The sequence below is a fragment of the Streptomyces spirodelae genome (genome assembly GCF_017676385.1).
Lineage (GTDB): Bacteria > Actinomycetota > Actinomycetes > Streptomycetales > Streptomycetaceae > Streptomyces > Streptomyces spirodelae.
Genome location: NZ_JAFFZN010000001.1, coordinates 396,648 through 494,977, shown reverse-complemented (window position 1 = coordinate 494,977; position 98,330 = coordinate 396,648). Strand labels below are relative to the sequence as shown.

The 98,330-nt window shown below is 70.9% G+C and carries 93 protein-coding genes and 1 pseudogene (1 of these 94 only partly in view); 50 read left to right on the top strand and 44 right to left on the bottom strand.

Translation table 11 applies throughout. The features are described from left to right. The coding region (locus JW592_RS02270; RefSeq protein ID WP_209263101.1) for a TetR/AcrR family transcriptional regulator at positions 1-487 on the bottom strand (487 nt) is incomplete at its 3' end. Positions 488-622: 135 nt separating this feature from the next. Between JW592_RS02270 and JW592_RS02265 the strand changes: the two genes are divergently transcribed. After that, positions 623-1,081: a hotdog family protein gene (locus JW592_RS02265; protein WP_209263100.1), complete on the top strand. Its 459-nt coding sequence runs from the start codon at positions 623-625 to the stop codon at positions 1,079-1,081. Positions 1,082-1,165: 84 nt separating this feature from the next. Here JW592_RS02265 and JW592_RS02260 read toward each other — a convergent pair whose 3' ends face one another. From JW592_RS02260 to JW592_RS02250, 3 genes are read right to left on the bottom strand one after another with little or no spacing between them, the layout of a single operon-like run. After that, positions 1,166-1,648 carry a nitroreductase family deazaflavin-dependent oxidoreductase gene (locus tag JW592_RS02260; RefSeq protein ID WP_209263099.1) on the bottom strand — a complete coding sequence of 161 codons (483 nt, stop codon included), beginning with the start codon at positions 1,646-1,648 and terminating at the stop codon, positions 1,166-1,168. A gap of 26 nt (positions 1,649-1,674) precedes the next feature. Further along, a complete protein-coding gene (locus JW592_RS02255; protein WP_209263098.1) occupies positions 1,675-3,303 on the bottom strand; it encodes an ABC transporter permease in 1,629 nt (542 codons plus the stop codon). Then, a complete protein-coding gene (locus tag JW592_RS02250) occupies positions 3,300-4,256 on the bottom strand; it encodes an ABC transporter ATP-binding protein (RefSeq protein ID WP_209263097.1) in 957 nt (318 codons plus the stop codon). The genes JW592_RS02255 and JW592_RS02250 overlap by 4 nt, the downstream gene beginning before the upstream one ends. 84 nt (positions 4,257-4,340) lie before the next feature. On the opposite strand from JW592_RS02250, the gene JW592_RS02245 reads away from it, so the two are divergent. Beyond that, on the top strand, positions 4,341-5,051 hold the full coding sequence (locus tag JW592_RS02245; RefSeq protein WP_209263096.1) for a TetR family transcriptional regulator: 711 nt from the start codon (positions 4,341-4,343) through the stop codon (positions 5,049-5,051). Here the strand turns inward: JW592_RS02245 and JW592_RS02240 are convergent. Then, the gene (locus tag JW592_RS02240) at positions 5,041-5,880 is read right to left on the bottom strand and encodes a 2-oxo acid dehydrogenase subunit E2 (protein WP_229374982.1); all 840 of its coding nucleotides are present in this window, start codon (positions 5,878-5,880) and stop codon (positions 5,041-5,043) included. The genes JW592_RS02245 and JW592_RS02240 overlap by 11 nt on opposite strands. A 263-nt stretch (positions 5,881-6,143) precedes the next feature. Between JW592_RS02240 and JW592_RS02235 the strand changes: the two genes are divergently transcribed. Together JW592_RS02235 and JW592_RS02230 are read left to right on the top strand one after the other, a co-directional pair. Further along, the gene (locus JW592_RS02235) at positions 6,144-7,016 is read left to right on the top strand and encodes a DMT family transporter (protein ID WP_209263095.1); all 873 of its coding nucleotides are present in this window, start codon (positions 6,144-6,146) and stop codon (positions 7,014-7,016) included. A 96-nt stretch (positions 7,017-7,112) separates the two neighbouring features. Then, positions 7,113-7,652 carry a type 1 glutamine amidotransferase domain-containing protein gene (locus JW592_RS02230; RefSeq protein ID WP_209263094.1) on the top strand — a complete coding sequence of 180 codons (540 nt, stop codon included), beginning with the start codon at positions 7,113-7,115 and terminating at the stop codon, positions 7,650-7,652. Between the two features lie 156 nt (positions 7,653-7,808). On the opposite strand, the gene JW592_RS02225 is transcribed toward JW592_RS02230, so the two are convergent. From JW592_RS02225 to JW592_RS02210, 4 genes are all read right to left on the bottom strand, one after another. After that, positions 7,809-7,982 carry a hypothetical protein gene (locus JW592_RS02225; RefSeq protein WP_209263145.1) on the bottom strand — a complete coding sequence of 58 codons (174 nt, stop codon included), beginning with the start codon at positions 7,980-7,982 and terminating at the stop codon, positions 7,809-7,811. A gap of 136 nt (positions 7,983-8,118) precedes the next feature. Next, positions 8,119-9,090, bottom strand: a complete 972-nt coding sequence (locus tag JW592_RS02220; RefSeq protein ID WP_209263093.1) for a cytochrome c oxidase assembly protein — start codon at positions 9,088-9,090, stop codon at positions 8,119-8,121. A 171-nt stretch (positions 9,091-9,261) separates the two neighbouring features. Continuing rightward, positions 9,262-9,990, bottom strand: coding sequence for a type 1 glutamine amidotransferase (locus JW592_RS02215; RefSeq protein ID WP_209263092.1), 729 nt, complete (start codon positions 9,988-9,990; stop codon positions 9,262-9,264). A 69-nt stretch (positions 9,991-10,059) separates the two neighbouring features. Then, the gene (locus JW592_RS02210) at positions 10,060-11,298 is read right to left on the bottom strand and encodes a MurT ligase domain-containing protein (RefSeq protein WP_209263091.1); all 1,239 of its coding nucleotides are present in this window, start codon (positions 11,296-11,298) and stop codon (positions 10,060-10,062) included. Between the two features lie 121 nt (positions 11,299-11,419). Here JW592_RS02210 and def point away from each other — a divergent pair, with 121 nt between their 5' ends. Continuing rightward, complete coding sequence (def, locus tag JW592_RS02205) at positions 11,420-11,950, top strand: peptide deformylase (protein WP_209263090.1); 531 nt, start codon at positions 11,420-11,422, stop codon at positions 11,948-11,950. Positions 11,951-12,037: 87 nt separating this feature from the next. Here the strand turns inward: def and JW592_RS02200 are convergent, their stop codons facing one another. Next, a complete protein-coding gene (locus JW592_RS02200) occupies positions 12,038-12,682 on the bottom strand; it encodes a TetR/AcrR family transcriptional regulator (RefSeq protein WP_209263089.1) in 645 nt (214 codons plus the stop codon). 161 nt (positions 12,683-12,843) lie between these two features. On the opposite strand from JW592_RS02200, the gene JW592_RS02195 reads away from it, so the two are divergent. Further along, positions 12,844-14,076 carry an acyl-CoA dehydrogenase family protein gene (locus tag JW592_RS02195; protein WP_209263088.1) on the top strand — a complete coding sequence of 411 codons (1,233 nt, stop codon included), beginning with the start codon at positions 12,844-12,846 and terminating at the stop codon, positions 14,074-14,076. A 19-nt stretch (positions 14,077-14,095) separates the two neighbouring features. Here the strand turns inward: JW592_RS02195 and JW592_RS02190 are convergent, their stop codons facing one another. Together JW592_RS02190 and JW592_RS02185 are read right to left on the bottom strand one after the other, a co-directional pair. Further along, the gene (locus JW592_RS02190) at positions 14,096-14,800 is read right to left on the bottom strand and encodes a B3/B4 domain-containing protein (protein ID WP_209263087.1); all 705 of its coding nucleotides are present in this window, start codon (positions 14,798-14,800) and stop codon (positions 14,096-14,098) included. Between the two features lie 64 nt (positions 14,801-14,864). Beyond that, positions 14,865-15,482 (bottom strand): LysE family translocator, encoded by a 618-nt coding sequence (locus tag JW592_RS02185; protein WP_209263086.1) that lies wholly within the window; start codon positions 15,480-15,482, stop codon positions 14,865-14,867. 28 nt (positions 15,483-15,510) lie between these two features. On the opposite strand from JW592_RS02185, the gene pdxR reads away from it, so the two are divergent. Continuing rightward, complete coding sequence (pdxR, locus tag JW592_RS02180; RefSeq protein ID WP_209263085.1) at positions 15,511-17,070, top strand: MocR-like pyridoxine biosynthesis transcription factor PdxR; 1,560 nt, start codon at positions 15,511-15,513, stop codon at positions 17,068-17,070. Here the strand turns inward: pdxR and JW592_RS02175 are convergent. Beyond that, positions 17,052-17,444 (bottom strand): VOC family protein, encoded by a 393-nt coding sequence (locus JW592_RS02175; protein WP_209263084.1) that lies wholly within the window; start codon positions 17,442-17,444, stop codon positions 17,052-17,054. The two genes, pdxR and JW592_RS02175, sit on opposite strands and share 19 nt — an antisense overlap. Before the next feature lie 44 nt (positions 17,445-17,488). On the opposite strand from JW592_RS02175, the gene JW592_RS02170 reads away from it, so the two are divergent. Continuing rightward, complete coding sequence (locus tag JW592_RS02170; protein WP_209263083.1) at positions 17,489-18,043, top strand: GNAT family N-acetyltransferase; 555 nt, start codon at positions 17,489-17,491, stop codon at positions 18,041-18,043. 57 nt (positions 18,044-18,100) lie between these two features. Here JW592_RS02170 and JW592_RS02165 read toward each other — a convergent pair whose 3' ends face one another. Continuing rightward, positions 18,101-18,784: a glycerophosphodiester phosphodiesterase gene (locus JW592_RS02165; protein WP_209263082.1), complete on the bottom strand. Its 684-nt coding sequence runs from the start codon at positions 18,782-18,784 to the stop codon at positions 18,101-18,103. A 269-nt stretch (positions 18,785-19,053) separates the two neighbouring features. Here JW592_RS02165 and JW592_RS02160 point away from each other — a divergent pair, with 269 nt between their 5' ends. The 6 genes from JW592_RS02160 to JW592_RS02135 all read left to right on the top strand — a co-directional run bounded on the left by JW592_RS02160 (position 19,054) and on the right by JW592_RS02135 (position 25,613). Continuing rightward, entirely contained in the window at positions 19,054-20,469 is a 1,416-nt protein-coding gene (locus JW592_RS02160; protein WP_209263081.1) for a DUF6421 family protein, read from the top strand. A gap of 59 nt (positions 20,470-20,528) precedes the next feature. Continuing rightward, on the top strand, positions 20,529-21,320 hold the full coding sequence (locus JW592_RS02155; RefSeq protein ID WP_209263080.1) for an SDR family NAD(P)-dependent oxidoreductase: 792 nt from the start codon (positions 20,529-20,531) through the stop codon (positions 21,318-21,320). Beyond that, positions 21,299-22,408, top strand: coding sequence for a threonine aldolase family protein (locus JW592_RS02150; RefSeq protein ID WP_209263079.1), 1,110 nt, complete (start codon positions 21,299-21,301; stop codon positions 22,406-22,408). Before JW592_RS02155 ends, JW592_RS02150 begins: the two co-directional genes overlap by 22 nt. 106 nt (positions 22,409-22,514) lie before the next feature. Next, the gene (locus tag JW592_RS02145) at positions 22,515-23,096 is read left to right on the top strand and encodes a transglutaminase-like domain-containing protein (protein ID WP_209263078.1); all 582 of its coding nucleotides are present in this window, start codon (positions 22,515-22,517) and stop codon (positions 23,094-23,096) included. 182 nt (positions 23,097-23,278) lie between these two features. Next, positions 23,279-25,120, top strand: coding sequence for an asparagine synthase (glutamine-hydrolyzing) (asnB, locus tag JW592_RS02140; RefSeq protein WP_209263077.1), 1,842 nt, complete (start codon positions 23,279-23,281; stop codon positions 25,118-25,120). Between the two features lie 64 nt (positions 25,121-25,184). Then, positions 25,185-25,613, top strand: a complete 429-nt coding sequence (locus tag JW592_RS02135; protein WP_209263076.1) for a MarR family winged helix-turn-helix transcriptional regulator — start codon at positions 25,185-25,187, stop codon at positions 25,611-25,613. A 142-nt stretch (positions 25,614-25,755) separates the two neighbouring features. Here JW592_RS02135 and JW592_RS02130 read toward each other — a convergent pair whose 3' ends face one another. Continuing rightward, complete coding sequence (locus tag JW592_RS02130; RefSeq protein ID WP_209263075.1) at positions 25,756-26,475, bottom strand: lysophospholipid acyltransferase family protein; 720 nt, start codon at positions 26,473-26,475, stop codon at positions 25,756-25,758. Positions 26,476-26,634: 159 nt separating this feature from the next. Between JW592_RS02130 and JW592_RS02125 the strand changes: the two genes are divergently transcribed. The 3 genes from JW592_RS02125 (at position 26,635) to JW592_RS02115 (ending at position 29,046) form a co-directional block, all read left to right on the top strand. Next, complete coding sequence (locus JW592_RS02125; protein ID WP_209263142.1) at positions 26,635-26,976, top strand: TlpA family protein disulfide reductase; 342 nt, start codon at positions 26,635-26,637, stop codon at positions 26,974-26,976. Between the two features lie 229 nt (positions 26,977-27,205). Beyond that, positions 27,206-27,997 (top strand): electron transfer flavoprotein subunit beta/FixA family protein, encoded by a 792-nt coding sequence (locus tag JW592_RS02120; RefSeq protein WP_209263074.1) that lies wholly within the window; start codon positions 27,206-27,208, stop codon positions 27,995-27,997. 86 nt (positions 27,998-28,083) lie between these two features. Continuing rightward, positions 28,084-29,046: an electron transfer flavoprotein subunit alpha/FixB family protein gene (locus JW592_RS02115; RefSeq protein ID WP_209263073.1), complete on the top strand. Its 963-nt coding sequence runs from the start codon at positions 28,084-28,086 to the stop codon at positions 29,044-29,046. A gap of 125 nt (positions 29,047-29,171) precedes the next feature. Here the strand turns inward: JW592_RS02115 and JW592_RS02110 are convergent, their stop codons facing one another. After that, complete coding sequence (locus tag JW592_RS02110) at positions 29,172-29,621, bottom strand: subtilase-type protease inhibitor (RefSeq protein ID WP_209263072.1); 450 nt, start codon at positions 29,619-29,621, stop codon at positions 29,172-29,174. 383 nt (positions 29,622-30,004) lie between these two features. Between JW592_RS02110 and JW592_RS02105 the strand changes: the two genes are divergently transcribed. Then, the gene (locus JW592_RS02105) at positions 30,005-31,282 is read left to right on the top strand and encodes a DUF6986 family protein (protein WP_209263071.1); all 1,278 of its coding nucleotides are present in this window, start codon (positions 30,005-30,007) and stop codon (positions 31,280-31,282) included. A gap of 90 nt (positions 31,283-31,372) precedes the next feature. On the opposite strand, the gene JW592_RS02100 is transcribed toward JW592_RS02105, so the two are convergent. Then, entirely contained in the window at positions 31,373-31,771 is a 399-nt protein-coding gene (locus JW592_RS02100) for a VOC family protein (protein WP_209263070.1), read from the bottom strand. Between the two features lie 93 nt (positions 31,772-31,864). On the opposite strand from JW592_RS02100, the gene JW592_RS02095 reads away from it, so the two are divergent. Further along, on the top strand, positions 31,865-32,890 hold the full coding sequence (locus tag JW592_RS02095) for a helix-turn-helix transcriptional regulator (protein WP_209263069.1): 1,026 nt from the start codon (positions 31,865-31,867) through the stop codon (positions 32,888-32,890). Here JW592_RS02095 and JW592_RS02090 read toward each other — a convergent pair. Beyond that, a complete protein-coding gene (locus JW592_RS02090) occupies positions 32,887-33,411 on the bottom strand; it encodes a MarR family winged helix-turn-helix transcriptional regulator (RefSeq protein ID WP_209263068.1) in 525 nt (174 codons plus the stop codon). The two genes, JW592_RS02095 and JW592_RS02090, sit on opposite strands and share 4 nt — an antisense overlap. Positions 33,412-33,491: 80 nt before the next feature. Further along, positions 33,492-34,499 (bottom strand): LacI family DNA-binding transcriptional regulator, encoded by a 1,008-nt coding sequence (locus JW592_RS02085; protein ID WP_209263067.1) that lies wholly within the window; start codon positions 34,497-34,499, stop codon positions 33,492-33,494. 271 nt (positions 34,500-34,770) lie between these two features. On the opposite strand from JW592_RS02085, the gene JW592_RS02080 reads away from it, so the two are divergent. Beyond that, on the top strand, positions 34,771-35,715 hold the full coding sequence (locus JW592_RS02080) for an ROK family protein (RefSeq protein WP_209263066.1): 945 nt from the start codon (positions 34,771-34,773) through the stop codon (positions 35,713-35,715). Positions 35,716-35,718: 3 nt separating this feature from the next. On the opposite strand, the gene JW592_RS02075 is transcribed toward JW592_RS02080, so the two are convergent. Continuing rightward, complete coding sequence (locus JW592_RS02075; protein WP_209263065.1) at positions 35,719-36,045, bottom strand: DUF8129 domain-containing protein; 327 nt, start codon at positions 36,043-36,045, stop codon at positions 35,719-35,721. Positions 36,046-36,354: 309 nt separating this feature from the next. Here JW592_RS02075 and uppS point away from each other — a divergent pair, with 309 nt between their 5' ends. Then, positions 36,355-37,332: a polyprenyl diphosphate synthase gene (uppS, locus tag JW592_RS02070; RefSeq protein ID WP_209263064.1), complete on the top strand. Its 978-nt coding sequence runs from the start codon at positions 36,355-36,357 to the stop codon at positions 37,330-37,332. On the opposite strand, the gene JW592_RS02065 is transcribed toward uppS, so the two are convergent. Beyond that, entirely contained in the window at positions 37,327-38,349 is a 1,023-nt protein-coding gene (locus JW592_RS02065; RefSeq protein ID WP_209263063.1) for a helix-turn-helix domain-containing protein, read from the bottom strand. The genes uppS and JW592_RS02065 overlap by 6 nt on opposite strands. A gap of 62 nt (positions 38,350-38,411) precedes the next feature. Here JW592_RS02065 and JW592_RS02060 point away from each other — a divergent pair, with 62 nt between their 5' ends. Further along, positions 38,412-38,981, top strand: coding sequence for a TIGR03086 family metal-binding protein (locus JW592_RS02060; protein ID WP_209263062.1), 570 nt, complete (start codon positions 38,412-38,414; stop codon positions 38,979-38,981). A gap of 166 nt (positions 38,982-39,147) precedes the next feature. Beyond that, on the top strand, positions 39,148-40,200 hold the full coding sequence (locus JW592_RS02055) for an NUDIX hydrolase (RefSeq protein ID WP_209263061.1): 1,053 nt from the start codon (positions 39,148-39,150) through the stop codon (positions 40,198-40,200). Between the two features lie 64 nt (positions 40,201-40,264). Here the strand turns inward: JW592_RS02055 and JW592_RS02050 are convergent. Continuing rightward, a pseudogene (locus JW592_RS02050) lies at positions 40,265-41,626 on the bottom strand (dipeptidase); the annotation flags it as partial. 432 nt (positions 41,627-42,058) lie between these two features. Here JW592_RS02050 and JW592_RS02045 point away from each other — a divergent pair. Next, positions 42,059-43,330, top strand: a complete 1,272-nt coding sequence (locus tag JW592_RS02045; RefSeq protein WP_307805260.1) for a geranylgeranyl reductase family protein — start codon at positions 42,059-42,061, stop codon at positions 43,328-43,330. An 82-nt stretch (positions 43,331-43,412) separates the two neighbouring features. On the opposite strand, the gene JW592_RS02040 is transcribed toward JW592_RS02045, so the two are convergent. Beyond that, positions 43,413-43,868, bottom strand: a complete 456-nt coding sequence (locus tag JW592_RS02040) for a nitroreductase family deazaflavin-dependent oxidoreductase (protein ID WP_209263059.1) — start codon at positions 43,866-43,868, stop codon at positions 43,413-43,415. A gap of 212 nt (positions 43,869-44,080) precedes the next feature. On the opposite strand from JW592_RS02040, the gene JW592_RS02035 reads away from it, so the two are divergent. From JW592_RS02035 to JW592_RS02025, 3 genes are all read left to right on the top strand, one after another. Continuing rightward, entirely contained in the window at positions 44,081-44,791 is a 711-nt protein-coding gene (locus JW592_RS02035; protein ID WP_209263058.1) for a TetR/AcrR family transcriptional regulator, read from the top strand. Positions 44,792-44,866: 75 nt separating this feature from the next. Then, entirely contained in the window at positions 44,867-46,228 is a 1,362-nt protein-coding gene (locus JW592_RS02030) for a sensor histidine kinase (RefSeq protein ID WP_307805258.1), read from the top strand. A 58-nt stretch (positions 46,229-46,286) separates the two neighbouring features. Beyond that, positions 46,287-46,952, top strand: coding sequence for a response regulator transcription factor (locus tag JW592_RS02025; protein WP_209263057.1), 666 nt, complete (start codon positions 46,287-46,289; stop codon positions 46,950-46,952). Between the two features lie 22 nt (positions 46,953-46,974). Here the strand turns inward: JW592_RS02025 and JW592_RS02020 are convergent, their stop codons facing one another. The 3 genes from JW592_RS02020 to JW592_RS02010 all read right to left on the bottom strand — a co-directional run bounded on the left by JW592_RS02020 (position 46,975) and on the right by JW592_RS02010 (position 49,816). Next, positions 46,975-47,439: a DUF4442 domain-containing protein gene (locus JW592_RS02020; protein ID WP_209263056.1), complete on the bottom strand. Its 465-nt coding sequence runs from the start codon at positions 47,437-47,439 to the stop codon at positions 46,975-46,977. 37 nt (positions 47,440-47,476) lie between these two features. After that, positions 47,477-48,313: an alpha/beta fold hydrolase gene (locus JW592_RS02015; protein ID WP_209263055.1), complete on the bottom strand. Its 837-nt coding sequence runs from the start codon at positions 48,311-48,313 to the stop codon at positions 47,477-47,479. Positions 48,314-48,463: 150 nt separating this feature from the next. Then, positions 48,464-49,816: an MFS transporter gene (locus JW592_RS02010; protein WP_209263054.1), complete on the bottom strand. Its 1,353-nt coding sequence runs from the start codon at positions 49,814-49,816 to the stop codon at positions 48,464-48,466. A 17-nt stretch (positions 49,817-49,833) separates the two neighbouring features. Here JW592_RS02010 and JW592_RS02005 point away from each other — a divergent pair, with 17 nt between their 5' ends. The 5 genes from JW592_RS02005 to JW592_RS01985 all read left to right on the top strand — a co-directional run bounded on the left by JW592_RS02005 (position 49,834) and on the right by JW592_RS01985 (position 55,422). Further along, positions 49,834-51,066 carry an ROK family protein gene (locus tag JW592_RS02005; RefSeq protein ID WP_209263053.1) on the top strand — a complete coding sequence of 411 codons (1,233 nt, stop codon included), beginning with the start codon at positions 49,834-49,836 and terminating at the stop codon, positions 51,064-51,066. Between the two features lie 5 nt (positions 51,067-51,071). Further along, positions 51,072-51,587 (top strand): GNAT family N-acetyltransferase, encoded by a 516-nt coding sequence (locus tag JW592_RS02000; RefSeq protein WP_209263052.1) that lies wholly within the window; start codon positions 51,072-51,074, stop codon positions 51,585-51,587. A gap of 177 nt (positions 51,588-51,764) precedes the next feature. Beyond that, positions 51,765-52,082, top strand: a complete 318-nt coding sequence (locus JW592_RS01995; protein WP_209263051.1) for an SHOCT domain-containing protein — start codon at positions 51,765-51,767, stop codon at positions 52,080-52,082. After that, positions 52,079-52,825, top strand: a complete 747-nt coding sequence (locus JW592_RS01990) for an ABC transporter ATP-binding protein (protein WP_209263050.1) — start codon at positions 52,079-52,081, stop codon at positions 52,823-52,825. Before JW592_RS01995 ends, JW592_RS01990 begins: the two co-directional genes overlap by 4 nt. After that, the gene (locus JW592_RS01985) at positions 52,822-55,422 is read left to right on the top strand and encodes an ABC transporter permease (protein ID WP_209263049.1); all 2,601 of its coding nucleotides are present in this window, start codon (positions 52,822-52,824) and stop codon (positions 55,420-55,422) included. The genes JW592_RS01990 and JW592_RS01985 overlap by 4 nt, the downstream gene beginning before the upstream one ends. A 51-nt stretch (positions 55,423-55,473) precedes the next feature. Here JW592_RS01985 and JW592_RS01980 read toward each other — a convergent pair whose 3' ends face one another. Next, positions 55,474-56,076: an ATP-binding protein gene (locus JW592_RS01980; RefSeq protein WP_307805257.1), complete on the bottom strand. Its 603-nt coding sequence runs from the start codon at positions 56,074-56,076 to the stop codon at positions 55,474-55,476. 187 nt (positions 56,077-56,263) lie between these two features. Continuing rightward, positions 56,264-56,575: a hypothetical protein gene (locus JW592_RS01975; protein WP_209263048.1), complete on the bottom strand. Its 312-nt coding sequence runs from the start codon at positions 56,573-56,575 to the stop codon at positions 56,264-56,266. Positions 56,576-56,712: 137 nt separating this feature from the next. Between JW592_RS01975 and JW592_RS01970 the strand changes: the two genes are divergently transcribed. Continuing rightward, complete coding sequence (locus JW592_RS01970) at positions 56,713-57,879, top strand: PLP-dependent cysteine synthase family protein (RefSeq protein ID WP_209263047.1); 1,167 nt, start codon at positions 56,713-56,715, stop codon at positions 57,877-57,879. An 18-nt stretch (positions 57,880-57,897) separates the two neighbouring features. Here the strand turns inward: JW592_RS01970 and JW592_RS01965 are convergent, their stop codons facing one another. Together JW592_RS01965 and JW592_RS01960 are read right to left on the bottom strand one after the other, a co-directional pair. Then, positions 57,898-58,386 (bottom strand): SRPBCC family protein, encoded by a 489-nt coding sequence (locus JW592_RS01965; RefSeq protein ID WP_209263046.1) that lies wholly within the window; start codon positions 58,384-58,386, stop codon positions 57,898-57,900. A 98-nt stretch (positions 58,387-58,484) separates the two neighbouring features. Further along, positions 58,485-59,336 (bottom strand): DeoR/GlpR family DNA-binding transcription regulator, encoded by an 852-nt coding sequence (locus JW592_RS01960; RefSeq protein ID WP_209263045.1) that lies wholly within the window; start codon positions 59,334-59,336, stop codon positions 58,485-58,487. A 248-nt stretch (positions 59,337-59,584) separates the two neighbouring features. On the opposite strand from JW592_RS01960, the gene JW592_RS01955 reads away from it, so the two are divergent. After that, positions 59,585-62,038, top strand: coding sequence for a hypothetical protein (locus JW592_RS01955; RefSeq protein ID WP_307805256.1), 2,454 nt, complete (start codon positions 59,585-59,587; stop codon positions 62,036-62,038). On the opposite strand, the gene JW592_RS01950 is transcribed toward JW592_RS01955, so the two are convergent. Then, positions 61,998-64,502, bottom strand: a complete 2,505-nt coding sequence (locus JW592_RS01950; RefSeq protein WP_209263044.1) for a right-handed parallel beta-helix repeat-containing protein — start codon at positions 64,500-64,502, stop codon at positions 61,998-62,000. The two genes, JW592_RS01955 and JW592_RS01950, sit on opposite strands and share 41 nt — an antisense overlap. Positions 64,503-64,699: 197 nt before the next feature. Continuing rightward, positions 64,700-65,296: an Rv1733c family protein gene (locus JW592_RS01945; protein ID WP_229375066.1), complete on the bottom strand. Its 597-nt coding sequence runs from the start codon at positions 65,294-65,296 to the stop codon at positions 64,700-64,702. Between the two features lie 535 nt (positions 65,297-65,831). On the opposite strand from JW592_RS01945, the gene JW592_RS01940 reads away from it, so the two are divergent. Next, positions 65,832-67,244 carry a family 2B encapsulin nanocompartment shell protein gene (locus JW592_RS01940; RefSeq protein ID WP_209263042.1) on the top strand — a complete coding sequence of 471 codons (1,413 nt, stop codon included), beginning with the start codon at positions 65,832-65,834 and terminating at the stop codon, positions 67,242-67,244. 89 nt (positions 67,245-67,333) lie between these two features. After that, a complete protein-coding gene (locus tag JW592_RS01935; RefSeq protein WP_209263041.1) occupies positions 67,334-68,722 on the top strand; it encodes a family 2B encapsulin nanocompartment shell protein in 1,389 nt (462 codons plus the stop codon). A 69-nt stretch (positions 68,723-68,791) separates the two neighbouring features. On the opposite strand, the gene JW592_RS01930 is transcribed toward JW592_RS01935, so the two are convergent. After that, complete coding sequence (locus JW592_RS01930) at positions 68,792-71,176, bottom strand: phosphoketolase family protein (protein ID WP_209263040.1); 2,385 nt, start codon at positions 71,174-71,176, stop codon at positions 68,792-68,794. Between the two features lie 147 nt (positions 71,177-71,323). Between JW592_RS01930 and JW592_RS01925 the strand changes: the two genes are divergently transcribed. From JW592_RS01925 to JW592_RS01915, 3 genes are all read left to right on the top strand, one after another. Then, positions 71,324-72,670, top strand: a complete 1,347-nt coding sequence (locus JW592_RS01925; protein ID WP_209263039.1) for a helix-turn-helix domain-containing protein — start codon at positions 71,324-71,326, stop codon at positions 72,668-72,670. 92 nt (positions 72,671-72,762) lie between these two features. Continuing rightward, a complete protein-coding gene (exaC, locus tag JW592_RS01920; RefSeq protein WP_209263038.1) occupies positions 72,763-74,286 on the top strand; it encodes an acetaldehyde dehydrogenase ExaC in 1,524 nt (507 codons plus the stop codon). Then, on the top strand, positions 74,286-74,645 hold the full coding sequence (locus tag JW592_RS01915; RefSeq protein ID WP_209263037.1) for a DUF779 domain-containing protein: 360 nt from the start codon (positions 74,286-74,288) through the stop codon (positions 74,643-74,645). Before exaC ends, JW592_RS01915 begins: the two co-directional genes overlap by 1 nt. A 107-nt stretch (positions 74,646-74,752) precedes the next feature. On the opposite strand, the gene JW592_RS01910 is transcribed toward JW592_RS01915, so the two are convergent. Further along, the gene (locus JW592_RS01910) at positions 74,753-75,430 is read right to left on the bottom strand and encodes a DUF6643 family protein (RefSeq protein WP_209263036.1); all 678 of its coding nucleotides are present in this window, start codon (positions 75,428-75,430) and stop codon (positions 74,753-74,755) included. A gap of 412 nt (positions 75,431-75,842) precedes the next feature. Between JW592_RS01910 and JW592_RS01905 the strand changes: the two genes are divergently transcribed. Beyond that, entirely contained in the window at positions 75,843-77,267 is a 1,425-nt protein-coding gene (locus JW592_RS01905) for a TerD family protein (RefSeq protein ID WP_209263035.1), read from the top strand. Between the two features lie 10 nt (positions 77,268-77,277). Here JW592_RS01905 and JW592_RS01900 read toward each other — a convergent pair whose 3' ends face one another. Beyond that, the gene (locus JW592_RS01900; RefSeq protein ID WP_307805255.1) at positions 77,278-78,423 is read right to left on the bottom strand and encodes a glycosyltransferase; all 1,146 of its coding nucleotides are present in this window, start codon (positions 78,421-78,423) and stop codon (positions 77,278-77,280) included. A gap of 214 nt (positions 78,424-78,637) precedes the next feature. Here JW592_RS01900 and JW592_RS01895 point away from each other — a divergent pair, with 214 nt between their 5' ends. The 3 genes from JW592_RS01895 to JW592_RS01885 all read left to right on the top strand — a co-directional run bounded on the left by JW592_RS01895 (position 78,638) and on the right by JW592_RS01885 (position 80,851). Continuing rightward, a complete protein-coding gene (locus tag JW592_RS01895; protein ID WP_209263034.1) occupies positions 78,638-79,438 on the top strand; it encodes a glutamate racemase in 801 nt (266 codons plus the stop codon). Positions 79,439-79,538: 100 nt separating this feature from the next. Then, complete coding sequence (locus JW592_RS01890; protein ID WP_209263033.1) at positions 79,539-80,168, top strand: hypothetical protein; 630 nt, start codon at positions 79,539-79,541, stop codon at positions 80,166-80,168. A 185-nt stretch (positions 80,169-80,353) separates the two neighbouring features. Beyond that, positions 80,354-80,851, top strand: a complete 498-nt coding sequence (locus JW592_RS01885) for an NUDIX hydrolase (protein WP_209263032.1) — start codon at positions 80,354-80,356, stop codon at positions 80,849-80,851. A 90-nt stretch (positions 80,852-80,941) separates the two neighbouring features. Here JW592_RS01885 and JW592_RS01880 read toward each other — a convergent pair whose 3' ends face one another. The 6 genes from JW592_RS01880 to JW592_RS01855 form a co-directional block, all read right to left on the bottom strand. Continuing rightward, a complete protein-coding gene (locus tag JW592_RS01880) occupies positions 80,942-81,358 on the bottom strand; it encodes a PTS-dependent dihydroxyacetone kinase phosphotransferase subunit DhaM (protein ID WP_209263031.1) in 417 nt (138 codons plus the stop codon). Between the two features lie 2 nt (positions 81,359-81,360). Next, positions 81,361-81,978: a dihydroxyacetone kinase subunit DhaL gene (dhaL, locus tag JW592_RS01875; RefSeq protein WP_209263138.1), complete on the bottom strand. Its 618-nt coding sequence runs from the start codon at positions 81,976-81,978 to the stop codon at positions 81,361-81,363. Between the two features lie 221 nt (positions 81,979-82,199). Then, complete coding sequence (gene dhaK, locus JW592_RS01870; RefSeq protein ID WP_209263030.1) at positions 82,200-83,192, bottom strand: dihydroxyacetone kinase subunit DhaK; 993 nt, start codon at positions 83,190-83,192, stop codon at positions 82,200-82,202. A gap of 559 nt (positions 83,193-83,751) precedes the next feature. Beyond that, positions 83,752-83,934 (bottom strand): hypothetical protein, encoded by a 183-nt coding sequence (locus JW592_RS33510; protein WP_372446437.1) that lies wholly within the window; start codon positions 83,932-83,934, stop codon positions 83,752-83,754. A 64-nt stretch (positions 83,935-83,998) separates the two neighbouring features. Further along, positions 83,999-84,880, bottom strand: coding sequence for an aminoglycoside phosphotransferase family protein (locus JW592_RS01860; RefSeq protein WP_209263029.1), 882 nt, complete (start codon positions 84,878-84,880; stop codon positions 83,999-84,001). Further along, positions 84,877-86,280, bottom strand: a complete 1,404-nt coding sequence (locus JW592_RS01855) for a helix-turn-helix domain-containing protein (protein ID WP_209263028.1) — start codon at positions 86,278-86,280, stop codon at positions 84,877-84,879. Before JW592_RS01855 ends, JW592_RS01860 begins: the two co-directional genes overlap by 4 nt. 164 nt (positions 86,281-86,444) lie before the next feature. Here JW592_RS01855 and JW592_RS01850 point away from each other — a divergent pair, with 164 nt between their 5' ends. From JW592_RS01850 to JW592_RS01840, 3 genes are all read left to right on the top strand, one after another. After that, positions 86,445-86,696: a hypothetical protein gene (locus JW592_RS01850; RefSeq protein ID WP_209263027.1), complete on the top strand. Its 252-nt coding sequence runs from the start codon at positions 86,445-86,447 to the stop codon at positions 86,694-86,696. A gap of 761 nt (positions 86,697-87,457) precedes the next feature. After that, positions 87,458-92,602: a DUF6531 domain-containing protein gene (locus tag JW592_RS01845; RefSeq protein ID WP_209263026.1), complete on the top strand. Its 5,145-nt coding sequence runs from the start codon at positions 87,458-87,460 to the stop codon at positions 92,600-92,602. Continuing rightward, positions 92,581-93,096 carry a hypothetical protein gene (locus JW592_RS01840; RefSeq protein ID WP_209263025.1) on the top strand — a complete coding sequence of 172 codons (516 nt, stop codon included), beginning with the start codon at positions 92,581-92,583 and terminating at the stop codon, positions 93,094-93,096. Before JW592_RS01845 ends, JW592_RS01840 begins: the two co-directional genes overlap by 22 nt. Before the next feature lie 366 nt (positions 93,097-93,462). On the opposite strand, the gene JW592_RS01835 is transcribed toward JW592_RS01840, so the two are convergent. Next, positions 93,463-94,326, bottom strand: coding sequence for an MmyB family transcriptional regulator (locus tag JW592_RS01835; protein WP_209263024.1), 864 nt, complete (start codon positions 94,324-94,326; stop codon positions 93,463-93,465). A 559-nt stretch (positions 94,327-94,885) separates the two neighbouring features. Here JW592_RS01835 and JW592_RS01830 point away from each other — a divergent pair. The 3 genes from JW592_RS01830 to JW592_RS01820 are packed head-to-tail and all read left to right on the top strand — an operon-like array spanning position 94,886 to position 97,251. Next, positions 94,886-95,485, top strand: coding sequence for a hypothetical protein (locus tag JW592_RS01830; RefSeq protein WP_209263023.1), 600 nt, complete (start codon positions 94,886-94,888; stop codon positions 95,483-95,485). After that, complete coding sequence (locus JW592_RS01825; protein ID WP_209263022.1) at positions 95,478-96,785, top strand: MAB_1171c family putative transporter; 1,308 nt, start codon at positions 95,478-95,480, stop codon at positions 96,783-96,785. Before JW592_RS01830 ends, JW592_RS01825 begins: the two co-directional genes overlap by 8 nt. 10 nt (positions 96,786-96,795) lie before the next feature. After that, entirely contained in the window at positions 96,796-97,251 is a 456-nt protein-coding gene (locus JW592_RS01820; RefSeq protein ID WP_209263021.1) for an NUDIX domain-containing protein, read from the top strand. Positions 97,252-97,261: 10 nt separating this feature from the next. On the opposite strand, the gene JW592_RS01815 is transcribed toward JW592_RS01820, so the two are convergent. Next, positions 97,262-97,399 (bottom strand): hypothetical protein, encoded by a 138-nt coding sequence (locus JW592_RS01815; protein WP_209263020.1) that lies wholly within the window; start codon positions 97,397-97,399, stop codon positions 97,262-97,264. Positions 97,400-97,475: 76 nt separating this feature from the next. Here JW592_RS01815 and JW592_RS33505 point away from each other — a divergent pair, with 76 nt between their 5' ends. Further along, positions 97,476-97,649: a helix-turn-helix domain-containing protein gene (locus JW592_RS33505; protein WP_209263019.1), complete on the top strand. Its 174-nt coding sequence runs from the start codon at positions 97,476-97,478 to the stop codon at positions 97,647-97,649. 11 nt (positions 97,650-97,660) lie between these two features. On the opposite strand, the gene JW592_RS01805 is transcribed toward JW592_RS33505, so the two are convergent. After that, on the bottom strand, positions 97,661-98,330 hold the 3' portion of the coding sequence (locus tag JW592_RS01805; RefSeq protein WP_209263018.1) for a tyrosine-type recombinase/integrase. 443 nt of this gene lie beyond the right edge of the window; only the last 670 of its 1,113 coding nucleotides appear in the window; its start codon lies off the right edge, out of view — the gene reads right to left on this strand; its stop codon occupies positions 97,661-97,663.

Here is a 98,330-nt window from a genome sequence, read left to right as displayed (position 1 = left end):
GCGGCGTGGCGGGCGTCCCGGGATCGACGAGGCGGTGCAGCACCAGGCTGGGCAGGGTCACACCGAGCACCGCGGCCGTGACGACCTCTTCTTCCCCGGCGTGCCCCGGTTCCTCCCCGGAGTGCCCTGGTGCGCCCAGCTGGTGCGCGGCGGCGGAGTGCCACTGCCGCATCAGTCCGGACAGCTCCCCGCGCAGCCGGTCCTCGCGCGTGGCCGCCAGCAGGGTCTCGGTCAGCAGCACCGCGGTGGACGGCTCGACGCCGCCCACCGTCACTCGCGCACGCGTCAGCGCGTCCAGCGCGGCTTCGATGCGCAGATCGCCGACGGTGGCGAAGTGGTAGTGCACCGCTCCCTGCGGGACCCCCGCGCGTGCGGCCGCCTTCCGGGTGGTCACCTCGCCCCAGCCCTGCTCGACGATGAGCCGTACCGCGGCGTCGAGCAGGCGCGCCCGCGTCCGTTTGCCGCGGGCGGCGGAAGTCGCAGCCATGGAACGGAGTGTGCCGAGCCCGGCTGATCCCACACTGACGTGCTGCTGAGAGCCGGCTGACGAACCGCTGACGGCTCGTCCGGAATGGAAGGTGAACTCTTGTACGCGCGTGCACCGGTCAACAGAATCGGGGCCATGAGAAATTTCTCCGGACTGGATGAACTGGTCTCAGCGAAGGGCCAGCACCTCGGCTACAGCGAATGGCTGGAGATCACTCCGGAGAGGGTGGAGAAATTCGCGCAAGCAGCGGGTGATTCTCCGCGGCCGTCCGGGAATTCAGGGAACTCCGGGACACCGGACAGCCCCGCCGCCGATCCGGCCCCCGACGGATTTCTGATGCTCGGTCTGCTGCCGTCGATGATGCGGGCGATCTTCACGGTCGAACGGTCCCGTACCGGGGTGAACTTCGGGCTGGAGCGGGTGCGCTTCCCCCGCCCGGTCAGGGTGGGAGCCCGGGTGCGCGGCGGTGCCGAACTCACCGGGGCTCAGGGCGTTCCCGGGGGCTGGCTGGTCTCGGCCCGGATGACGGTGGAGATCCAGGAGGAGCCGCGCCCGGCCTGTGTGGCGGACACGGTGTCGCTGTTCCTCGTCTGAGCCGGTATCCGGGCCACTGAGTGCCGGAGTGCTCCGCCGCCCAGTGGCCCGCCCCCAGCCGGGGGGCGGGCCACTGCGGCCGGATCACCGGGTCGGGATCAGCCGCACCATGGGCACGTGCCTGGCGACCTCGTAGAAGTCGGACTTCGAGCCGTCGACCGCGTAGCCGTAGAGCCGGGGGAGCAGCCGCTTGGCCATGGCGCGGTTCCGCCAGAAGTAGCCCGCCACGATCTCCGTCGCCTCTTCCTGGGGAAGCGGTTCGACCCGCACCGGCTTCGTCCGGCCGGCGACCTGGATGGTGGCCCGGCGCCGGGACAGCAGGTTGCGGTACCAGTCCGTCCGCGGCCCCCACCCGGAGGCGATCAGATAGCTGTCGTCGCGCTGCTCGTGCCGGATCACCTCCACCACTGTGCTGCGCTGTTTCCCGGTGACCCGCCCGACATGGTTGATCATGAGCATGCGCTCGCCGAACAGCCGCCCCAGGCCGAGTCGGTAGAAGTGGACGGGCAGTTTCAGCAACTTGAGGGCCAGTCCTTCCGGATGGTTCAAATTCTTGACGATCTCCACCGTGCACTTCCTCCCTTCGTGGTTGGTCAGCCGCCGAGCGCGAGGCTGCGCCGACGGAAGCCCGCCACCCCGACCGCGGCGAGCACGGCGGCGAGCGCCGCCATCACCACGATCGGCATCGCGGTGAGGGATTCGGCCGGCAGGTTCGGCAGATGGCTGAAGGGCGAGATGTCGATCAGCGCGTCCGGCAGGTCCAGCAGGGTCCCGAACTGGCCGATCACCAGGCAGACCGCGAACGCCGCCCAGGTCACCGCCGCCGCCAGCCGGGGCAGCAGCCCGAAGGCCGCCAGCGCGAAGCCCGCAAGCACCGCGGTCGGCGCGAGCTGCGCCAGTGTCGTCTCGAGCAGGTCACCCAGCGCCCCCGTCAGATCGTCCGACACCGCCCCGTAGGCCAGGCCGGTGCTCAGCCCGAGCACCGCGAGCACCAGTGCCGTGCCCACGAGGGCCACCAGTGCGTGCGCCAGCACCCAGTGCGCCCGGCTGACCGAGGTGGCCAGCACCGCCTCGGCGGGACCGCCCTCCTCGTCGGAGCGCAGCCGGATCAGCGCCTGCACGGTGAAGCCGGAGACGACCACCGCGAGCAGGCCCATCATTCCCGCGAAGTACGCGTTCACCAGGTCGCCCTCCCCGCCCAGGTCCCGGACGAACTGGGCGCTCTTCTCGCTGCTGAACAGATCCTCGACCTGGTCGCCGATGCCGCCGAAGACCGCGCCGAAGACCGCGATGCCGACCATCCAGCCGAGCAGCAGCCCGCGCTGCAGGCGCCAGACCAGCCCCAGCGGCTTGAGCAGTGCCGAGCTCGCCCGGACGGAGCCGCGCCGAGCGGGCAGCATGCCCGTGCCCACGTCCCGGTGGACGCTCAGCCACACCGCGAGGAGCACACTGACGGCGGTGCACACCAGCAGCAGCGCCACCGGCCACACCCGGCTCTCTCCGTAGGGGCGCAGCTGCTGGCCCCAGCCCAGCGGCGAGAACCAGCTCGGCCAGGCGGGGTTGACGGTGATGTCGTCCGAGGCGGTGTTGCCGAAGGCGTCCCCCGCGGCGCGCAGCAGGAATGTCGTGGCGAGCACGAGACCTCCAAGCCCGGTGGCGGCGCGGGCGCTCTCGGTCAGCTGGGCGGCGATCGCCGTGAGTCCGGCGAAGGCCAGCCCCACCGTGCCGAGTGCCACCCCGGCCAGCACGGAGCCGCCGGCCGGCATCCCCATGCCGATCAGGGCCAGCGTGCTGAGGACGATCAGCAGCACATTGGCGAGGCCCGCGACCAGCAGGGCCGCTGCCAGCCCCGCGTGCCTGCCGACGGCCGCGGATCCGACCAGCTCGGCCCGGCCCAGCTCCTCGTTCTGCCGGGTGTGCCGGACCACGAGCAGGATGTTCATCAGCGCGACGAGGACACAGGTGAAGACCAGTCCCTCGGACACGGTCAGAGCGCCCGAACTGCTGCCCGGTGCCGGGCCCGTGAACGCGCGGGTCACCACGTTGTCCGCGCGGACCTGGGCGTTCTCCAGCCGCGCGGCCTCCGTCTCGTACAGGCCGGTGATGCTGTCGCCGATGGAGGCGAACAGCCCGGCCAGCCCGACCACCCACAGCGGCAGCCGGATGCGGTCCCGCCGCAGCGCCAGCCGGGTCAGTACCCCGGTGCCGGTCAGCGCCCTCACCGGGCACCCACCACGCTGTCGGCGGGCTCAGCTGCCGTCTGGTCGCCGTAGTGACGCAGGAACAGCTCCTCCAGGGTGGGCGGGGTGCTGGTCAGCGAGCGGACCCCGAGCGCTGCCAGGTGCCGGTGCACCTCGCCGAGCTGGGCGGTGTCCGCCTCGAACGTGGCGTGGTGGCCCTCCACGACGAGCTTGTGCACGCCGGGCATCGAGTGCAGTTCGGCCGGCGGTGTCTCGGTCTCCACCTGGAGCGAGGTGCGGGTGAGGTGGCGCAGCTCGGAGAGGGTGCCCGACTCGACCGTGCGGCCCTCCCTGATGATGCTCACCCGGTCGCAGAGCTTCTCCACCTCGGCGAGGATGTGGCTGGAGAGCAGGATGGTCTTGCCCGCCTCACGGAGTTCCTGGACGCACTCCTGGAAGACCGCCTCCATCAGCGGGTCGAGTCCGGAGGTCGGTTCGTCCAGGATGTACAGCTCGACGTCGGACGAGAACGCGGCCACCAGGGCGACCTTCTGCCGGTTGCCCTTGGAGTAGGTGCGCATCTTCTTGCCCGGGTCGAGCGAGAACTTCTCCAGCAGGTCACGCCTGCGGGCCTCGTTCAGTCCGCCGCGCAGGGACCCCAGCAGATCGATCGCCTCGCCGCCCGTCAGGTTCGGCCACAGGTTCACATCCCCGGGTACGTAGGCCAGCCTGCGGTGCAGTTCGACCGCGTCGTTCCACGGATCGCCGCCGAGCAGAGTGGCGTGTCCGGAGTCTTTGCGCAGCAGCCCGAGCAGGACCCTGATGGTGGTGGACTTGCCGGCGCCGTTCGGTCCGAGGAAGCCGTGGACCTCGCCGGAGCGGGCCGTCAGCTGGAGATGGTCGAGCGCCGTCGTGTCACCGAAAGTTTTGACCAGGTCGCGGATACTGATCGCGACACCGGGATCACCACCGGGCGACGGGACGTTGGTCAGCATTGCAAAACTCCTTGCCGCTGTGCCTACTCTTGGTAGGTAGAGAGTACATGCAAAACTGACCGAGGGTAAGCGGGGGTGCGGACATTGGATCAGCAGACCAGTACGCGCGAGCGGATTCTGCACGAGGCGGAGCGGCTGTTCGTCGAACGCGGTTACCACGCGACGGCCCTGCAGGAGGTCGCCGACCGGGTGGGTATCACCAAGGCCGCGCTGTACTACCACTTCCCCTCGAAGGCGGAGATCCTCGGTGACCTGCTCAACCCGATGACGGCCGAGCTGGAGCAGGTGCTGGACGACGCGGTCGCCCAGCAGGAGGCCGGCGGTATCGGGGCGGTGCGCAGGACGCTGATAACCGGCTGGCTGGATGTCTTCCTGCGCTACCGCAATACCCTCGTCACCCTTTTGAGGGAGCTGCCGGCGACGCCCTCGGACTCCTTCAGCCGCCTGCTGCGCACCATGGAGTACGGCATCGAGGTCGGAGCCGGCGCCGAGGCCGGCATCCCCGAGCGCATCGCCGTCGCACAGGCCGTCTCGGCGGTCACCGACCCGGTTGCGCTGATGCCGCAGCTGACCAACGAGGTGCTGCGGGACCACTTGCTGGCCGGGGCCTGGCGCCTGCTTCCGGATTCGGCCCCCGGCGCGCGCCGGGCGCGGGGCGGACGCCCCAGATCACTGTCGGCGGCCGACGCCGACCTGGCCCGGGAATGGCACGCCAGCGGTGAGCACACGGTGGACTCCATCGCGGCGCGGCTCGGGGTGTCCCGGGCGACCGTCTACCGGCATCTCAAAAAATAGCCCCGTTTTTGTGAGACAGTTTTGAGACGTCGTCGCGGTTTCGCGGAACTCGGCGGGGGATGTCGCAAAAGTCGCCGAAGCTCTCCAGCGCCTCCTTGAGCTCGCCGAGCACATCCGCCGCCTCGGCGCCGTCGATCACCCGGTGGTCGAAGGTGAGCGACAGCGGCAGCACCGGAGCGACGGCGAGCTCTCCGTCCCGTACGACAGGACGGTCGGCCACCGCTCCCAGGCCGAGAGTGACCGTCGTGCCGCCGACCGAGTGGAACGAGGTCACAGGGCGGCGGCCCAGCGACGTCACGGAGAACGTGCCGGTGGTCTCCGCCCTGCGGCGCAAAGGCCGGGTCGCCGTCCGGTACGCGAGCCGCCCCAGCGGCCCCGGGAGCCGGTGCAGGGTGCGCACCCCGGCGTACTCGGGCATCACCGCGGGGTCGCCGTCACGGTAGTGCGCGAGCTGCTCGGCGATCTCCTGAAGACTCCGCAGATGCAGCTCGGGCAGCACCGCCGAGAGCACCACACGGCGCCCGCCGAGCCGCTTGTCCAGCGTCAGTTTCCCGGCCACCGTGCTGTAGTGGGCCACCCGCGGGCGCAGTCGGCCGCGCAGTGCGGCGTTGGCCTCGGGATGAGCGGCCAGTACCCGTGCCGCCGTGTACAGCACATAGCCGAGGGTCGAGCAGTCGCCACCGTCCGCGCTCGCCTGGTGGCGCCGTACGGCGCTCATATCGATCTCCGCGCCCAGGAACACCGGCGCGAAGCCGCGCAGCTCGCTCAGGAAGCAGGCGGTGTGCCGGCGTTCCCTGGGGAACGGGCCAACTCTCAGTTCCTTGGTCATGTCCCGTCCGAGGTCGCGTGGAGAGGTCGCGCACAGTCGGCCCCAGGGTGGCGGCTCCGGCTGGAGAAACCCTGGAAGCGCCATTCGGCCCTCGGGCTTTCATGCTTAGGGGGCGTGCCGCCCGGCCGAGCGCCGGGTGTCGTGGTCTCCGCCTCCGCGGGCGCCTAATCTCGGCGGCGCTGTTCCCAGGCGAACGGCGCGGACAGGCGTGCGCACGCGCCGCAGGGCACTCGCACCGTCCGGTCGGCGGAAAGGGGCGTCCCGTGGCTGTCTACGTCTACGGGCTGGTCGCCGCCTGCTTCCTCGGCCTGGGCTTCGTACTGCAGCAGGACGCCGCCTCCCGTGCTCCGGTTGCCGACGTACTGTCCTTCCGGCTGCTCCTGGACCTGGTGCGGGTCCCGCGCTGGCTGCTGGGCATCGCCAGCATGGTGGTCGGCCAGCTCACCAGCGCCTACGCGCTGATGCAGGGGGAACTGTCCACGGTCGAGCCGCTGCTGGCGACCAATCTGCTGTTCGCGATGGTCTTCGCGCGGCGGCTGAGCAGTCAGCGGCTGGGCTGGTCGGGCTGGGGCGGCGTGGTACTGCTCAGCGGCGGAGTGACGGCCTTCATCATCGCGGGCCGGCCGGAGGGCACCGACCGCGAGGCGGGGCCCCTGCGCCACTGGCTGATCTTCGGCATCCTCGTCGGCATCGCGCTGGTTCTGGTGCTCATCGCGCGCCACCTCGAACTGTTCAAGGAACCGCCCCTGCTGGCGACCGCGGCCGGCTCGCTCTACGGTCTCCAGGACGCCCTGACCCGGGTCGTCGGCGGCATCTACGACTCCTCCGGCCTGGTCGGCGTGCTGCTGACCTGGCAGGGCTACACCATCGTCGCCCTCGCTGTGATCGGCCTGGTGCTCGTGCAGAGCGCCTTCGAGGGCGGCCCGCTGCGGATGTCGCTGCCGTCCCTGACGGCATCCGAGCCGCTGGCCGGTATCGCCTGCGGCATCGGCTTCCTGGGGGACTCCATCCGGCTCACGCCTGGTGCGCTGGCGGGCGAGGTCATCGGGCTGCTGGCGGTGGTGGTCGGCGTCTTCATCCTCGGCCGGCACCCGGTGCTGCCGACGGGGAAGCAGCCGGGCACGGAGGAAGGCTGACGGCGCGCTTCCCGTTCCCGCGCCCCGACGCATAGGTGTCCGTCCGGTGGGGACCCGGCGGAGCGCACGCGAGATGACGGAAAGGACGTGAGAGACGTGCGTGTTGCCTTTCTCGTCGCGCCCGAGGGCGCCGAACAGATCGAGCTGACCGACCCGTGGGACGCCGTCAAGGACGCGGGCGGCACGCCTGTCCTGCTCTCCACGCGGGGGGACACCGTCCAGGCGTTCAACCACCTGGACAAGGCCGACACCTTCCCCGTCGACCAACTGGTCGCGCAGGCCGGGCCCGGCGAATTCGACGGACTCGTACTGCCCGGTGGGGTGGCCAACCCCGACTTCCTGCGCACGGACGAGAACGCCGTCGCGTTCGTGAAGGGCTTCTTCGACGCGGGACTGCCCGTCGCGGCCATCTGCCATGCGCCCTGGACACTGGTCGAGGCCGATGTGGTACGCGGCCGTACGCTGACCTCCTATCCGAGCCTGCGCACCGACATCGAGAACGCCGGGGGCACCTGGGTCGACGAGCAGGTCAGGGTCTGCGACGGCGGCAACAACAAGCTGATCACCAGCCGCAAGCCGGCCGATCTGGCGGCGTTCGACAAGGCGTTCCTGACGGAGTTCGGTGCCGGGAGCTGACGCGCCCCGGCACCGTCCGTCGTAGTCGCTCCCCCCGAATCCCGCCCCCCGGTCACGCGTGGCGCGCCCCCGGTCACGCGTGGCCTTCTCTCAGTCACGCGCGACGTTCCTCCCTCAGCCACGCGGCGCGTCCCCACAGCTACGCGCCGCGTCCCCTCAGTCACGCGTGGCGAAAACTCCCAGCGTGACCAATCCCAGCACGATCCAGCAGAACCAGAGCCATCCGCTGCTCCCCAGCGCCGCGGTGTACGCCGTCACCACCACGAGACCGATGACCGTGCACACAATCATCGCCTTCGCGGACACCGGCATGCGCGTCATCCCAGACATCACAGCATGTCCTCCTCCCGGCGGCCCCGAGACCTACGGATCGCGCACGGACAGGGGCCGCGCCCAGGTCCCTATGGTCACCCGTCCGCGGCCCCGTGCGCCACTGCGCGCTTCAACGCGCCCGTGCCGATCGCTCTCACGTGCCCCCGGAGTCGCTCCGGGTCTGGAGGGAGGCGAGGTAGGCGTTGTAGGCGGCCAGATCCTTGTCACCGTCCCGGTCGGCGCGGCGGTCCCGGCGACGGGCCTGGCGTTGTTCGCTGACGTACCACTGGAACACCAGCGCGATCAGCACCAGCACCGAGGGGATCTCGCTGAACGCCCAGGCGATACCGCCGGCCGCCGTCTGGTCGGAGAGCGCGCTGACGCCGAGCGAGGCCGGCGGGTTCGCGTAGGTCTCCACCATCGGCTCGGAGGCCATCATCAGCGCGATGCCGAAGAAGGCGTGGAACGGCATCCCCGCGAACAGCTCCAGCATCCGCATCACATAGCCGGGGCGGTGCGGGCCGGGATCCACGCCCATGATCGGCCAGAAGAAGACCAGGCCGACGGCGAGGAAGTGCACCATCATCGCGATGTGCCCGGCCTTGGAGCCCATCAGCAGGTCGAACAGCGGCGTGAAGTACAGCGCGTACAGGCTCGCGATGAACAGCGGGATGGTGAACGCCGGATGCGAGATCACCCGCACATAGCGGCTGTGCAGCAGCGCCACCAGCAGCTCCCGGGGGCCCTTGCGCATCCCCTGGCTGCGAGCCGCCGAAGGCAGCGCCCGCAGCGCGAGCGTGACAGGGGCGCCCAGCAGCAGGAGGATCGGCGAGAGCATGCTGATCACCATGTGCTGCACCATGTGCACGCTGAAGAGCACCATGCCGTACTCGTTGAGCCCCGTGCACATCACCAGCGCCACCGTGGCCACACCCGCGGTGAAGCCCACGGTGCGGCTGACCGGCCAGGCATCGCCCCGACGCCGCAGCCGCGCCACTCCCCAGCCGTAGAGCGCCAGCGCCAGCAGGCACCCGATCAGGAAGAACGGCTCGCCGGTGAACTCCAGGCCCCGCGCGAGCGTGAACGGCGGTAGGTCCATCGTCATGCCGTGTCCGCCGTGATCCATCCGAACTCTCCCGCAACCGACCGATAAGCCCGCACCAGCCTAGAACGCCCGCCTCGGCCGCCTGCACGGGGGCGGTCGAGGCGGGCGGTTCCGCCGCGCGGCGCGCGTGTGAGGCGCGCGTGTGAGGCGCGTGTGAGGCGCGCGTGGGACGACGTGCCGAGGCGGCCCGGATCAGGCGGGCTGGGTCGCCGCCGCGATCCGCTCCTGCCGCAGCGCCTCGTACCAGGTGTCGTCGGTCGGTGGCAGCGCGTTGACATCCAGCGACAGCTTGATCAGCAGGTCCGCGATCTGCGGGTTACGGGCCAGCACCGGGCCGTGCAGATACGTGCCGAAGACCGTGTCCCGCCAGGCACCCTCGGTGCCGTCGCCTGTGCCGTTGCCGTTGCCGAGCTGCACCCGGGCGAGCGGGCGCACGCCGGGGCCGAGATGGGTGATGCCCTGGTGGTTCTCGAAGCCGGTGAGCTGCGGGAGGCGCAGCTGCTCGTCGGCTTCGCCCAGGACGTCGCCCACGCACCGCTCGGCCTCACCCCGGCTGCTGACCACGTCCAGCAGCCCGAGTCCTGCCGAGCGCTCGCCCAGATCGTTGACGAACTCGTGGCCCATGATCTGGTAGCCGGCGCACACCGCGAAGACGATGGCGCCGTTGTCCACGGCCCGGTTCAGACCGCCGTCGCGCAGCAGCCGCTCGGCCGCCAGTCGCTGCGGCCGGTCCTCGCCGCCGCCGATCAGATAGATGTCGCCGGACGTCGGGATCGGCTGGTCCGAGCGGACGTCCAGCCGCTGGACATCCAGCCCGCGCTGCCGCGCCCGCCGCTCCACCACGAGCGCGTTGCCCTGGTCGCCGTACGTGCTCAGCAGGTCGGGGTAGACCCAGACCAGACGCAGACTCGTGTCACTCATGCCGCCAGTCTCCTTGAGCGGATCGATGGGTCGGGCACACGAAGGCCCGGCAACCCAAGATACGGGTGATCAGTTGCCGACTGCGCGGCGCAGGTCCTGGAACGCGGTGTAGTTGGCAATCGTCTCGATCCGCCCGGGCGGGCACCGGCGCACCGCGTCCGCTGGGCTCTCGCAGACCTGGAAGTCCACGCCCGCGACCTCCAGCCGCACCGCGAGGTCCAGCTTGCGGTCGCCGATCACACAGATCGGGTGCCCGGCCAGCCGTCCGTAGTCCACGTCCCACAGCCAGGAGGTGTCGGTGCCGTCCGCGCCGCGCGCGTTCACCGACAGGATCACCGGGGTGGGCGGCGGGTCGATCAGGGAGAAGGTCTCCAGCCACCCGGCGGGGTTCTTGGCCAGCAGCAGCCGCATGTCCCGGCCCTCGTACTGCACCACGTCGTACCGCCCGGCGACGGCCTTGACAGCGTACATCCGCTCCAGCGCGACCTGCGGCGGCACCCCGAAGGCGGCTGCCACGGCGGCGGAGGTCGCGGCGTTGGCCTTGTTGGCGCGTCCGGGGAGCTGGAGGTGGATGGGCCAGGCGGAGCCGTGCGGGTCCAGTACGTGGTCGCCGGACAGCGCCCAGGTCGGCGTCGGGCGGCGGAAGCCGCACTCGGCGCAGAACCAGTCGTCGCCGGGGCGCTGCATCACACCGCCGCACGCCGGGCAGGACCAGGCGTCGTCCTTCCACTCCTGCCCCGCGGCCACCCACACCACGTTGGGCGAGGACGACGCCGCCCAGACCACCAGCGGGTCGTCCGCGTTGGCGACGATGACCGCCTTCTGCCCGGAGAGGCCCTCGCGCCACCGCTCGGCGAGCATCCGGGTCTCAGCGGCGCGGTCGAGCTGGTCACGCGAGAGGTTCAGCAGCGCTATGGCCTTGGGCGTCACATCCTTGGCCACACCGGAGAGGTACTTCTCGTCCACCTCGATGACGCCGTAGCGCGCGTTGGAGCCGCCGGCCAGCGCCGAGGTGATACCGGCAGGCATGTTGGCGCCCAGCGCGTTGGAGACCACCTCACCGTTGGCGCGCAGCGCCTCGGCGATCAGCCTGGTGGTCGTCGTCTTGCCGTTGGTGGCGGACACCAGGACCACGTCCAGGTGCTGGGCAAGCCGTTGCAGCAGGTCGGGGTCGAGCCTGAGCGCTACCTTGCCGCCGATCACCGACCCGCTCCCGCGGCCCGCAGCCCGCGACACCGCCGCGGCCGCCTTGCCCGCCGTCACGGCCAGCCGGGACCGCGGCGACAGCGGCTCCGTGTTGCCTGCCATCGTGTCTGAACCTCCTTGCCCCTCGCGCATAGGAGAGAAGCCTACCGAGATCCCGCCGGGCCCCTGACCGCGCCACCCCTGCAAAGATCGACAATGCGGTACCGGGCGTAGGCTGACAGTCATGAGACGCGGCCTCATTCCCGGCAGCACGGGCGCCGTACACCCGCTACGGAGGTACGGCGATCCGGTGCTGCACACCGCCGGCCGCCCGGTCGCCGCTGCGGACCGCTCCTCGCTGCCCGCGCTGGTCGAGGACCTGTACGCGACCATGTACGCGGCGTACGGCGTCGGACTGGCGGCCTGCCAGATCGGGGTGCCGCTGCGGGTGTTCGTCTACGACTGCCCGGACGACGAGGACCGCCGCCACCGGGGCCATGTGGTCAACCCCCGTCTGACGCGTCTGGACGGGGTGACCGTGCGCGGCCCCGAGGGATGTCTCTCGCTGCCCGGCCTCGAGGCGCCCACCCCGCGCGCCGACGTGGCCGTGATCGAGGGCGAGGACCTGACCGGAGCGCCGGTGCGGGTGGAGGGCAGCGGCTATTTCGCCCGCTGCCTCCAGCACGAGTACGACCATCTGGAGGGCCGCGTCTACGTCGACCGGCTCACGGGGTGGTCCCGCCACCGCACACTGCGCGCGGCCCGCAAGTTGTAGCGACTGGCCCCGTCTGGGGCGCGGGCAACTGCGCGAGCGACCACGGTGGACCCGCAGCGGTCCACGGCCGACAGGGGCAGCCTCCTCTCAGAAGGGGGTACCGCCCACGCGGTCACCTGCGGCAGCGAGCCGCCCCCACAGCAGATCCGCGAGGTGCCGTACCAACACCGCCCGCTCGCAGGGCCGTTCGCGCAGCCACCAGTCCCCGGCGGCATGCATCATGCCGACGATCCCGTGGCCCCAGACCCGGGCCAGCTCCTCGGCCTCGGGTCCCAGGTCGAGCCGTTCGGCGATCACCTTGGCCAGCTCCTCGCCCAGCCGCCGCAGCAGTGGCGCCGAGTGCTGGCCCACGTCGAATCCGCGTTCGCTGCTGGAGGAGTCCTCGGCCGGATGCATCAGGAAGCGGTAGACCTGCGGATGGGCCTCGATGGCGGCCAGATAGGTGTCCAAGGTGGCCTCCACGCGCTCGCGCCGCTGGCGCGGTGCGTCGAGCGCGGCGCGCAGTGAGGCCAGCAGCGCTTCGGTGTGCCGGGTGGCCAGCGCCCGGTAGAGGCCGCCCTTGTCGCCGAAGTGCCGGTAGAGGATGGGCTTGGTGATACCCGCCTCGGCGGCGATCGCGTTCATGGAGGCCCCGGGGCCGTCGCGGAGCACGACGCGTTCGGCGGCTTCCAGCAGCTGTCTGCGGCGCTGCTCGGTGCTGTCTGTCCGGTCGGCCTGCTGTGTGGACTCCATGGTGTTTCTCCCCGCCCCTGTCTGCGTTTCCCCGCCGCAACGTAACACCCTCACGTGCACGGATGCCTCGGCGAAGGGGAGTTGACAGAGGCTACTCACGGGTAACAGACTGCGGATTACCGATGGTAACGAGCTTCTGAGACAGGCGGAGGACCCCGACGATGGCCGAGACCGAGTTCGCACTGGATCTCAACGACGACCAGAAGGAGGTCCGAAGCTGGCTCCATGGCTTCGCCGCCGATGTGATGCGCCCCGCGGCCGCCGAGTGGGACGAGCGCGAGGAGACCCCCTGGCCGATCATCCAGGAAGCCGCCAAGATCGGCCTGTACTCGCTCGACTTCTACGCCCAGCAGTACTTCGACCCCACCGGACTCGGCATCCCCATGACGATGGAGGAGCTGTTCTGGGGCGACGCGGGTATCGCGCTGTCCATCGTCGGCACGGGGCTGGCCGCCGTCGGGGTGCTCGCCAACGGTACCGAGGAGCAGATCGGCACCTGGGTACCGCAGATGTACGGCGACGCGGGCGATGTGAAGGTCGCCGCCTTCTGCTCCTCCGAGCCGGACGCCGGCTCGGACGTGGCCTCGATGCGCACCCGCGCCGTCTACGACGAGGCCAAGGACGAATGGGTACTGAACGGCACCAAGACCTGGGCCACCAACGGCGGCATCGCCAATGTCCACGTGGTCGTGGCGAGCGTCGACCCGGAGCTCGGCTCCAAGGGGCATGCCTCCTTCATCGTCCCGCCCGGCACCCCCGGCCTCTCCCAGGGGCAGAAGTTCAAGAAGCACGGCATCCGCGCCTCGCACACCGCCGAAGTCGTCCTCGACGACGTCCGGGTCCCCGGGCACTGCCTGCTCGGCGGCAAGGAGAAGCTGGACGAGCGCCTGGCCCGCGCCCGCGAGCGGGCGAAGGGGAGCGGCGAGCGGGTCAAGAACGCCGCCATGGCCACCTTCGAGGCGTCCCGCCCGGCGGTCGGCGCCATGGCGGTCGGCACCGCGCGCGCTGCCTACGAGGTCGCGCTCGAATATGGCAAGACCCGCGAGCAGTTCGGCCGCCCCGTCATCGACAACCAGGGCGTCGCCTTCCAACTGGCCGACATGCGCACCAGCGTCGACGCGGCCCGGCTGCTGGTGTGGCGCGCCTCGTGGATGGGGGTGACGGGCCGTAAGTTCGAGTCGGCCGAGGGGTCGATGTCCAAGCTGTTCGCCAGCGAGACGGCCAAGAAGGTCACGGCCCAGGCCATCCAGCTCCTGGGCGGCAACGGCTACACCCGCGAGTACCCGGTCGAACGGATGCACAGGGACGCGGCCATCTACTCCATATTCGAGGGCACCAGCGAGATCCAGCGCCTGGTCATCGCCCGCACCCTCTCGGGCATGCCGATCCGCTAGCGCACCGGCCCGGACGCGGCTACACCTCGAACCGGGGCGCCGACCGGGTGAGAACGGCGGAGCGCGGAACGGCCTCCCAGTGGGTGCGCAGCACGTTGGCGAGCACCTCCGTCAGCTCGGCCATCTCACCCGGTGCGGTCTCGTGCAGCGCCTCGGCCACGATCAGCACCTCCTCCGTGTCCTCGCGCACGGCGGACCGGCCGCTCTGCCGGTTGGTCCAGCGGCGCGCGTGGGCCCGGCCCGCCTCGTCGGCGAAGACCACCTCGCCGGGCTCCGGCCGCTCCTCGTCCCCCGCGAAGGTCTCGTAGCGCTCGTCGCCCAGCGCGTACCGCACCTGGAGATCCCCCTCGATCCGCGCCAGATCGAAGACGCCCACGGGGATGGCGTAAGCGAGCGAGGCCGCGTTGCACAGGTCGATCAGCGGGTGGATGTCAGGCAGCGACCCCTCCTTGCGGAAGCGCCGCAGCAGTGACTCGGCGGCACAGCGGTACTGGGTCGGCTTGAGCCCCATCGACGCGAAGGCGCGCCGCCACGCCTGGATCTGCGGCAGCCCGCTCTCCGTACCCCCGCCCGCGGCGTTGCGTGCCGCCGCCCGCGCCCACAGCTCTCGTACGGAGGCGTCGACGGGGACGGCCGGCCGGGCGGTGATGCCCTTGGCGTGCAGTACCCCGGGCACCAACTGGGGGAAGTCCTGCCACAGGTGCGGGGAGTGCTCGAAGTGCATGGTGCGGTTTCCTCCGGGGAGTGTTCGGGTCGGCCCGGCCGGCCGGGCCGTGGAGCCGGTGCGGTCAGAAGAAGGCGAGTCGGGCGCCGAGCGCGGCGAACGTACCGGCGAAGACCCGGCGCATCCACCGCACCACCCGCGGGCGGGAGATGACGTGCTCGCGCATGGTCGCGGCCGCCAGCCCGTAGCAGGCGAAGACGGCGAAGGTCAGCAGTACGAAGACGGCGCTGAGCTCCGTCATGCGCAACACGGCGTGCGGATCGTCCCCCTGGACGAACTGCGGCAGGAACGCCATGAAGAACAGCGTCAGCTTGGGGTTGAGCACGTTGAGCAGGACGGCGGACACCACCACGCTCGACGCCGTACGCGGAGCGCTCCCGGCCTCCCGGCCGTCGGCGTCGGGCGCCGCGAGGGCGCTCCTGTCCCGCAGCGTGCTCCACGCCATCCACAGCAGGTAGGCGACACCCAGATACTTGAGGATCTGGAAGGCCATGGCGCTGGCGTGCAGCAGCGCGGCGAGCCCTGTGATGGCTGCGAGCGCCTGCGGGAGGGTGCCGAGCGTGCAGCCGAGCGCGGCCACCAGGCTCGCCCGCCTCCCGTGCGAGAGCCCGGCGGCGATCGTGAACAGCACGCCCGTTCCGGGGGTCACCACGATCACCAGTGCGGTCAGCAGAAAGTCCATGCCTTGACCCTGTCGGCAGAATGGGCCTGTGAACAGAGCCAATGGATCTGCGGTCGACAGGACCATAAAGGGCGGCTCGACGGCTCCGGCGGCCTCCGACTTCCTCCAGCTCACCGCCGACGCGGTCCCCAGGGGCGGCCTGTCGGACTGGCTCGTCGGCCGGATCAGGCAGGCCATCGCCGACGGCCGGCTGCTCACCGGCAGCCGACTGCCCGCCACCCGCGTGCTCGCCGCCGACCTCAAGGTGTCGCGCGGCGTGGTGACCGAGGCGTACCGCCGCCTGGTCGACGACGGACATGTGGTCGGCCGGGGCCGCGCGGGCACCGTGGTGGCCGCCACCCCGCTGAACGGGACGGGCGGTGCGGCCGGTTCGACCGGCGCCGCCCCGGCCGGCCCCGCCGCCACCGACGTCTTCGATGCTCCGCCGGGCGCCGACGTCTTCGACGCCTTCCGTACCTCCACAGCGCGCATCGACCTGTCGCCCGGGCTCCCCGACCTCGCCGCCTTCCCCCGTACCGCCTGGCTGCGCGCCGAACGCGCCGTCCTGGCCGAACTGGCCTCCTCCGACCTGGGGTACGGCGACCCCCGCGGTACGCGAGCGCTGCGCGGCGCCGTCGCCGGATGGCTGCGCGTCAACCGGGGCATCACCGCGGAGCCCGAGGAGATCATCATCGTGGCCGGTACCGCACAGGCACTCGGCCTGCTGGCCCAGGTGCTGCGAGCCGAGGGAGCCGACCGGCTCGCCGTCGAGGACCCCTCCTCCCTCGGCGCACGCCAGCACCTGCACAGCTGGGGGCTGGCCACCCCGCCCGTGCCCGTGGACGCCGAGGGGGTACGCGTCGACGCGCTCCAGGCCACGGGTGCGCCCGCCGTGCTGCTGACCCCGGCGCACCAGTTCCCGACCGGTGTCGTGCTGGGCGGCGAGCGCCGCCGCGAGCTGGTGCGGTGGGCGGGGGAGGGCGGCCTGGTCATCGAGGACGACTACGACGCCGAACACCGCTACGACCGCGCCCCGGTCGCGGCGCTCGCCGCGATGGCCCCCGACCACGTCTGCTACTCCGGCAGCATCTCCAAACTCCTCGCCCCGGCGCTCCGTGTCGGCTGGCTGCTGGCACCGGCCCGCTACCGGGACGCGCTGACCGACGCCAAGCGCTTCGCCGACCTCGGCAACGCGGCCCTGCCCCAGCTGGTGCTCGCCAGGCTGATGGAGTCCGGCGCGCTGGAGCGGCACCTACGGCTCATCCGGCGCCGCCACCGGGTCCGCCGCGACGCCATGATCGCGGCCATCCGCAGTCACCTGCCGCACGCGCGTGTCCACGGCGCCGCCGCCGGTCTGCACCTGACGGTCACCTTCCCCTCCGGCGTCCGCGACACCGAGCTGGCCTCCCGCGCCCTCGCACACGGCGTCAAGACCCAGCCGCTGTCCTGGCACACCCAGCTGCCGGGCCGCCCGGGACTGGTCCTCGGCTACGCGGCCGCGGCGCCCACCGCCATCGCGGAGGGCATCGCCGTGCTCGGCACGCTGCTGACCGCCGACGGGCGGCCCGGCGGCGCGGCCCCGGGCCGGGCTCAGATGCCCGGCCGGTAGCGCAGCGGATGCTCTGCGGGAATCTGCACCAGCACCAGGCGGTGGCCGTCCGGGTCGGCGATCCACATCTCGATCAGGCCCCAGGGCTCCTTGACGGGGGGCCGTAGGATGTCGGCGCCCGCCGCGCGCAGCTCCTGGTGCGCGGCGGCCACGTCGGCGACCTGGAGCCAGAGCTGGAGGGTGGGGGTCGGCGGCTCCTCGCTCCGCCCGGAGACCTCGAGGAAGCCGCCGCCCAGGAAGTAGACGGTGCCGCGCTCGGGCCCCGTACCGAACTCGCGGGCGATCTCCAGGCCGAGTGTCCCGCCGTAGAAGGCCCGCGACCTGTCCGGATCGGTGGGCCGCAGCAGCACCCGGCTGCTCAGTACATGCACCATGCCCGCACTCTAGTTCCGCGGGCGTGGGGATAGAGTCTGCGGACATGAACGACGCCGCACAGCCGGGCGAGCCGCCCCTGATCTTCCGCCGCGCGGTCGAGTCCGACATCGCGGCGCTCACCGAGCTGGTGGAGTCCGCCTACCGCGGCGAGGCGAGCCGCGCGGGCTGGACCACCGAGGCCGACCTGCTGGACGGCCAGCGGACCGACCCGGAAGGGGTCGCGGGCGTGGTCCGTGACCCGAAGAGCATCATGCTGCTCGCCGAGCGGGACGGCACCGTCGTCGCCTGCTGCCAGCTCGAACGCCATGACCAGGGGGCGTACTTCGGTCTGTTCGCCGTCAGCCCGCTGCTGCAGGGCGGCGGGGTCGGCCGCAGGGTGCTGGCCGAGGCCGAGCGCACGGTCCGTGCCGAGTGGGGCGCCGAGCGGCTGCGGATGCAGGTGATCAGGCAGCGTGCGGACCTGATCGCCTGGTACGAGCGGCGCGGGTACACCCGTACGGGAGAGCTGAGCCCCTTCCCCTACGGCGACGAGCGCTTCGGTGTTCCCCGGCGCTCCGACCTCGTCTTCGAACTGCTGGTCAAACCGCTGGACGAGTGACCAGGCATCGCGTCCGGGCCGCGGGCGGGCGAGACCGCGTCCGGGCCCGGGGCGGGTTCAGCCCGTGCGTTCGACGGCCCGCTTGATGTCCGGCATGTCCGTGACGACGCCGTCCAGGCCCAGCTCCCGCACTCGGGCCAGGTCCTCGTCGGTGTTGACGGTCCAGGTGATGACCTCGATCCCGGCCTGGTGCGCCCGGCGCACCACGTCCGCGTCCACGTGCTGCAGCTCCACCGAGATCATCCCCGCGCCCAGTTCCTCGGCCCTCTCCGGCGCGGTGGGCGTGGAGCGGCCGGCCACCAGCACGATCGGGATGTCCGGGAGGTGTTCGCGGGTCTCGCGGAGCGCCTCGGCGTGGAAGGAGATCACCGTCACCCGCTGGTGCAGCCCGCGCCGCTGGATGGCCTCGGCGAGCACCCGCGCCGCCGCACGATCCTTGATCTCCGCTTGCAGCGGGCTGCGTACCGCGTCCACGACCTCCTCGAAGACGGGCACCCGCTCGCCCTGACCCGCGTCCAGCTCGCGCAGCTCGGCCAGAGTGAGATCACCGATCGGGCCGCTGCCGTCGGTCGTACGCGCCACGTCGGCGTCGTGCATCACCACCAGCTCGCCGTCCTTGCTCAGGTGCAGGTCGAGTTCGAGGACGTCGAGCCCTTCGCGTTCGGCGCGGACGAAGGAGCGCAGCGTGTTCTCGGGCTCGACGCCCATCACTCCGCGGTGTCCGACGGTGAGCAGTGGCACGGGCGCGCTCGCTTTCGTGCGGTGACGGTCGTGGAGCGCCAGCCTAACGGCCCCCGGCACGCGTTCCGCGGGACGGCGGCGGAGCCCGTTCCGAGCCCGGACGGGTACCGTCCCGTGCTGAAAAGAGAAGCGACACAGACCGCTGATCGCCGGAAAAACAGCGGTCTGATCCGGGTGGGGCAGGACAATTTCCTGATCTCTCCCCTTGAGCGGGACCGCTCGCACGTATACGGTTTCCTTACGCGAGTTTCTCCTGTGGAGGGGTCAATATGACGGAAATTCTTTCGCAAGCGCCTGTCGGGGGCGGCGTTTCGTCGTCTGTCGGCGGAGCAGTCGAGAGTGTGGCCGCGCACCCCGCCTGGCCGGTGCTGAAGGCCGCCGTGGAGGCCGTCCGCCCCGCACAGTCCAAGGACGGCTCGATCGACTTCGGGGCCGAGGGCGCCCCCGCCCGCCAGGAGATCCGGCAGGAGCTCGACCGCGTCGTCGCCGCGGTCGAGGAGCTCTCGCCGCTGCTGCCGCACGACGCCGAATACCACCGCGCCCTCGTGGCCGACCTGCGCCGCTGGGCCGACGGCGGTTTCGGCGTCCCGGACTTCCTCGACTCACTGCTCGCCTTCCAGCCCGCGCACAACCGCGCCGACGGCCTCCAGCACCTTGTCGTCTTCCCGATGTACACGCAGAACGGCAACCCCAACCGCAACCTGGAGGCCGTCGTCCTGCGCATGGTCTGGCCCGACTGGCTGGCCGAGCTGGAGCGCACCCGCTACGACAACCCGCTCTTCTGCGGCATCACCTTCGAGGACTTCACCTCCGGCTACGACACCCACTCGGCGGTGCTCTTCCCGGAGACCATCGCCGTGCGCGAGGCGCCCGAGCGCTTCAGCTGGGGCGGCATCTTCTGCGACCGCGAGGCGGCCCGCTTCCGCCGTGTCGTCCAGGCCGCCTGCGACGTCACCAGCCTGCAGCTGCCCGGGGACGCCGAGGAACTGCTGGCCGACCAGGAGCGCTGCCAGCAGACTTTCGTCCTGTGGGACATGGTCCACGACCGCACCCACAGCCACGGGGACCTGCCCTTCGACCCCTTCATGATCAAGCAGCGGCAGCCGTTCTGGATGTACGGCCTGGAGGAGCTGCGCTGCGACCTGACGGCCTTCCACGAGGCGGCGAAGCTGGAGGCCGACGGCTACCCGCAGGGCCGCGACGTGCAGTACGCGGTGATCCTGGAGCGGCTCTTCCGCTTCCCCGTCACCGGTGAGCGCAAGCGCAACTACGACGGCCTCGGCGGGCAGCTCCTCTTCGCCTACCTCCACCAGCACGACGCGCTGCGCTGGCGGGACAACAAGCTGTCCATCGACTGGGACCGTGCCCGCAAGGTCACCGTCGCACTGCGCGAGGAGATCGAGACGCTCTACCGCGCGGGCATCGACCGGCCCAAGATCGTCCACTGGTTCAAGGCGTACGAGCTGGTCTCCACCTATCTGGCCCCGCACCCCGGCTCGAAGTGGACCAAGGGCCCGGACGCGCTGGACCTGACCCTTCCGCCGCGCAAGCTGGTCGACGAGGTGCTGCCGGACGAGTTCCCGCTCAGCATGTTCTACGAAGCCCTCGCGAAGAAGCTCCGGAGTGTGATCGCATCGACCCAGGGGATCACCGCTGACGCTCCGGCCCGGGCCGCCGCCGCATGAGCGGGCAGCCCCCAGGGCACAGCGGAGGGCAGGAGCGGGAGCGCGAGGAGGCGACGGAGATGACAGGCATCACGGACTCGACCACACGGCGTGGCTACGAGGGCAACGGCGAGGGTGACCTGCAGGGACGGGTGATCGCGGTCGCGGGCGCGGCAGGCCCCGCGGGCCAGGCCACGCTGCTGCGGCTCGCGGAGGAGGGCGCCACCGTGGTGGCCTGCGACGCGGACGCGGAGCGCCTGGCGCAGGCCGTGGACGCCGCGCGCTTTGCGCATGGGGGAGCCACCGTCACCGGTGACACCGTCGACCTGCTCAGCCTGGAGGAGACCCGGGCGTGGGCCGACAAGACGGAGAAGGAGTTCGGCCGGATCGACGGCCTGGTGCACCTGGTCGGCGGCTGGCGCGGCTCGGCCTCGTTCGCCGAGACCGATCTGGCCGACTGGGACACCCTGCACCACCTCCTGGTCCGCACCCTCCAGCACACCTCGCTCGCCTTCGAGGCGCCGCTCAAGCGGGCGGGCGACGGCCGCTTCCTGCTGATCAGCGCGCTGGGCGCCAGCAAGCCGACAGCCGGCAACGCCGCCTACGCGGCCTCCAAGGCGGCGGCCGAGGCGTGGACCCTGGCGCTCGGCGACTCCTTCCGCAAGGCGGGGGGCGAGAGCGGGCTCCCGGCGGCCGCTGTCATCCTGGTGGTCAAGGCACTGGTGAACGACCAGATGCGTGCCGACCGGCCGAACGCGAAGTTCGCTGGCTTCACGGACGTGAAGGACCTCGCGAAGGCCGTCGTCGACACCTGGAACAAGCCCGCCGAAGAGCTGAACGGAACCCGCCTGTGGCTGACGCCCAACACCTGAACGACCCCGCCGGGGACGCGGCGGCGCCGGTCACCGACGCCAGGCGCCGCCATGATCCCGACGTCCGCGGCTTCGCCAGCGACAATTACGCGGGCGCGCACCCGGAGATCCTGGCGGCCCTTGCCGTGGCCAACGGCGGCCACCAGTCCGCCTACGGCGCCGACGACTACACCGAGCACCTGCAGACCGTCGTACGCAGCCACTTCGGTCGGCGTGCCGAGGCGTTCCCGGTCTTCAACGGCACCGGTGCCAATGTGGTCGCGCTCCAGGCGCTGACCGACCGCTGGGGTGCGGTCATCTGCGCCGAGAGTGCGCACATCCACGTCGACGAGTGCGGGGCGCCGGAGCGGGTGGGGGGCCTGAAGCTGCTGACCGTGCCCACCGAGGACGGCAAGCTGACCCCCGAGCTGATCGACCGGCAGGCGTTCGGCTGGGACGACGAGCACCGCGCCATGCCCCAGGTGGTCTCCCTGGCGCAGAACACCGAACTCGGCACCCTCTACACGGTGGAGGAGATCCGCGCCCTGTGCGACCACGCGCACGAGCGCGGCATGTACGTCCACCTGGACGGGGCCCGTATCGCCAACGCGGCAGCGGCGCTGGACGTTCCGATGCGCGCGTTCACCAACGCCGCCGGCGTGGACATCGTCTCCTTCGGCGGCACCAAGAACGGCATGCTCTTCGGTGAGGCCGTGATCGTCCTCAACCCGGACGCCGTCCGCCATATGAAGCACCTGCGCAAGCTGTCGATGCAGCTGGCCTCCAAGATGCGCTTCATATCGGTGCAGCTGGAGGCGCTGCTGGCGGGGGACCTGTGGCTGCGCAACGCGCGGCACTCCAACGCGATGGCGCAGCGGCTCGCCGAGGGGGTCCGTCAGGTGCCCGGTGTGGAGATCAGCTACCCGGTGCAGGCCAACGCCGTCTTCGCGCGGCTGCCCAACGAGGTGAGTGAACGCCTCCAGAAGCGCTACCGCTTCTACTTCTGGGACGAGGCGGCGGGCGAGGTGCGCTGGATGTGCTCGTTCGACACCACGGAGCAGGACGTGGACGGCTTTCTGGCCGCGCTCCGGGAGGAGATGGGGCGGTAACACGCCACGGCAGTACTCGGAGGCGGCACTCCACCAGATCGCATAATTATGCGGCCCGCTGTAATTCCATTGAGTTACGGCGGGCCGGCCTCTACGCTGACGCGGCATGATGCTCACTCCCGTCACCGCTGACGAGTCCGCCTACCTCGCCGCCGACGACGTCGTCGATCACACCCACCCGCTGGTCCGCGAGACGGCCGCCCGGCTGAGCGCCGGCACGGACGGCGAGCTGGCCGCCTACGCGCGCGCCGCCTACGAGTTCGTCCGCGACGCCATCCCGCACTCGGCCGATGTGGGGGACTGGCGTATCACCTGGCGCGCCTCCGACGTGCTCGCCGAGCGGGTCGGCATCTGCCACGCCAAATCTCACGCCCTGGTCGCACTGCTGCGCGCCGAGGGCATTCCAGCCGGGTTCTGCTACCAGAAGCTCAATGTGCTGCATGGGCTGGTCGCGCTGCGGCTGCCCGGCTCCAGCCGCTGGGTCCGGCAGGATGCACGAGGCAACAAGCCGGGCGTGGACGCCCAGTTCAGCCTGGACCGCGAGCAACTGGCCTTCTCCGTGTGGCCGGAGAAGGGGGAGTGTGACTACCCGGTGCTCTACGCGGAGCCGCATCCGGTCGTCCTGCGCGCGCTGCGGCATGCCACGGACCGCGCGCAGCTGTGGCAGTTGCTGGACACGGCGTTGTGACGCGGCGCCGCCCCCTCACCTGCGCCGGTGAGGGGGTGCCCTGCCCGGTGGGGCGCGTTCCCTCCCCCGGTTGGCGTGATCCATGCGCTCCTCCCGCCCCCCGGGTGTCCGTCGAAACCTGAATGTGACACAGTGGCAGATGTATAGGTGGCCACTACACATACTGGAGGTGGAGGAAGAGCATGTGCGGAATCACCGGGTGGGTCTCCTACGACAGGAATCTGACGGCCGAGCGGGCGACCGTCGACGCCATGACGGAGACCATGGCCTGCCGTGGTCCCGACGACACCGGCACCTGGATAGCCGGTCCGGCGGCGCTGGGTCACCGCAGGCTGGCGATCATCGACCTGCCCGGCGGCAGGCAGCCGATGACCGTGGAGACACCCGGGGGCAGCGTCGCCCTCGTCTACTCGGGGGAGACCTACAACTACACCGAGCTGCGCCGTGAACTGGCCGGCCGGGGCCACCGGTTCAGCACCGACTCGGACACCGAGGTGGTGCTCCACGCCTACCTGGAGTGGGGCCCGGCCCTGGCCGAGCGGCTGAACGGGATGTACGCCTTCGCCATCTGGGACAGCCGCTCCAAGCAGCTGGTGATGGTCCGCGACCGGATGGGCATCAAGCCCTTCTACTACGCCGAGACCGCCGACGGCGTGCTCTTCGGCTCCGAGCCCAAGGCGATCCTCGCCAACCCGCTGGCCCGCCGCGAGGTCTCACTCGACGGCCTGCGCGAGCTGTTCGCCTTCGTCAAGACGCCCGGCCACGCCGTGTGGGAGGGCATGCGCGAGGTCGAGCCCGGCACGGTGGTGACCGTCGGTGAGAACGGTGTGCGCACCCACGTCTACTGGCAGTTGGAGACCCGGCCGCACACCGACGGCAAGGACGAGACGGTCGCACACGTACGCGAGCTGATGGACGACATCGTGCGCCGCCAGCTCGTCTCCGACGTACCGCGCTGCACTCTGCTCTCCGGCGGTCTCGACTCCTCGGCCATGACGGCGCTGGCGGCCCGGCAGCTGAAGGAGAGCGGCGAGACCGTCCGCAGCTTCGCCGTCGATTTCGTCGGCCAGACCGAGAACTTCGTCGCGGACGAACTGCGGGCCACCCCGGACACGCCCTTCGTGCACGACGTCGCTCGCGAGTCGGCCACCGAGCACCAGGACATCGTGCTCAGCTCCGGCGACCTCGCCGACCCCGAGGTGCGCTCCCGCGTCATCCGGGCCCGCGACATCCCCATGGGCCTCGGCGACATGGACGCCTCGCTCTACCTGCTCTTCAAGGCCATCCGGCAGCACTCCACGGTCGCGCTGTCCGGCGAGTCGGCCGACGAGGTCTTCGGCGGCTACAAGCAGTTCTTCGACGAGGAGGCCCGCAACGTCGAGACCTTCCCATGGCTGGTCCAGTTCGCTCAGAACATGGGGGAGGACAGCAACGTCCTCAACGACTCCGTCACCCGCGCTCTCGACCTGCCCGGCTATGTGCGCGACAGCTACTCCTCGGCCGTCTCCGGAGTCCAGCGCCTGGAAGGGGAGAGCGACTTCGAGTACCGGATGCGGGTCATCTGCCACCTCCATCTGACCCGGTTCGTCCGCGTCCTGCTGGACCGGAAGGACCGTGCGAGCATGGCCGTCGGACTGGAGGTGCGCGTACCGTTCTGCGACCACCGGCTGGTGGAATACGTCTACAACACCCCCTGGGCGCTCAAGTCGTTCGACGGCAGGGAGAAGAGCCTGCTGCGCGAGGCGACAGCCGATCTGCTGCCGCGCTCCGTCTACGAGCGGGTCAAGAGCCCCTACCCCTCCACCCAGGACCCGAAGTACCACACGGCGCTCCAGGAGAACGTCAAGGACCTGCTGGCCGAGCCCTCGCACCAGGTCTTCGACCTGGTCAGCAGGGACTGGCTGGAGCGGGCCGTCAAGGTGGAGACCCCGCAGATCACCCAGGCCGGCCGGCGCGGTCTGGAGCGCGTCCTCGACCTGGCGCTGTGGATGGACATGTACCACCCGACGCTTACACTCTCCTGATCCGATCAAGACCTGATCAGCTCATGATCCACTGATCCGATCAGGACGAGCCCATGGGGGAACGATGGGGACCCGGCAGGACGCGGCGTTCGACATGGTCCTGGCCCTGCACCGGTTGCTGCGGTCGCTGCGCCGGGCCGGCCCGACGGGCGGACTGCAGCCCACCCAGCTGATCGTCCTGTCCCTGCTGACGGAGTCCGGTCCCAGCAGGATCGGCGTCGTCGCCGACCGGGTCCCTTGTTCCCAGCCGACAGCCACCGCCGTCATCGCCGAGCTGGAGAGCCTCGGGCTCGTACGCCGCGAACCCGACCCCACCGACGGCCGCGCGACGCGCGTGGCCGTCACCGAAGAGGGGATCACCGCCCTGCGTGGCGTCGCTCTCGGCGAGGCCGACGTACTGCTGGAGCGCCTGGAAGAGCTCTCGGACGAGGAGGCCAGGGGAGTTTTGGCGACGGCCCCCCTACTGCGAGCCCTCGCCGACGCGGGGCGCTAGGTTCCCCGGCTTCGCGGGACGAGTTGCGCCCCGAAGGGGCGCGGGGAACCGCTCCCCCAAGCTCTTCGAGCAGGGGGTACCCCCACCAACCACAACGAACGGGCAGTCCGCAGATCGCGGCAAGGGGCAGACCGGGCGCGGCCTACATCGCGTTGGCCTGTGCAGGGGTCGGTGCTGTGCCGCCCAGGTGGGCGGGCAGCCACCAGGCGTCCGCGGCGCTCTGCGGCACGGCCGGATAGGCGCGCTGCGCCGCCTCCAGCAGCTCCTGCACCCGCTCACGCAGCCGCTCGGTGACGCTGAGTGCCGTCTCGCCCCGGCCCGGCTCGACCGGCTCCCCGACGTTGATGCTGACGGGCACGTGGTTGCGGCCGAAGTCCCGCTTGTGTCCCTTGGTCCACAGCCGCTGCGTACCCCACAGCGCTACCGGGACCAGCGGCACCCGGGCCTCCTGCGCCAGCCGTGCCGCGCCGGTCTTGAAGTCCTTGAGGGTGAAGGAGGGCGAGATGGTCGCCTCCGGGAAGACGCCGACGACCTCACCGGAGCGCAGCGCCTCCAGCGCGTGCGCGTACGCGTCCTCGCCGCGCGAGCGGTCCACGGGTATGTGCTTCATGGCGCGCATCAGCGGCCCGGAGACCTTGTGCCGGAAGACCGACTCCTTGGCCATGAACCGCACCAGGCGCTTGGCGGGGCGGGCCGCCAGCCCGGTGAAGACGAAGTCCAGGTAGCTGATGTGGTTGCTCACCAGCACGGCGCCGCCGCGCGAGGGCACATGTGCGGTGCCTCGGATGTCGAAGCGCAGGTCGAGAGCCTTGAACCACGCTCGCGCCGCACCGATCACCGGCGGGTAGAGGAGATCTGCCACGTCGGGGTAACCCTTCGTCTCGGGATGCCGGACCTACTCGGATCCTGTTGCTTTACCCGTGGGTACTTACGGGTGCGTAACTTCCGGCTCCGGCCGATCGTTCCCCAAAGCGTTGCTCCTGGCTACCCTCACGGCAGACTTGTCCATATGCACGCGGGAATGGAGGGCTTCGTGGCGGAGCAGGCGGAACCGGTGAGCGCCGAGGCGATCGGTGCCGTGGCAGGGCTGGGGGAGAGGGCCACCCTCGTCCAGTTCTCCAGCGCCTTCTGTCAGCCCTGTCGAGCCGCCCGGCGCATCCTTGCCGAGGTCGCAGCCATGGTGGAAGGCGTCGTACACGTCGAGATCGACGCCGAGGAGCAGCTGTCCCTGGTGCGCGAACTGGATATCACGAGCACGCCCACGGTCCTCGTCCTCGACGCGGCGGGCCGGATCGTCAAGCGTGCCACAGGGCAGCCCCGCAAGGCCGACGTCATCGCGGCGCTCGGCCTCGCCATCGCCTGAGGCGGGCGGTCCCGGGCCGCCGGGGGTGATCCAGATCCCGCTCCGTGGCACTCGCTTCGTACCGTCCCGCGTGATGGAGTTGGGCTGTTCACTCTCCCCGTTGGCAACGTCACACCTCGACAGTCTTGAGAACGGGGAACGTGCTGGATGTACTGACGAGTAATATTGTGGACGGACGCCCGGTCCCACCGGACCGGAACCCGTAAGTCGAAGCAGTAGGAGAGCCGGCGTGAGCTTGAGGATCGTTGTCTGTGTGAAGTACGTGCCCGACGCCACCGGTGACCGGCACTTCGCGGAGGACCTGACCACCGACCGCGAGTCGGTCGACGGCCTGCTCTCCGAGCTGGACGAGTACGCAGTCGAGCAGGCGCTGCAGATCGCGGACTCGGACGAGGTCGACGACGCGGAGATCACCGTGCTCACCGTCGGCCCGGAGGACGCCAAGGACGCCCTGCGCAAGGCGCTGTCCATGGGGGCCGACAAGGCCGTGCACGTCGAGGACGACGACCTGCACGGCACCGACGCGCTGGGCACCTCCTACGTCCTGGCCAAGGCCATCGAGAAGACCGGTTACGACCTGGTCGTCTGCGGTATGGCCTCCACCGACGGGACAATGGGCGTGCTGCCTGCCATGCTCGCCGAGCGGCTGGGCGTGCCGCAGGTGACGCTGCTGTCCGAGGTCTCCGTGGCGGACGGCAAGGTGACCGGGCGCCGCGACGGCGACGCCGCCACCGAGCAGCTGGAGGCCCAGCTCCCGGCCGTCGTCTCCGTCACCGACCAGTCGGGCGAGGCGCGTTACCCCTCCTTCAAGGGGATCATGGCCGCCAAGAAGAAGCCCGTCGAGTCGCTGGACCTCGACGACCTGGACATCGAGGCCGAGGAGGTCGGCCTGGAGGGCGCCTGGACCAAGGTCGAGGACGTGGCCGAGCGCCCGCCGCGCACCGCGGGCACCGTCGTCAAGGACGAGGGCGACGGCGGCAAGCAGCTCGCGGGCTTCCTCGCCGAGCGCAAGTTCGTCTAAGGCAGCCCGGCGGGCCGCACGCTCGGCCGAGCGCGGCCGCCACCTTCCCTCCGACCTCCCTTTGATCTTCCGCAGGAGAGCACCCCATGGCTGAAGTCCTTGTCTACGTCGACCACGTGGACGGCGCCGTCCGTAAGCCCACCCTCGAACTGCTGACCCTCGCCCGCCGGCTGGGCGACCCGGTCGCCGTGCACCTCGGCCCGAATGCCGAGGACGCCGCCAGGACCCTCGGCGAGTACGGCGCCACCCGGGTGCTGTCCGCCGACGCGCCGGAGTTCGCCGACTACCTCGTCGTCCCCAAGGTGGACGCGCTGCAGGCCGCCTACGAGTCCGTCTCGCCCGCCGCCGTGCTGGTTCCCTCCTCCGCCGAGGGCAAGGAGATCGCCGCGCGCCTCGCGGTGCGCCTCGGCTCCGGCATCGTCACCGACGCGGTCGACCTGGAGGCCGGTGACGAGGGCCCGGTGACCACGCAGTCGGTCTTCGCCGCCGCGTTCACCACCAAGTCCCGGATCACCAAGGGCACCCCGGTCATCACCGTCAAGCCCAACTCGGCCACTCCGGAGGCGTCCGCCGCCGCCGGTGCCGTCGAGCAGCTCGCGGTGAGCTTCGGCGAGGCCGCAACCGGCACCAAGGTCACCTCGCGCACCCCGCGCGAGTCCACCGGGCGCCCCGAGCTGACCGAGGCCGCGATCGTGGTCTCCGGGGGCCGTGGCCTCAACGGCGCCGAGAACTTCCCGCTGATCGAGCAGCTTGCCGACTCTCTGGGCGCCGCGGTGGGCGCCTCCCGCGCCGCGGTCGACGCCGGCTGGTACCCGCACTCCCACCAGGTGGGCCAGACCGGTAAGACGGTCTCGCCGCAGCTCTACATCGCCACCGGCATCTCCGGTGCGATCCAGCACCGCGCCGGTATGCAGACCTCCAAGACGATCGTGGCCATCAACAAGGACTCCGAGGCCCCGATCTTCGACCTGGTCGACTACGGCGTGGTCGGCGACCTCTTCGAGGTCGTCCCCCAGCTGACCGAGGAGATCAAGACCCGCAAGGGCTGACCCCTCCGCCGGCTCGACGCCCGGAGACCGGAGAGGAGCCCCGTACCGACGCGCTCGGTACGGGGCTCCCCGGCGTTTGTCACAAGCTCCGCCGACAACCCTGTCGGAAGGCGCCGGCGGCCCTGTCAGAAGGCGAAGACGGATGCCTCCGTCGCCCTCTTCATGCAGCTGTTGGCGAAGACGTGTTCATAGTTGACGCGCTGGCCCTCCCATACGCCCTGCGCTGTGACGACGACGGGCCGCCACTCCTTGGTGCAGTAGGTCTCCTCGGCCGGCTTGGCGAGCGCTTCCAAGTTCCCGCCCGAGGCGCGCAGCTGCGCACATGCCTCCTCGGCCGCGGGGTGGGTGCCGGACGGCGCGGGCATGCAGTTGAGCGTGACGGCACGCTGAGGTGCCGTGGTCGCGGCGCTCTCACCGTCCGCGATGGTGAGCACCAGGGCCGAGGGCGCGTAGAGCGAGGTGGGCTTCGCAGGCGCGGCCTGGGCAGGTGCTGCCGTGAGCGCGAGGGCGCTGACGGCCCCCGTGACAGCAGCCGCCGTGGTGAGGACGGTGCGCCAGGGTGCGGTCTTCCGCATTGTGTGCTTCCTTCCGCTTTGTGGTAAGTGCCGGATCTATCGGCGAAAGTGAGTTTGCCGAGTCTGCGGGGAGAAAGCACATCGGCCCCTTATGTTTCGGTAACGTTTCGCGTTGAATCAGTGGCGCAAAGTGATGCCCGCACAGGTGTGCCGCCTGCGGCAACGAACCTTCGTAGCACGCTTGTTCGGCCCGGATGGCTTGATCCCCGGCGCTCCACGACGACCGGAAACCGTGGCCCGGCCCGCCCCTGGGGGCCGCGCCGCCCCTGCCGAACTGTCCGCGCCGGCCACCCTTGACTGGCTGGTCAGAGCCCCATTAGCGTCACGGCACCGGCTTCAACGTTTTGTTGATGTCGGGTCGGAGCTCGGCAGAGGGAGTACAGATGGCGCAGCGCGTCACGGACGGGACCAGCTTGGGCAGCGGCGTACTGGAGGGGGTCTCCCGGCTGTTGGAGCCGGTGGACGCCGAACTCGCCAGGCGCTACCCGGGGGACCCGGGCACGCGGCAGCCGGTGCACACCGTCTACGTGCCCGCCGACACCGTTACGCCCGGCACCGTACGGGAGTGGGGCGAGGCCGCCAGCGCGCTGCTCGAATCCCACGCGCCCGACGCCGCGTCCCTGGCCCGCGTCCTGGGGATGGACGAGGAGCTGGCCGGGCCGGTCCACGCCCGCATCCAGGACAAGCTGCGGCGCGAACCCGTCGAGGACCTGCGCATCGACTTCGAGGACGGCTACGGCGTCCGGCCCGACGACGAGGAGGACGCCGCCGCCGTCCGTGCCGCGAAGCTGATCGCCGATGTGTTCGCCGACGGCGCCGAGGGGCCCGTACCCGCGTACGCCGGCATCCGGATGAAGTGCATGGAGGCGGCCGTCCGCGACCGCGGCATCCGCACCCTCGATCTGTTCCTGACCGGACTGATGGAGGCCGGCGGGCTGCCCGACGGGCTGGTGCTGACGCTGCCCAAGGTGACCTATCCCGAGCAGGTCACCGCGATGGTCCGGCTGTGCGAGGAGTTCGAGAAAGCGCGTGGCCTCGACGCGGGCCGTATCGGCTTCGAGATCCAGATCGAGACCACCCAGTCCATCCTCGGCGCCGACGGCCGTGCCACCGTCGCCCGGCTGATCGACGCGGCCGAGGGGCGCGCCACCTCGCTGCACTACGGCACCTTCGACTACAGCGCCTCGTGCGGCGTCTCCGCCGCCTACCAGGCGATGGACCACCCTGCCGCCGACCACGCCAAGGCGGTGATGCAGGTGGCCGCGGCGGGGACCGGAGTCCGGCTCTCGGACGGCTCCACCAATGTCGTCCCCACCGGCGACCGGGTGCGGGTGCACGACGCCTGGCGGCTCCACCACTCCCTGGTGCGGCGCTCACTGGCCCGGGCCTACTACCAGGGCTGGGACATGCACCCCGGCCACCTGCCCACCCGCTACGCCGCCGTGTACGCCTTCTACCGCGAGGGCATGCGGCGCGCGGGCGAACGGCTCGCCGCCTACGTGGGCGACGCGCAGGGCGACGTCATGGACGAGCCGGCCACCGCGCGCGCCCTCAGCGGCTACCTGCTGCGCGGCCTCGACTGCGGCGCGCTCGACAGCACGGAGGTGGCGGAGGTCTCCGGCCTGGACCGCGCCGCGCTCGACCGCCTCGCGGGCCGCTGACGACGCGCCCGCGACCCCGCTCCCCGGGTGGCCGCCCAGGTCTCGCGCGGCCACCCGGGGTTGTCGTGGCTCACGGCCTCGGCGAGTGCGTCAGCGTGCGAATTTCTCGATGGCCGCCGGGGTGACGGGGGTGAAGAAGTTGACGAGGTTGCCGTCGGGATCGCGGAACAGCAGCGACCGGTTGCCCCAGGGCATCGTGGTGGGCTTGGCGACGAAGTCGGTGACGAAGCCGGTCAGGTTCTCGTGAACGCGGTCCACGTCGTCGACGAGGAACTCGGTGATCACGCTGTGGTTGTCCGCCGCGCGTGCGGCGCCCGGCGCGAAGACCGGGACCGTGCTGGTGCCGGCGATCGCGAGGGTGGCGCCCGTGGTCCTGAGTTCGGCGAATTCTCCGGTGGCCCACGTCGCCTGCGCCCCTGTGGCGCGCTCGTAGAACTCGACGAGACGCGCTACGTCGCTGGTGATGATGCGGATCGAGACGAACTCCATGGGAATCTCCTTGGCTGTGCTGGAGGCGTGCACGTCGCAGGCTAGGAGGAATAGGGGACAGAACCGGTCCGGTATTCACGTTAGGCTGCGGATATGCCCCGACCCACTGCCCGTGTGCTGACGCTCCTGGAGCTGCTGCAGTCGGGCGGCACCCGGACGGTGGCCGAACTGGCCGACCGGCTCGGCGTCGAAGGGCGCACCGTGCGGCGCTATGTGGACCAGCTGACCGATCTCGACGTGCCCGTGGAGTCGGTGCGCGGCCGCTACGGCGGGTACCGGCTCGCTCCCGGGTACCGCTTGCCCCCGCTCATGTTCAGTGACGACGAGGCGCTGGCTGTGCTGCTCGGCCTGGTCGCCGGCCGCCGGGCGGGGCTGACGACCACGCAGCGCACGGCGAACGAGACGGCATCGGCGAAGATCCGGCGGGTGCTGCCCAAGCACATCGCCCGCCGGCTCGACACCCTCCTGGAATCCCTCGCCTTCACGGCACAGCCCCCGGAGTCCGACACCCCGGACTCCGGGGTCCTGCTCACCCTCGCCGATGCGGTGCGCAACCACCGACCGGTCTCGATCCGCTACACCGATCGCGACGGACGGCGCAGCGAACGCACGCTGCACGCCTACGGGATCGTCGCCCACGCGGGCCGGTGGTACGTCACGGGCGAGGACGCCCGGCTCCGCGAGGACCGGACCTTCCGGCTCGATCGCATCGCGGACGCGCGGATGCTGCCCGGCTCCTTCGAAGCGCCTGCCGGGCCCGGCCCGGCACAGCGCGTGTTGTCAGGGTTCGCCACGGCCGAGTACCGGCACGAGGTGACCTTGCGTATCCACGGGACAGTTGAGCAGATCCGCGCCCACCTCCCCGCCGCCGTGGCGAACCTGGCGGAACCCGAGCCCGGGGCAGGCCAGGACCGGGCGAGCGAGAGCTGGCTGCGCGTCGAGCTGCGGGCTGAGCGGCTCGACTGGCTGCCGCCGGTCCTCGCCGCACTCGACCGGCCGTTCGTCATCGAGCGCCCCGATGAGCTGCGCGACCTCGTCACCGCGCTCGCCGATCGCCTCGCGTCCCGCGCTCGCCAGGTCCGACCTCGAGGAACCCCTGACATCGGATGGCATACCTAGAAGTCGGTACCCAGTCGCTCCCATTCGTCGGCCAGCGATGTCAGCTCGTGCAGAAGCCGTTCGCGGCCCCCGGGAGCGTGCCGGGCCAGCAGCCGGTCGTCCAGAGCGCGGGCCCTGCCTTCCGCTTCGCGGAGCGCGCGTTCACCCTCCGGGGTGAGGTGCAGAAGTTTGCGGCGGCCGTCCGAGGCCGTCGTTCGGCGCTCCAGCAGCCCCCGGTTCTCCAGCCGCCGCGCCAGGTCCGCCATGGTGGAGGTGTCGAGTGCCACGGCGGAGGCGAGCGAGCTCTGGTCCCGGCCGGGGTGGGCCCGTACGGTCGTCAGGACCGCGAACTGCGGTCCGGTCAGCGTCTGGCCGACGTGGCGCGACCACACCGCCAGATACGCCTGATACAGACGTCGCACCTGATAACCGGGTGCGGTGGTGAGCACGTCGGGTGCGGTTGGTGCGGTGGACGCGGCGGGGGAGGGGCCCGCGGGCGCGGGGTCCTTCGTGGTGGTCTTTTCCGGGGTTTCGTCAGCCATGAACCCACTTAAGCACGGGAGTTGGCACCTTCCGGGCACAGCGGGCGGTGCCGTGCCGCGCGGGTGACCGGCGCCGCGGGCTACCGCTCGTGCGGAGGGATCTCGCCCGAGCCGCGGGCGATCAGCGTCGTCGGACGGGAGACCGTGCGGGGCTCGTCGTCGGCCCCGTCCAGTCGCCTGAACAGCAGCTCGGCGGCGCTGCGGCCGAGGTCCGCCGGGTCCTGGGCGACGACCGTGACCGGCGGTGAGAGCAGGTCGGCCAGCTCGAAGTCGTCGAACCCGACCAGCGCCACCGGCCGGTCCCGCCGCTCGGGCGCCGCCAGCACCCGCACCAGCGTGACGGTCACCCGGTTGTTGCCGGAGAAGAACGCGGTCACCGGTTCCGTGCCGTCGGCGCCGTCCAGCATGCGCGCCGCGTCCGCCCGTACCCGTTCGGAGTCCGTACTGCCCGGGGCCACCCAGGAGTCCGCCACCGGCAGACCCGCCTGGTCCATCGCGGTCCGGTAGCCGCGCAGCCGCTCCTCGGCGGTGTGGATGCCGGGCCGGTCGCCGATGAAGCCGATCCGCCGGTGCCCGTGCGCGATCAGGTGGGCGACACCCGCGCGTGCACCCTCGAAGTTCTCCGAGAGCACCAGGTCGGCCGCTATCCGCCCCGGCGGCCGGTCGACGAAGACGGTGGCGACCCCCGCGGCGATCTCCGGCTCCAGATAGCGGTGGTCGTCGCTGGCCGGGACGATCACCAGGCCGTCGACCCGGCGGGCGCACAGCGCCAGTGCCAACTCCTGTTCCCGCTCCGGGTCCTCCGCACTGGACCCGTTGATCAGCAGCGCGCCGTGGGCCCGGGCCACCTCCTCGACCGCGCGGCTGAGCGGCGAGTAGAACGGGTCGGCCAGATCCTCCAGGACCAGCCCGATGCTGGCCGTTGTGCCCTTGCGCAGCACCCGTGCGCTGTCGTTGCGCCGGAAGCCGAGCGAGGTGATGGCTTCCTGCACCCGTCGCTCGGTGTCGCTGGAGACGCCCGCCTCGCCGTTGACGACGCGGGAGACCGTCTTGAGGCCGACGCCGGCCCGCGCCGCCACATCCTTCATCGTCGGGCGGCCCGCATGGCGTGGCCCGCCGCGGCTCGCACCCGCACTTCGGGGACCTGTGGGGAGCGGGGGACGTGCGGAATCGGCGGTGTCGGAGACGTCGGCGGCCACGGTCGGAGTCCTTGTCGTTGATCGCGATACGGAGCAGCATAGCGGCGGTGGCGCCACCGGTCTGGACAACGTTGTCAGATCCCCCGGCTCTTGCGAAACTGAGCGGGCAATCCCGCGCACCGTGCGGGTCCGTCAGCCGCACGTGCAGGAGCAGTTGCCCATGCCCAACGACCTCGTCGCCGCGCTCGACATCGGCGGTACCAAGATCGCGGGTGCTCTGGTGGACAGCGGCGGCAGACTGCTGGCCCGCACCCAGCGGCCCACCCCGGCGCGGGAGAGCGCCGAGCGCCTGGGTGCAGCCGTCGACGGAGTGCTCGGCGAACTGGCCGCCACGCCCCACTGGTACCGCGTCGGGGCCGTCGGCATCGGCAGCGCCGGGCCGGTGGACGCCAAGGCGGGCACCGTCAGCCCCGTCAACATCCCCGCCTGGCGCGACCACCCGCTCGTCGCCGATGTACGCGAACGGGTGGGCGACCTGCCCGTCTCACTGATCGGTGACGGTCCGGCCATCGCCGCGGCCGAACACTGGCAGGGCGCTGCCAAGGGCCGCACCGACGCGCTGTGCATGGTCGTTTCCACGGGTGTCGGCGGGGGGCTCGTCCTCGGCGGCTCGCTCCACTCGGGGCCCACCGGAAACGCCGGTCACATCGGCCACATCAGCGTCGACATGGACGGCGACCCGTGTCCCTGCGGCTCGCGCGGCTGTGTCGAAACCATCGCCAGCGGCACCAATATCGCCCGCCGTGCCCGGGAGGCGGGCTGGCGGCCCGGACCCGGCCAGGACGCCACAGCGGCGGGCGTCGCCGCTGCGGCGCGCGCCGGTGACCCACCGGCCCGCGCCGCGTTCGAGCGTGCGGCCCGTGCTCTCGCCGCCGGAATCGCGGCCACCGCAGCCCTGGTCGAACTCGAGATCGCCGTCGTCGGCGGCGGGGTGGCCCGCTCCGGCGACGTCCTCTTCGACCCCCTCCGCGCGGAGCTGAAGCGCTACGCGACGCTGCCCTACCTCCACGGCCTCATCCTGGCCCCCGCCGCCACCGGTGCCGACGCCGGCCTCATCGGGGCGGCCGCGGCCGGCTGGCAGCTACTGGGGCTGCAGGTGGCCTGAGGGTCACAGTTCGTGCTTGCCGTGGCGCAGGGGCTCCTCCGGTTCGGCCGCGCTCGCCGGGGAGACGGGGGAGGAGCCAGGGGTGTCGGACGGGATGTCAGGACCCGCCGCGCCGGGGTCGCCCTCGGAGGGCTGGGCACCGGATTCGAGCTGGTCCAGGCGCGCGGTCAGGATCTGCTCCACCTGCGGCCGGTCGGCGTGCTCCTGCTCGTACTCCAGGAGTTGCCGCACCTCGCCACTCCGCAGCGACCTGATCCGGTGCTCCACACTCCCGGCCGGCAACTGGTCGTAGTCGGGCAGCGGGAGCGCGTTGGGCTGCTGTGCTGACATGGGTCTCCGGCCTCCTCGGTGGCAGGGATTCCGGTTGTCCGGCGCCGTCCGGCCCGCTCACTTCGCCGGCCGGCGGCGCCGCTGTCTCCAAGCTGCGGCGTCTCCAGTGCGCCGCAGCCCGGCGGGTATCCACATCAGGCGCCCGGCACACCTTCCCCAGGGCTCCGCGCGGCACCGGCCGGCCGGTGGCCTCCGGGGAGCCCGGCCGGTCTTCTCCGAGAGTGCCGCGGCGAAGGGATACAAGCACCCGCATCCGGGCATGCACTCTCCGGATGTGACTGGTTGCTCTACGTGCTCACTGGAGAGTCGATGACACCCGGGGTTCCTCCCAGGCATGTCGCCTGCATCATGGACGGCAACGGCCGTTGGGCCCAGCACCGCGGGCTGGAGCGCACCCACGGCCACATGGCCGCACGCGCTGCCCTCGAAGCGGCTGTGGACGGCGCGTTGGAGCACGAGGTCGAGTGGCTGACGCTGTTCGCCTTCTCCACGGAGAACTGGTCACGCCCGGAGGAAGAGGTCAGCTTCCTGGTGCGCTTCCTCGCCCAGCACGTCATCGGCAGGGGAGCACGGAGCATGCACGAGCGCGGCGTTCGGCTGCGCCTGCTGGGCCGTACGGACCCCCGCGTTCCCGCCGAGGTGCTGGACAGGCTGCGGGAGGCGGAGGAACTCACCCGCGACAACAGCACGCTGCAACTGAGCCTGGCGTTCAACTACGGGGGCCGCCAGGACCTGTGCGAGGCCGCACGCTCCCTCCTCCTCCAGGAGGTTCCGGCCGCGGAGATCACTGACGAGAACCTCGCCCGGCACATGCTGCTGCCCGAACTGCCCGACGTCGACCTGCTGCTGCGCACGGGGGGCGAGCACCGGCTGTCGAACTTCCTGCTGTGGCACTGTGCCTACGCCGAACTCGTCTTCCTCGACGTACTGTGGCCCGACTTCCGCACCGTGCACTTGCGGCACGCCGTGGAGCTGTACCAGCAGCGTCAGCGCCGCTTCGGCACGGTGGGCCGCACGGACGCGGCCGACGCCGCCGCTCCGACGGTGGCCGGCACCGCCGCCGCGCCGCCCGATGCCGCTCCACCAGCGGTCGAGGCCACCGCCCCCGCGATCGGCACCGGCCTCGTTCCCTCGCTCGCCCCGTCCGCGCTGCTCAGTCTGCCCACGAGCATCGCCTCGCACCTGGGCGCCACCCTGTGGGACGGGCTGCGGGAGACGGCCCGTTCCACCCTGCACCGGCTCACCGGGGAGCCGACGGGTCCAGGGCGGGACAACCAGTCGTCATGACGGTGCCCGGCCCGGCACCGTCTCCTCGTCGCCAGGCCCGCGCTCGACGTCACCCGCCGGCGCGGCCTGCGCTGCGGCGCGGGCGTACGCGGACGGCGTGACGCCGACCGCGGCTGTGAAGTCGCGGACCAGATGTGCCTGATCGCTGTAGCCGAGTTCGGCCGCCAGCCGGGCCCAGTCCGTCCCGGGGTGCGCGGTGGCGTGCTCCATGGTCTCGTGCACGCGGTAGCGCAGGATCGTCCACTTCGGTGTGACGCCCACATAGGTGCCGAACAGCCGCTGGAGGGTCCGTACGGACATGCCCGCGTCCGCCGCGAGGCGCTCGACGCGCAGTACGGAGCGGTCCGTACGTACCCGGTGTGCCAGCGCCATCGCCCGGTCGGCGGCCGGGTCGGGGGCGGGGGAGAGGGAGAGCAGGAAGGCGTCGAGTGCCGCCACCCGGTCGTCCTCCAGGTCGGGGCCGAGGACGCGGGAGGTGGCCTCTCCTCCGGTGCCGAACGCCTCGTCGAGCGGGAGGTGGCGGCCGGTCAGCGTGGCGAGCGGGCGGGGCGGGGCGAGGAAGGGACGGAAGCCGCCGGGCCGGAACTGCACCCCGCACACCCTGCCGGTCCCCTCCAGCTTGGTGGTGAACACCCCGGTGCCGACCTCGGCGACCAGCCCGGTAACGGGCGCGAGACCGGCCGGACCGCGCCGCTCGAAGACCAGATTGACGCAGGGATGCGGGACGACCTGGGACACGTACGGCTCCTGGAGGTCCCAGTCGATCAGCCAGTAGTGCTCGACCCAGCGGCGGAGCGGCTCTGCCGGGAGCCTGCGGCGGAAGCGGACCCGCGCCAGCAGGTCGGGGGCCAGCACGATCCCCCGGGTGTCCCGGCGCGGACCGGCCCCCGAGGTGTCCCGGCGCGGACGGGCGCCGCCCTCCGGGCTCCGGGGGCGGGTGCCGCCGGTCTCGTCGGCGTCGCCAGGCACCTTCCACCCCGCTGTGGCGCCTTCGCCGCGGTCGCTGTGACCTGCCATGACGGAAATCCTATGTCGCGTTTCTTCAATTCGCGACGGGTGACCGGGCATAGCGTGACGGTATGGCGAACGCACTCTCTCCCCTCATCGACAGCGCTGCCCGCGCCACCGACCCCGTCATCCGCGGTGTCAAGGACGAGCAGCTCACCTGGCCCACGCCCTGCGCCGACTACGACGTGCGGGCACTGCTCAACCACCTCTTCCACGTCGTCGTCAGCTTCCAGGCGCTGGCTACCCGGGGAGAGGCCGACTTCAGCACCACCCCCGACTATCTCGAGGGCGACTGGCGTACCCGCTTCAGCGACGAGACGGTGAAACTGGCCGAGGCGTGGTCGGCGCCCGACGCGCTGGAAGGCGTCTCCCAGGGGATGGGCCTGCCGCAGCGCACGGTCGCGCACATGGTGATGGGCGATCTGGTCGTGCACGGCTGGGACCTGGCCCGCGCCACGGGCCAGGACTACCGCCCCGATCCTGCCGCGCTCGGCGAGGTCGGTCCCGGGTTCGAGGAGATGGCGCCCATGGCCCGCAAGGCCGGCGTGTTCGGCGAGGAGATCCCGCCGCCGCCCGACGCCACCCCCTTCGAGCGGCTGCTGATGCTCACAGGGCGTGACCCGGGCTGGACCCCGAGCTGATCCCCGTCCGGCCGTTCCCCATCCCCCGAGGGGTCGCACGCGCCTGCCGAACGCGCCGGGGCGCGGGCGCCGTGACTCGTTCCGCGCCGGGAGAGCCGACCCGGCGCGTTTCCCGCACCGGGTGATGCGGGCAACTGAACGGGGAAACGGATGAGGGGGGAACACCGTGATCGTCTGGCTGAACGGCGCGTTCGGCGCGGGCAAGACCACCGCGGCGTACGAACTCCTGGACCTGCTGCCAGGCAGCACGCTCTACGATCCCGAGGTCATCGGCGCCGAACTGCGCTGGATGCTGCCCAAGGAACGGCTCGCGCAGATAACCGACTTCCAGGACCTGCGTTCATGGCGGCGGCTCGTGGTGGACACGGCCGCCGCTCTGCTGAACGAGGTCCCCGGCCCGTTGATCACTCCGATGACGCTCCTGCGGCGCGAGTACCGGGACGAGATGTTCGGCGCCTTCGCCGCCCGCCGTATACCCGTACGTCACCTGCTGCTGCACGCCGAGGAGGCGGTACTGCGCGAACGCATCGACACCCGCGCCGCCGCGGACGGCGGCGCCACCCGGTCGTGGTGCCTGAGCCACCTGGGCCCGTACCGGGAGGCGCTGCCATGGATCACCGCGGAGGCGCACACCATCGACACCACCCACCTCACCCCGCGCGGTACGGCCCGACGTCTCGCCGAGGTGATCAGCGCGGGAGAGGGGGCGGTGGACATCGTGCAGACGCCCGAGCCGACGGCCGAGACGGTCGCCGCCGGGATTCTGCTGTTCGACGACCGGGACCGGGTCCTGCTCGTCGACCCCACCTACAAGCCCGGCTGGGAGTTCCCCGGCGGCGTCGTCGAGCAGGGCGAGGCCCCCAGCGCGGCCGGATTGCGGGAGGTGTTCGAGGAACTGGGGCTGCGGCTGGCCGGAGAAGGGGGACTCGCGCTGCTCGTCGTCGACTGGGAGCCGCCGCACCCGCCGGGGTTCGGCGGGATGCGGCTGCTCTTCGACGGCGGACGGCTCGCGGCCGGGGAAGCAGCGGCGCTCCTGCTGCCCAGCGCCGAACTGCGCGGCTGGCGCTTCGTCACGGAGGAGGAAGCCGCCGAACTGCTGCCTCCGGTGCGGCTGGAGCGGCTGCGCTGCGCTCTGCGGGCCCGCAGAGCCGGACATCCGCTCTACCTGGAGGGCGGCGTCCCGACCGGGGCCACCGGCTCGGGACGCCTGCTGCGCTGACGCCTGGGGAGCGACTCCCGTACGCGGAACGCAGCTGCCGCGCCTACCGCCACAGCTTTGGTGGTCAGGCTCCGGTGGTCTGCTCCGCGTAGCCGCGCAGGAACAGCGCCTCGGCCACCGCCAGCCGCTCCAGCTCGCGCGGGTCCACACTCTCGTTCACGGCGTGGATCTGCGCCTCGGGCTCGCTCAGCCCGATCAACAGGATCTCGGCGTCGGGGTAGAGCGCGTCCAGCGCGTTGCACAGCGGGATCGAGCCGCCCATCCCGGCGACCTGCATCTCCTGCCCGTCGTACGCGGCGCTCAGCGCCGAGGCCATCGCCGTGTACGCCGGGCTGGAGGTGTCCGCGCTGAACGGCTGGCCCTTGCCGATCACTTCGGTCGAGACGCGGGCCTGCCATGGCACGTGCGACTCCACGTGCGCGATCAGCAGCTCGATGGCCTTCTCGACGTCCGTGCCCGGCGGAATCCGCAGCGAGATCAGCGCGCGGGCCGAGGCGTGCACCGAGGGGGTGGCGCCCACGACCGGTGGGCAGTCGATGCCCAGTACGGTCACGGCCGGCCGCGCCCACAGCCGGTCGGCGACGGCGCCGCCACCGATCAGACCGACCCCGTCCAGCACCTTGGCGTCCCGCCGGAAATCGTCTTCCGGATACGGCATGCCCTCCCACCGCGCGTCCGCTTCGAGCCCGTCGATGACGGTGTTGCCCTCGGCGTCCCGCAGCGAGTCGAGGGTGCGCAGCAGCGCAGCCAGCGCGTCGGGTGCTGCGCCGCCGAACAGACCCGAGTGCAGGTTCCCTTCGAGCGTGTCCACCTGTACGCGCAGCAGCGTCATGCCGCGCAGGGTGGCGGTGACGGTCGGCAGCCCGCAGCGGAAGTTGCCGGCGTCCCCGATCACAATGGTGTCGGCGGCCAGCAGTTCGGGGTGCTGCCGCGCGTACTGCTCGAGACCGCCGGTGCCCTGTTCCTCCGAGCCCTCCACGATCATCTTCACCGAGACGGGCAGCCCGCCGTTCTCCCTGGCGGCACGCAGCGCGAGCAGGTGCATGATGAAGCCGCCCTTGCAGTCGGCCGCACCCCGGCCGTACCAGCGCCCGTCCGCGCCGTCGGTCAGCTCGAACGGCGGGGTGCGCCAGGCCGCCTCGTCCAGCGGCGGCTGTACGTCGTAGTGCGCGTACAGCAGCACCGTCGGCGCTCCCGCCGGTCCCGGCAGGTAGCCGTAGACGGACCGGGTGCCGTCCGGGGTGTCGAGAGCCGCCACGTTCTCGAAGCCCTCGTCGCGCAGCGCCTCGGCGACCCGGTCGGCCGCGCCCTCGCACTCGCTCCGGGGAAACTGCTCCGGGTCCGCGACCGACCTGAACGCCACCAGCTCGGCGAGTTCGGTCCTCGCCCGCGGCATCAGCGAGGCGACGGTCGCCGCCACGTCTGCGGCCTTGGAGGCGGAAGACGCTGAAGGTACTGAAGACGGGGAAGACGCGGCGGAAGCGGCTGAAGCGGGCGAAGCGCTTGAAGTGGTTGAAGCGCTTGAAGCGGGCGAGGAAGGCATAGCCGTCGGGTCGGACGAAGGCTGCTGCATGGGGAACGCTCCTTGTGGGTGCGACGTTGGCACACGTGTACGGAGACATGTGTATCGCACATGGGCGGGCCCGTAGGATGCGGTGGGCCATCCGTAAGCCGAGGTCAAGCGGGAGCACAACACATCGTGAGCAGCGAGCAGGCAGCCGGGAACGAAGACGTCGAGCCCGCGGAGCACGCCGGCACGGGTCGGGCGGCGGAATCCGGAGCGGAACACACCGTCGAGAGCCCCGCCGAGGAGGCCGCGGCCGACGGCGCCCAGGACCGCCCCGTCTGGGATGTCGTCGTGGTGGGCGCGGGACCCGCCGGAGCCTCGGCCGCCTACGCCGCAGCCGTCGCGGGCCGCAGCGTACTGCTCCTGGAGAAGGCCGAACTGCCCCGCTACAAGACCTGCGGCGGCGGCATCATCGGCCCCTCCCGCGACGCGCTGCCCCCCGGTTTCGACCTGCCCCTGCGCGAACGTGTGCACGCCGTGACCTTCACCCTCAACGGCAAGCTCACCCGCACCCGCCGCTCCCGCAACATGCTCTTCGGCCTCGTCAACCGGGACGAGTTCGACAACAGCCTGGTCGAGTCCGCCGTCAAGGCCGGCGCCGAGGTGCGCACCGGGGTCATGGTCTCCCGCGTCGAGCAGCACGGCCCCGCCGTTCCCGACCGCCGCACGGTCGCCGTCGTCCTTGCCGGCGAGGAGGAGCCCGTGCTGGCCCGCGCCGTCGTCGGCGCCGACGGCAGCGCCAGCCGGATAGGGGCACACGTAGGCGTCAAGATGGACCAGGTCGATCTCGGCCTGGAGGCCGAGATCCCGGTACCGGAGAGCGTCGCCGAGGACTGGGCCGGACGCGTTCTGGTGGACTGGGGCCCGCTGCCCGGCAGTTACGGCTGGGTCTTCCCCAAGGGCGACACCCTCACCGTCGGTGTCATCTCGGCCCGCGGCGAGGGCGCGGCCACCAAGCGCTATCTGGACGACTTCATCGGGCGCCTCGGCCTGGCCGGATTCGAACCCAGCGTCTCCTCGGGCCATCTGACCCGCTGTCGTGCCGACGACTCGCCGCTCTCCCGCGGCCGGGTGCTGGTCTGCGGCGACGCGGCCGGGCTGCTGGAACCCTGGACCCGCGAGGGCATCTCCTTCGCGCTGCGCTCCGGGCGCCTGGCGGGCGAGTGGGCCGTACGGATCGCCGAGTCGCACGACGCGGTGGACGCACGGCGGCAGGCTCTCAACTACGCCTTCGCAGTCAAGGCGGGACTCGGCGTCGAGATGGGGGTGGGACGGCGGCTGCTGCGGATCTTCTCGCGCCGCCCGGGTCTCTTCCACGCCGCGCTCACCGGGTTCCGCCCCGCATGGAACGTCTTCGCCCGCTTCACCCGCGGCGCCATCTCACTCGCCGAGGTCGTCCGCGTCCACCCCGTCGCCCGCCGCGCGCTGGACACCCTCGACCGCCGGGAGGCCGGGCGAGAGGCGGCAGTTGACGGCGCGGCCACGCCCGGGAACGGCACCGACGGCGACGACGAGGCAGGCGGCAGCAGCGGCGAGGAGGCGGCGACCCGGCGCCCCGCGTAGCCCTCGCGGCCCTTCCGCGGGCCCGGCTGCGAGCCCTCCAGCGGGCCTTCCCGTGAGCCCTTCTCGTGAGCCTTTCCGCGGGTCAGTCGAGGTAGGTGAGCCGGAAGACGGGGTGGCGTCCGGCGGCGGCGCGCAGCTCCTCGTCGGAGGAGTCCGGGCCCAGCCCCTGGAAGAACGCCCCGACCTCCCACTTCCACTTGCGCAGATAGGCCCGCAGGATGTCCGGCTTCTCAGCTTCGGGCACCTCGGTTGCGGAGAAGCGCCGCCCGCGGCCGCCGTGGAAGATCTCGCCTCCGCCCGCCGCGCGCATGTTGTGCGTCCACTGCACATGTCCACGGGCGGCCACCAGGTAGATCTCGCCTCGGTGGTGGAGCGGATTGACCGGGGTGCGGCGCCACTCGCCGCTCTTACGGCCCTTGACCGCGAGTACGCCCGACCCTGCCACGCTGACCCCTCGCCGCGAGAGCCAGGAGACGAGGGGGTTCAGCATCTTGTTGGTGAACCATCCGGGGCGCTGGACGTATGGCGTGGTCGACATCGGTTTCCTCCGTAGGGAGCGGCTGGCGGCGGGGCGGTGATCCGTTTCGAGAGCACTGCTCTCTGTGTGGAGCAGTGTTGCACCTCGGATGTTCCGATGCAAGAGCAGCGCTCTCGTCAGTGAACGCTGATCCGGATGGCGAACATCGCTCTCGTTCGCGTGCGCCGCTCCCCTTGTTGAGCACCGCTCTCCAATCTGAGACACTGCTCTCCATGACGAGCAGGATTCAGGGTGCCCGGCAGCGGGCCCGCGGGGAGATCACCAACGCGATCAAGGACGAGGCGCGCCGCCACCTCGCGGACGAGGGCGCGTCCCGCCTCTCCCTCCGTGCCGTGGCCCGCGAACTCGGGATGGTCTCGTCGGCCCTCTACCGGTACTTCCCCAGCCGCGACGACCTGCTGACGGCGCTGATCACGGACGCCTACGACGCGGTCGGTGCGGCGGCCGAGGCGGCGCTCGCCGAGGCGGAATCAGCGGGGGACTCGCATCTCGTCCGCTGGCGGGCCGTCTGCCGGGCCGTGCGTGCCTGGGGGCTGGCGCATCCGCACGAGTACGCGCTGATCTACGGCTCACCCGTGCCCGGGTACGCCGCGCCTGCCAGCACCACCAGGCCGGCCTCCCGAGTAGCTCTGGCCCTGCTGTCGGTGCTAAGGGACGCGCATACGAGTGGAGCGCTGCGCGAGCCCGCTTCCGGTGCCGCGGCCCCGGAAGCCGTGCTGAAGGACGCCGAGCTGCTGGCCGAGCACCTCGGTGTGGAACTGCCACCGGCCGTGCTGGCCGAGGTGGTCGCCGCCTGGTCGCAACTGTTCGGGCTGATCAGTTTCGAGCTGTTCGGGCAGTTCACCAAGGTCGTCGACGCCCGCGACGCGTTCTTCGACCACGCCGTCGAGCACCTCGCCGACCAGGTGGGCCTCCGCCGCTGATACTCCCCGGGGAGTATCAGCGCGCACCGCGCTCGGCTGACGCCGCTCAGCCGGTACCGGGCTAGCGTGAGGGATGTGACCAGCACGCCGCCCTCCGCCGACCGGCCCGGCCCCTCCGGCTCGCCCGGTCCATCCGGCACTCCGGCAGACCGGGCCTCCGATGCCCCGGCCGGCGCCGCCGCGCGCCCGGCCGGGGCCGGGAGGAGCCTGCCGCCGTTCGGTGCGTGGCGGCCCTCGCTTCCCCCGTGGTGGGGCGGGTTCGGGCGGGCCCCGGCAGCGCGGCGCATTCCGTGGCTCTCCTCGCTCGCCATCCTCGTCTTCCAGCAGGTGGGCACGGGCTTCGCGGCGCACAACCAGCGGGCGGACACGGTTGCTCCGGGCGTCGCGGCGCGAGTCCTGCTGACGCTGGGGCCGCTCCTTCTGCTGCTGCGGCACCGGTATCCCCGTACCGCCGTGTTCGGCACGTCGGCGGTGACGCTGGGGTATCTGGCCGCCGGCTACCCCTACGGGCCGGTGCTGGTCAGCCTCGTGGTCGCCGGGTTCGCCGCGCTCGTGGCCGGGTACCGGTACGCGACCTGGGGCGCCCTGGGGGTGCTGTGGTGCGGCCATCTGCTGGCGTCCCACACCTTCTACCGCTGGCTCCCGCCCCAGGGGGACGGGCCGGGGCCCTGGGGCACCGACCTGTTCATGGCCGTATGGATGGTCGCGCTGTGCACGGCGGGCGAACTGGCCAGGGTGCGTCGCGCCGAACGGGAGCGCAGGGAACGGGAGGCAGAGGCGGCGGCCAGGCGCCGGGCCGACGAGGAGCGGCTGCGGATCGCCCGCGAGCTGCACGACGTACTGGCACACAGCATCTCCGTCATCAATGTGCAGGCGGGCGTCGGACTCGCGCTGCTGGACTCCGACCCGGCGCAGGCCCGGACGGCGCTCACCACCATCAAGTCCGCCAGCAAGGAGGCGCTCGGGGAGGTGCGGCAGGTGCTCGCCACCCTCCGGACGTCGGGTGAGGGCGAGGCGCCGCGTGCCCCGGCGCCGGGGCTGGACCGGCTCGGCGAGCTGACCGAGCAGGCCGCGAGCGCCGGGCTGCGGGTCACCACGCGGACCGAGGGCACGCCTGTGCCGCTGCCGCCCGGCGCGGACCTGGCGGCGTTCCGCGTCGTCCAGGAGGCGCTCACCAATATCGTGCGGCACTCCGGCTCACGCACCGCCCGCATCGGTGTGGGCTACGGTGCCGATGTGCTGGAGCTGCTCGTCGACGACGAGGGCCCGGCCACCGGCGCCGGGCCGACCGGTGGTGGCAACGGGCTGGTGGGGATGCGGGAGCGGGCAGCGGCATTCGGCGGCACCGTCGAGGCGGGGCAGCGTCCCGACGGCGGCTTCCGGGTCAGAGCGACGATCCCACTGCGCTCCGGTGAGAACCGGGCGCCGCTACAGTGACGGCCCCGGCCGCCTCACGCGCCGGGCGGGGAGCGACAACAGGAGACGGAGGCGGACCGTGATCCGTGTGCTGCTGGCCGACGACCAGGTCCTGGTGCGCGCCGGTTTCCGCGCACTGCTGGACGCGCAGCCCGACATCGAGGTGGCGGGCGAGGCGGCCAACGGCGAGGAGGCGGTCGCGCTGGTACGGGAACTCGCCCCGGACCTGGTACTGATGGACATCCGGATGCCGCTCGTCGACGGTCTGGCCGCCACCCGCCGGATCACCTCCGACCCGGAGCTGACCGAGGTGAAGGTGGTCATGCTGACGACCTTTGAGCTCGACGAGTACGTCTTCGAGGCGCTGCGTTCGGGGGCCTCGGGGTTCCTGGTCAAGGACACCGAGCCGGAGGAACTGGTGCGGGCCGTGCGGGCGGTGGTCGGCGGGGACGCGCTGCTGTCGCCCGGCGTCACCCGGCGGCTCATCGAGGAGTTCGCGGCCCGCTCCAAGGAGCCCGACGGAGTCGAGGGCCTGGCCGAGCTCACCGAGCGGGAGCGGGAGGTGATGGCACTGGTGGGCATAGGGCTCTCCAACGAGGAGATCGCTCGCCGGCTGGTCGTCTCGCCGCTGACCGCCAAGACCCATGTGAGCCGCACGATGGTCAAGCTGGGCGCCCGCGACCGCGCCCAGCTCGTCGTCCTCGCCTACGAGTCGGGGCTGGTGCGGCCGGGCTGGCTCGGCTGAGCCGTCCGGAGCCCGCCGGCCGTCACCGGTCCCGTTTGCGGCGTACGTAGAGCTGTTTGCGGACGCGGGCGACGACCGTGCCGTCGGCCGCGGTGACTGTCGACTCGAACCAGGGCAGTGCCTTGGAGCCGTCCGCCGTTGCGGCGCGTATCTCCTCCAGCCGGTCCCCGGTCAGCGTGAACTCGGTGTAGACGTCGCCGCGGCCGGGGGAGACGAACTCGATCTCCGCCGCCTTGTCCCACACCACGTAGTCCCGGCCCAGCCGGTTGACCGCCAGCAGGCACCAGAAGGGGTCGCTCATCGAGTAGAGCGAGCCGCCGAACTGGGTGCCGAAGTAGTTGCGGTTCAGCCGGCCGAGCTTGAGCCGCACCCGGGCGCTGCTCCAGTCCTCGGCGATCTCCAGGACGCGGATGCCCGCGAAGCGGTACGGCGGATACCAGTTCAGGGCCCGGGAGAGTCCCTTCGGGGTGCGCAGCGGGTTGGTCATGAGCGGGACGGTAGCACCCGTCGTTACTGCCTGGTAATCACTTCTCGCTCAGAAACCTCACCAGTGCCGCCGTCAGTTCCGCCGGAGTGTCCTCCTGCACCAGATGGCCCGCGCCCTCGATCATCCGCAGTCGGGCTCCGGGGATGCGGGCTGCGACCTCTCGCGCGTTGTCCGACGCGATCCAGGCGTCGTCGCTGCCCCAGCAGACGAGCACCGGAACCGCGGTCTCGCCGTAGCGCTCCTCGGCTTCCCGGGTCCAGCGCTGGTCGTTCTGCGCGATCTGCCGGAAGAACGCGGGCTGCCCTTCCTCGCCCAGCCAGGGCCGGGTCAGTTGGTCGAGCACATCGCGGTGCAGGCCGCGTGCGCTGGCGGAGGAGATGTACTCACGCACCAGAGCGCGGTGCAGCGCGGGCGGCAGCCGGCTGAAGATGTCCGGGTGCGCGCCCATCAGCTTGTAGGTGGGCGAGCCCCAGGAGTCGAAGGCCACCACGACGTCGACCAGGGCGAGCCTCTCGTAGGCCGCTCCGTGCAGCAGATGCGCCCGCATGGCCACCGTGCCACCGAAGTCGTGTGCCAGTACGGCGGGCCGCTCCAGCCCCCAGTGCGCCAGGAGTTCGGTGAAGACCCGGGCCTGTGCCCCGAGGGTGACGTCCTGACCCTCGTACTTCGCCGAGGCTCCGTACCCCGGCATGTCCCACACGTACACCCGGTGCTCCGCCGACAGCGCGCGGGCCACGTTCCGCCAGGTGTAGGAGGACCAGGGCGTCCCGTGCAGCAGCACCACGGGCGGTGACGCCGGGTCGCCGAGGGCGGCCCAGCGCACCGTTCCGGTCGAGCTCTCGAATGTGCGGTCCAGCGTCCATGTGTCGTTCATGGGCACCACTCTGCGCGCCGGGGGAGCGGCAGAACATTGGCCTGACCGACGACAAGCGGAAGATTCTGGCCACGGCCGCCGCCAGTGCCACGGCCTGGCACTACCCCGGCCCCCACCACTGCCACTTCCCCGCCACTGTCACTGCCCCTCTCACCCGTCCGGCAGCACCGCCCCTCGTGTCACCGCGGCCGTCAGCGACGCCAACGCCGCGAGCACCGCGACCGTCAGCAGCGCGGTCTCGAGTGAGAACCAGTCCGCCAGAAAGCCGATGGCCACCGGGCCGAGCAGGATTCCGCCGTACCCGAAGGTGGACGCGGCGGCGACACCACGGGGCCCCGCCAGGTCCCCGGCGCGCCCGATGGCGATGGGGAAGACGTTGGCGAGTCCCAGGCCGGTCAGCACGAAGCCGCCCAGCGCCCCCCACACCGACGGCGCGAGCGAGCCCAACAGCATCCCGCAGCAGCCCAGCGCCCCGCCGCCGACCAGTACCCAGACAGGGCCCAGTCGCTCGACGAGCGTGGTCCCCGAGAGCCGTCCGAGTGTCATCGCTCCGGCGAAGACGGAGTAGCCGGACGCGGCCAGGCCCGCGCTCGCTCCCAGATCGTCCGTCAGATGCAGCGCGCTCCAGTCGGCCAGCGCCCCCTCGCCGTACGCGGTGCACAGCGCGATCAGCCCCAGCACGGCGACGAGTCCGCGGGTACGCGTCGTCCTCGCCCGGGCCCGCGTGCGACGGGTGTCCGCGTCGTGGCCTGGGGCGGTCGCCGGCCCAGCACGCGGCTTCGCCCGCTCCGCGCGCACCTTCGCCGGCTCCGTGCGCCCCTCGGCCGGTCCCGTACGCCCCTCGGCCGGCGCCGCATGCCATGCCACCGGCAGTTGGAAGCGCAGCAGCGGCCGGGCGGTGAGTGTGGCGGCCAGCAGCCCGGCTCCGGCTAGCAGCAGCAGGTGCGGGGTGGGGCTCAACTCTCCGGCGAGCAACCCGCCCAGGCCGGCGCCGAGCATGCCGCCGAGGCTGAAGGCGGCGTGGAAGCCGGGCATGACGGGGCGGCCCAGTGCGGCGATCAGGTCGACCGCCGTGCTGTTGAGGGCGACGTTCATCCCGCCGTAGGCGGCACCGAACACCAGCAGGACCAGTCCGAGCGCGAGTACCGAGCGGGTGAGCGGCGGGAGTGCGACGCTGAGGGGCAGCAGGAAACCGCAGGCGAGGAGGACGGGTTGGTTGCCGAAGCGGGCGCACAGCCGTCCGGTCACCATCATGGTGGCCACGGCTCCCGCCGACACGCCGAGCAGCGCGAGGCCGAGTGCGCTGGCCGAGGCGCCCGTCTGGGCCTTGACTGCGGGAATCCGGACGACCCATCCGGCGAAGAGGAATCCATCGAGAGCGAAGAAGACGGTCAGGGCGTAGCGGAAGCGGCGCAGGTCCGGGCTGTGGGATGCGGCGGAGGATCGGCCGCCGTGCCCCGTTGCACCGGCGAGCGCCGACCGTATTTTGTTTAGTGTCGGCACAAAGAGAGAATAGAGGCGTGACCCAGACGCGTACAACAAGGTTGGAGAGAGGGCGTTCGGCGCTCGGGCCCGCACTGGAGCTGGTCCACACCGGGCAGGCGCCCACCCGCGCCGTGCTCACCGCCGAACTGGGCGTGACCCGCGCGACCGCCGGGGCCGTCGCCGCCGAGCTGGAAGCCCTCGGGCTGATCACCGTGGACGCCCACCCCACCGCTCCCGTCGGCAGCCACGGCCGCCCCTCCCACCGGCTCGCCATCGACCCCGTCGGACCCGTGGCGCTGGCCGCGCAGATCCACGCGGACGGCTACCGCGCGGCGCTGGTCGGTCTGGGCGGGCGCATCCTCGCCACCGCACCAGGCTGCGGCACCGTGGACGCCGACCCCGCACAGGTCATCAGCGAAGTCGTGGAGGTGGGCGCCGAGTTGCTGCGCAGCACGGGGCGCCGCTGCGTCGGCGCGGGGCTCGCCGTGCCCTCGGCCGTCGCCGAGCCGGAAGGCACCGCACTCAACCCGCTGCACCTCGCCTGGGAGGCGGGCGCCCCGGTCCTCGACACCTTCCGGGCCTGCCTGGCCGAAGCCGGTGTGACCGGCCGCGCGGACGGCGCCGTGGTCACCGGCTTCGCCGCCAACGACCTGAACGTCGCGGCACTGGCCGAACACCGGCACGGCGCCGGACGCGGAGCCCGCCATCTGCTCGTCGTCGGCACCGGACACCACGGTGTCGGCGGCGCGCTCGTCCTCGACGGACGTCTGCACACCGGGAGTTCGGGCCTCGCGATGGAGGTCGGCCATCTGACCGTGGACCCCGAGGGGCGCCCCTGCCACTGCGGCAGCCGGGGCTGCCTGGACGTGGAGACCGACCCGGTCGCCCTCTTCGACGCCGCGGGACGGACGGCCCAGACCACCGGCTCCCTGCTGACCCAGGCCGCCGAACTCATCCGTACGGAGTACGCCACCGACCCCGCCGTCCGCGCGGCGACCGGCCACCTCATCGACCGGCTCGGACTCGGTCTGGCCGGGCTCGTCAACATCCTCAACCCCGACCGGATCGTGCTCGCCGGACTGCACCGCGCCCTGGTCGAGGCCGACGGCGAACGGCTGTGCGGCGTGGTCGCGGACCGCAGCCTGTGGGGGCGCAGCGGCAGCGTGCCCGTACTGCCCAGCGAGCTGGAGCACAACTCCCTGGTGGGCGCCGCCGAGTTGGCCTGGCAACCGGTGCTCGATGACCCGCTCGGGGCGCTGGGAGGATGACCCCCATGCGTATCCGAGCGGGTACCGCCCGCGAATTCGGCAGGCTCCAGGCGATCGAGCGCGCGGCGGGCCGATGGTTCCGTGACCTGGGGATGGACGAGATAGCCGACGACGAGCCGCCCTCGGTCCAGTGCCTGCGCGAGTACGCGGAGGCCGACGGGCTGTGGGTCGTCACCGAAGCCGCGGGCGGCCCCGCCGTCGCCTACGCGCTCACCGAACCGGTGGATGGCTGCCTGCACATCGAGCAGCTCTCCGTCCACCCGGACCAGGCCCGGCGCGGCATCGGGCGCTCCCTCCTCGACCACCTCGCGGACCGGGCGGCTGCCGGACGGATGCCGGCGCTCACCCTCACCACGTTCACCGACGTCCCCTGGAACGCGCCCTACTACGCCCGGCTGGGCTTCCGCACCCTGGACACGCGTGAACTCTCCCCCGGGCTACGGGAGATCCGCGCCAGAGAGTCAACAGCCGGTCTGGACCGCTGGCCCAGGGTGTGCATGCGCCGAGAGGTGGGCCACTAGGCGCATCCCGCGCGAGGGCGGACGTGCCGCCTTCCCCCGTCGCACCCGGGGCACCCCTCCCGTACTCCCCGGGAGGTACGCGAACTGCCGCTGGCCGTACGACGACCGGGCCCCCTCCCCGCGCGCACTCTCGGTAGCGAAAAGGCACCACCGACCGCTACCGAGGAGCTGAGACCCATGCAGACGCTGGCACACTGGCACGGCGACGGAGGGCCGGGGCCCTGGATTCTGCTGTTCCCCGTCATCTGGGCCGCCGTCATCGCGGGCGGAATCTTCCTGCTGCGCCGCACCGTCTGGCGCGGCCGTGGCCCCCGCGGCCCCTGGCAGAGGCCGCAGCCGCATGGCGGACAGGGCGCCGAGAGCCCGCTCGACATGCTCGACCGGCGCTTCGCACAGGGCGAGCTGGACGAGGACGAGTACTGGCGCCGCGTCTCCGTGCTGAGCGAGAGCACCCGCGAGCGCAGCCGGGACGCCTCCGAGGGCGGCAAGCGATGAGCGGCACCGCCGCGGCCCGCGTCACCGCTGCCGTGAAGGTCTACGGCAGCGGTGAGGTGGAGGTCCGCGCACTCGACGAGGTGACGCTCGGCTTCGAGACGGGCCGCTTCACCGCCATCATGGGGCCCTCCGGCTCCGGCAAGTCCACCCTGATGCACTGCGCGGCCGGGCTGGACACCCTCACCTCGGGGCAGGCCCACATCGGCGGCACCGAACTGGGCTCCCTCAGTGACAAGAAGCTCACCGTGCTGCGCCGCGAACGCGTCGGCTTCGTGTTCCAGGCGTTCAACCTGCTGCCGACCCTCACCGTCGCCGAGAACATCACCCTCCCGCAGGACCTGGCCGGCTCCCGTGTCGACCAGGAGTGGACCGAAGCCCTCATCGACGTCGTCGGGCTCGGCGACCGGCTGCGCCACAGGCCGAGCGAGCTCTCCGGCGGTCAGCAGCAGCGCGTCGCGGTCGCCCGGGCGCTCGCCTCCCGGCCCGAGGTGGTCTTCGCCGACGAACCCACCGGCAACCTCGACTCCCGCTCCGGCGAGGAGGTGCTCGGACTGCTCGGCCGCGCGGTGCACGAGATGGGCCGCACGGTGGTGATGGTCACCCACGACCCGGTGGCCGCCGCACACGCCGACGAGGTCGTCTTCCTCGCCGACGGCCGGCTGTCCGGGCGGATGCCGCAGCCGACTGCGGAGCGGGTGCTGGACCAGCTCAAGTCCTACGACCGTGCGGAGGCGGCCCGATGAGCGCCGACAGCAGAGCCGGTGCGAGCGCGGGCGGCAGTGCCCGCACCGCGCTGCGGATCAGCCTCGCCTCGCTGCGCACCCACAGGCGGCGCTTCGCCGGCACCTTCTCCGCTGTACTGCTGGGCGTAGCCTTCCTCACCGGCACCCTCGTCATGGGCGACACCCTGCGGGCCGGATTCGACACGCTGTTCGGCAACGCCACCAGCGGTACCGACGCCGTGGTGCGCACCGAGGGCGTCATCACCACCTCCGACGACGCCATGGGCACCCGCGGCCCGCTGCGCACCGCGGCGAGCCTCCGGGCCGTACGCGGCACGCCCGGCGTCGCCGCGGCTGAACCCAGCATCGAGGGCGCCGGGCAACTCGTAGGTGCGGGCGGCCAACCCGTCGGCGGCAAGGGCCCGCCCACCACAGCGGGCAACTGGATACACGACAAGGAGCTCAACCCCTACGAGCTCGCACGGGGCCGGGCGCCCCGCGCCTCCGGGGAGGCCGTCGTCAACGAGGGCGCCGCCGAGTCCGGCAAGCTCAAGATCGGGGACGTCACGACGCTGCGCACCCCCGACCCCGTACGGGTGAAGATCGTCGGCCTGGCCACCTTCGGCGGCGAGAGCGGCATGGGGAAGGCCACCTTCACCGGGCTGACCCGCGCCGACGCCGAGAAGTACCTGATGCCCGAGCCCGGCATGGCCGCCTCGATCCGGGTACGGGCCGAGGACGGCACCAGTCAGGGGCAGCTCGCCGAGCGCCTGGAGGCCGCGCTGCCCAAGGGAGTCGAGGCGGTCACCGGCGATGAGGCGGCCGAGGAGAACTCCGAGAACGTCTCCGGCCAGTTCCTGACCCTGTTCACCAGCATGCTGCTGGTCTTCTCGGGTATCGCGCTGCTGGTCGCCGTCTTCTCCATCCACAACACCTTCGCCATCGTCGTCGCCCAGCGCACCCGTGAGAACGCCCTGCTGCGGGCCCTCGGCGCCTCCCGGCGGCAGGTGCTGGGCACCACGCTCGGTGAGGCAGCGGCCGTCGGTGCCGTCGCCTCGGCCGTGGGACTCGCCGCCGGCATCGGCATGGCCGCCGGTCTCCAGGCGCTCTTCCCGGCGATCGGCTTCCCCTTCCCCGAGGAGGTGCTGGTCATCAAGGGGCTCTCGCTGCTGCTGCCGCTCGGGGCCGGGCTCGTGGTGTGCCTCGGCTCCGCGCTGCTGCCCGCCGTCCGGGCGGGGCGCACCGCGCCGCTGGCCGCGCTGCGGGAGACCGCCGCCGAGCACTCCCGCGTCTCCCGGGTGCGTGCAGCCGTGGGTGTCGTGCTCGGCGCCGCCGGTGCCGGGCTCACCGTGCTGGGCGCAGCCTCCGGCAGCAGGTCGGTGACCCTGACGGCGTCCGGTGCCGTCGCGGTGCTCGCCGCCTTCGTCGTCCTCGGCCCGGTGGCCGCGGCTCTCGCCGTACGGGTGGCGGGCAGGCCGGTCGCCAGGCTGCGCGGAACGGTCGGGGCGCTCGCCCAGCGCAACGCGCTGCGCAGCCCCAAGCGCACCGCGGCGACCGCCGGCGCGCTGATGATCGGCGTCGCCGTCGTCACGCTCTTCACCGTCTTCGCCTCCTCCCTGAAGGCGATGATGGACGAGACGGTCAGCCGCAACTTCGCCGGGGACGTCGCGGTCAGCACCCCCGGATTCGGCGCAGGTGGGAGCGGCCTGAGCCCCCGGCTGGCGCCGGCCGTGCAGCGGTTGCCCGAGGTGGACACCGCGCTCGGGCTGGGCAAGGGCGTCGCCCGCGTCAACGGCGTCGGCCAGGAGCTCACCGTCACCGATCCGGCGGCGCTGCCCCGCGTGCTGCACCTGGGCGAGGTGGACGGCTCGCTCACCGGCCTGGGCGCACACGGCATGGCCGTCTCCCGCAGCGAGGCCGCCGACCACGGCTGGCGGCCCGGCTCCACGGCGACGCTCGCCTTCACCGACGGCACCGAAGAGCGCTTCACCGTCCGGGCCGTCTACGAGACGAGCGAGCTGACCGGCGACTACGTCATCACCCACCGGGCGTGGGCGCCGCACCGCACCCAGGACACCGACAGTCTGCTGGCCGTCAGCTTCGAGGACGGCGTCTCGCAGGCGGCGGGCGAAGCCGCCGTCGAGCGGGTCGCCGAGCGCTACGGCGAACCGGATGTGCAGACCCGCGAGGAGTACGCGCAGTCCTCGGCCGCCGGTATCGACATGATGCTCACCCTCGTCTACGCGCTGCTCGGCCTCGCCGTCCTCATCGCACTGCTGGGCATCGCCAACACGCTCACGCTCGCCGTGTACGAGCGCACCAGGGAGCTGGGCCTGCTGCGGTCGGTCGGCCAGACACGCGGCCAGTTGCGGGCCATGGTGCGGTGGGAGTCGGTGCTGGTCGCCGCCTTCGGCACGGCCGGCGGGCTCGGGCTCGGTGCCTTCCTCGGCTGGGCCCTGGTACGAGCCACCGACAGCAGGGGCGTGAGCGTCTTCAGCCTGCCGCCGCTGCAGCTGACCGCCGTCGCCATGGCCGGTGTCCTGGCCGGCCTGCTGGCGGGCTGGCGCCCCGCGCGCAGGGCCGCGCGCCTGGACGTGCTGAGAGCTGTCGCCGCGTGACGGGCGCTCGCGGGCAAGCGCACCCCGCACGCCGGGTGCGCGGGCCGGGCCTCAGCCCGCTGCGGCGGGCTCCGCCTCGACGGGGGGCGGCACGGGGGCCGGGGCGGGGGCCGGATGGTCAGGTTGGGCGGTGTCGCGTGCGGCACCGCCCTTTCGGGTACGGTGCCGGGCTGCCGTATCCGGCGGCGGGACCGGGAGGGAGAACCAGACGATCTTCCCGGCGCCGTCGGGCTGGGTGCGCATCCCCCAGCTCTCGCTGAGGGACGCCACCAGCGCCAGCCCCCGCCCGCTGGTGGACAGCGGCTCGCCGGGCGCCGCACCGCGAATCCGCGGCAGCCGGGGATCGTGGTCGCGCACCGAGACCGTGAGCCGGTCCCACATGTAGGAGAGCTCCACGGTGCAGTGCTTGTCGGCGGGCGCGGGGCCCTCGCCGCCGCTCCGCCCCTCGGGGTCGGCGTGCCGGTGCACGTTGGCCAGCAGCTCGGTCAGCCCGAGGGCTGTCGTGTCGATGAGGGCGTCCAGGCGCCAGTACCGCAACTGGGCGGAGACGATTCTGCGGACCTGGCCTATCCGCGAGGGCAGCGCCTGGAACTCCACGGCACAGTGCCGCTCCGGAGGGATGTGCTTGCTCGTGCTGCTCGGTGGACTGATCACGACTGTGACTCCCTCACGAGGGGCCGCCCGGTGGGCGGGGGACGGATCACATGTGACGTGCGCTACAGAGCCAGGATGAGAGCGGACGAGCGGAGGTGCAAACGCACAGCGACGATTCGGTCACGCAGGGGCTCAGTGTCTGCCCGCTGTCTGTCCGGTGTCTGCCCGGCGGTCGTTCGACGCGCGTTCATCTGCCGAGTACGCCGCGCTCGGCGGCGGCCTTGGCCCGCGCAGTCCGCACGGCCGCCAGCAGTCCCTCCCGGTGCCGCAGGCCGAGGCGCAGCAGATAGCTTCTGCCGCCCAGCGTCGCCAGTGCCTGATCCCGCAGCCCGTAGCCGCTGATCCGCACCTCCTCGACCGGCGCGCTGTCGATCTCACTGCCGTAGCTGGTCATCAGCACCAGCTCGCCGTCCCGCACCAGCACATGGCCGGCCCGGGTGAGTGAGCGAAGCATCCGGCTGATCCCGACCCCCGTCGCGTCGAACTCCGGCTCCGCCACGTCACACCGCCTCCCACCGCGTCCTGCCGAGCAGGGGTACCCCCCAGCGGTGTCCGTACACCTGGAGAAGCTCCACCCCTCGCCGTGAGCATGCCCACGTCCGGGCCTGTCTACCAACCCCCCTCTATGATCGGCCCGTGAGCACCACCGAACCTGCCCCTCCCCTCCCCGACCTCCCCACCCGGGACGTCGACCGCAGCGACCCGGACCACCGGCGCTGGCTCCAGGAGGCGGTACGCAAAGTGCGGGCCGAGAGCGGCCGCAGCGCCGACACGCACCTGCTCGCCTTCCCGCTCCCCGAGGAGTGGGGCATCGACCTGTACCTCAAGGACGAGTCGACCCATCCCACCGGCAGCCTCAAACACCGCCTGGCGCGCTCGCTGTTCCTGTACGCGCTGTGCAACGGCTGGATCCGCCCCGGGCGGCCCGTGATCGAGGCGTCCAGCGGTTCCACCGCGCTGAGCGAGGCGTACTTCGCGAAGCTGATCGGGGTGCCGTTCATCGCCGTGATGCCGCGCACCACGAGCAGCGAGAAGACCCGGCTGATCGAGTTCCACGGTGGCAGCTGCCATCTGGTCGACGACCCGCGCACCGTCTACGAGGTCTCCGCACGGCTCGCCGCCGAGAGCGGCGGCCACTTCATGGACCAGTTCACCTACGCCGAGCGGGCCACCGACTGGCGCGGCAACAACAACATCGCCGAGAGCGTCTACGGGCAGTTGAGCCGCGAGCGGCACCCGGAACCCGCCTGGATCGTGGCCACCGCGGGAACCGGCGGCACCTCAGCGACCTTCGCGCGCTACATCCGCTATATGCAGTACGACACCCGTGTGTGCGTGCCCGACCCGGAGAACTCCTGTTTCTTCGACGGCTGGACGCGCGGCGACCCGGACGCCGCCAGCGAGACCGGCTCCCGTATCGAGGGCATCGGGCGGCCGCGGATGGAGCCCAGCTTCGTCCCGGGAGCCATCGACCGCATGATGAAGGTCCCGGACGCCGCCAGCGTCGCCGCCGTGCGCACGCTCGACCGTGTGCTGGGACGCAAGGCGGGCGGCTCCACCGGCACCGGGCTGTGGAGCAGCCTGCGGATCGTCGCCGAGATGCTGGCCGCGGGGGAGCGGGGCAGTGTCGTCACGCTGCTGTGCGACCCCGGCGAGCGGTACCTGGACAAGTACTACTCGGACGCCTGGCTCGCCGAACAGGGCCTGGACATCGTGCCCTACGCACGCACCCTGGAGCGCTTCCTGGCCACCGGGGACTGGACGGAGCCGGCCTGGCCCGTCCGCGCCGGCACCCCCGCATAGCGAGAGCCGCGCACGGCGTCAGGGGCGCAGCCTGCGCTCCAGCTTCCGCATGGCGTCCCGGAACGAGATCCCCAGTCCTGGCTTGCCCAGCCGCAGCACCGTACGCAGCGCGGGGGTGCCGTCGACCGCCATGGTCCAGCGCACCCTCGCGCCTCCGGCCGGAGAAGGGGCCAGGTGCCAGTCCTCCAGCAAGGCGCGAACGCCCGGTGCGTTGGTGCGGTCGACCCGGTAGGCGTACCGCTCACCGGGGAGCGCCGCCATGACCGTCTCGTCGAAGAAGCCCCCGCCCCTCAGCCGGACGTCCCGTCCCTTGCCGTCGGCCGTCGGGCGCAGCTCGGTCACCGCGGTGAACCAGCTCGGCCACGCCTCCACCTCGTGAGCCAGCGCTGTGTAGACCCGCTCGACGGGCACCGACAGATCGGCGGTGAAGGAGAGCCGCAGCGGTGCGGTGTCGGCGAAGTCCAGCACCACGGGACGCAGTTGCCGAACCGGCAGTTGACGTGCCATACGAACGACCCCCAGCGGTACGCGAACGGGTGTGCGGTGCGACCACCCTAGCGCCGCCTGCACTCCGGCGGCGCCTGTCGGTCCACGCCCCGTACGCGTCAGAGCGCGTCCGCCGCCTCCTCCGCATCCTGCTCACCGGCCACCACCAGCTCCGGCAGCCGCTCCCGGATCTCCTCGCGCGCCTCCGGCGGCATCCCGCCGTCCGTCACCAGCGCGTCCACCTGATCCAGGGAGGCGAACGAACTCAGCCCCACCGTTCCCCACTTGGTGTGGTCGGCCACCACGATCACCCGGCGTGCCGAGCCCACGAAGTGCCGGTTCGTCTCGGCCTCGGCCAGATTCGGCGTGGAGAGCCCGGCCTCGACCGATATCCCGTGCACCCCCAGGAACAGCGCGTCGAAATGGAGCGAGCGGATCGCCGCGTCCGCCACCGAACCCACCAGCGAGTCCGAGGGCGTACGCACCCCGCCCGTCAGCACCACCGTGGCCGCACCCGCACGGGTCCCGCCCGCCCCGTTGCTCGCACGCTGCGCGGAGTGGAAGACATCGGCGACCCGTACCGAGTTGGTGACCACCGTCAGATTCGGCACGTCCAGCAGGTGCCGCGCCAGCGCGAACGTCGTCGTACCGCCAGAGAGCGCGATCGCGGTGCCCGGCTGGACCATGGTGGCGGCCGCGCGTGCGATGTCCTCCTTCGCGCTCAGCTCCAGCGAGGACTTCGCCTCGAACCCGGGCTCGTGCGTGCTCGCCTCGGCGACCGGGACCGCACCACCGTGCACCTTCTCCAGGGCGCCCTGCCGGGCCAGCGCGTCCAGGTCGCGCCGCACCGTCATGTCCGAGACCGACAGCTTCCGGGTCAGCTCGTTGACCCGCGCCCCGCCCCGCCGCCGCACCTCCTCCAGGATCAGCGCACGCCGCTGCTCGGCGAGGAGGTTCTGGTTGTCGCTCACTGCCGCTGTCTCCGTTCCTTCCTGACCGACTCGTCGGGGCTGTGGGGGAGGCCGCCGGTGGGGCCATCCTCCCATGCGCGCATCCGGGGCGCTCCTGTCACGATCCGGCACCGGGCACGCCACCTTCACCCGTGAGGGGGTGGCACAGCGGCCGTCCGGACGGTGATGCTGTCACAGGTATCCGACACGCTGTCACACACAGCCGATGCATAGCTGACACACCGTTCGGGGGACTCGGGGGAAGCACAGTGCCGTCAGACCACGCACCCGACAGCGCACCCGGAAGGCCGGGCCTGGCGCTGGAACTGCTCGTACACGGAGTGGGGGGAACCACTCCCGCCGAGATGCTCGGCGACCCGCGCACCGAGCGCGTCACGGGGGACAGCACGGCGGCGATACACCGCCGCACCGAGGACGTGGACGCCGAGCGGCACCCCGAGGACTATGCGGGCAGGCCGGTCCCGGAGGCGTACTGCTGGTCGAACCTCACCTCGGGCAACGGGGCCCGCGCACTGTGGCTGATCCTGCTGCCGTTCATGGTCGCCAACCTCGCACACTGGACCCGGCCGGCCGCACACGGCCGCCGCCGCACCGTGCGGCTGCACGGCCTCCTGGTCCGGCTGATCGCGCTCTCGCTGACCGTGCTGCTGATCGCCGCCGCCTGCGAGGTGGCGCTCGATTTGATCGCCTGGCAGTGCGCCGGAAGCGAGCGCTGCGCCCAGGAGCGCACCTGGCTGGGCTTCATGGCCGCGCCGCAGGAGTCCGGCGACCCCGGCGGCTGGTGGAGCCAGCCCGGCCGCAGGCTCGCGCTGGCCGCCGTGCTGCCCACCGCCGTGACGATGCTGCTGTGGTGGCTCTCGCACCGCACCTGGAGCGCGTACGAGTCCCAGCCGCCGCTGGAGCGCACCGTGCCCGAGGACGCCCCCGCCGCCGACGGGCGCCCGCCGTTGTCGTTGCCCGGGTTCTGGTACGGCAAGCGCCTCGTCGCCCGGCTGCGCGCCGCGCACACCGCCGCCGGTTTCCTGACCGTGGCCGGGGCCCTCACCGCCGCCACGACCAAGTACGACCGGACGCCCGGCGGCAACGCCGTGCTCGATGTCTGCGGTTGGCTGCTGACCGGGCTGGTGCTGACCGGCGCGGTCTGGGTGCTCCATGTCGTCTGCCGCAGGGGACGCAAGGAGGGCGAACCGGACGACGAGGCGGACTCGCCGGCCGTGCACGGGCTGCCCGGCGCCTCCCTCGCCGTACTGCTGCTCGCCGCCGTGCACAGCGGCTGGAGCCGCCCCGGCTGGACCTCCAGCGGCCCCCTCCCCGGGGACGAGGCGTTCGGCGTCCTCGCGGTGCTCCAGGGCGCCCTCGTGGTCGCGCTCGGCGTCCTCGGACTGCGGCTGCACCGCATCACCAGGGCGCCCCGTACGGCGCTGGCCGGGCTGGCCTCCGGCTGTGTCGGGATGCTCGCCTGCGCGCTGGGCGGACTGCTCTCCGGCGGCGTCTCCCAGCGGGTCGGGGACTGGCTGGACGGGCCGGGCACCCCGGGCCAGGGCGGCGGACACATCGCCGGACCGCCCATCGTGCTCACTTGGCAGGCGTCCGTCATCCCGGTGCTGCTCGCGCTGGTACTGCTGCTGGCCTGCTGGTTCGTCTTCCGGGTATGGCGCGACGCGCGGCGGCTCACCGACGATGTGGCGGCCGGCTACCCGGACTCTCTGCCCGACGAGTCGCGATCCCGCCGGATCGCCTCGGCGATCGCCAGGGCCGGCCTCACCGACCAGGCGCCCTGGCTGGTGGCCACCGTCGCCGCCACCACCCTCGTGCTTGGCGGCGCCGCCGTGGTCGGCACGCTGTGGACCGGACAGGTGCCCGGCGAGGCGACCGACGGGGCCCCCGACTTCGTCGCGGGGTTCGCCGACACCGTCCAGGCCCTCGGCTCCTGGCTGGTCGGGTTCGCCTTCGTCCTGCTGCTGGCCTGGAGCCGCCGCGCCTACAAGGACGCCTCGGCCCGCCGCACCGTCGGCATCCTCTGGGACGTGGGCACCTTCTGGCCGCGCTGCGCCCACCCGTTCGCGCCGCCCTGCTACGCCGAGCGCGCCGTGCCCGACCTGGCCTGGCGGATGGCGATGTGGACCGACCAGCGGCCGGAGCGCCGCCTGGTGATCTCCGGCCACTCGCAGGGCAGCGTGCTGGCGGTGGCCGCCGTATGGCAACTGGACCCGGACACCCGTCGCCAGATCGCGCTGCTCACCTACGGTTCCCCGCTGGAACGCCTCTACGGGCGCTGGTTCCCCGCCTACTTCGGGCCGCACCGGCTCGCCGCGTTCCACGACGGCCTGGAGTGCTGGCGCAACCTGTGGCGGCTGACCGACCCGATCGGGGGCCCCGTGCGGCCGGAGAGCGCCGACACCCCCGAGCCAGGACCGCTCGCGGAGTGCCGCGGCGTGGACCGCGGCCCGCTGCGCGACCCGCTCGTCTACGGCCGCACCCGTGAACTGCCATTGCCCGAGCCGATCCTGGCGCACGGCGACTATCGGGCGGACCCCGCCTTCACCCAGGAGCGCGCCGGACTGCTGGCCCGCCTCAAGAAGCGCTCCGTACGGTTCCGGCAGCCCACGGAGGGCGTACCGCGGCAGCCCGAGCCGGACCCGGACCCGGCTCCGGACCGGCTCAGTGGGAGTCGGGCAGGTCCGACGGGTAGAGCAGGGTGAGGTCCTCGGTGCTCGGGTCGGGCAACTGGGCGACCCGGCCCGCGTGCCGCTCGACCATCGCCTCGAACGTCTGCCGCGCCGTACGCCCGTTGCCGAACGAGGGTCCCTTGGGCATCCGCGCGAAGTAGCCGAGCAGCGCCTGCCGCGAGCCCTCACTCAGGTGGTACTCGTGCTCCTCGGCCTGCTGTTCGACGATGCGCAGCAGCTCCTCCGGCGCGTAGTCACCGAAGGTGATCGTGCGCGAGAAGCGGGAGGCCACGCCCGGATTGGCAGCCAGGAAGTGCTCCATCTCGGTGGTGTAGCCCGCCACGATCACCACCACGTCGTCGCGGTGGTCCTCCATCAGCTTCACCAGTGTGTCGATGGCCTCGCGGCCGAAGTCCCGGCCCGAGTCCTGCGGGGCGAGCGCGTACGCCTCGTCGATGAACAGCACCCCGCCCTTGGCCTTCTCGAACGCCTCCTGGGTGCGGATCGCCGTGGAGCCGATGTGCTCGCCCACCAGGTCGACGCGGGAGACCTCGACCAGGTGTCCACGCCGCAGCACACCGAGGGAGCGCAGGATCTCGCCGTAGAGGCGGGCCACCGTCGTCTTGCCGGTGCCCGGTGAGCCGGTGAAGACCAGGTGCCGTCGCGCGGAGGCCGCCTTGAGCCCTGCGGCCTCCCGCCAGCGGCCGACCTCGATCATGTCGGTGAGCGCCCGCACCTCGCGCTTGACGCTCTCCAGCCCGACCAGCGCGTCGAGTTCGCCCAGCACTTCCTTGGCCGGACGCGGCGCGTCCCCGGCCGGGTCCTCACCCGTGGGGTCGTCCCCGGGCGCACCGGCGGCTGCCGGAGCCCCCGCGAGCCCGGTGGTGAGCGAGCTTTCCGAGCGCTGCCTGGGGAGTGCGGCCTGCGCGGTCAGCAGCCCGGCCGAGCCCTCGGCGGCGGAGGCATGCGGGGCGGTGGCGGAGGCCGTGCCGCTCGTCGCGGTGGCGGGCAGCGCGGTGACGGCTGCCGCGCTCTCGTCGCTGGTGCAGTCCTCCACGATCGGGCCTTCCTCGGCGAACTCGTAGCCCCCGCGCGTGCACCGGTCGGTGCGACAGCGGCGCAGCGTGGTGCGGCAGCCGTCGATGACGTGGAAGCCGTAGCCGCGCGAGCCGGTCACCCGGCAGTTGTGGAAGGTCCCGCGCCCCTCGGCCGACACATAGAACCCGGCCTCGCCCGAGCCGCTGACCGTGCAGCGCTCGACGGTGGGGTCCGCGCCCTTGGTGACGATGACGCCGGTCGCCGCCTGGTCGATGGTGCAGCCGTTGAGCACCCCGCCGCTGCCGTGGTCGCGGAACCAGGCACCGGTGGCCGCCTTGCTGATCCGGCAGTCGTCCAGCTGGACGATCGCGCCGTCGCTCACCGAGACGGCGGTGCCGCGCACCTGGGAGAGGTCGCTGTCGAGCACATCGGCGCGCGAGCCCCGGTCCAGGACGAACAGCGCGTCGGGCACCGAGTGCACCCGGCAGGTGTCCAGCACCGCTGTGGCGCCGTCGCTCACCCACACCGCCGGATAGTCGCCCGTACTCTCATGTATCTCACAGCCGTTGGCGTCCGCACGGGTGCCCGGGTCCCACACCGACAGACCGTTGCGGCCGAAGCGGCGCACTGTCGAGCGGGTCAGGGTGAGCACGGAGCGGGAACGCAGATCGACCGCGTTCTCCGGGATGTCGTGGATGTCGCAGTCGGCGAGGGTGAGCACGGCGTCGCCCTCCAGGGTGACCCCGTCGGCCGAGGTGCGGTGCACCCGGCAGTCGGTGAAGTGCCCGCTGGCGCGCGCCGCGACGCGGAGCCCGCTGCCTTTGATCTCGTACACCTCGCAGTCCAGCGCCTCCAGAGTGCTGCCCTCACCCTGGAGCGCGATACCGGCTCCGGAGGCGAGGTGCACCTTGCAGTGCGCCAGGCGCGGACGGGCGCCGTCCCGCACCTGGACCCCGGACTGGCCGGCGGCGACCACCTCGCATTCCTCGTAGACGCCGCTCGCCCCGCCGGTGATGCTGATGCCGATCCCGGCCGGGTTGTCCACGGTGCAGCGCCGCACCGTGGGCCGGGCGCCGCCGCGCACCTCGATGCCCGAGGCCGAGCGGGTCATCACCCGCAGCCCGGCCAGCTCCGGCGCCGCGTCCTCCACCAGCACGGCGGGTACGGCAGAGTCCTGGCCCTCGATCTGGAGGTCCTGGACGAGCGCGGCGGAGCGCACGGTCAGCGCCACGCCGTCGGAGGGCGCGATACGCACGGGCCCGGAGCCGCCGCGCTCCGGGCCGCGCAGGGTCACCATGCGCTCGATGACGAGGTTCTCCCGGTAGGTGCCGGGCGCCACGGTGAGTACGTCACCGTCGCCGGCCGCCTCCAGCGCGGCGGACAACGACGCGTATTCGCCCGTACGCCGCCGCCACCGCGACGTGCCGCTGTGCGTCACCTGGACCGAGCCCTGTGCCATGGAGTGCTGTGCCCCAACCTCGTGCGTGCCAAGATGCGTTAAGCCTGTCGCACGGAATGCCGAGTGCGCCGCCCGTGCCGGCCGCACCACCGTAGCGTGCGCTGGTGGTCCTCGGTGACGGGTCCAACCGAGTGACCGGCACGGACACCTTTTTGGAACCCTTTTCGGAACCGTTTCGAAAGCTGCCAGGCGCCGCGTCAGTTGCTGGTGCCGGTGCGGCCCCAGTCGGGACCGATGCGTACCCACTCCGCGTCCCAGCGCGCGTACCGGCGCCGCATCAGCAGCCGTACGGTCACCCGGCGCCCGGCCTCCAGTGCTGCGGTGGTGCAGGCCGCGGCGGCCAGTCCGGCCAGCAGCGCGTACGAGCCGGCGCTGCGCGTGCTCATCGGGCGGGAGGTCAGACGGCCGTGCGAGTCGGCCCACACGTGGAACCGGTCGCCGGGCTGCACAAGGCGGCGCAGCACGACCGTTCCGGTGTGCGGGGTGCCGTCGGAGCCGGTCCAGCGTGCCGCGACCCGGTGGCGGTTCGGCGCCCCGGCCGCTGTCTCTGTCTCGGAGTCCAGCGGCGGCAGAACGGTGACGTGCTCGGCCGTCGCCCAGATCCGCTGCCGGTCCCGCTGCTGCTCGTGTGCCGTGCGCAGCAGCACGTCGTGGGCGGCCTCCGCCGCGGCCCAGCCTGCCAGCGGGGCACCCAGGACGATCAGCAGCGCGGCCCACAGGGACAGCCACGCCTCACGGCGGTCGGTGCCGCGGCACAGCGGATTTCCGCGCCAGCGCCACAAGCCGACGATCATGCGCACGGCCGCTCACCCCCTTCTCGCCGTCCCTCTACGTACCTCACCGGGAGCGGTGCATGCACGAGAAGGGCCGAAGGGCCCCGAATTGCGGGGTGCGACCGTCCTGCGGTCTTCGGGTCCGCTGTCTCCCTGTCCGTCAGTCGGGCTCTTCGTCCGTCCGTCGGGCTCTTCGCCGGCTCGCTTCGTTCCCCTCGTGGTCGGAGCGAGTTTACTGAGTGGGTTTCCGGTCTCCGACAGCGGGCGTGGATCAGAGTCGCCTGCGCCCCCTTGTGCGCCCGCACCTCCGGAGAGGTTTACGGAGCGGCGGATGATATTCCCGCTTCCGGAGTTGTTGCGGGCGGTGATCATTTATGAAATTTCATTACCGTGCGTGAGGAAAGTGTGGTCGAAGGGCGGCCCGTACCCAGCTAATCGCGCGGGCATTCGGGGGCCGCTTGCATCTTTTGAGCGATTGCCGCTGTTCTCGCCGCTCACTTAACTTCGACCCGCAGCAGCTGAATTGACTGATCATCACGAGGACAGGCGGTGTCGGATGACGACTGCGGCGGAGCGGGATTCCGGTAGCGAGAGCGCGGAGCAGGCCCAGCAGAGCCTGGCCACAGCAGCGGCACGGAATCTCGCGACCACCACGAAGACACCCCCGCAGATGCAGGGGATCACCTCGCGGTGGCTGCTGCGGGTCCTGCCATGGGTCCAGGTCACCGGTGGCACCTTCCGGGTGAACCGGCGGCTGAGCCACACCCTCGGCGACGGCCGGGTCGAGTTCGTCTCCACCGGCTCCGAGGTGCGGGTCATCCCGCTGGAGCTGACCGAGCTGCCGCCGCTGCGCGGATACGAGGACCAGGAGGTCCTGAGCGCCCTCGCCGACCGCTGCGAGCAGCGCGACTTCGGCCCCGGAGAGGTGATCGTCGAGGAGGGCGCGCCGGCGGACCGGCTGGTCCTGATCGCCCACGGCAAGCTGCGCCGCTCCGTCCGCGGCAGGTACGGCGAGGACATCACCCAGGGCGTGCTCGCCGACGGCGACTTCGTCGGCGACGACCGGCTGACCGGCCAGACCGGCACCTGGGACCACACCCTCACCTCGCTCACCAGCGGCACCGTCCTCACCCTGGAGCGGCGCGCCTTCGACGCCGTCCTCGCCGACTCCGACTCGCTCCGCTCCCACCTGGCCGCCACCCGCTCGCTGATCCCGTCCCAGCGCACGGAGAACGGCGAGTCCGCGATCGAGCTGGCCTCCGGCCACGTGGGCGAGCCGCCCCTGCCGGGCACCTTCGTCGACTACGACCTCAGCCCGCGCGAGTACGAACTGGAAGTCGCCCAGACCGTGCTGCGCGTCCACACCAGGGTCGCCGACCTGTACAACCATCCGATGAACCAGCTCGAGGAGCAGCTGCGGCTCACCATCGAGGCGCTGCGCGAGCGCCAGGAGCACGAGCTGGTCAACAACCGTCAGATCGGCCTGCTGCACAACGCCGAGATGAGGCAGCGCGTCCACACCCGCTCCGGCCCGCCCACGCCGGACGACCTCGACGAGCTGCTGGCCACCGTGTGGAAGGACCCCAGCGTCATCCTGGCCCACCCCAAGGCGATCGCCGCGTTCGGCCGCGAGTGCAGCAGGCGCGGGGTCTACCCGCAGTCGGTCGACTACGAGGGGCACTCCCTGCCCGCCTGGCGCGGCGTGCCCATCCTGCCCTGCAACAAGATCCCGGTCAGCCGGCAGGGCAGCACCTCCATCATGGCGATGCGCACCGGCGAGAAGGCACAGGGAGTCGTCGGGCTGCACCAGACGGGAATCCCCGACGAATACAGCCCCGGCCTCTCGGTGCGCTTCATGGGCATCAACGAAAAGGCCGTCATGTCCTACCTGGTGAGCGCCTACTACTCCGCTGCCGTCCTCGTGCCCGACGCGCTCGGAATCCTCGAGGACGTCGAACTCGGGCACTGACACCGCGCCCGGACTCGGGACACCGGCGGACAGCCGCCGTCGGCACACCAGGACAACAGGCAGTCGGAAACACCAGGAACCGGGTACAGATGACGACGCATCCCGAAGAAGTCCAGCAGCACGACCGCTCGAGCCTCTCCACAGCGGCCGCGCGCAAGCTCACCACCACCACCAAGACGCCGCCGCAGATGCAGGGGATCTCCCCCCGCTGGCTGCTGCGGGTACTGCCCTGGACGGAGACCACCGGCGGCAGCTACCGCGTCAACCGGCGGCTCACCCACACCCTGGGCGACGGCAGGATCGAGTTCGTCTCCACCGGCACCGACGTCAGCGTCATCCCGGCCGAGCTGCGGGAGATCCCACTGCTGCGCGGCCTGGAGGACGAGGCGTCCCTGCGCGCGCTGGCCGACGGCTTCACCCAGCGCGAATACGCGCCCGGTGAGGCGCTGGCCGTGCGCGGCGAGCCCACCGACGAGCTGCTGCTGATCGCGCACGGCCGCGTCGTCAAGCAGGCCGCGGGCCAGTACGACGACGAGATCGAGCTCGGTGTCATCGCCGACGGCGACCACGCCGGCGATCAGATCCTCACCAACGACCCAGGAAGCTGGGAGTACACGCTGCGCGCCACCACGCGCTGCACCGTACTCGCCCTGCCCCGCAGCACGTTCCAGCAGACGGTGGAGGCAGCGCCGCCGCTGCGCCGGCACCTCGACACCCTGCTGGCCCGCTCCGTACCAGCGCAGAACCGGCGTGGCGAGGCCGATATCGCGCTGGCCTCGGGACACGTCGGCGAGCAGCCGCTACCCGGCACCTTCGTCGACTACGAACTGCGCCCCCGGGAGTACGAGCTGGCCGTCGCACAGACCGTGCTCAGGGTCCACAGCCGGGTCGCCGACCTCTACAACGACCCGATGAACCAGGTGCAGGAGCAGCTGCGGCTCACCATCGAGGCGCTGCGCGAGCGCCAGGAGAACGAGCTGGTCAACAACCGCGAGTTCGGGCTGCTGTACAACGCGGACCTCAGCCAGCGCATCCGCGCCCGGTCGGGCCCGCCGGCGCCCGAGGACCTGGACGAGCTGATCTCACGCCGCCGCAAGACCCGCTACCTGCTGGCGCATCCACGTACCATCGCCGCCATCGGGCGGGAGTGCAGCAAGCGCGGCATCTACCCCGAACAGACCCAGGTCGAGGGCGCCAGGGCGCACGCCTGGCGCGGCATCCCGCTGCTGCCCTGCGACAAGATCCCGGTACGCGGGGACGGGACCAGTTCGGTGCTGGCCATGCGCACAGGCATGGAGGACCAGGGCGTCATCGGGCTGCACCAGACCGGCATCCCCGACGAGGTCCAGCCCTCCCTCAACGTCCGCTTCATGGGCATCGACGAGAAGGCGCTGATCTCCTACCTGGTGAGCGTCTACTTCTCGGCGGCCGTCCTGGTGCCGGACGCGCTGGGCATTCTGGAGGACGTCGAGGTCTGACCCGGCCCGACCGAACCCCTCAGCAGGGGTCCGGCCCCAGGTGGCAGGGGCCGGATCCCGGACCGGAGGTCACCGGCCCGGCCAGCGCCAGTCGGTGACCTCCGGCATGTCCGCGCCGTGTGCGAGTACGTACTCCCGGTGCCGCTCGCGCAGATCGGCCGCCCGCTGCCGCACGCTCGCGGCCCGCGCGCCCAGCCCCGGCGTCCGGTCGATGACGTCCATCACCAGGTGGTAGCGGTCCATGCCGTTGCGCACCACCATGTCGAACGGCGTCGTCGTCGAGCCGGACTCGCGGTAGCCGCGTACCGCCAGCTGGCCGTGCACGGCTCGGGAGTACGTCAGCCGGTGCACCAGCCACGGATAGCCGTGGTACGCGAAGATCACAGGCCGGTCCCGGGTGAAGACGGTGTCGAACTCCGCGTCACTCAGGCCGTGCGGATGCTCGGTGGGGCTCATCAGCCGCGCGATGTCCACCACATTGACCACCCGCACCGCCAACTGGGGCAGCCACTCGCGCAGCAGTGAGGCGGCCGCCAGCGTCTCCTGGGTGGGCACGTCCCCTGCGCAGGCAAGCACCACATCGGGCCCGTCACCGCGCTCGGTGCCGGCCCACCCCCATACGCCCACGCCGCGCGCACAGTGGGCACGCGCCTGGTCGAGATCCAGCCAGTCGAAGCACGGGTGCTTGCCCGCCACCACCACGTTCACCGTGTCCCGGGTCCGCAGCGCGTGGTCGGCCACGCACAGCAGGGTGTTGGTGTCCGGCGGCAGATAGACCCGCACCACGTCGGGGCTCTTGCTGAGCACATGGTCGATGAAGCCGGGGTCCTGGTGCGAGAAGCCGTTGTGGTCCTGGCGCCAGGCGTGCGAGGTGAGCACGTAGTTGAGCGCGGCGACCGGCCGCCGCCAGGACACCTCCCGGGCGCTGTGCACCCACTTCACATGCTGCGCCGCCATGCTCGCCACCAGGTTGGCGAACGCCTCGTAGGAGGCGAACAGCCCGTTCCTGCCGGTCAGTACATACCCCTCCAGCCAGCCCTGGCACAGGTGTTCGGAGAGCACTTCCAGTACCCGCCCGTGCCGGCCCAGATGCTCGTCGGTGCCCAGCAGCCCGGCCTGCCAGCCGCGGTCGGAGGCGGCGTAGACCGCGGAGAGATGGTTGGAGTCCGTCTCGTCGGGACCGAACAGCCGGAAGTCACGGCGGTCCTCGGTGGCCGCGAGCAGTCCCCTCAGCAGCTCACCGAGCGCCCGTGTCGGCTCGTGCGCCCCGGCCCCGGGCCGCTCCACCGGCACCGCGCACGACTCCAGCGGGGGAAGCGGCAGCTCCCGCAGCAGCCGACCGCCGTTCGCCTCGGGAACGGCGCCCAGCCTCAGATCCCCCTCCGGTACGCACTCCAGCACCTCGGGCCGCGGCCTGCCGTCCTGGTCGAACAGCTCCTCGGGCCGGTACGAACGCAGCCACTCCTCCAGCTGCCGCAGCCGCTCCGGATCGTCCCGCACCCCCGGGAGCGGCACCTGGTGGGAGCGCCAGGTGCCCTCGACCGGCTCCCCGTCCAGCTCCCGGGGGCCCGACCAGCCCTTGGGCGTACGCAGCACCACCATCGGCCAGTGCGGCCGCCCTGCCGCCTCGACGGCACCGGAGCGGGCGGCGCGCTGGATGGCGCCGATCCTCTCCAGCGCCCTGTCGAAGGCCGCGGCCAGCGCCCGGTGCGCCTCCAGCGGCGAGGTGTCCTGCTCAGCCGTGACGAACAGCGGCTCGTAGCCGTAGCCGCGCATCAGCGCGCCCAGCTCGTCCTCGGGCAGCCGGGCCAGCACCGTCGGGTTCGCGATCTTGTACCCGTTCAGATGCAGCACCGGCAGTACGGCGCCGTCGTGCACCGGGTCCAGGAACTTGTTCGCGTGCCAGGAGGTGGCCAGCGGTCCCGTCTCCGCCTCGCCGTCGCCGACCACCGCGCACACCAGCAGATCCGGGTTGTCGAACGCAGCACCGTAGGCGTGGGCCAGTGCATAGCCCAGCTCGCCGCCCTCCTGGATCGACCCGGGGACGCTCGGCGATGTATGGCTGGGGACGCCGCCCGGCTGGGAGAAGTCCGCGAACAGCCGCTCCATGCCGGCGCCGTCCCGCTGCACGTCCGGCCGCAGCTCCTGATAGCTGCCGTCCAGCCAGGCGCCCGCCAGCACGGCAGCGGCCCCGTGCCCCGGCCCCCACACCCCCATGGCGCGCTGCCCTCGCTCGCTGATCAGCCGGTTGAGATGGGTGTGGACGAGAGTGAGACCGGGGCAGGTGCCCCAGTGGCCCAGCAGCCTCGGCTTGATGTGCTCGGGCCGCAGCGGCTCGCGCAGCAGCGGGTTGGCACGCAGATACAGCTGGCAGGCCGAGAGGTAGTTCAGGGCACGCCACTGTGCGTCCAGCGCCTCGGCCTCGCGGTCGGTGAGGGACATGGGTTCCGGCATGCCCGATGGGTACCAAGGAGCGCCGGTTCCGACACCCCGCGACGGTCAGCGGGCCGGAACGGGGTCAGGTGGCCGAACCGTGGTCAGTGGGGGCGATACTGCGCCGGAGCCGTTGTCTGCCGCCCGCGTGCGCTGCACGATGACGGGGTGCGCAATCCATGGCTGGCGCTCGAGGCGGGCGCGGACGCGACCCAGCGGGCCGGGCAGCTGCGCCGCGCCCACGAACGGTTCCTGACCGGCGGCCCCATCGCCGCCCCCGTCCGCGAGGTGGTGGCCGACTCCTGGCGCCGCTGCGCCGGGGCGCGGCTGGGCCCCGAGAGCATGGCCAGAGTCGAGGTGGACGACGCCGGACTCGCCGTGCGCCGCGCCACCCACCCGCTGGCCCACGCGATGCCCGTCTTCCGCGAGCTGCTGGGAACCATCGCCGACGACGGAGCCCACCTGCTGTCCGTCTGCGACGAGCGGGGCACGATGCTGTGGGTCGAGGGCCACCGCCAGGTGCTGCGCCGCGCCGAGCGGATGAACTTCGTGCCGGGCTCCCAGTGGGCCGAGCGCGCCAGCGGCACCAATGCGCCCGGCACCGCGCTCGCCGTCGACCACGCCGTCCAGATCTTCGCCGCCGAGCACTACTGCCGGCCCGTACAGTCCTGGACCTGTGCGGCGGCGCCCGTGCACGACCCGCACACCGGCCGGGTCATCGGCGCCGTGGACCTCACCGGCGGCGACCACCTCGCCTCACCGCACAGCCTGGCGCTCGTCCAGGCCACGGCGCGCGCGGCCGAGGCACGGCTGGCCGCACTCGAACCGGAGCCCACCACGCGCGGCACACCGCCGCCGCGGAACGGCTGCACGCTCGCCGTCCTCGGCAGGGACGAGGCGCTGCTGCACACCCGGGCGGCCCGGGGCGGCGGCGGGCCGCTGCGGCTGGGCCGGCGGCACAGCGAGATCCTGCTGCTGCTCGCGGCCCACCCCGACGGGCTGAGCGGCGAGGAGCTCGCCCGCGAACTGTACGGCGAGCGCGACGTCAACCCCGTCACCCTGCGTGCCGAACTCTCCCGGCTGCGGCACCTTCTCGGACCGCTGCTGGCCTCCCGCCCCTACCGGCTGCGAGACCGCCCGCATACCGACTACGACACCGTCGCCGACGCGCTCGCGGCCGACGACCCCGCGGCCGCCCTCGACGCGTACAGCGGCCTTCCGCTGCCCGGCTCCCAGGCGCCGGGCGTCGTACGGCTGCGCAGGCTGATGGAGCAGCGTCTGCGCCGCCGCCTGCTGGCCAGGCCGGAGGCGCGGCTGCTGGAGAGCTGGCTGTGCACCGCGGAGGGGGAGCAGGACCTGGAGGTGTGGGAGGCGCTGCACGCCGTACGGCCCACCCCGCACACCGCGATACGCGTGGCCGAACTGCGGAAGTCCTACGGCCTGTTGCCGCCCGAGCCGCCGTCCCTTCGGACCGGGGAGCGGCGCGCAACGTATCCGCAACGTTCCCGGAACTAGCCTCCCGGCAACCGCGCCGCCGACCGAGGGCGGCCGGGACAGCCGAGTACCGGCGAGGACGCCTGGTACGCCGAGCACAGGGAGGCACAGCAATGAGCCGCTACGCCGCACCGGGAACCGATGGCGCGCTGATGAGCTACCAGCCGCGCTACGACCACTGGATCGGCGGCAGCTATGTCGCCCCGAAACAGGGCGGCTACTTCGAGAACCCCACCCCGGTGACGGGCCGGCCCTTCACCGAGATCGCCCGCGGTACCGCCGAGGACGTCGAGCGCGCCATCGACGCGGCCCACGAGGCGGCACCCGCCTGGGGCCGTACGCCGCCCGCCGAGCGCGCCCAGGTCCTCAACCAGATCGCGCAGCGCATGGAGGCGCACCTGGAGGAGCTGGCGGTCGCCGAGAGCTGGGAGAACGGCAAACCGGTCCGCGAGACGCTCGCCGCCGACATTCCGCTGGCCATCGACCACTTCCGGTACTTCGCCGCCGCGATCCGCGCCCAGGAGGGCTCGCTCTCCCAACTGGACGAGGACACCGTCGCCTACCACTTCCATGAGCCGCTGGGCGTGGTCGCCCAGATCATTCCCTGGAACTTCCCCATCCTGATGGCTGCCTGGAAGCTGGCTCCCGCGCTCGCCGCGGGCAACGCCGTCGTCCTCAAGCCGGCCGAGCAGACCCCGGCCTCCATCCACTACTGGATGAGCCTGGTGGCCGACCTGCTGCCGCCCGGCGTCGTCAACATCGTCAACGGTTTCGGCGCCGAGGCGGGCAAACCGCTGGCGAGCAGCGCCCGCGTCGCCAAGGTCGCCTTCACCGGCGAGACCACAACAGGGCGGCTGATCATGCAGTACGCCTCGGAGAACCTCAAGCCCGTCACCCTGGAGCTGGGCGGCAAGAGCCCCAACATCTTCTTCGACGACGTCTCGGCCGACCAGGACGACTTCTACGACAAGGCCCTCGAAGGCTTCACCATGTTCGCCCTCAACCAGGGCGAGGTGTGCACCTGCCCCTCACGCGCCCTCATCCAGCGCAGCCACTACCGGGCCTTCCTGGACGCGGGAATCGAGCGCACCGAGGCCATCGTGCAGGGCCACCCGCTGGACACCGACACCATGGTGGGCGCCCAGGCATCCAACGACCAGCTGGAGAAGATCCTCTCTTACCTCGACATCGGCAGGCAGGAGGGCGCCAAGGTCCTCACCGGCGGCGCCCGCGCCGAACTGGGCGGCGAACTGGAGGGCGGCTACTACGTACAGCCGACCATCCTGGAGGGCGGCAACCGGATGCGGGTCTTCCAGGAGGAGATCTTCGGGCCCGTCGTCTCCGTCACCGGGTTCGAGGACTTCGACGACGCCATCGCGATCGCCAACGACACCCTCTACGGGCTCGGCGCCGGTGTGTGGACCAGGGACGGCTCCCGCGCCTACCGCGCCGGGCGCGCCATCCAGGCCGGACGAGTGTGGACGAACTGCTACCACCAGTATCCAGCTCACGCTGCATTCGGCGGCTACAAGCAGTCCGGCATCGGCCGCGAGAACCACCACATGATGCTCGACCACTACCAGCAGACGAAGAACCTGCTGGTGAGCTACTCCGCACAGAAACTCGGCCTGTTCTGATGGACGGAACGCAGCCGGAGCGGGTCGCCGTCACCGAGGCGGCGGCCCGGCTCCTGCGGGAGCTGACCGGAAAACACGGACCGCTGATGTTCCATCAGTCCGGCGGCTGCTGCGACGGCAGCAGTCCCATGTGCTATCAGCGCGGCGAGTTCCGCACCGGGGACAGCGATGTCCTCCTCGGCGAGCTGGAGATCGAGGGCGTGCCGGAGCCGGTGCCGTTCTGGATGTCCGCAAGCCAGTTCGCGTACTGGAGCCACACCCATCTGACCGTCGACGTCGTCCCCGGCCGGGGCAGCGGCTTCTCGCTGGAAGCACCGGAGGGAGTCCGCTTCCTGATCAGATCCCGGCTGCTGAACTGAAGTGCTGCACCGTGCCCGGCCCCGGGGCGCCGTCCCGGGGCCTCGGGGCCGGCGGCCGGGGAGGGCGGGGGAGGGGCCGAGGCCGACAGATCCGCTGTGCGCAGCGCTCAGTAGCCGCGGCCCGGGTACTGGTGGCCGCCGTCGTAGGGGTCCTCGTACTGGTTGGGCATCGGCCGGGGTGCCGCCGGCCGGGGCGCCACGGGGCGCATGTACTGCGTCGCCTGGTTGTGCACCGGCTGCTGTTGGTACTGCTGCACCTGGACCTGCGGCTGCTGCGGCTGCTGCACGGGCTGCTGCTGCGCCGGGCCCCCCGGCCCCGGGTAGCCGTAGCCCCGCGGCGGCGCCTGCTGCGGGATGTGCGGTGCGGGTGTGTGCTGCAGTGGTACCGGACCACCCTGACCGGCTCCGCCACCGCCGGGCGGCAGCGCCGCAGGCGCCTGTCGCACCGGCTGCTGCCGCATCGGTGCCGACTGCTGCGGTGCGGGCTGCGGCATCTGCGGCTGGGGCGCGGCAGGTCCCGGGTAGCCGCCGTAGGAGGGCGCGGGGGTGTGCTGCAAAGGCGCGGGGTGCATCTGCTGCTGCGGCGCGGAAGGGCCCGAAGGCAGCGCGGGAGGCAGCGCCGCGAGCGCGCTGCCCGTGCCCCCCGTGTCATAGGCCGACGGCACCCGGATGGGAGCGATCTGCGGCGTGCCCCGCTCGGCGACGAGACTGTCGTAGATCGGCGTCTCGGGGTAGGACGGTGCAGCGTAGTAGCCGCCGCTATAAGAGCTGCGGGGGGAGGTCATGCTCATAAGTTAAGCCCAAAATCAGCATCGGCACTAGAGAGGTACAGAAGGAACGCCTGCCCCACCTGCATCAGTGCAGGCGGGAGCCGGTTTTCGCCCCACCGGGGGCAGCCGCGCCAACGGCGCACGCGCGGGAGCCCGAACAGGGCGAATACCCCCCATGCCGACCACGGTGACGGCTGGTCAGGCACAGGGAACTGGCTTGTTCCCGCCTGTCCCTGTTTCGGGCGCGCGGGAGAGGAAGCTGACAGAAGCATAAGCCCACCGGCCAGGACTGAGAACGCCCGTGCCGTTCTCGGATGTTCGAGTCCGACGACTCGTGGTGACTCCTGGTGAGGGGGCTTCGGCAGCGGCGGCACCGTGCAATAGGTTGGGGACGGCACACAGGCAACCGAGCCCAGGGGGAGTGGCCATGACGATGCGCAAGGGGACAAATGTCCCCGTACCCGCCACGGCTGTGCGGGTCGAACTGGGCTGGCCGTCCGGCCCACAAGTGCCGGACGTCGACGCCTCGGCCCTGCTCCTCACCGAGGGGGGCAAGGTCCGCTCCGACGGCGACTTCGTCTTCTACAACCAGCCGCGGCACTCCTCCGCCGCCGTACGGCACGAGGGCAAGAAGCCGATGGGCACCTCCTGCACCGACGAGCTGGTCGTCGACCTCGGCAGCGTCGAACCGGACATCGACCGCGTGGTCATCGCGGCCTCGGCCGACGGCGGCAGCTTCGGCCAGGTGCCCGGCCTGTACGTACGGCTGCTCGACGCGAGCGCCGGCGGCCCCGGTGCGGGCCAGGAGATCGCCCGTTTCGACCCGGCGGACGCAGCGGGCGAGACCGCGTACCTCCTCGGTGAGCTCTACCGCCGCCAGGGCGCCTGGAAGTTCCGTGCCGTCGGACAGGGCTACGACAGCGGACTGGCGGGCCTGGCGACCGACTTCGGTATCAGTGTCGACGACCCCGCACCGTCCCCCGCCGCGCCCTCGGCCCCCGGCACCGCCGTACCGCCGCAGCCGCACATCGCCGGGCCCCCCAACGTGCCCGCGCCGCCCGGTGTGCAGGCGCCACCCGTACCGCAGGCGCCCACCCCGCCGCCCGCGCCCACGCCGGCCCCGGCGCCGACCGCCCCCGCCGCACCAGCCCCCTCCGCCGCACCCACGGCACCCACCGCACCCACCCCTCCCGGCGCGCCCGCCGCGCCCGTACGGTTGAGCAAGGTGACGCTCACCAAGGAGGCGCCCTCCGTCTCGCTCACCAAGCAGGGCGGCACCTCCGGCGCCATGCGCGTCAACCTCAACTGGACCACCCAGGCGCAGCCGCCCAAGGGCCTGGCCGGGCGGCTCACCCGCGCCATGGGCGCACTCACCGGACCCGACCTGGACCTGTGCGCCCTCTACGAACTCGCCGACGGCCGCAAGGGCGTCGTCCAGGCGCTCGGCAACTCCTTCGGGGCGCTGAACCGTCCGCCCTACATCCACCTCGACGGCGACGACCGCACCGGCGCCGTCGCCACCGGTGAGAACCTCACCGTCAACCTGGACCACACCTCCGAGCTGCGCCGCATCCTCATCTTCGTCACCATCTACGAAGGGGCGCGCAGCTTCGCCGGACTGCACGCCACTGTCACACTCCAGCCGCAGCACGGCGCACCCGTCGACTTCTCCCTCGACGAGTGCACGGTCCCCTCCAACGTGTGCGCCCTGGCGCTGATCACCAACCAGAACGGCGAGCTGATGGTGCGCCGCGAATCGCGCTATCTCGTGCCCCGGCGTGGCATCAGCCCGCAGCGCACCGTCGACGAGGAGTACGGCTGGGGCATGAAGTGGACCCCCGGCCGCAAGTGACCGTCGTGGCTCACGAATAGGTGCGGCCTTTCCAGGCCGCACCCCGGCCCTGGTAGTGCTGCACCGCCGAGTCGACCGTCATCGCCAGATACAGCACCGCCGTCACCGGCAACAGCGGCGCCCGCCACAGCGGCTGCCCGTAGTAGCGCAGCGTCGGCACGTACGACAGCGCCATCAGCAGCCAGGCCGCCCCGCCCACCGGCGAGCCGGCACACGCCCACACCGGCGGCACCACATACACCACAAGCAGCCCCAGAACGGTGGCAACCAGCAGAACCGGGTTGTTGAGCAGCTGCGCGTACGCACTGCGCGAGACCATCCGCCACAGCGGGCCCAGCCCCACGTACGGACGCACGCTGCTCACTCCGTCCGCGAGCCCCAGCCAGATCCGGCCGCCGGACCGCTTGACGGCCCGGCCCAGCGTCACATCGTCGATCACCGCGTCCCGGATGCTGTCCGGCACCCCCGCCCGCACCGCGGCCTGTGTCCGCAGCAGCACACAGCCGCCCGCCGCGGCAGCGGTGCGCGCCCGGGGACTGTTGACCCAGCGGAACGGATAGAGCTGCGAGAAGAAGTACACGAAAGCGGGAACGATCAGCCGCTCCCAGCCCGTCCGCACCCGCAGCCGCGCCATCTGCGAGACCAGATCGAGCCGCTGGGCGAGCGCCCCGCGCACCAGTCGGCGCAGCGAGTCGGGCTCGTGCGCGATATCCGCGTCCGTCAGCAGCAGGAGCTCCGGCTCGGCCGTGCCGGACCTGGCGTGCGCGATGCCGTGCCGTACGGCCCACAGCTTGCCCGTCCAGCCGGGCTCGGGCTCGCCGGGGCGCAGGACGGTCAAGGGCGGTCCGTCGGGCGCGCGGTCGGCCAGCTCCCGGGCGAGCGCGCCGGTACCGTCGCCGGAGCCGTCGTCCACCAGCAGGATGTGCGCGTGCCCCGGGTAGTCCTGGGCCAGCAGCGTGGGCAGGGTCAGCGGAAGCACCTCGGCCTCGTCGCGAGCGGGCACCACGACGGCGACGGAGGGCCAGTCGACCGGCTCCCCGCCGGCGGGCACGGGCGGCAGGCGCACATCGGTCCGCCAGAAGAACCCCTGCCCCAGCAGCAGCCACACCCACGCGGCCAGCGAGGCGAGCGGAACGACGGCGGTCCAGGTGAGCACGTGCCGCAGTCTGCCGTACGCACCGCCCGGCAGCACCCCTCGGCGCGTCGACCGCGCCTGCCGCAGTCTCCTGCGGGGCCGCCCTGCCGTGGGTGCGACTGGCTGCGAAGTGCGACCGGCCGCAGTTGCGACGGGCCGCGAGTGCGTCCTGGGCGCGTACGACCGGAGGCGCTGAGCGGAGCCCCTCGCTGCACGTGAAGTACAGTTGCTTGACGTGAAGATCGCGCTGATGGACTCCGGTATCGGCCTGCTCGCCGCAGCCGCGGCGGTACGCCGCGCACGCCCCGACGCCGACCTCGTGCTCTCCTCCGACCCGGACGGTCTGCCCTGGGGCCCCCGCGACGCGGAGGGCATCATCGAGCGCGCCCTGCAGTGCGCACGCGCCGCCGCTGCACGTCGGCCCGACGCGCTGATCGTCGCCTGCAACACCGCCTCCGTGCACGCGCTGCCCGCCCTCCGCGCCGATCTGGAGCCCGCGCTGCCGGTCATCGGGACCGTCCCCGCCGTCAAACCGGCGGCGGCCGCCGCCGTCCGCACCGGCGGCCGCGTCGCCATCTGGGCCACCCCGGCCACCACCGGAAGCCCCTACCAGCGCCGACTGATCGACGAGTTCGGTAACGGCGCCGACATCACCCCAGTGCCCTGTCACGGACTCGCCGACGCAGTCGAGAGCGGCGACGAGGACCTCATCACGGCCGCCGTGCAGGCCGCCGCCGAGCGCACCCCGGCCGACGTGGAGACCGTCGTGCTCGGCTGCACCCACTACGAGCTGGTCGGCAACCGCATCAGGGAAGCACTGCGCGGCACCCGTACCGAGGGACCGGCGCTCCAGGGCTCGGCCGCCGCTGTCTGCGCCCAGGCGCTGCGCCGTGCGGGCACCCGGCCGGACCCCGGCGCCGCGCCCACCGGGGATCTCACCGTCCTGCACAGCGGCCGGGTGGCCGCGCTGCCGGAAGCGGCCCTCACCTACGCCGAGGGCAGGCTGCTGGCCGCCGCGCCCGCCTCCCTCGCCTGACGTAGCGTTTCTCCTCCTCACGGAGCGTGCCGTCGCCGCGTTCGGCGGTCACTGCCTGCATGAGCTGCCGGTGCCGGTCCCCGGGGGTACGCTGCCGAACATGAGTGACCATCCCCGCGACGGCGCACCACTCGCCGAGGGTGGCGCCGCGTCTTTCAGTGGAAGCGAACACACCACCGCCCGCCCCGCGCCCGTGGAGAACGCCGTCCTGCCGCCGAGCTCCGAGGTGTGGACCGGCAGGGCGACCAGCCGCCTGCAGTGGGCGCTGGCCGCCGTCGGTGCCGGCTGTGTGGCCCTCGGTATCGACCTGGCGGTGGATGTGACCTGGTCCGGCGGGCTGGTGCCGCTGGTCATGTCGGTCGTCGGCTGCGTCGCGGCCGGGCTGCTCATCCTCTTCGGCACCCTCGCCTTCGTTCACGTCGAGGTCAAGGTCGAGGGCGACACGGTCGAGGTGCGGTGCGGGCACGCCGGAGTGCCGCGTCGCCGGATCCCGCTGCGGGACGTGGTCGAGGCCGACCACGCCCCCAGCGTCACCCCACGGCATTGGGGCGGCTGGGGCTACCGCTGGCGGCCCGAGAAGGGCACGGCGGTCGTGATCCGCCGGGGCGAGGGGATCGTCCTCCGGTTGGGGGACGGCCGGCTGTTCACCGTCACGGTGGACGATGCCGAGGCAGCCGTCCGCCACATCCGCGCCCGCCTCCAGGCACTGGGCACCACCGAGCCGGCCTGACCGGACCGGGACCGGGACCGGACCGGCCGGCTCGGTCGATCTGCTCGGCCTGGGAGATCGGAGTGTTCAGTGTGCTGACGGGGGTGGGGTGATTGTCTGCGGCGCACCGGCCTGTGGCTCCTGCGCGACCGGCACGCGGACCGACCTGCCGTAGCGGTCATGCGACCGCGGCGTAGGGTCTGGGCATGGCCACACCCGAATTCATCCGCGACCTGCGGCGTTCCGCAGGGCACCAGTTGCTCTACCTGCCCGGCGTCAGCGTCATCGTCTTCGACGACCAGCGGCGGGTGCTCCTCGGGCGGCGCGCCGATACCGGCCGGTGGTCGGTGATCGGCGGTATCCCGGAGCCCGGCGAGCAGCCGGCGGACTGCGCGGTGCGTGAGGTCTTCGAGGAGACCAATGTGCGCTGTGTGCCGGAGCGCGTCGTCTCTGTCTACGGCCTGGACAAACCCATCACCTATCCCAACGGCGATGTCTGCCAGTTCATGGACATCACCTTCCGTTGCCGCGCCGACGCGGAGGCGGCCGGCGCGGTGCGGGTCAACGACGACGAGTCGCTGGAAGTCGGCTGGTTCGGCCTGGACGAACTGCCGACGATGAAGGAGTACGCGCACTTCCGCATCAAGCAGGCCACCCAGGAAGGCCCCGCCTGGTTCGCCGCGTCCCCGCCCGCCGGGGACTGAGACGGGGACCGGGAGCGGTGGTGGGGCCCGGTACACCCGGCCCCACCGGAGCCGCCGCGCTGTGCACACCCTGCGGCGCCGCCCCGCCGTTCACACCTTGCGGTAGGTGTACGCCTCCTCCGCCCCCGCGGCCACCGCAGCCAGATCGCCGCCGCCCGCGGCCGTGACAACGGCGGCCACGGAACCCTCGATCAGCGGGGCGTCCACCAGTTGCGCGGGCTCGGGCAGCTCGTCGCCGTCGGCCAGCAGCGCCTTGACGGTCAGTACCGCGCTGCCCAGATCGACCAGGAGCGCGACACCTGCTCCCTGGTCCACCTGTCGAGCAGCCTCGACGATCAGTTCCTCGCTGGTGCCCAGTCCCCCGTCGGGCCGCCCGCCCGCGCCCGCCACCGGAGCGTCCGGCACCCCGGCGAGACCGGCGGCCAACTGTGCGACCGAGTCGGCGACCTCCTTGCTGTGCGAGACCAGGACGATCCCGACCTGCTTCGTCTCCTTCGCCTCCGCCACGCTCACTCACTCCCGCCGCTGTCGCCGGGTCCCGCGCCCTGCGCGGTGTCCGCGGCCGCCAAAGCGGCCATCAGCAGCGCCGCTGAAGTCGCCCCGGGGTCCTGGTGCCCGACGCTGCGCTCGCCCAGGTAGCTGGCCCGGCCCTTGCGCGCCTGGAGCGGCACGGTCTCCTCCGCGCCCCGCTCCGCCGCCGCACGTGCGGCCTCGAAGTCCTTGCCGCCGCTGTCCGTCATCGCCTCGACGGCGGGGAACAGCGCGTCGAGCATCGTCTTGTCACCCGCGGCGGCACCACCCAGCTGCGCCACCGCCTCGACACCGGCGCTCAGCGCGCCGGCCAGCTCCTCGCGGCTCACCCGCTCCCCGCTGCCGAGCGCCTTGCCGGTGCGGCGCAGCAGCGTTCCGTACAGCGGCCCGGATGCTCCGCCGACAGTGGAGACGAGCTTCCTGCCCACCGTCATCAGCACGGCACCCGGCGTCGCGGGAATCTCCTCACCCAACTCCGCGCGTGCCGCCTCGAAACCGCGGCGCATGTTCTCGCCGTGGTCCGCATCGCCGATCGCCGAGTCCAGCTCGGTCAGCCGGTCGGCCTCCCGGGCCACCGCGTCGGCGGTGGCCGTCATCCAGCGCGCGAAGAAGGCGGCGTCCAGCTCGCTCGTGCCTTCGCCACCTTCGCCGGACCCACCGGCGTCGTTCGTCACCTTGCCGCTCACTCCTGCTCCTTCGCCGCTGTCCCGGTCCCGGTCCTGCTGCCGTAGTGGTGCGAATGCTGTGTTGTTGTAACGCGGTACTGCTCCATCGCCGCGCCGCGCGCCGCGATGTCGCGCCGCTGTCCCGTGTGGGCTCAGGCGCCCCACCGCAGCCCCGGGGTGCGCACCGGCGCGTCCCAGAGCCGCAGCAGCTCCTCGTCGGCCCGGCACAGCGTCACGGAGGCGCCCGCCATGTCCAGCGAGGTCACGTAGTTGCCGACGAGCGTACGGGCGACCGGAATCCGCCGCTCGGCCAGCACCCGGTGGACCTCGCCGCAGAAGCCGTACAGCTCCAGCAGCGGTGTCGCACCCATACCGTTGACCAGGGCCAGCACCGGCTCCTCCGGCCGCAGGTCCTCAAGCACGGCGTCGACGGCGAAATCCGCGATCTCGCCGGAGGTCATCATCGCCCGCCGCTCACGGCCCGGCTCGCCATGGATGCCCACGCCCAACTCCAGCTCGCCCGGCGGCAGCTCGAACATCGGGCTGCCCTTCGCGGGCGTCGTACAGGCGCTCAGCGCCACTCCGAAGCTGCGTGCGGACTCGGCCACCTGGCGCGCGACGGCCTCCACCCGCTCCAGCGGGGCTCCCTCGGCGGCGAGCGCGCCCGCGATCTTCTCCACGAACAGGGTGGCGCCGGTACCGCGGCGCCCGGCCGTGTGCGTACTGTCGGTGACCGCCACATCGTCCTCGACCAGCACCTTGGCGACGCGCATCCCCTCGTCCTCGGCCAGTTCGGCGGCCATGTCGAAGTTGAGGACGTCCCCGGTGTAGTTCTTGACGATGAACAGCACGCCCTCGCCGCTGTCCACGGCCGCCGCCGCGGCGACCATCTGGTCGGGGACGGGGGAGGTGAAGATCTCGCCCGGGCACGCGGCATCCAGCATTCCCGGCCCCACGAATCCGCCGTGCAGCGGTTCGTGCCCCGAACCCCCGCCCGAGATCAGCGCCACCTTCCCGGCCACGGGCGCGTCTCTGCGGACCACCACCCGCCGGTCGACGTCCACCGTCAGCTCCGGATGAGCCGCCGCCATCCCGCGCAACGCATCGGGCACGACCGATTCGGGAACGTTGATCAGCATTCTCATGTGTACCTCCACGCGAGGGTAGCAGCTGCCGCTGTGAACGGCGTTTTTGCAGGTCGCAACAGGTTGGCGGTGGATCGAGGGGGTGTTGATCTCGGCGCTTCGTGGCGCCTTGGAGCGGGGACTGTCGGGGCTGATGCTGAGTTGTTGCTGAGTTTGCTGACGGCGAATCAGTCGAACTACTGAGCGGTATCGTCCGTCTCGGACAGTCTCTCGCGTAGAGCGTTGGCCGTCACGCATCTGTTACGCACGTGCCGGGGCTGTGCTGCCTCTCGGGCGACCAGTGGATTGCTGAGCCCGGCCGGCGCCTCTGGGAGGAGTGCGCGCTGACCGGGTGGCGTCTACTTCGCTCTCACGCTACTGGAGGCGGCACCACTGCAGCGTGTGGGGCGTCATGGCCGCGCGCTGAGGTCGGCGGGGACGCGAGAGAGAACGCCTGGTCACGATCCAGCGCGCGGCACTCGTGGGCGCGCTTCAGGCCTTGGTATCGATCTTGCATGAGGGTTCGCTCGCCACGTCCGGACAAGGGGCCGGTCCTTCGGCCGAGAAAACTACTCGAGGGTTACTTGTCACTTGATTCGACGCTCGTCAACAACCTGAGTGCGGCCAGGAGGCCGATGGCTTCGGTGATGTAGCGGTAGTCGACGGTGGTGCGGATACCGACCCCGGCCGCGAGTTTGGCGTATGAGGTGTCTGTTGAGGATAGGGCCTGGGACGTCAGCTGAGTATCCAGCCACAGTTCCATGGCAGCTGGCATGTTGGTTGATGCTCTGATGGACGAGGCTCAGCGGCGGAACCGTTGCGGTCGTTTATGGAATGCCCTCCCACTGCCAAGGACGTGGTCCGCAGCGTCCCCGCAGGCAGTCGACGCGGTGCTGGGCTTGGGTGCGCCATTCCGGGTGGGATGCCGCATGCTGTGCTGCGTACGTGACCATGCGCAGTTCGCGTGCTCCTGCCAGGGTCGGGTATCCCGCCCAGTCGGTGACGTCGTGGCCGTACGTGTGGCAGAACTCCTCGTATTCCTGCGGTGATACCGCTCCGGTTGTCCTGGCCCGAACTGCGCTGGAGACCAGGTCCCATTCGGGTGGGCCGAGAGAGAAGCGTTCCAGGTCCATCATCAGCGGTCCCGCAGAGGTGCGCACGATGTTTCCGGGCCAGGCGTCGCCGTGGACGGCACAGGTCGGCAGGCCGGCAGGCAGTTCGGCCCATGCGGTTTCGAGCTCCCGGTGGAGACCGCGCAGCCAGCGCACGTCCTGGTCCGGGAGCGTCGTCGCGGCGTCCAGCCGGGCGGAGACGCGCACGAAGGGGTCCAGAGTGCCGATGTTGAAGTCGGGCTCCGGCAGCGAGTGCAGCTGCTTCAGGAGAAGCGCTACGTCTGAGACGGTGCCGTGCTCGCTGGGTGGGAGCTCTTCCCAGAAGGTCACGGGGCGTCCGTCGGTTTCTACTGGCTGCTGGACGCTGGCGGCGCGGACGGCGGGGACGCCATGGTCCGTAAGCCATCGGGCGACGCGCACCTCGCGTTGTGCGGTGTGCAGCTGGCCCGCCCGCGCTATGCGGGCGACCACGCCTTCCTGCAGCCGCCAGATCTGGTTCTCGGCGATGCGCACCGGTTCGGCGCCCTGTGAGTTGAGGCCGACGAGGGCGCACGCCTGGGCGAGAGCGTCAAGGGCGGGGGCTGCCTCGGTGGTCATGTTTGCAAGGTAGCGGTGATCCGTTCCCGCAGAACAGCGGCTTCTTGGATCTCCTTGTGGCGGGAGGCGTAGCGGCCCAGCTCGCGAAGGTCGTCGGCCGCTCGCCGGGAGGTCAGTGGGCCCGCGAGTGCAATGGCCTTGTGGCCGATGTCGGCTGCCTCCCGCGGGTCGCCCTTGGCCATGACGAGTGAGGCCAGCTTCGTGCAGGAGATCGCTCTTGAGCGCGTGAAGGCCGGATCGTGTCCTCGGACGGCTGCCTGGAATCTCTGGCCGGCATGCTGAGGGTTGTACCCGTCCACGCCGACGGCCAGGTCGAAGAGAGCGTGTGCGGTGTCGCCGTTGTGCTGGGCTTCGTCGTAGTAGGCCATCCACGGCGGGTCCTGGTCGGGGCGGCGCTGTGCGAAGGCGTCGTCGGCGGCTCCGACAGCGGCCAGTGTCTCGCGTGGGTTGCGGAGTTTCCCGAACGCGCGAGCCCGGGCGGTGTGAAGCATGGCCCGCTCCGTTGCGGTCAGTCGGTCGGAGCGCACCAGGCCCTTTTCCGCGTGCGTGAGTCCACCGTCGGGGTCACCTACCCAGATGGCCTGGCGAGCAAGGAAGGAGCAGCCCTTGGCGCGCAGGTGCCAGTCCCTGGCTTCCTCCGCGCACTCCACAGCCACCTTGAAGGAGACACGTGCTTGATCGTGCTCGTACGTGTCGAAGTGGCTGGCGCCCGCAACGATGCCCAGGCGCGCTATGGCGGTGAGAAATTGCTGTCGCAGGGATTCGGGGCAGTCGAGTGACAGCAGGCGCACGGCCCACTGCATGGCCCCTGTTGCGAGCTCGCCGACGAGGCCGCCCCCGCCGTGAGCATGGTCCCAGCTGTGCAGACCGTCAGCGATGGACAGGAGCTGCTGGATCTCCCGGGAAGTGATCTTTTTCGGCAGAGGAAGCTGGCCCGTCCCACCCATCAGATGAGCGAGGTCCAGGGGGGCGAGGGCGGCCAGGCTGCCGACGGCGAAGAAGGAACGACGGTCCACAGGCTCAGGACTCCCGGTCGACACGGATGAGGTATCTGCATCCAGGATGCGGCCTGCCCCGGCCACCGGGTTACGGTTCCCCGGCCGTCGGCCCCTCTTATCCGCTTCGGCAGCCCTTTTATCCGCATCGCCGTACACCATCGCCCAGGCCCGCATGAAGAGCCCTCCGGTCCCCAGGGCTTCGTCGAGCCTGGGGGCCAGGTCGCGCGGACATCGGTACGTCCCCTTCTCGATTTTCAAGATCACATCAACGCTGACCTGCACTTCTCCCGCAAGGGACGCAGCTGTCCTGAAACCGCGTTCCTTGCGGCGCAGTCGCAGCTCATGGCCGAACCACTCCTGGGGTGAGTTGCTCGGATCAAGGGCCTTCTCCGGCTGAGGCATTGGCTGTCCTCGTCGTCCTGATGCGGATGCCTGAAGGCGTCCGCATCGACCTCTGCACATCGATCCCGTGCGCTGTCTCAATGGTTGCTGACTGCCGCAACGCAAGTACACACCGCAACCAGAGACCTCTGCCGAGGTTTCGGACCAACGAAATGGAACTCGCAATGCCGAACCATCTCGACACCGCAGGGTTCGACGTAACTGGCGTGCACGAACGAAGCCAGAGCCGCCCGGGGCAGCTGGAGATGGACCTCATCGTGACCCCCAGGGCGGTTCGCTGCGCGAAGCAGGTCGTCTCCGCTCATCTGCGGCTGTGGGACCTGGACAATTCGGCGGAAGACCTGGGGCTCATCGACCTCACCAAGTCCGAACGCGGCGGCAATCTCCGCCAGCTCGTTCGGGGAGAGACTCGCTGATTCGAGCTTGCCTGCGTCACCCATCACCACCGCACCCTATCGACGCGTGGGTGCTGCGTTCTCTATTTCATGGCGGTTTCATCGGGGCATCGCAGGATGGCGAGGCTGCCTCAGCGATGACGGAACCGACGACCGTCCCGACGACGGCCTGTCCACGGGGGTGGTCGCCAAGAGTGAGGTGGGGCCAGCCAATAAGAATTCCTGACTCAGTGAGGGTCGGACATGAGAGCGACATCACGGCAGGGTAACGATCACTGCTTCGACTCTGAGACGTGTCCGACTTTTACAGATAGGCGGCATTGTCGATCGCAGCACAGTGAGCCGAGTCTGATGTTCACAGTTCGCACATAGGTGCGCGCTTGCTGTGTCGATCCTATGGGGGGATTGTGCTGACCGCTGCTTCCGTGCGGGTGCGTCTGCTTGTTGTGCTGCTGGTGTTGTCCGTTGTGGCAGGCGGGGGCTGGCTGTTGCGCCTGTCGACGGATCAGCAGGACGGTGGCGCCGGAGACCGGGTGGGGGCGGCGCCCCAGCCAGCGGCTCATCAGGAGCCGATGTCTCTGAAAGAACGCCGGGAGCAGACCAGGCTGCGCGCTGGAGACGCCAAGGCGCATGCTCTGGCGAACAGCACGGGGAAGAGGGCCACTGCGGATGACGTGAAGCGGGTGGAGTCTTCACGTGCCGCAGGACCGGGGAAGAGAAGGCGCGCTGCTGTCACGAGTGCGTCGGGGGAGATCAAGAACACGGGCATGATCGTGCCGCTGATGGCGCAGGATCCCTTCGGGGCCAAGGCGGCGTGGGATGGCGCGGGTTCGCTGAACGTGTCCCATCGCAACGGTGTCGCTGTGCCGGGGGAGCCGATCACTTTGTCGGCTTCGGTGTGGAACCTCGGGCCGGAGAACGACGAGGTGGAGTGGCGGGATGTGAAGGTCACCTGGGAGGTGGAGCGCTGTACGACGGGTGAGGACATCACCTATGACTTCGACCAGGTGGTCAGCGCTCCGAGCTGGGGAGACGACAGCAGCAGGGACGGGCCGAAGCCGCCGGTGGTCTCCGCGCAGATCCCCATCCCGGACGAGCCGTGCTCAAGCTCGCAGAACCAGGTGCTCATCTGGGCACACGCGGAGGTGCTGGAGGACCCCGACAGTCCGGTCGGCAGCGCGGCGGCGGCCTACGTCGGCTTCCAGGTGGTACCGAGCTTGGCGAACGGCCCGGCGCGAGGCGGGCTGTGCGGCGATGCGAGTGGGGCCCCGCGCGCAGACGTGCTGCGAGCCGACCCGATCAACACCTCGACCGGAACGTTCACCGAGTGCCTCACGGATGCGAGCGTGCCAGCGCCTGGGGTGGCGTTCGAGGCGAAGCGCACCTACTCGTCCGACGTCACCACCAGCGGCGCTCTCGGTCGCGGATGGCTCCTGCCCTGGGAGGTGTCCCTGCACAAGCAGGAGGACGGGGATATCGTCCTGCACGGCGAGGGCGGCGCACGTCACCTGTACGCCAAGCAGGAGGACGGCGACTACTCCACACCTGACTGGGCGCGCTCCCGACTCGCCGCAACGGACGCGGGCTACCGGCTGACCACTGGAGACCATCGCACCTACTCGTTCGATGCCTCCGGCCGGCTGACAGCCTTGAAGAGCCAGGCAGGGCAGGGACTGGAGTTCACCTACTCCAGCGGGCGAGTCTCCACCATCCGCGATGCCGCGGGACGCACGGTCGCCCTCTCCTACTCCGGTGACCGGCTGACGAAGCTGACGCTCGCCGACGGACGAAGCGTCAAGTACGCCTACACCGATGACCTGCTGAGCAGCGTGACGGGCACGGACGGCGAAACCGAGCACTACGCATACGACGCCGACCGCCATCTGAGCAAGATCACCGATGAGCGCGGCAACGTCCGCGCGGTCAACGTGTACGACGACAAGAACCGGGTCACCTCGCAGACCGATGCTTCTGGCGGGAAGACATCTTTCGCGTACACGAAGACAGGAGTCTTCGACCAGGTCGACGTCACGGCGCCCGACGGCGGGGTGTGGACGGACATCTACCACGACAACGTGTTGTTCGCGCAGCTCGATCCGTTCGGCAACCAGGTTCAGTACGGCTACGACCGGCACTTCAACCGGACCAGCGCCATGGACGCCCTGCTGCGCTACACCTCCTGGGAGTACGACAAGCAGGGGCGGCAGACCGAGCGCCGTACGGCGGATGGGGATGAGTCCTGGAGCTATGACGCGGACGGGAATGTCTCCTCCTACGAGGACGGTGAGTACAACGAGTGGAGCTACGCCTACAACGCGAACCACCTACTGACCTCGGTCGAGGACCCGAGCGGGCACACCGCCCGCTTCACCTACACCGCTTCCGGCCTCCCCAAGACGGTGACCTCGCCCGGAGGCGGCACTACCACCTATGGCTATGACGCTGCCGGTAACCAGGTCTCGGTAACCAGCCCGGAGGGGCGTAAGACCACCCGCGCCTTCGACCAGGCGGGCAGAGCGGTGACGGTCACCAGCCCGCGGGGCAACGAACAGGGCGCGGATGCCGCAGACTTCACCACGCGCTACGCATACGACGCGGCCGACCGTCTGACCAAGATCACCGGGCTCTACGGTGATGCGACGTCCTACGGGTATGACGAGGCGGGCAACCTCACCACCGTCACAGACGCGGCGGAGCGTGTGTCCAGCTACCGCTACGATGCGGCGAACCGGAAAGTGGCCTGGAAGGATCCGTCAGGCAAGACAGCCACGTACGCCTACGACGCCCTGGGGCACCTGTCCTCGTTCACCGACCGCACGGGAGCGAAGACCACCCACACCTACGATAAGGGCGGACGCCGCGTCACCACCGTCACCGCACGCGGACACATCGACGGAGCCGATGCGGGAAAGCACACCTGGCGGTACGGCTACGACAAGGTCAGCAACCTCATCACGGTGACCGACCCGCTCAAGCACACCACCGCCATCGCCTACGACGCCGAGAACCGGCCGGTCTCCACCACCAACCCCCTCGGACAGACCCGCCAGGTCACCTACGACGACAACGGCAACGTCACACGTATCCAGAACGCCTTCTACAAGGTCCGCAACCTCAAGTACGACGCGAACCAGCGACTCATCTCGGCCGAGTCCAAGAACGGTGAGGCCACCAAGTTCGAGTACGACGCCGACGGCAACCTGACCGCCGAGGTATCCCCTCTGTCAGAGCGCACCACCCACGCCTACGACCAGGACGGCCTGCTGATGGCCACGGTCGATCCCCGGGGAGGTGAGCAGGGTGCCGACCCCGCGGATTTCACGTGGAAGTTCGGCTACGACGCCGACGCGAACCCCGTCAGCATCACCGACCCCCTGGGCAACCGGCGCACAGCGGTCTTCGACGCCTACGGCAACCGCACCGCTGCCACCGACGCCACCGGACACACGACGCGCTACGCCTTCGACGCACTGCACCGGGTCGACAAAGTCACCGCCCCCGACGGCGGCACCACCACACTCGGATACGACTCCGCCGGCTACCTCGCCACGACCACCGACGCCGAGGGGCACACCACCAGCTTCGGCCACGATGCCGAGGGGCGCCGGACCTCGACCACCGACCCTCTCAAACGGACAGTGCGGGCCGCCTATGACGCGGAAGGCAACCTGACCCGGGCGACCAACGCCCGCGGGCAAACGATCAGCGCCGCCTTCGACCCCCTCGGCCGCACCACGAAGGTGGACTACTCCGACGACACCCCCGACACTCTCCTGACCTACGACGAACTCGGCCGCCCCACAAAGGTCACCGACGCGACAGGGACCCGCACCCTCACCTACGACGACGGGCAACTGGCCTCCATCACCGCCCCAGGAGCACCCAAGGCGTTCAAATACCGATACGAGGCAGGCCGCGTCAGATACCGGTACGACACCGAGGGAGAGGACTACCGGCGCAGCTTCGACGACAACGGCCGGGTGACCAGCCAACGGTTCAACTACAAGACCGTCACCTATGGCTACGACGCCGCGGGCAACCTCACCTCCACCACCCTGCCCACCGACACCGGGCGGGGCGAGACGCGCGCCTACGACGCGGCAGGTCGCCTGGCCTCCCTGACCACCCCTGCCGGGAAGCGCACCTTCACCCGCGACGCCGAGGGCCGGATCACCGCCGACACTCCCGCCGAAGGTCCCGCAACCCGCTACGCCTACGACGACGCGGGCCGCATGACCCGCACCTGCACCGACACCTCCGGCACCTCATGCCTGGACGCCACCAGCGCAGGTACCACCTACGCCTACGACAAGAGCGGCAACCTGCTGACCGAGGCCCGCGACGGGAAGACCACCAGCCACACCTACGACGCCGCCGACCAGCTCACCAAAACCACGACCGGCTCGGCCACCACCAGCTACGCCTACGACCCCGACGGCAACCAGACCAAGGACGGCTCCGACACCTACACCTACGACCCGGCCGGGCGCGTCAAGACCGCCGACCTGGGCGCCGACACCTACAGCTTCACCTACGACGCCGACGGCAACCGCACCCAGACCCGCAAGAACGGCAACCCGGCACGCACCACCCACTGGGACATCAACAGCCCGCTTCCCCAGATCGCCACCGAGTACGACGGCGCAGGCAGTCTCCTGGCCGAATACCAGGACGCCCCCACCGGCATGCCCCAGTCAGCGCACCGCTCGGGCAAGGACACCTACCTCACCCACGACCGCCAGAACTCCGTCACCGGCGTCTACGACACCACAGGCACCGAAACCCACCGGTACACCTACGGGCCCTGGGGCAAGACCGACAGCAAGAAGGGCGGCGGCAGCGGCCAGCCCAGCGCATTCGGCTACACCGGCCAGTACAAAGACCCCGTCCTGCCCGACCGGCTCCTGCTCCGGGCCCGCAGCTACGACCCGACCCAGCACCGCTTCACCACCACCGACCCCATCCGCGCCGGCCCGGACAGCGCCAACCAGTCCCCCTACGCCTACGCAGACAACGACCCCGCCAACCAGTCCGACCCCTCCGGCCTGTGCCCACCGTGCGTACGCATCCTCGGCGGCGGCACCATCGGCGGACTCATCGGCGGCACCAGCTACACCCTCAACCACTGGGACGACTTCAACTGGCGCGACCTCGCCAAAGCCAGCGGCAAAGGCGCCCTGATCGGCGCGGGCGCCGGCTACCTCGCCCCCGCAGGCAGCAGCTTCTCCGCCGCCATGGGCCTCCAAGGCGGCCGCGCCTACCTCACCTCCACCCTCGTCAACGCAGGCGTCGGCGCCGGATACACCTGGGCCGTTAACACCGTCCAATGCCAGCCCACCACCCCCACCGACCTCCTCATCGGCGCCGCCGGCGGAGGTGCCGCCAATCTCACCGGACCCGCATGGAACAGCCTCAAGGCGTCCTTGAGCAAGACGCCCACGGCACGCACTGGTGGACTCCTGCTGGACATGCCCCAGCTGCCCTCTGCACGGGGTCCCGCCGGGAAGATCCCCGCCGTTGTCGAAACTCACAGTGCCCCACCCAACTGGAGCCACGCGAGCCAGATGCAGCGAGCTGAGGACATGATCGAGGGATTCGCCTTGAAGAACTACACCAGGCGGACTAGCACCCGCGCTTACGTAGGCGGATACAACGTAAGGACCGGCGAGATTGCGGTCGCGTCTTCTGGAGGACGCTTCCCAGGCATGGCCTACTGCGCGGAAGGTAACGTGTGCCTCGCGCTCGGGGGTGACGCAGCGAGCGTTCGCATCACCAACGCGTACACAGTAGAAAAAGTCCACGGAACACTCGTGGTCAAGCCAAAGCCGGTATGTGCAAAATGTCAAAGCGACTTCCCGAGTCCTTTCCAATTCCCGCGCGGTGTTCAGCACGATTCCCCGGGTCCGTGGGACTCTCAGAGCTACTAGTAGGTGACGTGGATATCATCCGGATCGAAATTTCCCGGTTCGACTGGGCCGGCATGACGTGCGGTTGCGGCAGGGATGCAGACCACATCCCCCGGGACTTCCTCTCTGCGCTCTCCAAGGCTCCGGCTGACCGGGCAGGCGAAGACTGGGCGGACAATCATGCATACATCCAGTCCAATCTGATGGCGCCTGCCATCCCCACTGCTTCTATGGTGATGAGTGCCCTCGCTGCCGATGTACCGACGGAACACCGACGGAACCTCCTAGCGGTGCTGCAGTCCCTCGCCTGCGGCGAACAGGAGGACATTGCCGAGAAGTGTCTGGATGTCATCCGCGGCGGCACGTGGCTCCTCTACGAGGAGATCACCTCCGGGCGGTCCATCGATGCAGCTGCCTACGCCTACGAAATCCTGGATCTCATGGAAGAGGAACACGATCGACTGCGAAGGTTCCACGACGCCGCCGAAAACAGACTTCCTCACTACCTCCGCTGAACCGTGTAGCAGGGGGACCGCATGGTGAGAGTCCCCTTCTAGAGAAGGGGATTTGCCTCCTGAGTAACAGCGGCAAGAAGCGTCACCGGCCTAGGATATGACAGTTCGAGCGGCTGCTGAGAGTGATGCGGAAACAGGGAATGAGGAGCCATGGACCGGCCGCCCCGCGCTTCCGACTCCACCGCCCAGCTCGTTGACGTCGAGTGGCTCACAACCAGCGTCATGGGACCGAAGTCCCCGGGCATCGGCGGGTAGCTGTACGGAGCGTACAGGTTGATTCTTCCGCCCCACCTGGGGCTTCGCCCTGGTAAGGGCCTCTGCTCTGCGACGGAGGCCCTTACCATGCCTCACGAGCGGAAGTTGGGCTTACTTGAAAGCTTCTCGGGCCATGAGAGCCACCAGGCGGAGCCGGGGGTTGCCGAGCGGCTCCATTGCCAGCAGCTCCGCGTCGAAGATTCGAGTTCCGTGACGAGGGAGATAGAGGCGACGTGGTCTGGTGACGTCCGGATGTGAGATCGCAGGAAGGTTTGGATCTCGCCAGAGAGCAGCTGCTGTGGGGTCCGCGCAAACCCTCCTGATGACGTTCTTCAGTCTGGTATCAGTGCCCCATTGATCGGCCTGCAGGCGAAGTTGGGCCACCATGGGACGCGCCCATTCATGTTCCCATTCGATGAGCTGAGTGCGTGCCTCTGGGTCGGTGAGGACCCACTCCATCACGTTCGGGCAATGAAGCATCCAGGGGCAGGCACGGATCGCCTGCTCGTTGTAGGTCAGCAGGTCCCACCGGAAGTCGGAGATATAGGCCACACAGGTCTGGCGCCGCACGAATGCACGGAGCGCTTCTGGGATTTCTTCGGTCGAGGTATTCGGCTCTGCTTCTTGCTGCCCATCCAAAGCTTCTTCGCGCAAGCGCTGCGCCAGGCGCAACAGTGTCTGCCATTCCAGATCGCTTAGATCCAATGCGCGCCGCACGGAATCGAGAAACCTGGTGGAATAATTGCCGGGCTTCCCGGCCTCTAGGTTGCCGTACCATCGGCGGGAAACGCTGGCGAGGCGGGCCGTTTCCTCTTGTGTGAGCCCCGGTTTACCTCTCCGGGGGCAACTGAGGAGAACTTCCGCTTCTGGAATGTCATGTGGATCCCGCCGAGCCCGGGCCTGCCGGAGAAGCCGAGTGATGGCATTCCGGTCAGAGGGGGATGATCCACTCTTCCCTCTGCGCCGCTTTGCCATGTGTCCTATGCCACTTTCCTGGGGTGCGGGAGGCAGCTTTTCCTGTGACATCGGAGGCGCGAACTCGCGGAATCCCCGATGAGGAGAGCCCGTTCGCCTCCACCGTCACATCGAACCTGAAATCGAATGGGAGCAGGTGGGATGGGTGGGAACTGGTACTTCCCACCGGCGTACCACGGGGTGGCGGAGAGCCCCCGGCCTTGACCTACAGTCACCCCATGGAGTGATGATCCGTTGCTCCGTGTGAACGCCGGAAGAAAGTAGGTCGCATGTTGCGCACTATCGTCACCGGGGGCAGCCACCGGAGCGTCCTTGTGTATACCCACCCTGTTGCAAATAGCGTGACGATGCCAGGATCGTTTTCCGGATCATCGAGGCTGGACCCGAATGTCGGCGGGACTTGATTTCCCGGGACTGGTTGGCAACATTCCGGCCCTCGGGTGCGGCGCTCGCACGCTGACGCGGGCCGCCTCTCAGTGGCTGCGGGCTGGGCAAAGTCTTTGAATTAGCCGTGGTATCACTGCGCTGGCTTTGGTGATGCCGGTGGAGGAATTGCATCGTGAAGAGGCTGCTGCGTCGGGGGCCCGTCGGCCCCGGAGAGAATTCCGGTGGAGTCGCCCATCGGGCCGTGATCCGGGAGTCGAAAAAGATCGTCCGGTCGATGCCCATCCCCCGGCCTTTCCAGATGGACGCTTTCATCGAGCGCATCGAGGCGGAACGGTGCCGGCGTGTCAAACTGGTGCCTTTGCCGGACCGCCTGTTGGGCCGCACTGGGCTGTCAGGGCTGTGGTTGTGGCACGAGGAACTACCGCTCGATCTGATTCTGCATAGCGCCGAACGCCCGGTGGGGCACCGCCAGCGGATCATTTTGCACGAGCTGGCACACATGTGGTGCAACGATGACAAGGGCAGTGAGGCCCAGCAGTTGGAGACGCTGCTTCCGGACTTCCCGCCTGAGCTCTTGCGTCGGCTCACCGGCGGCACGGGCCGGGTGATGACCCGTCACCGGTACAGCACCCCGACGGAAGCCCGCGCCGAGACGATCGCTGGTCTTCTGCACTACGAGGCATACGGCGTGGAACCCATCGAGGACACGACACTGCGGCAGCTCAACGAATCGCTTTCTTCTCTCCATTCGCACAGGAGCGGTCTTGCCTAGCGCCTCTTTCGTCATTCTGGCACTACTGGCCCTGGTAGCACTCTGGCGGCTTCCTTCCGCAGTGCGCGGGCGTACCCGCGAGCGGTCCTTGTGGGTTGCTATCGCGGCGCTGACCGCGGCATGGCTGATGCGTACCGACGTCGGACGCGACCTCGTGAACGGGACAGGAATCGCCGACTTCGGCACGCTGCTCAAGCACATCGCTACGCTTGTGGCCTGGTGCGGCTTGCTCAAGTACGTGACCGCGGTTGATCGGTGCACCCCCGGATCGCTCGCCTCGCCCGCGGTGCCGCACCGGCGCGTGCGAGTCACCGCCTATGCCAACCGTTGGGTCGTTCCAGCCGCTGCGCTGTTTATTGCCGGATTGACCGTGGTCTTCTTCTTCGGTCTGGATCGGACGCCGATCCCGGCAGAGCGGGAGCAGCGGCAGTTTCTGGTCTGGCATGCTGGGGAGCCCGCGACGGCCCTTTACATGTTCTTCGTGTACGGGTGCTGGGCCGACGTCTGCTCCCTGTGCGGATACCAGTGGGCAGCTGCCGCACGACAGGCCAGGACCACTGCTCTACGTGTCGGCCTCACGCTGATGGCGGTTGGTATCGGGCTTCTCATGGTGTATGCACTCGTGCGTCTCGCCTGGAGCGTCCTCGTTGCCTTCCATCCGCCCTCGTTCGCGACTACGAACCGGCAGGAGAAGGCAACCGATCTCCTGCTCTACGCCGGTTCTCTGGTCTGGGTCGTCGGCTTGATCGCCCCCGTCACGCACACCGTGATCGCCCGTTGCCGAGCCACCCGGGACCTTCTTGCTCTACATGGCCTGTGGCGGGACCTCGCTTTGGCGGCGCCCGGGCTCACGCTCTACCGCCCCAGTACCCTGTCTGCCGGCCAACGGCTAGCCCGGGGACTGAATACCGTGCGCGACGTCTTCACGCACGATCCGTCGGTGCATGTGCGGCTGGCGCGATTCGTTGCCGAAAGCCACGACCTGCTTCACGAACTGCGCCGCTACGCTCCCGAGGAGCTCTACGAGCGTGCAGAGCACCTGGCCCTACATCAGGGATACACCGGAGCGCAGGCCGAAGCAGTCGCCAAGGGCTACTGGTTCGCTGCCGCCCGGCTCATCGTGATGACCTCCGCGCGGCCCGCGGGCACCCCTGCCCCGTTCCCCCAGAAGTACTGGGAGACGCTGTCCCAGGAGACGACCTGGCTTCGCCGAGTGGCTGCCGCCTACGAGGGCGTCAGTCCTTCCGAGGTTTTCGGGCTGCTCGACGATGTCGGCGTCGCCGTTTCCAGACAATCGTGAAGGAGCTCGCATGGATCCCGCCCCCGCCCGCCCCGGGATTTCCTCCGGCGCCGTGTTCACCGACGAGCTCGGCCGCATCCTGCTTGTCCACCCCGTCTACAAGGCAGGCTGGAACCTGCCTGGCGGACGCGTGGATGAGGGCGAGACCCCGCATGCGGCATGCGTGCGCGAAGTGCACGAAGAACTCGGCCTCACCGTCGAAGTTTCCCCTGAGCCGATGGTGACTGCATGGGTGACGCCCGCCGATGGGCCGCCCCACCTGTATTTCAGCTTCGAAGGCGGAAAGCTGACCGCCCAGCAGCAAGCGGCCATTCGGCTGCAGGACACTGAACTCTCTGACTGGCGGTTCTTCCCGCTGGAGACGGAGGATCCTGCGATCATTCCGCCTCGGCTCCAGGGGTTGTGGGAAGCCCTGCGCACCGCCTGTTCCACCAGCCGCCCCACGTACCGCGAAATCGCGCTCTAGACCCGCGGGATCACACTTCCGGGTCGGCGGGAGGCTCGGGGAACTCTGCCGCCTTGATCTGGTTGAGGCGAGTGCCGATCAGGACCAACGCGCCGGACCAGTGCGAGTCGTTGAGCTCGCGTGTAGGTGCCAGAGAAGAGCTACCCACAACCAAGCGCCCAGCTGGGTGCGGCCGGGATCCGTAAGTAACCTCCTCTCCTTCCGGCGAAGAAGAGGAGGTCCCCGTGGAACGTCGTTACGTTGGAGTCAGCGAAGCTGCCTTCTACCTCGATGTGTCCAAGCGCTGGCTGTACCGAGAGTCTCGGCGTCATGGAGTGCCCAGGTATTACTTCGGCGGGAAGCTGAAGTTCAGGCTGGAGGACCTTGACCGCTGGGCACGGCAGCAGAAGGCCTCGTGAGCGCCCGTGTATCAGGCAGCGAGGTGCAGTCCGGCGTCCAGAATCTTTGCCGCCCTTCCGATAGATGCCGGCATCAGGTGCCGGTAGATGCGGAACGTCATAGCAATGTTCTTGTGCCCCATCCACTCGGCGACATCAGTGATGGGGATCCCGTTGGAAAGACAGTTCGAAGCAAAGTAGTGACGAAGGGAGTAAGGGGTGAGCTTCCGTTCGATCCCGGCCCTCCGCTTCGCCGCCTCCCACTGGTACTCCAGTGTGGTGTGCGCCCAGTATGGGCGACGCTCGGTGCGTAGAAGATAGCCATTCGCGTCGGTTCCGTGGCGTGCTTCATACCGGAAGATCGAGTCACGGACCATGGCGGGCATCGGTGTCTCGCGGAACTCGCTCGGCTTGCGGTGTTTCAGACGGGCAGGGCGTCGCTTGACACCGTCGATTTGTTCAGTGATGCGGTACACGTCGTCTGCTACCAGGCGATGGACGTTCGCAGCGTACGCTTCCCCGTTGCGGTGCCCGCAGCCGGACATCAGGTCGATCAGCACGACCAGGGCTTCAGAGGCTGCGTCCTTGAGGGCGAGGACTTCTTCGAGTGTCGGGATGGTAACGCGGCGGGGAATGTACTCGGGCGGTATGACGCCTTCGACAGGGTTGCATGGGATCGCTCCCTTACGCTTTGCGTCGAGG

Excerpts from the sequence above, each read along its gene's own strand:
- JW592_RS02265 (WP_209263100.1), top strand. The coding sequence starts at position 623 with ATGAGAAATTTCTCCGGACTGGATGAACTGGTCTCAGCGAAGGGCCAG.
- JW592_RS02250 (WP_209263097.1), bottom strand. The coding sequence starts at position 4,256 with ATGCTGACCAACGTCCCGTCGCCCGGTGGTGATCCCGGTGTCGCGATC.
- JW592_RS02240 (WP_229374982.1), bottom strand. The coding sequence starts at position 5,880 with ATGACCAAGGAACTGAGAGTTGGCCCGTTCCCCAGGGAACGCCGGCAC.
- JW592_RS02225 (WP_209263145.1), bottom strand. The coding sequence starts at position 7,982 with ATGTCTGGGATGACGCGCATGCCGGTGTCCGCGAAGGCGATGATTGTG.
- JW592_RS02220 (WP_209263093.1), bottom strand. The coding sequence starts at position 9,090 with ATGGATCACGGCGGACACGGCATGACGATGGACCTACCGCCGTTCACG.
- JW592_RS02215 (WP_209263092.1), bottom strand. The coding sequence starts at position 9,990 with ATGAGTGACACGAGTCTGCGTCTGGTCTGGGTCTACCCCGACCTGCTG.
- JW592_RS02210 (WP_209263091.1), bottom strand. The coding sequence starts at position 11,298 with ATGGCAGGCAACACGGAGCCGCTGTCGCCGCGGTCCCGGCTGGCCGTG.
- def (WP_209263090.1), top strand. The coding sequence starts at position 11,420 with ATGAGACGCGGCCTCATTCCCGGCAGCACGGGCGCCGTACACCCGCTA.
- JW592_RS02200 (WP_209263089.1), bottom strand. The coding sequence starts at position 12,682 with ATGGAGTCCACACAGCAGGCCGACCGGACAGACAGCACCGAGCAGCGC.
- JW592_RS02195 (WP_209263088.1), top strand. The coding sequence starts at position 12,844 with ATGGCCGAGACCGAGTTCGCACTGGATCTCAACGACGACCAGAAGGAG.
- JW592_RS02190 (WP_209263087.1), bottom strand. The coding sequence starts at position 14,800 with ATGCACTTCGAGCACTCCCCGCACCTGTGGCAGGACTTCCCCCAGTTG.
- JW592_RS02185 (WP_209263086.1), bottom strand. The coding sequence starts at position 15,482 with ATGGACTTTCTGCTGACCGCACTGGTGATCGTGGTGACCCCCGGAACG.
- JW592_RS02175 (WP_209263084.1), bottom strand. The coding sequence starts at position 17,444 with ATGGTGCATGTACTGAGCAGCCGGGTGCTGCTGCGGCCCACCGATCCG.
- JW592_RS02170 (WP_209263083.1), top strand. The coding sequence starts at position 17,489 with ATGAACGACGCCGCACAGCCGGGCGAGCCGCCCCTGATCTTCCGCCGC.
- JW592_RS02160 (WP_209263081.1), top strand. The coding sequence starts at position 19,054 with ATGACGGAAATTCTTTCGCAAGCGCCTGTCGGGGGCGGCGTTTCGTCG.
- JW592_RS02155 (WP_209263080.1), top strand. The coding sequence starts at position 20,529 with ATGACAGGCATCACGGACTCGACCACACGGCGTGGCTACGAGGGCAAC.
- JW592_RS02145 (WP_209263078.1), top strand. The coding sequence starts at position 22,515 with ATGATGCTCACTCCCGTCACCGCTGACGAGTCCGCCTACCTCGCCGCC.
- asnB (WP_209263077.1), top strand. The coding sequence starts at position 23,279 with ATGTGCGGAATCACCGGGTGGGTCTCCTACGACAGGAATCTGACGGCC.
- JW592_RS02135 (WP_209263076.1), top strand. The coding sequence starts at position 25,185 with ATGGGGACCCGGCAGGACGCGGCGTTCGACATGGTCCTGGCCCTGCAC.
- JW592_RS02125 (WP_209263142.1), top strand. The coding sequence starts at position 26,635 with ATGGAGGGCTTCGTGGCGGAGCAGGCGGAACCGGTGAGCGCCGAGGCG.
- JW592_RS02115 (WP_209263073.1), top strand. The coding sequence starts at position 28,084 with ATGGCTGAAGTCCTTGTCTACGTCGACCACGTGGACGGCGCCGTCCGT.
- JW592_RS02110 (WP_209263072.1), bottom strand. The coding sequence starts at position 29,621 with ATGCGGAAGACCGCACCCTGGCGCACCGTCCTCACCACGGCGGCTGCT.
- JW592_RS02105 (WP_209263071.1), top strand. The coding sequence starts at position 30,005 with ATGGCGCAGCGCGTCACGGACGGGACCAGCTTGGGCAGCGGCGTACTG.
- JW592_RS02100 (WP_209263070.1), bottom strand. The coding sequence starts at position 31,771 with ATGGAGTTCGTCTCGATCCGCATCATCACCAGCGACGTAGCGCGTCTC.
- JW592_RS02095 (WP_209263069.1), top strand. The coding sequence starts at position 31,865 with ATGCCCCGACCCACTGCCCGTGTGCTGACGCTCCTGGAGCTGCTGCAG.
- JW592_RS02090 (WP_209263068.1), bottom strand. The coding sequence starts at position 33,411 with ATGGCTGACGAAACCCCGGAAAAGACCACCACGAAGGACCCCGCGCCC.
- JW592_RS02085 (WP_209263067.1), bottom strand. The coding sequence starts at position 34,499 with ATGAAGGATGTGGCGGCGCGGGCCGGCGTCGGCCTCAAGACGGTCTCC.
- JW592_RS02080 (WP_209263066.1), top strand. The coding sequence starts at position 34,771 with ATGCCCAACGACCTCGTCGCCGCGCTCGACATCGGCGGTACCAAGATC.
- JW592_RS02075 (WP_209263065.1), bottom strand. The coding sequence starts at position 36,045 with ATGTCAGCACAGCAGCCCAACGCGCTCCCGCTGCCCGACTACGACCAG.
- uppS (WP_209263064.1), top strand. The coding sequence starts at position 36,355 with ATGACACCCGGGGTTCCTCCCAGGCATGTCGCCTGCATCATGGACGGC.
- JW592_RS02065 (WP_209263063.1), bottom strand. The coding sequence starts at position 38,349 with ATGGCAGGTCACAGCGACCGCGGCGAAGGCGCCACAGCGGGGTGGAAG.
- JW592_RS02060 (WP_209263062.1), top strand. The coding sequence starts at position 38,412 with ATGGCGAACGCACTCTCTCCCCTCATCGACAGCGCTGCCCGCGCCACC.
- JW592_RS02040 (WP_209263059.1), bottom strand. The coding sequence starts at position 43,868 with ATGTCGACCACGCCATACGTCCAGCGCCCCGGATGGTTCACCAACAAG.
- JW592_RS02035 (WP_209263058.1), top strand. The coding sequence starts at position 44,081 with ATGACGAGCAGGATTCAGGGTGCCCGGCAGCGGGCCCGCGGGGAGATC.
- JW592_RS02020 (WP_209263056.1), bottom strand. The coding sequence starts at position 47,439 with ATGACCAACCCGCTGCGCACCCCGAAGGGACTCTCCCGGGCCCTGAAC.
- JW592_RS02015 (WP_209263055.1), bottom strand. The coding sequence starts at position 48,313 with ATGAACGACACATGGACGCTGGACCGCACATTCGAGAGCTCGACCGGA.
- JW592_RS02000 (WP_209263052.1), top strand. The coding sequence starts at position 51,072 with ATGCGTATCCGAGCGGGTACCGCCCGCGAATTCGGCAGGCTCCAGGCG.
- JW592_RS01995 (WP_209263051.1), top strand. The coding sequence starts at position 51,765 with ATGCAGACGCTGGCACACTGGCACGGCGACGGAGGGCCGGGGCCCTGG.
- JW592_RS01990 (WP_209263050.1), top strand. The coding sequence starts at position 52,079 with ATGAGCGGCACCGCCGCGGCCCGCGTCACCGCTGCCGTGAAGGTCTAC.
- JW592_RS01985 (WP_209263049.1), top strand. The coding sequence starts at position 52,822 with ATGAGCGCCGACAGCAGAGCCGGTGCGAGCGCGGGCGGCAGTGCCCGC.
- JW592_RS01965 (WP_209263046.1), bottom strand. The coding sequence starts at position 58,386 with ATGGCACGTCAACTGCCGGTTCGGCAACTGCGTCCCGTGGTGCTGGAC.
- JW592_RS01950 (WP_209263044.1), bottom strand. The coding sequence starts at position 64,502 with ATGGCACAGGGCTCGGTCCAGGTGACGCACAGCGGCACGTCGCGGTGG.
- JW592_RS01945 (WP_229375066.1), bottom strand. The coding sequence starts at position 65,296 with ATGATCGTCGGCTTGTGGCGCTGGCGCGGAAATCCGCTGTGCCGCGGC.
- JW592_RS01940 (WP_209263042.1), top strand. The coding sequence starts at position 65,832 with ATGACGACTGCGGCGGAGCGGGATTCCGGTAGCGAGAGCGCGGAGCAG.
- JW592_RS01935 (WP_209263041.1), top strand. The coding sequence starts at position 67,334 with ATGACGACGCATCCCGAAGAAGTCCAGCAGCACGACCGCTCGAGCCTC.
- JW592_RS01930 (WP_209263040.1), bottom strand. The coding sequence starts at position 71,176 with ATGCCGGAACCCATGTCCCTCACCGACCGCGAGGCCGAGGCGCTGGAC.
- exaC (WP_209263038.1), top strand. The coding sequence starts at position 72,763 with ATGAGCCGCTACGCCGCACCGGGAACCGATGGCGCGCTGATGAGCTAC.
- JW592_RS01915 (WP_209263037.1), top strand. The coding sequence starts at position 74,286 with ATGGACGGAACGCAGCCGGAGCGGGTCGCCGTCACCGAGGCGGCGGCC.
- JW592_RS01910 (WP_209263036.1), bottom strand. The coding sequence starts at position 75,430 with ATGACCTCCCCCCGCAGCTCTTATAGCGGCGGCTACTACGCTGCACCG.
- JW592_RS01905 (WP_209263035.1), top strand. The coding sequence starts at position 75,843 with ATGACGATGCGCAAGGGGACAAATGTCCCCGTACCCGCCACGGCTGTG.
- JW592_RS01890 (WP_209263033.1), top strand. The coding sequence starts at position 79,539 with ATGAGTGACCATCCCCGCGACGGCGCACCACTCGCCGAGGGTGGCGCC.
- JW592_RS01885 (WP_209263032.1), top strand. The coding sequence starts at position 80,354 with ATGGCCACACCCGAATTCATCCGCGACCTGCGGCGTTCCGCAGGGCAC.
- dhaL (WP_209263138.1), bottom strand. The coding sequence starts at position 81,978 with ATGACGGCCACCGCCGACGCGGTGGCCCGGGAGGCCGACCGGCTGACC.
- dhaK (WP_209263030.1), bottom strand. The coding sequence starts at position 83,192 with ATGAGAATGCTGATCAACGTTCCCGAATCGGTCGTGCCCGATGCGTTG.
- JW592_RS33510 (WP_372446437.1), bottom strand. The coding sequence starts at position 83,934 with ATGGAACTGTGGCTGGATACTCAGCTGACGTCCCAGGCCCTATCCTCA.
- JW592_RS01860 (WP_209263029.1), bottom strand. The coding sequence starts at position 84,880 with ATGACCACCGAGGCAGCCCCCGCCCTTGACGCTCTCGCCCAGGCGTGC.
- JW592_RS01855 (WP_209263028.1), bottom strand. The coding sequence starts at position 86,280 with ATGCCTCAGCCGGAGAAGGCCCTTGATCCGAGCAACTCACCCCAGGAG.
- JW592_RS01850 (WP_209263027.1), top strand. The coding sequence starts at position 86,445 with ATGCCGAACCATCTCGACACCGCAGGGTTCGACGTAACTGGCGTGCAC.
- JW592_RS01845 (WP_209263026.1), top strand. The coding sequence starts at position 87,458 with ATGGCGCAGGATCCCTTCGGGGCCAAGGCGGCGTGGGATGGCGCGGGT.
- JW592_RS01835 (WP_209263024.1), bottom strand. The coding sequence starts at position 94,326 with ATGGCAAAGCGGCGCAGAGGGAAGAGTGGATCATCCCCCTCTGACCGG.
- JW592_RS01820 (WP_209263021.1), top strand. The coding sequence starts at position 96,796 with ATGGATCCCGCCCCCGCCCGCCCCGGGATTTCCTCCGGCGCCGTGTTC.